This window comes from Actinomadura sp. SCN-SB (assembly GCF_043906805.1).
Taxonomy (GTDB): Bacteria; Actinomycetota; Actinomycetes; order Streptosporangiales; family Streptosporangiaceae; genus Spirillospora.
In genome coordinates this window covers 163,245-248,165 of sequence record NZ_JBIMPP010000002.1, presented here as the reverse complement: position 1 = coordinate 248,165, position 84,921 = coordinate 163,245, and the positions used below count along the sequence as shown (strand labels likewise).

General features: G+C 71.3%; 77 protein-coding genes and 6 pseudogenes (1 of these 83 cut by a window edge). 33 read left to right on the top strand and 50 right to left on the bottom strand.

What is annotated here, in order from left to right; genetic code table 11:
• Positions 1-39: 39 nt before the first annotated feature.
• A pseudogene (locus tag ACGWYJ_RS02510) lies at positions 40-318 on the bottom strand (YwqJ-related putative deaminase); the annotation flags it as partial.
• Positions 319-656: 338 nt separating this feature from the next.
• On the opposite strand from ACGWYJ_RS02510, the gene ACGWYJ_RS02505 reads away from it, so the two are divergent.
• The 3 genes from ACGWYJ_RS02505 (at position 657) to ACGWYJ_RS02495 (ending at position 2,380) form a co-directional block, all read left to right on the top strand.
• Positions 657-857 carry a hypothetical protein gene (locus ACGWYJ_RS02505; protein WP_395103838.1) on the top strand — a complete coding sequence of 67 codons (201 nt, stop codon included), beginning with the start codon at positions 657-659 and terminating at the stop codon, positions 855-857.
• A 256-nt stretch (positions 858-1,113) separates the two neighbouring features.
• Complete coding sequence (locus tag ACGWYJ_RS02500) at positions 1,114-1,737, top strand: hypothetical protein (protein ID WP_395103837.1); 624 nt, start codon at positions 1,114-1,116, stop codon at positions 1,735-1,737.
• Between the two features lies 1 nt (position 1,738).
• A complete protein-coding gene (locus ACGWYJ_RS02495; protein WP_395103836.1) occupies positions 1,739-2,380 on the top strand; it encodes a class F sortase in 642 nt (213 codons plus the stop codon).
• On the opposite strand, the gene ACGWYJ_RS02490 is transcribed toward ACGWYJ_RS02495, so the two are convergent.
• Positions 2,346-2,567 carry a hypothetical protein gene (locus ACGWYJ_RS02490; protein WP_395103835.1) on the bottom strand — a complete coding sequence of 74 codons (222 nt, stop codon included), beginning with the start codon at positions 2,565-2,567 and terminating at the stop codon, positions 2,346-2,348. The two genes, ACGWYJ_RS02495 and ACGWYJ_RS02490, sit on opposite strands and share 35 nt — an antisense overlap.
• A gap of 187 nt (positions 2,568-2,754) precedes the next feature.
• On the bottom strand, positions 2,755-3,189 hold the full coding sequence (locus ACGWYJ_RS02485; protein ID WP_395103834.1) for a hypothetical protein: 435 nt from the start codon (positions 3,187-3,189) through the stop codon (positions 2,755-2,757).
• A 212-nt stretch (positions 3,190-3,401) separates the two neighbouring features.
• Here ACGWYJ_RS02485 and ACGWYJ_RS02480 point away from each other — a divergent pair.
• Positions 3,402-3,915, top strand: a pseudogene (locus ACGWYJ_RS02480) (transposase); the annotation flags it as partial.
• Here ACGWYJ_RS02480 and ACGWYJ_RS02475 read toward each other — a convergent pair.
• Positions 3,880-4,263 carry a hypothetical protein gene (locus ACGWYJ_RS02475; protein ID WP_395103847.1) on the bottom strand — a complete coding sequence of 128 codons (384 nt, stop codon included), beginning with the start codon at positions 4,261-4,263 and terminating at the stop codon, positions 3,880-3,882. The pseudogene ACGWYJ_RS02480 and the gene ACGWYJ_RS02475 sit on opposite strands and share 36 nt — an antisense overlap.
• 523 nt (positions 4,264-4,786) lie before the next feature.
• On the opposite strand from ACGWYJ_RS02475, the gene ACGWYJ_RS02470 reads away from it, so the two are divergent.
• From ACGWYJ_RS02470 to ACGWYJ_RS02460, 3 genes are all read left to right on the top strand, one after another.
• Positions 4,787-5,917 (top strand): ABC transporter permease, encoded by a 1,131-nt coding sequence (locus ACGWYJ_RS02470; RefSeq protein ID WP_395103846.1) that lies wholly within the window; start codon positions 4,787-4,789, stop codon positions 5,915-5,917.
• A gap of 71 nt (positions 5,918-5,988) precedes the next feature.
• A complete protein-coding gene (locus ACGWYJ_RS02465) occupies positions 5,989-6,648 on the top strand; it encodes an ABC transporter ATP-binding protein (RefSeq protein ID WP_395103845.1) in 660 nt (219 codons plus the stop codon).
• Between the two features lie 44 nt (positions 6,649-6,692).
• Complete coding sequence (locus ACGWYJ_RS02460; RefSeq protein WP_395103833.1) at positions 6,693-7,286, top strand: TetR/AcrR family transcriptional regulator; 594 nt, start codon at positions 6,693-6,695, stop codon at positions 7,284-7,286.
• A 343-nt stretch (positions 7,287-7,629) separates the two neighbouring features.
• On the opposite strand, the gene ACGWYJ_RS02455 is transcribed toward ACGWYJ_RS02460, so the two are convergent.
• On the bottom strand, positions 7,630-8,355 hold the full coding sequence (locus ACGWYJ_RS02455; RefSeq protein WP_395103832.1) for a glucose 1-dehydrogenase: 726 nt from the start codon (positions 8,353-8,355) through the stop codon (positions 7,630-7,632).
• Positions 8,356-8,458: 103 nt separating this feature from the next.
• On the opposite strand from ACGWYJ_RS02455, the gene ACGWYJ_RS02450 reads away from it, so the two are divergent.
• Genes ACGWYJ_RS02450 through ACGWYJ_RS02425 form a run of 6 tightly spaced genes read left to right on the top strand, consistent with a single transcriptional unit; the run spans position 8,459 to position 14,110 of the window.
• Positions 8,459-9,748 (top strand): CaiB/BaiF CoA transferase family protein, encoded by a 1,290-nt coding sequence (locus ACGWYJ_RS02450; protein ID WP_395103831.1) that lies wholly within the window; start codon positions 8,459-8,461, stop codon positions 9,746-9,748.
• Complete coding sequence (locus tag ACGWYJ_RS02445; RefSeq protein ID WP_395103830.1) at positions 9,749-10,936, top strand: CaiB/BaiF CoA transferase family protein; 1,188 nt, start codon at positions 9,749-9,751, stop codon at positions 10,934-10,936.
• Positions 10,929-12,116 carry a thiolase C-terminal domain-containing protein gene (locus ACGWYJ_RS02440; RefSeq protein WP_395103829.1) on the top strand — a complete coding sequence of 396 codons (1,188 nt, stop codon included), beginning with the start codon at positions 10,929-10,931 and terminating at the stop codon, positions 12,114-12,116. Before ACGWYJ_RS02445 ends, ACGWYJ_RS02440 begins: the two co-directional genes overlap by 8 nt.
• Positions 12,113-12,538: a Zn-ribbon domain-containing OB-fold protein gene (locus ACGWYJ_RS02435; RefSeq protein ID WP_395103828.1), complete on the top strand. Its 426-nt coding sequence runs from the start codon at positions 12,113-12,115 to the stop codon at positions 12,536-12,538. The genes ACGWYJ_RS02440 and ACGWYJ_RS02435 overlap by 4 nt, the downstream gene beginning before the upstream one ends.
• Positions 12,535-12,954 (top strand): Zn-ribbon domain-containing OB-fold protein, encoded by a 420-nt coding sequence (locus ACGWYJ_RS02430; RefSeq protein ID WP_395103827.1) that lies wholly within the window; start codon positions 12,535-12,537, stop codon positions 12,952-12,954. Before ACGWYJ_RS02435 ends, ACGWYJ_RS02430 begins: the two co-directional genes overlap by 4 nt.
• 13 nt (positions 12,955-12,967) lie before the next feature.
• Complete coding sequence (locus tag ACGWYJ_RS02425) at positions 12,968-14,110, top strand: thiolase family protein (protein ID WP_395103826.1); 1,143 nt, start codon at positions 12,968-12,970, stop codon at positions 14,108-14,110.
• Between the two features lie 40 nt (positions 14,111-14,150).
• On the opposite strand, the gene ACGWYJ_RS02420 is transcribed toward ACGWYJ_RS02425, so the two are convergent.
• The 13 genes from ACGWYJ_RS02420 to ACGWYJ_RS02360 form a co-directional block, all read right to left on the bottom strand.
• Entirely contained in the window at positions 14,151-15,017 is an 867-nt protein-coding gene (locus tag ACGWYJ_RS02420; RefSeq protein WP_395103825.1) for a TIGR03619 family F420-dependent LLM class oxidoreductase, read from the bottom strand.
• 19 nt (positions 15,018-15,036) lie between these two features.
• Positions 15,037-16,761 carry an ABC transporter permease gene (locus tag ACGWYJ_RS02415; RefSeq protein ID WP_395103844.1) on the bottom strand — a complete coding sequence of 575 codons (1,725 nt, stop codon included), beginning with the start codon at positions 16,759-16,761 and terminating at the stop codon, positions 15,037-15,039.
• A gap of 5 nt (positions 16,762-16,766) precedes the next feature.
• On the bottom strand, positions 16,767-17,945 hold the full coding sequence (locus ACGWYJ_RS02410) for an ABC transporter ATP-binding protein (protein ID WP_395103824.1): 1,179 nt from the start codon (positions 17,943-17,945) through the stop codon (positions 16,767-16,769).
• A 51-nt stretch (positions 17,946-17,996) separates the two neighbouring features.
• Positions 17,997-19,049, bottom strand: coding sequence for an ABC transporter substrate-binding protein (locus ACGWYJ_RS02405; protein ID WP_395103823.1), 1,053 nt, complete (start codon positions 19,047-19,049; stop codon positions 17,997-17,999).
• Positions 19,050-19,263: 214 nt separating this feature from the next.
• Positions 19,264-20,451: an amidohydrolase family protein gene (locus tag ACGWYJ_RS02400; protein ID WP_395103822.1), complete on the bottom strand. Its 1,188-nt coding sequence runs from the start codon at positions 20,449-20,451 to the stop codon at positions 19,264-19,266.
• A gap of 158 nt (positions 20,452-20,609) precedes the next feature.
• A complete protein-coding gene (locus ACGWYJ_RS02395) occupies positions 20,610-21,683 on the bottom strand; it encodes an NADP-dependent oxidoreductase (RefSeq protein ID WP_395103821.1) in 1,074 nt (357 codons plus the stop codon).
• Positions 21,680-22,828, bottom strand: coding sequence for an acyl-CoA dehydrogenase family protein (locus ACGWYJ_RS02390; protein ID WP_395103820.1), 1,149 nt, complete (start codon positions 22,826-22,828; stop codon positions 21,680-21,682). Before ACGWYJ_RS02390 ends, ACGWYJ_RS02395 begins: the two co-directional genes overlap by 4 nt.
• Positions 22,829-22,844: 16 nt before the next feature.
• Positions 22,845-24,332, bottom strand: a complete 1,488-nt coding sequence (locus ACGWYJ_RS02385; RefSeq protein ID WP_395103819.1) for a class I adenylate-forming enzyme family protein — start codon at positions 24,330-24,332, stop codon at positions 22,845-22,847.
• 17 nt (positions 24,333-24,349) lie between these two features.
• Positions 24,350-24,640, bottom strand: a complete 291-nt coding sequence (locus ACGWYJ_RS02380; protein ID WP_395103818.1) for a hypothetical protein — start codon at positions 24,638-24,640, stop codon at positions 24,350-24,352.
• Between the two features lie 26 nt (positions 24,641-24,666).
• Positions 24,667-25,740 carry a phosphotransferase family protein gene (locus tag ACGWYJ_RS02375; protein ID WP_395103817.1) on the bottom strand — a complete coding sequence of 358 codons (1,074 nt, stop codon included), beginning with the start codon at positions 25,738-25,740 and terminating at the stop codon, positions 24,667-24,669.
• Positions 25,737-27,017 (bottom strand): acyl-CoA dehydrogenase family protein, encoded by a 1,281-nt coding sequence (locus ACGWYJ_RS02370; RefSeq protein WP_395103816.1) that lies wholly within the window; start codon positions 27,015-27,017, stop codon positions 25,737-25,739. The genes ACGWYJ_RS02375 and ACGWYJ_RS02370 overlap by 4 nt, the downstream gene beginning before the upstream one ends.
• A gap of 69 nt (positions 27,018-27,086) precedes the next feature.
• Positions 27,087-27,833 (bottom strand): SDR family NAD(P)-dependent oxidoreductase, encoded by a 747-nt coding sequence (locus ACGWYJ_RS02365; protein WP_395103815.1) that lies wholly within the window; start codon positions 27,831-27,833, stop codon positions 27,087-27,089.
• 38 nt (positions 27,834-27,871) lie between these two features.
• Positions 27,872-29,059, bottom strand: a complete 1,188-nt coding sequence (locus ACGWYJ_RS02360) for an acyl-CoA dehydrogenase family protein (RefSeq protein ID WP_395103813.1) — start codon at positions 29,057-29,059, stop codon at positions 27,872-27,874.
• A gap of 109 nt (positions 29,060-29,168) precedes the next feature.
• Between ACGWYJ_RS02360 and ACGWYJ_RS02355 the strand changes: the two genes are divergently transcribed.
• Together ACGWYJ_RS02355 and ACGWYJ_RS02350 are read left to right on the top strand one after the other, a co-directional pair.
• Positions 29,169-29,933: an SDR family NAD(P)-dependent oxidoreductase gene (locus ACGWYJ_RS02355; protein WP_395103812.1), complete on the top strand. Its 765-nt coding sequence runs from the start codon at positions 29,169-29,171 to the stop codon at positions 29,931-29,933.
• A gap of 45 nt (positions 29,934-29,978) precedes the next feature.
• Positions 29,979-30,746: a FadR/GntR family transcriptional regulator gene (locus ACGWYJ_RS02350; protein WP_395103811.1), complete on the top strand. Its 768-nt coding sequence runs from the start codon at positions 29,979-29,981 to the stop codon at positions 30,744-30,746.
• 231 nt (positions 30,747-30,977) lie between these two features.
• Here the strand turns inward: ACGWYJ_RS02350 and ACGWYJ_RS02345 are convergent, their stop codons facing one another.
• The 4 genes and pseudogenes from ACGWYJ_RS02345 to ACGWYJ_RS02330 all read right to left on the bottom strand — a co-directional run bounded on the left by ACGWYJ_RS02345 (position 30,978) and on the right by ACGWYJ_RS02330 (position 36,002).
• Positions 30,978-31,214 carry a hypothetical protein gene (locus ACGWYJ_RS02345; RefSeq protein WP_395103810.1) on the bottom strand — a complete coding sequence of 79 codons (237 nt, stop codon included), beginning with the start codon at positions 31,212-31,214 and terminating at the stop codon, positions 30,978-30,980.
• A 466-nt stretch (positions 31,215-31,680) separates the two neighbouring features.
• Positions 31,681-33,219: pseudogene (locus ACGWYJ_RS02340) on the bottom strand (Hsp70 family protein); the annotation flags it as partial.
• Between the two features lie 186 nt (positions 33,220-33,405).
• Positions 33,406-34,140 (bottom strand): annotated as a pseudogene (locus ACGWYJ_RS02335) (serine/threonine-protein kinase); the annotation flags it as partial.
• Between the two features lie 842 nt (positions 34,141-34,982).
• Complete coding sequence (locus tag ACGWYJ_RS02330) at positions 34,983-36,002, bottom strand: tryptophan--tRNA ligase (protein ID WP_395103809.1); 1,020 nt, start codon at positions 36,000-36,002, stop codon at positions 34,983-34,985.
• A gap of 820 nt (positions 36,003-36,822) precedes the next feature.
• Here ACGWYJ_RS02330 and ACGWYJ_RS02325 point away from each other — a divergent pair.
• Genes ACGWYJ_RS02325 through ACGWYJ_RS02315 form a run of 3 tightly spaced genes read left to right on the top strand, consistent with a single transcriptional unit; the run spans position 36,823 to position 38,271 of the window.
• On the top strand, positions 36,823-37,164 hold the full coding sequence (locus ACGWYJ_RS02325; protein WP_395103808.1) for an ArsR/SmtB family transcription factor: 342 nt from the start codon (positions 36,823-36,825) through the stop codon (positions 37,162-37,164).
• Positions 37,165-37,167: 3 nt separating this feature from the next.
• Complete coding sequence (locus ACGWYJ_RS02320; RefSeq protein WP_395103807.1) at positions 37,168-37,644, top strand: SRPBCC family protein; 477 nt, start codon at positions 37,168-37,170, stop codon at positions 37,642-37,644.
• Between the two features lie 6 nt (positions 37,645-37,650).
• Positions 37,651-38,271: a dihydrofolate reductase family protein gene (locus ACGWYJ_RS02315; protein WP_395103806.1), complete on the top strand. Its 621-nt coding sequence runs from the start codon at positions 37,651-37,653 to the stop codon at positions 38,269-38,271.
• A gap of 53 nt (positions 38,272-38,324) precedes the next feature.
• Here the strand turns inward: ACGWYJ_RS02315 and ACGWYJ_RS02310 are convergent, their stop codons facing one another.
• Complete coding sequence (locus tag ACGWYJ_RS02310) at positions 38,325-39,815, bottom strand: MFS transporter (RefSeq protein WP_395103805.1); 1,491 nt, start codon at positions 39,813-39,815, stop codon at positions 38,325-38,327.
• A gap of 99 nt (positions 39,816-39,914) precedes the next feature.
• On the opposite strand from ACGWYJ_RS02310, the gene ACGWYJ_RS02305 reads away from it, so the two are divergent.
• Positions 39,915-40,754: an aldo/keto reductase gene (locus ACGWYJ_RS02305; protein WP_395103804.1), complete on the top strand. Its 840-nt coding sequence runs from the start codon at positions 39,915-39,917 to the stop codon at positions 40,752-40,754.
• On the opposite strand, the gene ACGWYJ_RS02300 is transcribed toward ACGWYJ_RS02305, so the two are convergent.
• Both ACGWYJ_RS02300 and ACGWYJ_RS02295 read right to left on the bottom strand, forming a co-directional pair.
• On the bottom strand, positions 40,751-41,194 hold the full coding sequence (locus ACGWYJ_RS02300) for a hypothetical protein (protein ID WP_395103803.1): 444 nt from the start codon (positions 41,192-41,194) through the stop codon (positions 40,751-40,753). The genes ACGWYJ_RS02305 and ACGWYJ_RS02300 overlap by 4 nt on opposite strands.
• Positions 41,191-41,976: an enoyl-CoA hydratase/isomerase family protein gene (locus tag ACGWYJ_RS02295; RefSeq protein ID WP_395103802.1), complete on the bottom strand. Its 786-nt coding sequence runs from the start codon at positions 41,974-41,976 to the stop codon at positions 41,191-41,193. Before ACGWYJ_RS02295 ends, ACGWYJ_RS02300 begins: the two co-directional genes overlap by 4 nt.
• 179 nt (positions 41,977-42,155) lie before the next feature.
• Between ACGWYJ_RS02295 and ACGWYJ_RS02290 the strand changes: the two genes are divergently transcribed.
• Both ACGWYJ_RS02290 and ACGWYJ_RS02285 read left to right on the top strand, forming a co-directional pair.
• A complete protein-coding gene (locus ACGWYJ_RS02290) occupies positions 42,156-43,322 on the top strand; it encodes an acyl-CoA dehydrogenase family protein (RefSeq protein ID WP_395103801.1) in 1,167 nt (388 codons plus the stop codon).
• A 15-nt stretch (positions 43,323-43,337) separates the two neighbouring features.
• On the top strand, positions 43,338-43,940 hold the full coding sequence (locus ACGWYJ_RS02285) for a cysteine hydrolase family protein (RefSeq protein ID WP_395103800.1): 603 nt from the start codon (positions 43,338-43,340) through the stop codon (positions 43,938-43,940).
• A gap of 45 nt (positions 43,941-43,985) precedes the next feature.
• Here the strand turns inward: ACGWYJ_RS02285 and ACGWYJ_RS02280 are convergent, their stop codons facing one another.
• From ACGWYJ_RS02280 to ACGWYJ_RS02225, 12 genes are all read right to left on the bottom strand, one after another.
• A complete protein-coding gene (locus ACGWYJ_RS02280) occupies positions 43,986-45,503 on the bottom strand; it encodes a class I adenylate-forming enzyme family protein (RefSeq protein WP_395103799.1) in 1,518 nt (505 codons plus the stop codon).
• Between the two features lie 150 nt (positions 45,504-45,653).
• Complete coding sequence (locus ACGWYJ_RS02275; RefSeq protein ID WP_395103798.1) at positions 45,654-46,814, bottom strand: acyl-CoA dehydrogenase family protein; 1,161 nt, start codon at positions 46,812-46,814, stop codon at positions 45,654-45,656.
• Positions 46,815-47,255 carry a Zn-ribbon domain-containing OB-fold protein gene (locus tag ACGWYJ_RS02270; protein ID WP_395103797.1) on the bottom strand — a complete coding sequence of 147 codons (441 nt, stop codon included), beginning with the start codon at positions 47,253-47,255 and terminating at the stop codon, positions 46,815-46,817.
• On the bottom strand, positions 47,252-48,400 hold the full coding sequence (locus tag ACGWYJ_RS02265) for an acetyl-CoA acetyltransferase (RefSeq protein WP_395103796.1): 1,149 nt from the start codon (positions 48,398-48,400) through the stop codon (positions 47,252-47,254). Before ACGWYJ_RS02265 ends, ACGWYJ_RS02270 begins: the two co-directional genes overlap by 4 nt.
• Positions 48,397-48,858, bottom strand: a complete 462-nt coding sequence (locus ACGWYJ_RS02260; protein ID WP_395103795.1) for a MaoC family dehydratase — start codon at positions 48,856-48,858, stop codon at positions 48,397-48,399. The genes ACGWYJ_RS02265 and ACGWYJ_RS02260 overlap by 4 nt, the downstream gene beginning before the upstream one ends.
• On the bottom strand, positions 48,855-49,355 hold the full coding sequence (locus ACGWYJ_RS02255; RefSeq protein WP_395103794.1) for a MaoC family dehydratase N-terminal domain-containing protein: 501 nt from the start codon (positions 49,353-49,355) through the stop codon (positions 48,855-48,857). The genes ACGWYJ_RS02260 and ACGWYJ_RS02255 overlap by 4 nt, the downstream gene beginning before the upstream one ends.
• Entirely contained in the window at positions 49,352-50,584 is a 1,233-nt protein-coding gene (locus ACGWYJ_RS02250) for a Rid family hydrolase (protein ID WP_395103793.1), read from the bottom strand. Before ACGWYJ_RS02250 ends, ACGWYJ_RS02255 begins: the two co-directional genes overlap by 4 nt.
• Positions 50,585-51,973, bottom strand: a complete 1,389-nt coding sequence (locus tag ACGWYJ_RS02245) for an MmgE/PrpD family protein (RefSeq protein WP_395103792.1) — start codon at positions 51,971-51,973, stop codon at positions 50,585-50,587.
• Positions 51,970-53,217: a CaiB/BaiF CoA transferase family protein gene (locus tag ACGWYJ_RS02240; RefSeq protein WP_395103791.1), complete on the bottom strand. Its 1,248-nt coding sequence runs from the start codon at positions 53,215-53,217 to the stop codon at positions 51,970-51,972. The genes ACGWYJ_RS02245 and ACGWYJ_RS02240 overlap by 4 nt, the downstream gene beginning before the upstream one ends.
• Complete coding sequence (locus tag ACGWYJ_RS02235; RefSeq protein ID WP_395103790.1) at positions 53,214-54,248, bottom strand: LLM class flavin-dependent oxidoreductase; 1,035 nt, start codon at positions 54,246-54,248, stop codon at positions 53,214-53,216. Before ACGWYJ_RS02235 ends, ACGWYJ_RS02240 begins: the two co-directional genes overlap by 4 nt.
• Positions 54,245-54,781, bottom strand: a complete 537-nt coding sequence (locus tag ACGWYJ_RS02230) for a MaoC family dehydratase (protein WP_395103789.1) — start codon at positions 54,779-54,781, stop codon at positions 54,245-54,247. The genes ACGWYJ_RS02235 and ACGWYJ_RS02230 overlap by 4 nt, the downstream gene beginning before the upstream one ends.
• A 342-nt stretch (positions 54,782-55,123) precedes the next feature.
• Positions 55,124-55,876, bottom strand: a complete 753-nt coding sequence (locus ACGWYJ_RS02225; protein WP_395103788.1) for a FadR/GntR family transcriptional regulator — start codon at positions 55,874-55,876, stop codon at positions 55,124-55,126.
• 276 nt (positions 55,877-56,152) lie between these two features.
• Between ACGWYJ_RS02225 and ACGWYJ_RS02220 the strand changes: the two genes are divergently transcribed.
• On the top strand, positions 56,153-57,064 hold the full coding sequence (locus tag ACGWYJ_RS02220) for a VOC family protein (RefSeq protein ID WP_395103787.1): 912 nt from the start codon (positions 56,153-56,155) through the stop codon (positions 57,062-57,064).
• A 17-nt stretch (positions 57,065-57,081) separates the two neighbouring features.
• Here ACGWYJ_RS02220 and ACGWYJ_RS02215 read toward each other — a convergent pair whose 3' ends face one another.
• The 5 genes from ACGWYJ_RS02215 to ACGWYJ_RS02195 form a co-directional block, all read right to left on the bottom strand.
• The gene (locus tag ACGWYJ_RS02215) at positions 57,082-57,807 is read right to left on the bottom strand and encodes an ABC transporter ATP-binding protein (protein ID WP_395103786.1); all 726 of its coding nucleotides are present in this window, start codon (positions 57,805-57,807) and stop codon (positions 57,082-57,084) included.
• Complete coding sequence (locus ACGWYJ_RS02210; protein ID WP_395103785.1) at positions 57,804-58,601, bottom strand: ABC transporter ATP-binding protein; 798 nt, start codon at positions 58,599-58,601, stop codon at positions 57,804-57,806. The genes ACGWYJ_RS02215 and ACGWYJ_RS02210 overlap by 4 nt, the downstream gene beginning before the upstream one ends.
• Positions 58,598-59,608: a branched-chain amino acid ABC transporter permease gene (locus ACGWYJ_RS02205; protein WP_395103783.1), complete on the bottom strand. Its 1,011-nt coding sequence runs from the start codon at positions 59,606-59,608 to the stop codon at positions 58,598-58,600. Before ACGWYJ_RS02205 ends, ACGWYJ_RS02210 begins: the two co-directional genes overlap by 4 nt.
• On the bottom strand, positions 59,601-60,470 hold the full coding sequence (locus ACGWYJ_RS02200) for a branched-chain amino acid ABC transporter permease (RefSeq protein ID WP_395103782.1): 870 nt from the start codon (positions 60,468-60,470) through the stop codon (positions 59,601-59,603). Before ACGWYJ_RS02200 ends, ACGWYJ_RS02205 begins: the two co-directional genes overlap by 8 nt.
• Positions 60,471-60,544: 74 nt before the next feature.
• Positions 60,545-61,705 carry an ABC transporter substrate-binding protein gene (locus ACGWYJ_RS02195; protein WP_395103781.1) on the bottom strand — a complete coding sequence of 387 codons (1,161 nt, stop codon included), beginning with the start codon at positions 61,703-61,705 and terminating at the stop codon, positions 60,545-60,547.
• Between the two features lie 294 nt (positions 61,706-61,999).
• Between ACGWYJ_RS02195 and ACGWYJ_RS02190 the strand changes: the two genes are divergently transcribed.
• From ACGWYJ_RS02190 to ACGWYJ_RS02170, 5 genes and pseudogenes are all read left to right on the top strand, one after another.
• Entirely contained in the window at positions 62,000-63,136 is a 1,137-nt protein-coding gene (locus ACGWYJ_RS02190) for an acyl-CoA dehydrogenase family protein (RefSeq protein ID WP_395103780.1), read from the top strand.
• Complete coding sequence (locus ACGWYJ_RS02185; RefSeq protein ID WP_395103779.1) at positions 63,136-63,783, top strand: enoyl-CoA hydratase/isomerase family protein; 648 nt, start codon at positions 63,136-63,138, stop codon at positions 63,781-63,783. Before ACGWYJ_RS02190 ends, ACGWYJ_RS02185 begins: the two co-directional genes overlap by 1 nt.
• An 83-nt stretch (positions 63,784-63,866) precedes the next feature.
• Positions 63,867-64,595: pseudogene (locus ACGWYJ_RS02180) on the top strand (serine/threonine-protein kinase); the annotation flags it as partial.
• Positions 64,596-65,220: 625 nt separating this feature from the next.
• Positions 65,221-65,928: pseudogene (locus tag ACGWYJ_RS02175) on the top strand (PQQ-binding-like beta-propeller repeat protein); the annotation flags it as partial.
• A gap of 61 nt (positions 65,929-65,989) precedes the next feature.
• The gene (locus ACGWYJ_RS02170; RefSeq protein ID WP_395103778.1) at positions 65,990-68,134 is read left to right on the top strand and encodes a PQQ-binding-like beta-propeller repeat protein; all 2,145 of its coding nucleotides are present in this window, start codon (positions 65,990-65,992) and stop codon (positions 68,132-68,134) included.
• 19 nt (positions 68,135-68,153) lie between these two features.
• Here ACGWYJ_RS02170 and ACGWYJ_RS02165 read toward each other — a convergent pair whose 3' ends face one another.
• A complete protein-coding gene (locus ACGWYJ_RS02165) occupies positions 68,154-69,008 on the bottom strand; it encodes an SAM-dependent methyltransferase (protein WP_395103777.1) in 855 nt (284 codons plus the stop codon).
• Positions 69,009-69,119: 111 nt separating this feature from the next.
• On the opposite strand from ACGWYJ_RS02165, the gene ACGWYJ_RS02160 reads away from it, so the two are divergent.
• Both ACGWYJ_RS02160 and ACGWYJ_RS02155 read left to right on the top strand, forming a co-directional pair.
• Positions 69,120-69,749: a hypothetical protein gene (locus ACGWYJ_RS02160; protein ID WP_395103776.1), complete on the top strand. Its 630-nt coding sequence runs from the start codon at positions 69,120-69,122 to the stop codon at positions 69,747-69,749.
• A 37-nt stretch (positions 69,750-69,786) separates the two neighbouring features.
• A complete protein-coding gene (locus tag ACGWYJ_RS02155; protein WP_395103775.1) occupies positions 69,787-72,039 on the top strand; it encodes a hypothetical protein in 2,253 nt (750 codons plus the stop codon).
• Positions 72,040-72,109: 70 nt separating this feature from the next.
• Here ACGWYJ_RS02155 and ACGWYJ_RS02150 read toward each other — a convergent pair whose 3' ends face one another.
• The gene (locus ACGWYJ_RS02150; RefSeq protein WP_395103774.1) at positions 72,110-72,343 is read right to left on the bottom strand and encodes an MMPL family transporter; all 234 of its coding nucleotides are present in this window, start codon (positions 72,341-72,343) and stop codon (positions 72,110-72,112) included.
• Between ACGWYJ_RS02150 and ACGWYJ_RS02145 the strand changes: the two genes are divergently transcribed.
• The 3 genes from ACGWYJ_RS02145 to ACGWYJ_RS02135 all read left to right on the top strand — a co-directional run bounded on the left by ACGWYJ_RS02145 (position 72,318) and on the right by ACGWYJ_RS02135 (position 77,686).
• Positions 72,318-73,007 carry a sigma factor-like helix-turn-helix DNA-binding protein gene (locus ACGWYJ_RS02145; RefSeq protein ID WP_395103773.1) on the top strand — a complete coding sequence of 230 codons (690 nt, stop codon included), beginning with the start codon at positions 72,318-72,320 and terminating at the stop codon, positions 73,005-73,007. The genes ACGWYJ_RS02150 and ACGWYJ_RS02145 overlap by 26 nt on opposite strands.
• Positions 73,008-73,104: 97 nt before the next feature.
• The gene (locus tag ACGWYJ_RS02140) at positions 73,105-75,417 is read left to right on the top strand and encodes a SpoIIE family protein phosphatase (RefSeq protein WP_395103772.1); all 2,313 of its coding nucleotides are present in this window, start codon (positions 73,105-73,107) and stop codon (positions 75,415-75,417) included.
• A gap of 1,837 nt (positions 75,418-77,254) precedes the next feature.
• Positions 77,255-77,686 carry an SMI1/KNR4 family protein gene (locus tag ACGWYJ_RS02135; RefSeq protein WP_395103771.1) on the top strand — a complete coding sequence of 144 codons (432 nt, stop codon included), beginning with the start codon at positions 77,255-77,257 and terminating at the stop codon, positions 77,684-77,686.
• Between the two features lie 54 nt (positions 77,687-77,740).
• Here ACGWYJ_RS02135 and ACGWYJ_RS02130 read toward each other — a convergent pair whose 3' ends face one another.
• Positions 77,741-79,957, bottom strand: a complete 2,217-nt coding sequence (locus ACGWYJ_RS02130; RefSeq protein ID WP_395103770.1) for an FtsX-like permease family protein — start codon at positions 79,955-79,957, stop codon at positions 77,741-77,743.
• Complete coding sequence (locus tag ACGWYJ_RS02125; RefSeq protein ID WP_395103843.1) at positions 79,941-80,654, bottom strand: ABC transporter ATP-binding protein; 714 nt, start codon at positions 80,652-80,654, stop codon at positions 79,941-79,943. Before ACGWYJ_RS02125 ends, ACGWYJ_RS02130 begins: the two co-directional genes overlap by 17 nt.
• Positions 80,655-80,707: 53 nt before the next feature.
• Here ACGWYJ_RS02125 and ACGWYJ_RS02120 point away from each other — a divergent pair, with 53 nt between their 5' ends.
• Positions 80,708-82,201 (top strand): recombinase family protein, encoded by a 1,494-nt coding sequence (locus ACGWYJ_RS02120; protein ID WP_395103769.1) that lies wholly within the window; start codon positions 80,708-80,710, stop codon positions 82,199-82,201.
• Between the two features lie 61 nt (positions 82,202-82,262).
• On the opposite strand, the gene ACGWYJ_RS02115 is transcribed toward ACGWYJ_RS02120, so the two are convergent.
• From ACGWYJ_RS02115 to ACGWYJ_RS02100, 4 genes are all read right to left on the bottom strand, one after another.
• Positions 82,263-82,436, bottom strand: coding sequence for a hypothetical protein (locus ACGWYJ_RS02115; protein WP_395103768.1), 174 nt, complete (start codon positions 82,434-82,436; stop codon positions 82,263-82,265).
• A gap of 421 nt (positions 82,437-82,857) precedes the next feature.
• A complete protein-coding gene (locus ACGWYJ_RS02110; RefSeq protein WP_395103767.1) occupies positions 82,858-83,076 on the bottom strand; it encodes a hypothetical protein in 219 nt (72 codons plus the stop codon).
• The gene (locus ACGWYJ_RS02105) at positions 83,069-84,586 is read right to left on the bottom strand and encodes a replication initiator (RefSeq protein WP_395103766.1); all 1,518 of its coding nucleotides are present in this window, start codon (positions 84,584-84,586) and stop codon (positions 83,069-83,071) included. The genes ACGWYJ_RS02110 and ACGWYJ_RS02105 overlap by 8 nt, the downstream gene beginning before the upstream one ends.
• Positions 84,587-84,645: 59 nt before the next feature.
• Positions 84,646-84,921, bottom strand: partial view of a hypothetical protein gene (locus ACGWYJ_RS02100; RefSeq protein ID WP_395103765.1) — the 3' portion only. It continues 21 nt past the right edge of the window; 276 of the gene's 297 nt are visible here — the last part of the coding sequence; the start codon falls outside the window, past its right edge; the stop codon is at positions 84,646-84,648.

Here is an 84,921-nt window from a genome sequence, read left to right as displayed (position 1 = left end):
GCGGCCCGCAGCGCGTCCTCCACCGCGGGCGTGAAACGCTCAGCCACTGTCGCCGGCCTCCGCCCGATCGCTGGCATCGTCTGGTGACTGGAGCGCGAAGCCGAAGTGCCGCAGCAACGCCATGCAGGAGAACCACGGTGGTGTCGGCTGCCCGCCGGTCGGGTCACCCGGTTCGCGTACCCGATAAGTCACGACCTCGGCGCCGCGAAACCACTCGGCGCGCGCCTCGTCGATGCTGATCGGCGGCTGGCCGCCGGCGGCGCGGCGGGCGTCCTCGGCGTGCGGAGCGTCGGAGATCGCCTCCACCTCCGCGCACCGGTCGTCGCCACGCTTCCGGTAGGCCGGGGATGCGGTGGCGAGGAACGCGGCGCGCGGCCGACGCCTCCCGCCGGTAGTCCTGGTACATCAGCGCGACGGTGTCGGGCGGCACCGAGGGCTAGTACGTCAGCTCGCCGGTCTCCTTGTGACGGGCGCCGATGCCCGCGGAATCGCCTGCGGGAACTCGCGCCAGAAGACGTAACAGAGGTCGAACTCCCGCATGCCGAGGGAGCGCTCCGTGCCCACCGGCTTGTCCTGGTAGCCCCCAGGCGCCGCAATCAGCTTGGCTTCCCACTCGCCGAGCACGCTCACTGCAACGAAACCGGGCTGTCCTGCCGGTGTCGGGGCCTGCCTTCGCGGTCACGCTGATCTGGCCGTTCACCTCGATGTGGAACGGCTTCCTTTTCGCGACCTTTCCTGGCGCACCCGGCAGCCGGCCGGTCACCGTGATCTTCAACAACACGGCGGGTTCGGACGCGGTCGCCGTCCAGTACGACCAGCAGTCCGCGGCGCTGCTGGCATCGCTTCCGGTGACATAGCAGGACGCACGACATCTTGTCAAGCTTTCTGGTTGGCCGCATCAAGCCAAGATCGTGCCGTGCCGTGTTCCGCGATGAGAACACGGTTCATCCCACGACCCATCAGCTGCTTTCCTTCTCGTCCATCCCATGATTCCGCGAGGAACCCAGCGGAGAGGGGACGGCGCCCTGCGGCGCCGATCATGGCGTAATCCCCGCCATCGCGCATCGGGGCGGACGAGGTGGAGGCCATTCCCCTCCAGAGGAGAACCGACCAATGAACCGCACCCGACTGGCGGTCGCGGGCGCCGCGTCCGCGCTCCTGGCGCTGGGCATGGCGGGCCCCGTCTACGCCAACCCCGACCACAACCCCGACCGCAACCGCTCTGGCAGGGGGGCTCCCGGGGGGTACGGCCACACCGAGGACCATCCCGAGTACCGGTCGCCGTCCCGGAGGTTCTCCTTCGGTTCGGACGATGTGAAGCTGTCGACGAACAGGGCCGTGCCGAACGGCAAGACCAGGTTCACGGTCACGTGTCCCAGCCGGCCCACCATCAGCGGCAACGCCTACACCCACAACCCGGTCCCTTTCACCAAGACCGGCAAGAACACCTGGGAGCACACCGGTACGTACAAGTCGACCCTGCCCAGGGTGATCACCGTAAGGGTGACCTGCGCGGGCTGCGGCACGGTCACGTTGTCCACCACCCCGGAGAAGGGTCACATGAAGCCGGGCAAGCCGACCGGCAAGATCCCCACCGGGCGGATCGACACCGGTGACGGCAGCACCCAGATGGCGTCGGGCCTGCCGCTGGCGGCCGGTTCCTCGGCCGCGGCCGCGCTGGCCGCCGCCGGCCTTGGCGCTTTCGCACTGCGCCGGATCGGGCGGGAGCGTTCCTGAATTGCCCGAGCGCATCACCACCACCGCCGGTCGCCGCGCCGCGTGCGCGGCGGCCGGCGCGTTGCTCACCGCCCTGCTGCTGAACGCCTGCGGGGACGACACAGCACCCGCGGCGGGCGGCCCCTCGGCGTCCCCCTCGGCCTCCCCGGTTCAGGGGCCGCCCAAGGACGCGGCGTCGATGGCCGAGTCGCGGCCCACCACACTCAAGATCCCGAAGATCGGCGTGACCGCCCCGATCGGCCCGATCGGATTGCGTCCCGACGGGAGCATCGAGGAGCCGCCGCTCAGCCGTCCCAACCTGACCGGCTGGTACAAGGAGGGGGTCACACCCGGCGAGGCCGGGCCCGCGGTGATCCTCGGCCATGTCGACGCCAACAAGAAGGCCGCCGTTTTCTACCGGCTGAAGGAACTGAAGGCCGGGGACCTGATCCAGGTGAACCGCGAGAACGGCACGGTCGCCACGTTCTCCGTGCAGCGCACGCAGAGCGTGGACAAGAACGCCTTCCCCCACGAGCAGGTCTTCGGCGAGCAGATCGACTACTCGTCGCTCCGCCTGGTCACCTGCGGCGGCGCGTTCGACCCCTCCAGCGGTCACTACAAGAACAACATCATCGTCTACGCCAATCTGGTGCAGACCGCCTGAACGGCCCGTTCCCCTCCGGCACGCCCTCGTCCGGCCGGGAGTCGAACAACCGGCGCTTGACGTCGGCGACCGGAATGGCGCCCGGGTAGTGGTTGGGCTCGGCACCCTGCAGATCGGTCCGGTAGTGCCAGGCTGTACCGCGCTTGTCGGTGAACCCGATCAGCATGTTCTCGTTCAGCCACTGCAAGGTTTCCTTGGGAATGCGGGGGTTCTCCCTTCCTCGAAAGCGACCCGGGGCGCCGCGCCCCTGCGTGGGTGGCGGCGCCCCGGGAAGCAAACACGTCCCGGGCCTGAAGCCCTGGGGCGTCATCGGTCAACCTGTGCGGCGAGGACGGGTGCTCTCGCCATCGTGAGCGGCTTGTGGTGGGGTCGGGTCAGGGATGAAACAGCCAGATCCCCGGATGGGGCGCGTCCAGCCGCCGTCGTTGATCACTGCCTTGCAGCCGTCCCGGACGCCAGCCGCGCTGCACCGGGTGGAAGACGATCGCGTAGACCAGCCCGCTGCCGGAGCACACCAGCAGCGACAGCGCCCCATCGCAGGTAACGTGGGTCTGAGCGCCCAGACCCATCGCAAACAGCCGGGAAAAGCTGCGCTGCCAGGAGGAGACCGCCTCTTGGTACTCGCGGGAGCCGGTGCCGAAGCTGACGCCGAGCCGGTCGCAATGCCGCGAAGCGGCGGCGATGACGTCGGCGCCTCCCGGGCGATGGTGAGCACGTGCCTCATACGCGTCCGCGACCTGAATGATCGTTTTGCCGGGTGTGCGGCGGTGGCGGGCGAGCGCGGAGCCTGTTTCGGAGAGCGGTCGCACGGCGCCGGCGATGGGTGAGCCGTCCGGCTCGGAGGCGCTGGGCAAGGTCGGTCAGCCGGGCGTGGTCGGGTTCGACGACGAAACAGCCATGGCAGATCGATGTGCGCGAGAAACCGCGTTCGATGGTCGTCCAGACCATTCCAAGAGTGTGTCTCACGTGGATGTTGCATGGGTTGCCGGGATGATGCGGGACTGTGTCGTCGGATCTTGCGCTGCGGCTGGTGCCGGATGAGTTGTGGGAGATCGCTGAGCCGTTGATCCCGAGATTCATGCCGCGGCGCCAGGGCGGTGGGACGGCGGCGGTGGCCGATCGGGCGGTGTACACCGCGATCGTGTAGTGATGACCAGCGGGCGGCATCTGCCGGGCGAGTTCGGGTTGAGCGTGCCCACTGCGCATCGCCGGTTCACCGCCTGGACCAAGGCCAGGCTGTGGCCCCGGCTGCACCGGGTCCTGCGGGACGAACTCGGCGCGGCGGGCGAGCTGGACTGGTCGCGGTGCGCAATCGACCCGGTCAGCGTCCGCGCGGGCAAAGGGGGGAACTGACAGGTCCCGAGCCTGTCGACCGCGGCAGGAACGGGTCGACGATCCACTTGCTCACCGAGCGGACCGGCCTGCCGATCTCTGTCGGAATCTCCGCCGCCGACAGCCACAGCCTTCAATCTTTGGTGGCAGGTATCGCGCCGATCCGCTCACGGCGCGGGCCACGCCATCGCCGTCCAGGCAAGCCGCAGCCGAGCCGGTGCCGTGCCGGGCTTGGTGAACAGGGAGACATCGGCGTGGACTCGCGCTACCGGAGGCAGAGCCCGGGAGCGGCTATCACGCAGTTGGCCCAGGGTTGCGGTGGTCGCCTGGATGTGGAGGGTGTCGTCGTGAACGGGGACACGGACGACGATGACGTGCTGGCTGTAGCGCAGTCCAGCCGCACGGGCGTCTCGAATGATCTCCGGACCCGGATCGATGAGGCGTCCGTCGGCCTGGTAGCAGGCCGTAGTGATGAGGGCCAGATGCCCGCCGGGGCGCAGCACACGCCAGGAAGCGTTCAAGAAGGTGGTGAGCTGCTGCTTACTCACCATCCACACTCCGCACGGCAGGAAGGGCAATGCCCGTCCGCCATGAGCTTGGGTGCTCTCCTAGGCGGGCGGCACGGCGATGATCAGGCCGACCTTGCCGATCTGGTCGGCCATCCTGCGGTGGAGCTGGTCGGCGCGGAAGGGACGCGCCGTCACCAGCCGCCTTTCACGCAACCGCGCACCCATGTACCGGGCAAGCGGGAAATGCGGAACACACGCCCTGCCTGCGCAGCTACCGTCAGGGTGTTCTCGTTGCTACTGAAGGCTTCACGGCCTACCACGTTGCAGTGCCGCGAACAAATACGAGCCGACTCACCACTCCGAAAGGAGGCCGACGCCTCGGATGAAGGGCCGGCGCCCGAGCACGACCAGGCGGGGGCGCCGCTCGGCCGGGTTGGCGTCGCGGGGCGCCCGCTCATGAACACCACACCGCCCGACTCCTAACTCGCGGTCTTCAGGGCAAGTTGGCGACATCGTGTTGATATCTTGCCGACATGCTGTCGATAAAGAAGCGGGTGTGAGGCTGATGTTCCTCGCCGTTCGTGAGCTGCGGTTCGCCAAGGTCCGGTTCGGGCTGATGGGGGCCGTCGTGGGGTTGATCGCGGTCCTCATGGTCATGTTGTCCGGGTTGTCGGTGGGGTTGGTCAGGGACGGGGTGTCCGGGCTGCAGAACCTGCCGGTCACCTCGTTCGCGTTCGAGCGCGGCGTCCAGCACGACTCCGCCTTCTCCCGGAGCGTGGTGGGGATGTCCGCCGTGGACGTCTGGCGGGGCCGGCCGGGTGTGGCGGAGGCGGCCCCCTACGGCAACACGCTCATCAACGCCAAGAGCGACCGGGGCGTGGACATCGACCTCGCGCTGTTCGGGGTGGCGCCGGAGTCGTTCCTCTCCCCCGAGGTGAGCAAGGGTTCGCGGCTGAGCGGCGCGGACGGCGTCGTCGTCAGCGGCACGGCCCTGGACGCCGGCCTGAACATCGGCGACACGATCACGGTCGATCGGCTCGGGACGAAGCTGCGGGTCGTGGGCGCCACCGCGGGGCAGGACACCTTCGGTCACGTCGACGTGGCCTATGTGCCCCTGCGGACCTGGCAGCTGATCAAGGCCGGGGCGGCGCCGGGCGACCCCGTGCCCGCGCACGCCACTCAGGACATCACCGCCGTGGCGGTGCGCGCCAAGCCCGGCGCCTCCGTCGATCTGGCCGCCGGAGACGCCGCCGCCGGCACCGAGAGCCTCACCCTGGAGGAGTCCTTCGGAGCCTCGCCCGGCTACACGGCCGAGACGTCCACGCTCCAGCTCATCCAGGGATTCCTGTACGTCATCTCCGCGCTGGTCGTCGGGGCGTTCTTCGCGGTCTGGGCCATCCAGCGCAAGCACGAGGTCGCCGTGCTGCGCGCCATGGGGGCGTCCAGAGGGTGGCTGCTACGCGACGCACTCGCCCAGGCGTTCATCCTGCTGCTGGCCTCCGTCGCGGTCGGCGCGGGGATCGGTGTCGGCCTCGGCTCGCTCATCACCGGGGGCGGCGCGCCGTTCGCACTCAGCGCGCCCAGTGTCACCACCGCCGCCGCGGGACTCGTCCTGCTCGGGCTCGTCGGCGCCGGGGCCGCCGTAGTCCGGATCGCGTCCATCGACCCGGCCACCGCCCTCGGAGGAAACCGATGACCGGCCAGACCACGCCCGCCGCCGAAGCGCGGGAAGGCGCCACCGGCGCGCCCGACCGTCCGGGACTGCACATGGAGGGGGTCTGCCTCCAGCACGGCGACGGCACCGAGACCGTGCAGGCCCTCGACAACGTCGACCTCGTCGTGCGCCCCGGCGAGCTGGCCGCGATCGTCGGGCCCTCCGGCGCCGGCAAGTCGAGCCTGCTCGCGGTGGCCGGCGGCCTCGCCCGCCCGGACCGGGGCACGGTCACGGTCGCCGGGACCGACATCACGGCCGCCAGTGCCAGGACCAGGGCGAAGCTGCGGCGCGAGCACATCGGGTTCGTCTTCCAGTCCGGCAACCTGGTCCCGGCGCTCACCGCCCTCGACCAACTCCGGCTGCCGCTGCGGTTCCGGCCGCGCCGCGAGCGTTCCGGCCGCGCCGCGCTCGCGCTGCTGGAGGACGTGGGGATGGCGGACAAGGCCGACCGGTACCCGCACCAGATGTCCGGCGGGGAGCGGCAGCGGGTCGGCATCGCCCGGGCCCTGGTGACCGGGCCGAGCGTGCTGCTCGTCGACGAGCCCACCGCCGCCCTGGACCGGGCACGCAGCCACGACATCGTCCGGCTGCTCGCCCGCGAAGCCCGGCAGCACGACGTGGCGGCCGTCATGGTGACCCATGACCACGACGTCCTCGAACACTGTGACACCGTGTACGAGATGATCGACGGGCGGCTGGCCGCACTCGGCTGACGGGCGGTCCCGCCGGCGCCGCGGCCGGTGAGAGAGGGGGCAGTGTGCCGAAGATCCATGCGCCGACCGTCGCCGAGCATCGGGCCGCGCAGCGGGCGGCCCTGCTCGACGCCGCCCGCGCCCTGCTTACCGAGGAGACCGAGCGAGCCCCCAGCCTGGCGGCGGTCGCCCGCCGGGCCGGGCTCGCCCGCTCCAGCGTGTACGCCTACTTCACGTCCCGCGACGATCTGCTCGACGCCCTCATCGTCGACACCTTCCCCCGCTGGTCGGCGTACGTCCGGCAGCAGATGGGCAAGGCCAGGACCCCCGGCGACCGTGTCCTGGCCTACGTCAACGCCAACCTCCGCCTCGTCGCCTGCGGAGACCACGCGCTGGCCCGCGCCCTCGCGGCAACCGGCCGCACCGACGCACTCGCCAACTCAAGCCGCCTCCTCCATGACGAACTCCAGACGCCGCTCCGCGCTGCCCTGGCCGACCACGGCGCGTACGACCCCGACCGGACCGCCGAACTCGTCCAGTCCCTCGTCTACAGCCTGAGCCGGATGATCGAAGACGGCCTGGCCGAACGCGCGGCTCGCCGTCTCGCCCGCGAACTGCTCGCCCCCTACCTGAACTCCACAGCGACACGTCCGACGTGACGGCCGCCCCACGTCGACAGCGTGCCGGTGGCGTTACTGAGGCTGTCGCCCCCGTGGACACACACCGAACGCGGCAGGGGACGCCGTTGCAGGAACGGTGTCCCCCTTGGAGAGTCGTGCGGTTAGGGGAGGTTGGGGATTCGCCGTGCTCGATGATGTGGGTGCCCGCGACGACGGTGACTAGCATGGACGAAGACGGTAGAAGCTCTAGATCATGCGCCCTGGACGAGTTCTGGCACCGTACAGGGGCGGCATCCAGGCCGGAGCCCGCGGCCCCTACGCGGAACTGAACGTGCCGCCGAACCGATGACATGCCCATCCTGGTGATCGGCGATTGCGGCGGTCAGGTCCAGCCGGCGGTGCGGCCGCCGTCCACTACGTGGTCGGCGCCGGTGGTGTAGCCGGAATCATCTGAGGCCAGGTGGACGACCACGGCGGCCACTTCCGCCGGGGTGCCGATGCGGCCGAGTGGCGGAGTGCCGCTGGTGCGATCGGCCGCCGCGCCGCTCATGGGCGTGCGGATGAGACCCGGGTGGACAGCGTTGACCCGGATGTTCTTGGGGGCCAGGTCGAGCGCGGCAGCCTTCGTCATGCCACGAACGGCCCATTTGGACGCGCTGTAGCCGAGCGCCTTGGGTCCGCCGACCAGCCCGGAGGTGGAGCCGATGTTGATGATGGAGCCGCCACCGGCGCGTTCCATCGCGGGTGCCACGGCGCGCATACCCAGGAAGACGCCGATGGTGTTGACGTCGAGGACGCGGCGCAAGTCCACCTCGGTGAGGTCGGTGACGCCACCCCAGACCACGATGCCGGCGTTGTTGACCAGCACGTCCACGGTCCCGTACGCGTTCTCGGCGGACGTGACGAGGGCTTCCCACCCGGCGGCGTCGGTGACGTCGAGGTGATGGAAGCGCGCGCCGATCTCCTTGGCCAGCCGCTCTCCGGCGCCGTCGTCGACGTCGGCGATGGTGACCCGCGCTCCCTCGGCCGCGAAGACCCGTGCCTCCTCGGCTCCCATGCCGCTCGCCGCACCCGTGATGATGGCCGACTTTCCGCGCAATCTGCCCACCCGATCAACGTAAACATCATGATGAAAGCGGTCAAGAACGGTTGCCTCATTTCCTCATGAGGATTATGGTGCGAGCAACGGCCGAGTCGGTGGGAGGTCATGGGTGGACGCAGACGTGACGACGGTGGCGGACGACCGCCGGCCCAGGCCCCGCCGCGGCCCGCTGGCCGGGGTACGGGTGGCGGACTTCTGCTGGATGGGCGTCGGCTCCGTGGCCACCCGGTTGCTCGCCGACTTCGGCGCCGAGGTCATCAGGATCGAGAACCGGCGGCGGCTCGACCTGCCGCGCCGGTTGCCGATCTACAAGGACGACCCGCGCCCGTACGGCGAGGAGGACGCCGACCCTGACCCGAACAAGGGCGGGCTCTTCAACAACTACAACCGCAACAAGCTCGGCATCACCCTCGACCTGGGGACCGAGCGCGGCCTGCGGCTGGCCGAGCGTCTGATCGCGGCAAGCAGCGTGGTCACCGAGAACTTCGCGCCGGGCGTCATGGAAAAGTGGGGGCTGACGTACGAGCGGATGCGTGAGCTGCGTCCCGACGTCATCTACGCCCGCATGAGCGGCTACGGGCACAGCGGGCCTCACCACCATTACCGGAGTTATGGGCCGGTGGTGCAGGCGGTCAGCGGTCTGTCCCACATCAGCGGGCTGCCCGACCGGGAGCCCTCCGGCTGGGGCCTGTCCTACATGGACAACCAGGCCGCGTACTACAACAGCGCCGCGCTGATGATGGCGATCCTGCGGCGCGAGACCACCGGCCAGGGAACCGAGATCGACGTGTCCGCCGTAGAGGTGGGCGTCAACCTGGCCGGACCGGACCTGCTGGACGTGACCGTGAACGGGCGCGCGACCCGCCGGCCGGGGTTTCCGCTGGGCAACCGGCTGGAGCACCCGCGGGCCGCGCCGCACGGCGTCTACCCGTGCGCCGGGGACGACCGCTGGGTGGCGATCGCGGTGTTCGACGATGCGGACTGGCGGAACCTGCTCGCCGCGATGGGTGACCCGTCCTGGGCGGCGGAGATCACCGACCGGTACGAGCGTCAGGACGAGATCGACCGTCATCTGGCGGAATGGACCCGGACGCGAACACCACACGAGGTCATGACCGAACTCCAGGCACGGGGTGTGGCGGCGGGCGCCGTCCAGCACGCGGGCGACCTGAACGAGACCGACCCGCAGATCGCGCACCGGGGGACGTTCTTCGAGCTGAACCATCCGGTGATCGGCCCGGCCAGGTTCGAGGGTTCACCGGTGCGGTTCTCCCGGATGGCCCAGGACGACTGGCGTTCGGCGCCGCTCCTGGGCGAGGACAACGAGTACGTGTTCACCGAGATCCTCGGCCTCTCCCAGGGCGAGGTCCGCGAGCTGACCGAAGCCGGGGTGATCTGAATGACGCCCTACGAGGGCCTCCGCGTGGTCGAGATCGCGGGCGATCCGGGCGCCGAGTACACCGGCAAGCTGCTCGCCGACATGGGCGCCGACGTGGTGAAGGTGGAGCCGCCCGAAGGCTCGCCCACCCGCCGGATCGGCCCGTTCGCCAAGGACGATGAGGGGCCCGACACCAGCCTGACGTTCTGGTTCTACAACGGCGGCAAGCGCAGCGCGCGGCTCGACTGGACGGGCTCCGACCGCGCCGTGTTCGACGGTCTGGTCGAAGGAGCGGACGTCCTGCTGTCCGGGCTGCGTCCGGCCGAGCTCGCCGCCGCCGGGCTGGACCACGACCGGCTCCTGGAGGCCCACCCGTGGGTGGTCGTCCTCTCGGTGACGCCGTTCGGGCTGACCGGGCCGTGGGCGGACTACCGGTCCAGCGACCTGGTCGCGCTGGCGGCCGGCGGACCGCTGATGAGCTGCGGGTACGACGACCATTCGATCCCCCCGATCCGGCCAGGCGGCAACCAGGGATTCCACACGGCCGCCAGCTTCGCGCACACCGGCCTGCTGCTGGCGCTGCTGGAGCGCGGGCGCAGCGGACGCGGCCAGCTCGTGGACGTGTCCATGCACGAGTCGCTGGCGGTCACAGTCGAGCTGGCGAACCCGTACTGGTTCTACCCGCGCGTCCTGGTGCGGCGGCAAACGTGTCGCCACGCGCAGCCGGTGCCGACCCAGCCCGCGCTGTTCCGCTGCGCGGACGACCGCTGGATCTACTTCGCGCTGATCCTCGCCGACCAGAAGCCGTGGCAGGCGCTGCTGGCCTGGATGGAAGAGCAGGGCCTGGCGGCGGATCTGGTCGCCCCCGAATACGGCGATCTGGAGTACCGGCAGCGCAACTTCGACCACGTCCAGGAGGTGATCGAGTGCTTCTTCCTGCTCCAGGACTCGGCCACCGCCTACCACGAAGGGCAGCGGCGTGGCCTGCCGATCGGGCCCGTCAACGCGCTGGAGGAGGTCCTCGACGACGAGCACCTGCGGGCGCGCGGGTTCTTCCAGGAGGTCGATCTGGGCGACGGCCGTTCCGGGCTGTTCCCGGCGAGCCCGTACCGTTTCTCCGAGTTCACCGGGCCGCCGCCCCGCCGCGCGCCCCGGCTGGGCGAGCACACCACGCAGATCCTGGACGAAGTGCGGGGGACGCATGCGTGACGAGGGTTTCTCCCATCGGGACCGATGCGCCATCGTCGGCATCGGCGCCACCGAGTTCTCCAAGGACTCCGGCCGCAGCGAGCTGAGCCTGGCGACGGAGGCGTCCGCCGCCGCACTGGCCGACGCGGGCCTGACCGTCGCGGACGTGGACGGCCTGGTCAAGTGCGACCACGACAATGTGACGATCAACGCGCTGGCGGACTCGCTGGGCGCCGAGCTGTCCTACTGGGCGGAGGTCGGCCCGGGCGGTGTGGCGCCGTGCGCGATGGTCGGCCAGGCGGTCGGGGCGATCCTCAGCGGCCAGGCGACGACCGTGGTGGTCTACCGGTCGCTGAACGGGCGTTCGGGGCGGCGGTTCGGGCGCGGCGTCCCGCAGCCGAGCCGGCGGGTCGGCGGTCAGGGCACCTATGACGAGTACTTCCTGCCGCACGGCCTGCAGACGCCGGGCCAGTTCTTCGCGCTGATCGCCCGCCGTCACATGATCGAGAACGGGCTGACCGAGGAGGCGCTGGCGCACGTCGCGGTGACCTGCCGCGAACGCGCCAACGCCAACCCGGCGGCGCAGATGCACGCCCGGAAGCTGACCGTGGACGACTGCCTGTCGGCCCGGATGATCTCCTCGCCGCTGCGGCTGTACGACTTCTGCCTGGAGACCGACGGGGCCTGCGCGGTCGTGGTCACCTCGGCCGCGCGCGCGGCCGACTGCCGCAGGCCGCCCGCGCTGATCCGGGCGGTGGCGCAGGCCGGCGGGCCGCGCGTTCAGCCGGGGATGATGTGGCCGGTGGTGGCGCGGGAGAGCCTCACGACCATGCCGTCCCGGGTCGCCGCCGACCGGCTGTTCCGGCGCGCCGGGCTCGGCCCGCAGGACGTGGACGTCGCACAGCTCTACGACTGCTTCACCATCACGCTGCTGCTCCAGCTGGAGGACTACGGCTTCTGCGCGCCCGGTGAAGGCGGCCCCTTCGCGATGAGCGGAGCGCTCGGACTGGACGGCGCGATCCCCGTCAACACCGGCGGGGGTCATCTCTCCGAGGGATACATCCACGGCATGAACCATGTTCTCGAAGGCGTCCGGCAGATTCGCGGTGAGTCCACGAGCCAGGTCGAGGGCGCCGAGGTGGCCCTGGTGACCTCCGCACCGCCGCCCGGGACCAGCGCGCTGCTGCTGGTGCGCTCATGACCGCGGGCGAAGACGAAAGGCTGCTGCCGGTCATCGACGACCCGGACACGGCCGGGCACTGGGCCGCCGCCGCACGCGGCGAGGTGGCGGTCCGCACCTGCCACGACTGCGGGACAGTGCTGCACATGCCGCGCGCGCACTGTTTCTCGTGCGGTGGCGACGACACCTTCTGGCGGACCGTCCCGGGACGGGCGCGCCTCTACAGCTGGACGGTCGTGGAGCACCAGGTGCATCCGGCCTATCCCGTCCCCTACACCGCCGTGATCGTGGAACTTGAGGAGCCGGGCGGCGTGCGCCTGGGCGGCTACCTGCCCGGACGGCCTGAACTGCGGGCCGACCAGCCGATGCGGGTGCGTTTCGAGAACCTCGGGGACGGGACGGTGCTGCCGCAGTGGGAGCCCGTCCCGGGAGAGGAGTCATGATGCCCGACGCCCGTCCGGTCGATCCCGGCCTGTTCGTCCAGGGCGAGGAGGGCCCGGCCCTGCTCGGGGCCCGCTGCGGAGCCTGCGGTACGACGACGTTCCCGAAGCAGGAGTCGTGCCCCGATTGCACGCGCGTGGACATGGAAGAGTGCCTGCTTCCGCGCGAAGGCACGCTCTGGTCGTTCACCGTGCAGGGCTTCCGGCCCAAGCCGCCGTACTCGGGCCCCGAGCCGTTCGAGCCGTTCGGCGTGGGCTACGTCCAGCTCGGGGACGCCGTCATCGTCGAAGCCCGGCTCACCGAGAACGACCCGTCCAGGCTGCGCATCGGCGCCCCGGTGGAACTGGTGCTGGAACCGTTCACCCAGGACCCGGACGGGACGCCTGTCGTCACCTTCGCCTTCGCCCTCCGTGGCTGAAAGGAGCACACCCATGCGCGTCGCGATCGTCGGGATCGGAATCCACCCGTTCGGCCGCCATGACGGTGTTTCGGGACGGCGGCAAGGGGCCCGCGCAGCGCGGGAGGCGCTCCGGGACGCCGGCCTGGAATGGAGCGACATCGAGTTCGCGTCCGGTGGCAGCAGGGACGGCGGCGACGCGGACTCGCTGGTCGCCGACCTCGGTCTCACCGGCGTGCCCTTCGTCAACGTCTGGAACGGCTGCGCCACCGGCGGCAGCGCGCTCACCACGACGGTCAACGCGATCGAGGCCGGCGCCGCCGACGTCGGCATGGTGATCGGCTTCGACAAGCATCCGCGCGGCGCGTTCGATCCCGACCCCGGGTCGCTCGGCCTCGGGCCCTGGTACGGGGAGACCGGGCTGATGGTGACGACGCAGTTCTTCGGCATGAAGGCGCAGCGGTACCTGCACGACCACGGCATACCGCGGGAGACGCTGGCGAAGGTCTCGGTCAAGGCTTTCCGCAATGGCTCGCTCAATCCGAACGCGTGGCGGCGCAAGCCGTTCAGCGAGGAGGAGGTCCTCGCCTCGCGGATGGTGAATCACCCGCTCACGCAGTACATGTTCTGCTCCCCCGGCGAGGGCGCCGTCGCGCTCGTCCTTTGCCGGGCCGATCAGGCGTCCCGGTACACGTCCAGGCCGGTCTACCTACGGGCGGCCGAGTTGCGCACGCGGCGGTTCGGCTCGTTCGAGGTGTTCAGCCCGTGGATCGCGACCGAACGCGCCGGGAGCCCGAGCGAGGACGCGGCCCGGGCCGCCTTCGAGGCGGCCGGGATCGCCCCGGGAGACGTCGACGTGGCCCAGTTGCAGGACACCGAGAGCGGCGCCGAGATCATTCACATGGCCGAATGCGGGCTGTGCGAGCACGGCGCGCAGGCGGACCTCATCGCGCGCGGCGAAACCGCGATCGGGGGCTCGCTGCCGGTCAACACCGACGGGGGCTGCCTGGCCAACGGTGAGCCGATCGGCGCGTCCGGGCTGCGCCAGGTGTATGAGAACGTCCTTCAGCTACGCGGCGCGGCAGGTTCGCGCCAGGTCGCCGACGCACCGCGGGTCGGCTTCACGCACGTGTACGGCTCGCCGGGCGTAAGCGCCTGCACGGTGGTCACAACCTGAAGAGGCTAGAGGGGCGGGGGAGCGGCCCCCGCCCTTCGCGTCACAAGCCGACTCGCTCCGCCGCCTGGGCCAGCGCACGGCGGTTCTCGTCCAGCGTCCCCTTGCCCCAGACCTGGTCCGCCCACAGCACCACGTCGGTGAAGCCCTCCGCCTCGTACCGGCGGATCAGCTCGGGGTCCCATCGCGCGACACGGAAGTGGCAGCGCAGGCCGGTCACGCGTCCCTCCTCGGCGCAGAGCCGGTCGAGCTTGTCGCGCAGGACGAGCGCGTCCTCGAACGACGGCGTCCCGGAGCTGAACCACTCGTCACCGAGCCGCACCGCACGCCGCAGCGCCTTGTCGGAGTTGCCACCCAGGACGAGCGGCACCGGCACGGGACGAGGGCTGACCTGAACCCGCCCGATGTCGAAATGCGTGCCCTGGTGCTCGAACGGCCCGCCCCTCCAAGCGGCCCGCAACACGTCCAGCGTCTCCTCGAGCAGGGCGAAGCGCTCCTTGAACGGGACGGCCAGCGCGTCGAACTCCTCCCGCAGCCATCCCGCGCCCACGCCCAGCTTGAACCGTCCACCGGACAGCTCGTGCAGCGTCGCCACGGCCCGCGCGGTGAGCAGCGGATGGCGCAACGGCAGCAGGTAGATGCCGGTGGCAAGGGTCAGCCGGGACGTGTACGCGGCGGCGCCGCCCAGCGCTACCAGCGGGTCCATCAGCTCGGTCGCCGGATCGATGATCGCTCCGGTGTGGTGCTGGTGGCCGCTCTGCCCATGGGTCGGGTGCGCGCTGCCGTACTCCACCGGCAGCACGAGGTGCTCACCGAGCCACAGCCCGCCGAACCCGAACTCGTCGGCGGCCGTGGCCAGGTCCAGCAGGTCGCGCGGTTCCAGGTCGTAGAGCGACAATGCGATCTTCATAGGGCGCCTCCCGGGCCGCTCAGAGCTTCTCGAACACGCCGGTCCCGCCGCCGGCGGCCATCGCGGCCACCACTCCCCCAGCGGTGACGATGGTCATGACCAGCGCGATGGCGGCCACCGTCGGGTACGAGCCGTTCCCCCAGTAGTCGAACAGCACCGTCCCCATCACCTGCGTCGTGGGCGCGCGGACCAGCATGGACGCGGAGAACTCGTGCGTGAGCAGGACGAACATCAGCGCCGCCGCGCCGCCCAGGCTGGTGCGCAGCAGCGGCAGCACGATCCGCGCGTCGGTGGCCACCGGCCCCGCCCCGCTCACCCGGGACGCCTCGACGTACCCGCCGCCCAGCGCGATCATCCCCGACATCAGCATCCGGGTGGCGAACGGCAGCATCAGCGTCACGTACACCAGGATGATCACCCATCGCGAGCCGTACAGGATCAGCGGCGGGCTGGTGTAGGTGAGCAGGAACCCGGCACCGAACACCACCGCGGGGATGCCCAGCGGCAGCGCGACGATGTAGTCGAGCAGCGCGTGCGCCCACCGGAACCGGCGCATCCGCAGCAGCAGGCAGGCGGCGACGAAGCCGATCGGCAGCACGATCGCCACGGCGGCGATGGACGCCCCGACGCTCATCACCACCGCGTCGACGATCCGCGGCTCGTTCAGCACGGTGCGGAAGTTGGCCAAGGTGAGGACGCTCGGCCCGATCGTGCCGCTCCAGAACTTCGACAGCGCGACGACGCACAGCGCGGCCAGTGGCAGTACCGTGGCGACCAGGGTGTAGCCGATCATGACCGCGACGGCGGTCTTGGACGTGCCGCCGACCGACCGGAACGCCTTGCCGCCGTGCGTGACGAACCGGGACTGGTCGCCCAGCGCCAGTTTCTGGACGACCACCACGGCCAGCCCGAACAGCAGCAGCGGCGATCCGTAGGCGGCCGCGGCCCCGTAGTCCACGGGGGACTCCGAGACCGAACGGAACATCGCCGTCGTGATCACTTCGGTGCCGCTGTTGGTGCCCAGCAGCAGCGGCGCGGTGAACTGGCCCAGCCCGAGCAGCAGCGCCACCCCGCCGCCGTAGACGAGGGAGGGGCGCAGCAGCGGCAGCACCACCCGGAAGAAGATCTCCGTCGGGGACGACCCGGCGACCCGCGCGGCCTCGATGTGCTCCTGGCCGATGTTCTGCAGGCCCGTGCTGACGAACAGGTACACGAACGCGGTGAGCCCGAAGCCGGTGATGATGACGATCCACGGTAGCGAGTACACGTCCACCGGGCCGCTTTCCAGGTGCGACCACCAGGGCAGTCGCCGCAGCAGGACGTTCAGGTAGCCGGGCCGCGGCGACAGCAGGAACGCCCAGCCGATCACGTTGGCGATGGCCGGGATCACGATCGGCAGGATCGGCAGCGTGCGCAGCATCCGGTACCGGGGCGGCATTCGCGTCGCGACCCACGCGAGCATCGTGCCCAGGACCATGGCGACGACCAGCGAGCCCAGGGCCAGGCCGACCGTGGTCCAGATGATCTTGACGGCGGGCGCGCCCCCGAACGCGACCCGATAGCCCTGCCCGCCGCCGGCGAACGCGGCGCTCTGCAGCCGGACGAGCGGCAGCACCACCAGGAAGCCGAGCACGCCGATGAACAGGAACAGGCCCACAGGACCGAGCAGCCGCCGCGAGGGCGCGGGGCCGGGGCCGGGATCGGCCGGAAGGCCGGTCTCGGCCTCGGTGAGGGCGGTGGCCATCGCCGTCACGCCCTCACCGGCTCGGCGGAGACGGCGTCGGCGCCCACCGGTTCCCCGCCCACCTCGAAGAACCGCGCGTCGGACGGACGGAAACCGAGGCCGACCGGCTGCCCGGCGCGCAGATCGCGGGCCCAGCCGCCGGCCCCGGCCAGCGGCACCCGGGCGTGCAGCCTGCCGACGGCGGGGGCGCCGTCCGCGTCCTCGACGCTGATGGTCGCGTCCAGGTGCCGTCCTCCGTACCCGGTGTCGAGCACGTGCCCCTTGAGCAGCGTCGTCCCCGGCTCCGGTCGCTCGCCCTCGGGCGCGACGAACAGGTCCTCCGGACGCAGCCGCGCCACCACCTTCCCGGAGGCGCCCAGCGAGCACCTGGCCAGCAGGGGCGCTCCCTCGACCTGGCGGCCTTCGCACGTCCAGCCGTACCCGCTCCGCTCGAACACCAGCCGGTTCGACATGCCCACGAAGTCGGCGACGTACTCGGTGGCCGGGTTCTCGAAGACGCGGCGCGGCGTGTCGAACTGGTCGATCGTCCCGGCGCGCATGATGGCCAGCCTGTCGCCCAGCGCCAGCGCCTCGGACTGGTCATGGGTGACGAAGACCGCGGTGAACCGCAGCTTGGCGTGCAGTTCGTGCAGGTAGGCGCGGACGGAGTCGCGCAGCCGGGCGTCCAGGTTGCTGAGCGGCTCGTCGAACAGCACCAGGTCGGGCCGGGCGACCAGGCCGCGGGCCAGGGCGACCCGCTGCTGCTGACCGCCGCTGAGCTGGGCGGGATGCCGGTCCAGCAGCGGCTCGCAGTCCACCAGCCGGGCCGTCTCCTCGACCCAGCCCTCCTTGATCTTGTCCTTCAGGCCGCGCGCCCGCAGTGGGTAGGCGATGTTCTTCCGCACGGACATGTGCGGCCACAGCGCGTACGACTGGAAGACCATGCCGATGCTGCGCTTCTCCGGCGGCCGGTTGAGGCGGCGGCCGGCGTCGAACACCGTCTGCCCGCCGAACGAGATGCGGCCGGACGTCGGCGACTCCAGCCCGGCCAGGCAGCGCAGCGTCGTGGTCTTGCCGCAGCCGCTGGGGCCGAGCAGCACCAGGAACTCGCCCTCCTCGATTTCCAGATCCAGCCCGTCGATGACCGTGACGGGCGGCTTCCCTCTGAAGGTCTTGGTCAGTCCTTCGGCGCTTACGTACGACATGGGATGACCTCGATTCCAGTCGACTTCGGGGCCGGGTTTCCAGCCGGGCCCTCAGGCTCCGAACTGTTCGTTCCACTCGGCCTGGTACGCCCGGACCTTCTCGGGTGTGAGCTGCGAGAGGTCCTGCCGGCGGACGTTGCCGGTATCGCCCACCGCTCCCTCGATGCCGGGCAGCACCGAGGAGTTCTTACGGGCGATCGCCTGCTGGCCCTCCTCGGTCACCATGAAGTCGGCCAGGACCTGGGCCGCGTTGGGATGCGGGGCCGACTTGAGCGCCATGCCCCAGAAAAGGGCACCCCATGCCTTCTTCGCCAGCCCCCACTCGACCGGCGCGCCGGCCTTCTTCTCGTCCACCAGCGGCTGGACGAACGCGGCGGCGGCGATCTCGCCTGAGGTCAGCGCCTGGGCCAGCGGCAGCGAGCTGGGGTAGATCCGGGGACGCTGCGCGCCCAGCTTCTTGACGAAGTCGGCGCCGTAGGTCTCCTTCAGGTAGAGGTAGAAGTCGACGAAGGACGGCGCCGCCGGCTTGACCACGCCGATCTTCCCGTCGGCCAGCTTCGGGTCCAGCAGGTCGGGGTAGTCCTTGAGGCCCGTCTTGTACAGCTTGGTGTTCCAGCCGAAGGTGAGGATCGCGGCGTTGGTGAGGAAGTAGCTTCCGTCGGGCACCGAGGTCGCCTTCCTGTAGGCGGGCGCCCCGAACGCCGGGCCGCGAGGCGCCTCGTAGGCGTCCTTGTTGGCCTTGATCCACACGAGGCTGGCACCGATGAACAGGTCGGCGATCCCCTTGCCGGTCTTGCGCTCGGCCTCGACCTTGGGGGTGAGGTCGGCGTCGGTGCCGCGGACCAGGGTGAGTTTGATCTTCGGGTGCTTCTTCTCGAACCTGGCCTTGAGGTCCTCCAGCTGGTCGGTGCCCTGGCTGGAGTACATCGTGACCTCGCCCTCCTTCTCGGCGGCGGCCACGATCTCCTGCCACGTCCCGTCCACGGGCGCGTTGCCCGCCGGGGTGGACGGTCCGGCCGCGCACGCCGTACCGGGCAGGGCGACCGCCAGGGCCAGCGCCAGCCCGCTGAGGAACCGGCGGCGCACGTCCTTGTCCTTGGCCATCAGAACTCCTTCCCCCGAAGCTTCCGCGTCCGCGCCACGGACCACGGGAACCGGGGGTCACTTGAGAGAAAGGTGGGATGGTCGCATGCCGACGCGGAACACCCCGGCACACGGTGGGGATCGACCACGGGCACCAGGCGGCCCGGGTGGAGATGACCATTGAAGTCTTGCCGCCGGAATCCGGCTGTGAGCGCGCCCAGGCGGCGCGTCGCCGTCAGCCGCGCGTGTCCGCCCGGATGCCGTAAACGCGCGCGGCGTTGTCGTGAAGGATCTTGCGGAGCGTCTCCTCCGGCAGGTCGCCGAAGGTGGTCTCCAGGTACTCGTTGGGGGCGACCGCGGTGGTCGCGGGGCCCGGGGACATGCTCGTCGGGTGCGGGAAATCGGTCTCGTAGAGGATATTGTCGGCGCCGAGCCGGTCGATCGCGTGCCGGACGCCGTGGTCCTCGAACCAGAAGCAGCCGTAGATCTGCCGGCGGAAGTACTCACTGGGCAGCAGGTCGTACTCGGGGTGTTCGAGGGCGACGCCGCAGTTCTTCCACTGCCAGTCGAGCGCGTCGAGCGCGTACGGAATCCACCCGACGCCGCTCTCCACCGAGACGAAGGACAGGTCGGGGAAGCGGTGGCAGATCCCCCCGCAGACCAGCAGCGCGATGGTGCGGGCGTTGCCCATGAAGAACGAGACGCCCATGGACGCGTAGTTGGCGCGCTCGCCGTTCTCCGGATTGCCGCTCTGCATCAGCGACAGATCACCCGAGGCGATATGGAAATTGACCGGGAGACCCATCTCCTGGGCGGCCGCCCACATACGGTCCCAATGCCGGTCGGTGAGGCCCGGGAGCCCGAAGGCGGCGGGGTCCTGGGTGAAGATGACTCCGCGGTGACCGAGTTCGGCGCAGCGCTCCATTTCGGCCAGGGTCTCGTCGATGTTCCAGAAAGGCAGGGACGCCATGGCCAGGAAACGTCCGGGCGCGGCGCCGCTCCACTCCACCTGGAAGTCATTGTAGGCGCGAATGGTGTCGATCTGGAGTTGCTCGTTGTCCATGTCGAGCAGCTTCTTGGCGTCGAAGAGCGCGACGTTCGGATACAGGATCTGCGCCTTGATGCCGTAGGCGTCCATGTGCCGGGCGCGGGCCGCCGCGTCCCACATGATCGGGTCGATGTCGGCCCAGCGGCGCGGGTGGTGCGGCGGGTACTCGCTCCAGCCGGCCATGGCGGGCGAGCCGACGGCGGCCATCCGTTCCCCTCCGACGAACCAGGCCTCTTCGGCGTTCGCCTCGTCCCAGCGCACGTGCGGGACCTGGTCGCCCCATTTCGCGGGCAGGCGGGAGGTCCACAGGTCCGGCGGTTCCACCACATGGGTGTCGGTGTCTATGATCTCGATGGCACTGATGACGGACGCCATGGGGGTGGCCTTTCTGACGTCTCAAGGAAGGTCTCGGGCGAGTCCCCCGGACTCATCCAGACCGCCTCGACCTTGTACTTTGAGTGATAGAGACGCTAATACCTCATGATGAATAGGTCAATAGTCTCATAATGATTTCCTGGCCGCAGGGCGCGCCCTCATCCGGCCTCGTCCAGGCGAACGATCGTCTTGCCGATGTTGTCGCCCCGGAGCAACGCCAGAAAGGCCGGCCAGGCGGCGTCTATCCCGCCCGAAGCCGTGGTCTCGACATTGCGCACCGTGCCGTCCCGCAGCCACCGAGTCATGTCCCGCTCGAAGTCCGCGCGCCGGTCCTCGTGATCGCCCAGCAGGAAGCCCTCCATCCGGAGCCGCCGCCAGATCATCAGAAGCAGGTTGCGCGGCCCCGGCACCGGTTCGGTCGCGTTGTACACGGAGATCGCCCCGCATAGGACGATCCGCCCGAACGTCCGCATCACCCTGATCGCGGCCTCCAGCTGCGCACCGCCGACGTTGTCGAAGTAGACGTCCACTCCCCCGCCGCCGCGATCGCCGTCGCCACCGGTGAAGCCGCGCCCGACCCCGACCCCGGCCCGTTCCAGGGCCTCGCCCAGCGCATCCCGTAGCGAGGGCGCACGATGGCTGAACGCGGCGTCGAAGCCCAGTTCCTCGGTCAGGAACCGCACCTTCTCCGGCGAACCGGCACTGCCGATGACGGTGCACCCCATGGCCTTCGCGATCTGACCCGCCGTCGCGCCGACCGCCCCTGCGGCGGCGGAGACCAGCACCGTGTCCCCCGGGCGGCACCGGCCGATCCCGAGAAGCCCCACGTAGGCGGTCATTCCAGTGAGACCGAGCGCGCCCAGGTAGGCCGAGGGCACGATCCCCCCCTCACCGCCCACCGACTCTGCCTCGTCCGCCGGGACCAGCGCGTACTCGCGCCAGCCGCGCTCGTGCCGGACGCGCGTCCCGACCGGGATCCCCTCCGCCTTCGAGGCGATCACCTCGCCGACCGCGTGCCCGGTCATCGGTGCCCCCAGCGTGTACGGCTCGGCATAGGACGGCCGGTCGCTCATCCGGCCCCGCATGTACGGCTCCACCGACATCACGGTGTTGCGGACGAGCACCTCGCCAGGGACGGGATCGGGCACATCCACCTCGACGAGCCTTACGTCGTCGTCACAGGGCGTGCCCTCCGGCCTGCGGACCAGCTGCCATTCACGGCCCGTCCTCACAACGCCTCGCTCTCCACCGAGGCCGTCACATGCTCGATCAGCCGATCACGATGCCGCGCCGGGTCCCCGAACAGCAGCGCGCCGCTCTTGGCGCGCCGGAAGTAGAGGTGTGCCGGGTGCTCCCAGGTGAACCCGATGCCCCCGTGCACCTGGACATTCTCCGCCGCCGCGAACATGAAGCCCTCTGAGCAGCGGACCTTCGCGATCGCCGCGGCCACCGGCAGTTCGGGGCTCGCGGTCGCCGCCGCCCACACCCCGTACAGCGCGGCCGACCGGGCGGCGTCCAGCCCGAGCGCGATGTCGGCGCAGCGATGCTTGATCGCCTGGAACGAGCCGATCGGACGGGCGAACTGAATCCGGGCCTTGGCGTATTCGACCGCCATATCCAGGACACGCTGGGCGCCACCGACCTGCTCGCAGGCCAGCCCGACCACCGCCAGGTCCAGGACGTGACCGAGCACCGGCCAGGCCCCGCGCTCCTCCCCGACCAGCCGGGCCGGCACGCCGACGAAGTCGAGCCGGGCCAGCTTGCGGGTGGGGTCGAGGGTGGTCATGGCGGTCCGGCGCAGTCCGGCGGCGTTGCCCTCGACGGCGAACAGGCCGATGTCGGCGGGCTCCGATCCGGTGCGGGCCGCGACGAGGATCAGCGAGGCGGCCGTCCCGTCCAGCACGAACAGCTTGGTGCCGGTCAGCTCCCAGCCGGCGGCGGTCCGCGTGGCGGTGGTGGTGATGACGGCGGGATCGTCCCAGTCCGCCGGGCCCTCCGCCAGCGCGAGGGTGGCGACGGTCTCGCCGGACACGATCCCGGGCAGGTACTCCGCCCGTGCGGCCTCGTCAGGCGAGCGCAGCAGCGCCCCGGCCGCCAGGACCACCGTGGCGAGGTACGGCGTGCACATCAGCGCCCGCCCCATCTCCTCCAGCACGACGGCGATCTCCTGGAAGCCGCCGCCGACTCCTCCGTACTCCTCCGGAACACCGAGCCCGGTCAGGCCCAGCTCGCCGGCCAGCCGACGCCAGACCGCGCGGTCGTGGCCGAGTTCGGTCTCCATGAGGCGGCGCACCTCATCCTCCGGCGACACCTTGTCGACGAACGCCCGGACGACGTCGCGCAGTTCGCCGACGTCTTCGTTCGGCAGCAGTTCCATTTCCGCTCCCTGTCCTTCAGGCACGCACGGTCTCGGTCGCGGTGGCGGCGCGGGCCAGGTCATCGCGCACTACGCGGCGGAGTAGCTTCCCGGTCTCGTTGTAGGGAAGCTCGGCGCGGACGTGGATCCGGGTGGGGGTCTTCGCCGAGCGCAGCCGCACCCGTACCCAGTCCCGCAGCTCCTCCTCGCCGGCGCTCTCGCCCGATGCGAAGACCACCACCGCTTCGGGACGCTCGCCCCACTCCTGGTCCGGGACGCCCACGACCGCGGCCTCGGCGACGGCGGGATGCGTCGCGAGGGTCTCCTCGATCTCGCCGGGCGAGAGGTTCTCGCCGCCGCGCACGATCACGTCGTCGGCGCGTCCGTCGACGTAGAGGTAGCCGTCCTCGTCGAGCCGACCGCCGTCCCGGGTCGGGAACCAGCCGTCCTCGGTGAGCGCACGATGGGTCAGGTACTCGCCCGACACCTGGTCCCCGCGCACCCAGATCTCGCCCATCTCAGCGGGCGGGAGGACGGCCCCGTCCCGGTCACGGATCTCGATCTCGACCGAGGGCAGGGGCCGGCCCACCGAGCCGAGCTTGTGGCGGCGCCGGTGTTCGTCCGGCCCCAACACCGCGATCGTGGAGCTGGTTTCGGTCAGCCCGTACGCGTTGACGAAACCGGTGTCCGGCAGAAGTGCGAGGGCGCGCTCCACGACCGGCGCGGGCATCCGTCCGCCCCCGTACGACAAGTGGCGCAGCGCGGGCAGCCCGGCGCCATCGCGTTCGACGACGTCCAGAATGCGGCCGAGCATCGTGGGCACGACCATCGCGTGCGTGACGGACTCACGCCGGGCGAGGGCGACCCACGCCTCGGGCGTGAAGGCCGGGAGCTGCACCATGCGCCTGCCGACGAACACCGACGTGAGGACCGAGGAGATCCCCGCGATGTGGTACGGCGGGACGCTCACCAGAATCGCCTCGCCGGTATCGGCGGCCATGAAGTCGACGGTCGACACGACGTACGAGACGAGGTGGCGATGGCGCAGCACCGCCGCCTTGGGGGCGCCGCTCGTCCCGCTGGTGAACAGCAGCACGGCGGCCTCGTCCGGGTCCGCGCCGGTCAGGCGGCCCTCCGTCCGTTGCGCGGTTTGAACCGTCTCCCTGGACAGCGGGGTCACTCCCGGGATCCCGGCGACGCGTTCCAGTGCCGCGTCCTGCCCGACGACCAAGACGGGAGCGATACCGGCCAGTGCCGTGCGCAGCGCCTCGTCCGCCCAACGGTAGTTCAGCGGGACGAATGCGCACCCCGCGAGAGCCGAGCCGAACAGCAAGACCGGAACCGCGGGCGAGTTCTCGTCAAGCAGCGCCACATGCCGCACGTCGTACCGCTCCACCAATGCGGCGACCCGGCGCGCACGTTCGACGAGATCCGCGTAAGAGAGGGCCTCTCCAGACGCGGTGACCAGGGCCGTCCGATCCGGGGATGCGTCCGCCGCCATTTCGGCCAGCATCGGCAGGTGCATGGCTTGGTCCTCAGTTCTCAGTCCGACGCGGGAAGCGGCTTGGTGGCCATCAGTCGCAGCGGCCTGCCGTCCAGCGTCAAAGAGCCGTCGCCACCCTTGGTACAGAGCACCACGAGGCCGGTCCGCTCATCGGTGTACCGCTTGCCCAACAGGACGCCGCCGGCCTCGGATCGCTCGAACGGAACCCGTTCGGGGGACTCGCCCATCGGCACGCCGCCGCACTCCAGCAAGGCGGCCTCACTCGGCGCCTTGATGACGACGACCTCGGCGTCGCACACCGCGCTCGCCAGCCGCGCTCCGATCTTCAACTCGACGCTCCTCGTGGGGGTATCGCTCAACTGGTCCTCCTGGAATCGAGCACGGCGTGGCCGCGCCGGGTGAGATCGTCGATCAGTTGGCCGCGGGCGCCCATCCGCTCGTCGGTGGTCTCGCCGCGCAGGTACCGCGCGTACAACTGGCGCAGGATGACCGCGGTCTTCCAGCAGCCGTAGGCCACGTACCAGGCCACGTCGCGGGTGTCGATGCCCGATCGCGCCGCGTAGCGTTCGACCACCTCGGCGCGGGACGGCAGGCCCATCGCGTCCAGGCCGTCCGGCATGACCAGCGCGCCGGGCAGGTCGGCGTCGGCGGGATCGGGCCAGTAGTTCAGCAGGGTGCCCAGGTCGACCAAGGGGTCGCCGAGCGTGGCCATGTCCCAGTCGAAGACCGAGCGGACCCGGTCGGGGTCGGCGGGATCGAACTGGCAATTGTCGATCTTGTAGTCGTTGTGCAGGATGGTCGCCCTGCCGGTGACCGGGATCGCGGCGGCCAGCCGCTCGCCCAGCGTCTCGACCGGCTCACCGCCCTCGGCCGGAGCGACCAGTACCCAGCGTCTGCGCCAGCCCGCGACCTGCCGTTCCAGAAAGCCGGCCGGGCGCCCGAGGTCCGCCAGGCCGCACTCCTCGGGATCGACCCGGTGCAGGTCGGCCAGGGCGTCCACGACGGCGAAGCCGATACGGCGCGCGGCGTCCGGGTGTACGCGCATGGCCTCTGGCACCGCGCCCCAGACGACCACGCCGGGCCGGTACTCCATCACCAGGAAGTCCGAGCCGATGACCTTCGGGTCATCGCACAGCAGGTACGCGCGAGGCGCGCGCGGGTAGGACCGGTGAAGCCGCGACAGCGCACGGTATTCGCGTCGCATGTCGTGGGCCCCGGGGGCGACCGTGCCGAACGGCGGCCGCCGCACCACCAGCCGCCGGTCGCCGAACCGCACCTGGTAGGTCAGGTTGGCCGAGCCGTTCGGGAACTGGAGCACGGAGAACTCGCCGTCCAGATCGGGAAGGTGCGAGCGCAGGTAGGCGGCGAGCGCGTCGAAATCGAGTTCCTCGCCTTTCCGTACCGTCGCCAGCTCGGCGGGATCACTCACGACAGTTCCGCCGCGTACTTGGTGCGGGCCTCGTCACGGAGGCGGGGGAGGTGGCCGCTCGGGAAGAGACCATCGGTCGGCTTGTGCTCGCGCAGCAGCAGCCGGGCCAGGTTGGTCTTGTGGATCTCGGTGGCGCCGTCCGCGATCCCCATGTGGAACGACTCCAGCACCCACCGGCCGAACGGCATCTCCGCCGACACCCCGAGCGACCCGTGCAGTTGCAGCGCGCGCGCCGAAACGTCGTGCAGGACGCGGGGCATCGCCGCCTTGACGGCCGCGATGTCCGCGCGCACCTTGCGGTAGTCGTCGTACTTGTCGATCCGCCAGGCCGTGCGCAGCACCAGCAGGCGGAACTGCTCAAGCTGCAGCCAGGAGTCGGCGATCATCTCCTGGACGAGTTGCTTGCGCGCCAGCGTCTCGCCCTTGGTGGTCCGGGAGAGCGCACGCTCGCACATCATGTCGAAGGCCCGCTTGACCAGGCCAACCGTCCGCATCGCGTGGTGGACGCGACCGCCGCCCAGCCGGGTCTGGGCCACGTCGAAGCCCGCACCGCGATCACCGAGCAGATGGTCGGCCGGGATCCGTACGTCCGAGTAACGGATGTAGCCGTGCGTCCCCTCGCCTTCCTCATGCCCGTACACCGCGACGTTCCGCAGGATCTCGACGCCCGGGGTGCCGGACGGCACCACGAACGCCGACAGTCTTCGGTGCGGTTCGGCGTCCGGGTCGGTCACCGCCATCACGATGAGGAACGAGGCGAAGTTCGCGTGCGAGGAGAACCATTTCTCGCCGTTGAGAACCCATGCGTCCCCGTCCTGGACGGCCCGCGTCGTGAACTCCGTGGGATCCGATCCGCCCTGTGGCTCGGTCATGGAGAAGGACGACACGATCTCGTTCTTGATCAGCGGCTCCAGGTAGCGCTTCTTCAGCAGCGGCGAGCCGTAGCGGGCCAGGATCTCCGCGTTGCCCGAGTCGGGCGCGTGGCAGCCGAAGACGATCGGCCCCGCGTGCGTGCGGCCGAGGATCTCGTTGAGCAGCGCCAGCTTCAGCTGCCCGTACCCGGGCCCGCCCAGTTCGGGCCCGAGGTGACAGGCCCAGAGCCTGCGCTCGCGCACCGTGGCCTGGAGCGGTGGGATCAGCTTCTGCCGTACGGGGTCGGCCATGTTCCACGCGTGGTCGAGGACGAACTCCAGGGGCTCGACCTCCTCGCGCACGAACTCCTCGACCCAGTCCAGCTCCCGGCCGAACTCCTCGTCCGTCTCAAAGTCCCAGGCCATCCCAGCTCCTCCCGGCGCGCTCAATCCTCATGAGGAACAGTAATTCTCATGAGGAATATTGACAAGAGTTCACCGGAGGACGCTCTGTCCGCCGTCCACGTTCAGTACCGCGCCGGTCGTGAAGCTCGACGCCGGGTCCGCGAAGTACAGCGCCGCCCCGACGATCTCGTGCGGCTCCCCGCCGCGCCGGGCCGGCATCCGGTTCGCCATCTCCTGGAACACCTCCAGGTCCCAGCCCCGGCTGATGTCGGTGAAGTACGGCCCCGCCATGATCGTGTTGACCCGTACCGAGGGCCCGAACGCCTGCGCGAACCCCGCCGTCAGCGTGTTCAGCCCCGCCTTGGCCGCCGCGTACGGAAGGTCGCCCGGCGTGGGACGGATCGACGCGACGCTGCTGATGTTGATGATCGACCCGCCCCGTTCCCGTGCCATCCGGCTTCCCACCAGTGCCGCCAGCCGGAACGGCCCCTTCAGGTTGACCTGGATGACCTTGTCGAACAGCTCCTCGCTCACCTCGTCGAGGCTGGGATAGGTCGGGGCGATCCCGGCGTTGTTCACCAGCACGTCCAGCCGGCCGAACGCCTTGTAAACGTTCTCCACCATCGCGGTGACGCCCTCCCACGACCCGACGTGCACCGCGTACGGCAGCGCCCGCCGTCCTGTGGTGGCGCGGACCTCCTCGGCCAGCTCCTCGCAGCTCGCGGCCTTGCGGCTGGCGATCACCACGTCGGCGCCCGCCTTCGCGAAGCCGAGCACCATCTCCCGTCCCAGCCCGCGGCTGCCGCCCGTCACCAGCGCGACTCTGCCTTCAAGCATCTGCCTCTCCTTGGATACGGCCTTCGACGTGGGCGGCGTCAACGCGGGAGCTCCCGCCACGGACGATCGCGGTCGGCGCGCGGCTCGCCGGGCAGGCCCAGCAGCCGCTCGGCGATGATGTTGCGCTGGATCTCGTCGCTCCCGCCCGCGATGCGGTAGCCCGGAGCCCCCAGCACATGGGCCGTCCAGGAGAACGTCCCGCGCTCTCCGGTGTCGGCCGCCAGACCGGCTCCCAGCAGGGCCTCGGCGGCCCGGCCCGCCGCGGCCATCTCGTTCACCCAGTGCAGCTTGCGGAGCGAGCCGGCGGGCCCGGAATCGACGTCCCGCGGGGCCCCGACCTTGGCCAGGCACTCGTTGATGTAGACCTCGGCCAGCAACTGGCGCACCACCGGGTCATCGAGCCGGCCGAGCCGGCGGGCCAGGGGCAGCAGCTGCCGCCACCCACCCCCGACCCGGCTCTCCCCGCCGCTGATCTTGCGCTCGAAGCCGAGTGCGGTAAGGGCGACCTTCCACCCCTGTCCCACGTCCCCTACGCGCAACGCGTCCGCGACCCGCACGCCGTCCAGGAAGACCTCGTTGAACGAGGCACCGCCGGACATCTGCCGCAACGGCCGCACGGTCACCCCCTCGGCGTCCATCGGCACCAGGAAGGCGGTCATGCCCGTGTGCTTGGGGACGTCGGGATCAGTCCGCGCGATGAGCAGCCCCCAGTCCGCGAACTGCGCCCCCGAGCTCCACACCTTCTGCCCGGTGACGAGCCAGTCGTCCCCGTCCCGGACGGCCCGGGTGGCGAGCCCCGCCAGGTCGGAGCCCGCGCCCGGCTCCGAGAACAGTTGCACGCACATCTGCTCGGCCCGCAGGAACCGCCGGACGAACCCGTCCGGGCCCGCGATCCGCAGGGTCGGCGCGATGAGATGGACGGTGACCCGGAACAGCTCATGGCCGGCCGGCACCTCGCGCCGCGCCTCCTCTTCCGCGAAGGCGTCCTCGTACTCCGGACCCAGCCCCGCGCCGCCGTACTCCTGCGGCCAGCCGATCGCCCCGTACCCCGCGTCGAACTTCTCCTGGTGCCAGGCCATCGCCCGCCGGATCAGCGCCCGTTCCTCCTCGAACGGCAGGTCGTGAAAGATCGACACATCGTCCGGACCGGAGGCGACCTCGGCCCGCGGGTCGGTGCGCGCCTCGAGCCAGTCCCGTGCCTTCCGCCGGAATACCGCCAGATCCATGCCGCTCCCTCAGAGATCGGATGCTCCCCGCCCTTGCGCGGAACGCCGCGGGACGGGATATTCCTCATGAGGTAAGCAGAGACGGCGGGCCCACGCAATGGAGGGCATCATGACCCTGGACGGACGGATCACGGTGGTGACGGGCGGGACCGAGGGCCTCGGCCTTGAGATCGCCCGCACCTTCGCCGCCCACGGCGCGGTGGTGACGGTGACCGGCCGGTCCGCGGAGAAGGGCGCCCTGGCGGCCAAGGAGATCGGCGGCACCTTCGTCGAGTCCGACGCAACCCGGCGGAAGGATGCCGAGGACGCGATCGACAGGACCGTCGAGACGTTCGGCCGCGTCGACATCCTGGTCAACAACGTCGGCGGCAGCAGCGGCTTCGCCCGCGTCCACGAAATGACCGATGACGCCTGGCTGCACGCCATCGACCTCAACCTGCACAGCGCCTTCTGGACGACCCGGCGCGCGCTGCCCGCGATGATGACCGCCGGCTTCGGCCGGATCATCAACATGTCCTCCGTCGAGGGCAAGCAGGCGACGATGCCCGCGATCTCCCACTACGTCACCGCCAAGCACGCCCTGCACGGCTTCACCCGGGCCGTCGCCCTGGAGTACGGCAAGCAGGGAATCACCTGCAACGCTCTCTGCCCGGGCGCGGTGCCGACGCAGTCCCGTCCGTCGGGGGACGCGGCCGCCAAGGCCGCCGGGATGACCCGCGAGGAATTCGTCGCGCATTTCGTCGACGGCACGAAGACCGGCCGCCTCAACACTCCCGCGGAGGTCGCCGCCGTCGCCCTGCTCCTCGCCTCCGAAGCGGGCGCCGGGATCACCGGCGCCCTCTGGAGCATTGACGGCGGAACCGCCTCCTGGTGACCCGTAGGCTGGAAAACTAATCATGAGGAATCGAGGTGACGAAACGTGGCAGACATCCGGCCCGGCCGGGGCTGTATGGAGATCGCGATCGGCGATGCCGCATCCCGTCAGCTCAAGGCCTCCGAGGTCGTGGCACGCGACATCGTCCACGACATGGTCGAGCAAGGGCTGCGCACCGGTGACCGAATGCCGTCCGAGAGCGCCATGCTGGAGCGCTACGGGGTCAGCCGCGAGACGCTCCGCGAAGGACTGCGCCTGCTGGAGGTGCAGGGCCTGATCACCATTCGCCGCGGCCCCGGCGGCGGCCCCATGGTCGGACGCCTCGACCCGGCCAACCTCGGCAGGACGTCCAGCCTCTACTACCACCTGGCCGGCGCCACCTACCGCGACCTGTTCGACTCCTGGGTCCTCATGGAATCCATGCTCGCCGAACTGGCCGCCCGCAACGCCGACCGCGCCACCGCCCGCAAGGCCCTGGAGCCCTTCCTCCACGCGCTCGACACCAGGGAAGCCGACTCCGCCTCGTTCTTCGAGGCACACGGCCACTTCCACGCGGTCGTGGCCTCGCTCGCGGGCAACCGCGTCCTCGAGCTCACCTTCCAGACCGCCGGCCAGATCGTCAGCCACCACGTCGTGGTCACCGCCGACCCCCGCGACCTCCGCGAGGTCCTCGACCACGACCACGCCGTGGTCGCCAAGGCCATCATGTCCGGCCACCCGCGCAAGGCGCGCACCGAGATGGCCACCCACATCCGCAACGTGACCGCCTACTACCAAGACCAGGACATGACCAGCCTCATCGACTGGCGCTGACCTGTCCCTCCGGGAGGGTGCGGGTGCCGGAAACTGAATACACAGCGCCAAGATGGCTCGGCTGGGCCGGGGAATGGAGCTCGCGCTGCTCTGCGACATCCGCACCGCTTCGGAACGCGCCCGATTCGCCGAGGTCTGTGCGCGGACGTCTCCGGCATCGCGATCCTCGCGCAGCTCGTAGGCCGGGAGACGGCGGCGGACCGACTGTTCACCGGACGGATGATCGACGCGTCAGAAGCCGAGCGGATCCGCCTCATCAGCCGGGTCGTCGAGCACGACCGCCGCCATCGGGCTCGCGGAACAGATGGCCGAGAACCCGCCGCCGGCCATAAGCGCACTCAAGATCGCGGTGCGCCAGGCGCTCGACCCCGGCAGGGACACGCTGGGCCACTGGATCGCCGCCTCACTGGACAGGCTCTTCGCAAGGACTTCCGCGCGTTCGTCGACCGGCGCCCACCGCAGTTCCAAGGCCCATGATCTCACCATCGCTCGACGGGTCGTCGGGCGACGCACTGCCTGTCCGGCTCTCCACCTGGCCGGCGATGCCGTAGCGATCAGGCGGCGCGCCGGCGCTCAACGCGATGCCGAATGCCATGGCGGCAGCGCCGGTTCAGGACTGGTACTGGTCGCTGCGCTGTTTTGAGGTGACCCGGCGTGATCCCTGCTCGACCTTACGCAGCAGGCTCGGCGAGACGTGCGCGCATCCGCCTGTCAGAATCCACCAGAAGGCTCCAAGGACCCACTACCGCAACCGTACACTCGCGACCGGCTCGGGCGGTTCCGTCAACCGGTCCACGACCCGATCGGCCGCCCGATCCGCGGGTTCATCCGCCCACCGGTAACCCCATGGACCGCGACCAGCACGCAGGAGCCCAGGCAGTGCATCAGCGTGGCGGCTTCCGCGCCATCAGGGGGTCCCGGTGACATGCGACAGCTCTTCGGCTTCGCGTTTCATGCGGTGGATGTCTTCCTGCGGTAGCGCCGAGTCGACCGTGATGGTCACCGTCCGCTTGTTGCCGGTGACCAGGTCCTTGGCTGAGACGGTGAAGAGGCCGTTGGCATCGATGTCGAAGCCGACCTCGATCCGCGGCACTCCCAGGGGTCCGGCAGGCAGGTCGGAGAGCCGGATCGTGCCGAGCTTGTTGTTGTCGGCGGCGATCTCCCGCTCGCCCTGGTAGATGTTGATCTCGGCCACGCCGGGCTGCCCGTCCTGGGTCGGCAGTGCCGCAGCCGCCGGAGGTGAGTCCCCGCCGGGATCGTCATCATCGCGGTCCTGCCGGGAGGGCGCCACGCCGATGGTGAAGGTCTCATCCCGCCGGATCGGGATCTCGGTGTTCCGTTCGATGATCTTGTGGAAGACGCCACCCAGGGTCTCGACGCCCAGGCTCAGCGGAGTCACATCCAACAGCAGGAAGTCCTTGACCTCGCCGGTGAGAACACCGGCGTACAGGCCGGCGCCGATGGCCACGCCCTCGTCGGGGTCGACGCTCTTGCCGGGCTCCTTACCGGTCAGCTCCTTGACCATGTCGGAGACGGCGGGCATCCGGGTCGCCCCGCCGACGAGGACCACCTGGTCGATGTCGCTCACGCCGATACCAGCGTCCCCGAGCACCCGGCGGACGGGTGTCCTCGCGCGGTGCAGCAGATCGCTGGTCATCCGCTGGAACTCGTCCCGGGTGAGCTTGTCGTCCAGGTCCAGTAGGCCCGCGGCAGTGCGGGTGATGTAGGGCACGCTGATCCGCGTCTCCGACGAGTATGACAACGCGATCTTCGCCTTCTCCGCGGCCTCACGGATCCGTTGCAGCGCCCCCTCGTCCGTGGACAGGTCCACACCGTTGGCGTTGCTGAACCTTTCCAGCAACCAGTCGACGATCCTGGCGTCCCAGTCGTCGCCGCCCAGGTGGCTGTCACCGGAGGCCGCCTTGACCGCGACCACGCCGTAGCCCACCTCGACGAGCGACACATCCAGCGTGCCGCCCCCGAGATCGAAGAGCAGGAGGGTGACTTCCTCCAGACGCTTGGTCGCGTAGGCCGAGGCGGCGAGGGACGGCGCGGCAATCAGCCGCAGAACGTTCAGGCCGGCGATCTGCGCGGCCTCCCGGACCGCTTGCCGCTGATTCTCGGAAAAGTGAACCGGGCCGCTGATGACCGCTTCGGTGACGGGCTCCCCGATATGGGCCTCGGCGTCGCGCTTGAGCTTTCGCAGCACGAACCCAATGATCTGCTGGGGGACGAAGTCCTCGCCGTCGATCCTTTTCCTCCAGCCGGTGCCCATCCGGCGACCGACCGACCGGATGGCCCGGTCGGGGTGGAGCACCTCCTGATGCTGAGCGCTCCGGCCGACCAGCAGCGCGCCGCCCGGCGCGCGGGCCACCACGGTCGGTGTCCTGCGTAGCCCCTGCGCGTCGGCGATGACGGTGGGTTTTCCTCCTTCCAGCACACACACCACCGACTTGTGGGTCCCCAGGTCGATCCCGACCGCCCGGGAACTCTCACCTCGCCGCGGCGGAGATGCCGCGGAGGCCCCGAAAGGGTGGGTGTAGACACGCGTGCGGGGAGGCGAATCCGCGGTGGTCGTGCGCCCGGACATGTCGGCCGTGGCCTCCGATGCATCCGCCCCTGACTCGGCGATCGCGGTCAGACGGGCCAGCAACCCCGCGGGCGTGGGCCGCGCCGCGGGATCACGTCTCAGACACTCACCCACGATTTCCCGCAGCGGGCCGTCCAGCACTCCCAGTTGCGGCTCACCGTGCACGACCCGGTAGACCAGTTCGTGTGCGGTGCCCGTGCCGAACGGCCCCTGCCCGGTCGCCGCGTACACCAACAGCCCACCCAGGGAGAACACGTCGCTGGGCTGCTCCACCCGGCCACCCCGGCACTGCTCCGGCGACATGTAGGCGGGCGTGCCGATCGGGCGCGTCCCGGTCAGCAAGGTCGCGTCAGAGGTCACCGCCAGCCCGAAATCGATCACCTTCGGGCCGTCCCCGGCCAGCAGCACGTTCGATGGCTTGAGGTCCCGGTGGGTCAGCCCCTCGGCATGGATCGCCGACAACGCCTCCGCCAGCGAGATGGCCAGCTCCAGCACCCCACGTGACGGCAACGGGCCGTCGGAGCGCACCCGGTCCTGCAACGACACACCTTCTACATACGTGGTGGCCAGCCACGGTGGCGAACCCTCGGCGTCAGCATTCATCACCGGAGCGGTGAAGATACCGGGCACGCGTTTCATCGCCGAGATCTCACGGGCGAAGCGCTTCCGGAAGATGGGATCCGCGGCGTACTCGGAACGGATGACTTTCACTGCGACCCGCCGCCCGCCAGGTGAACGGCCCAAGTAGACCCGGCCCATGCCGCCCTCACCAAGCAGCCCCTCGATCCGAAAGTCCGCGATCACTCGTGGATCCTCAGGCCGCAGCGGCTTCAATGGCCACCTCCCCGCACCGGTTCGACACAGGATAACCACACGAAACCCACCCGATCAGATCCGCCGAAGGCGCCGGGCCGGCCTTCGGTTCTGCCCGAGCAACTCACCATCGTCTCGCCCTCCGGCCTGAAGATCGTCCCCACCGGGCATACGCACCCCCACCGGAAGGCTACGAGTTCACCGGAGAACCACGGCGATTTTGAGCTAGCATAAGGGGCTTTTCATAAAAGGTCGGATCGCGTGCGCCAGCACCTGCTTAGGTACGGCCAAAGGCCATACCCTCGCGACGCCGTCCCCGTTCGGCCTGTATCACCGCTGCCGCATCCTGTGGATCTATGGGCGGGGCCACGTGGCGTAGCACGCGCCATCATGAACAAGAAGGGTCTCCGCGGCCTTGGCGAGGACGTCGCGCGGTCGTGCCGCGGCGGCCGCGGGATCGCCCACTTCCCGTGAACCGTGGCGCGGGCTTGTGGCCGTCCGTTGACTCGGGCGTACGAGCGCCGCGAGGGCCAGTGCTCTGCGGGTCCGCCCGGCGGAGCGAGGGCCTTCCCCTTCACCGGCGCGTTCGGCTTTGGACGGCGCCGCCGCTGTCCATAAGAAGGGGTCGAACGGTTCTGAACGGAATCGGGCGACGCGCGGCTTCAGATGCCACGGTCGGCTGAGGTGGCACGGTACGCCTTTGAGGTCTGCGCACCTACCGTCAGTTCGGGGAGCCGATGATTGTGCGCGGCACAACTGTGTGGCGGTGGCGCGCTATGCCCCTGTTGAGTTGCTCTGTCGTGATGGTGTCGGCGTGAGTTCCCCTGTTGCGTTCAGTCGATGCCGACAGCGGTACGTACGTTGGACAGCACCACGCGCGCCCGTGCCCTCGCCCGCTCGGCGCCGGCGGCGAGCAGTGCGTCCAGCTCGCTGTCCGGTTCCATCAGCTCGTCGTAACGGGCACGCAGCGGGGTGAGCAGCTCGTTCAGCACCTCGAACAGCCGGTCCTTCAGCTCGCCCCAGCCCATGCCGCCCGCCTCAAGCCGCTTGCGGACGGCGGCCGCCTCGGCCTCCGTGGCGAACTGCTCGAAGATCTGGAACGCATGTGAGGCGTCCGGGTCCTTGGGGGCCTCGACCGGGGTGCTGTCGGTGGCGATACGCCGCACCAGCTTCTTCAGCTGCGATTCCTTGACGAACAACGGAATCGTGTTCGCATAGCTCTTGCTCATCTTCCGGCCGTCCAGTCCGGGCAGGGTCTTGCCCGCCTGGGCCTCCGGCAGGACCAGCTCGGGGATTTTCAGCTTGTAGCCCCGGCCGAACAGATGATTGAACGAACCGGCGATGTCGGCCGCATACTCGACATGTTGTGCCTGGTCCTTGCCGACCGGAACCACGTCCGCATCCATGAGCAGGATATCGGCGGCCATCAGCACGGGATAGTTGTACAGGCCCATATTGATGCCGGAGTCGAGATCGGCCTTGCCCGCCTCCGCGTTCTTGTCGCGGGCCGCCTTGTACGCGTGCGCCCGGTTCATCAGCCCCTTCGCCGACACGCACGACAAAGCCCAGGCCAGCTCGAAGGTCTCCGGCACCTCGGACTGCCGGTACATGGTGACACGGTCGGTGTCGAGACCCGCGGCGATCCAGGTCGCGGCGACCGAGCGCGAGTAGTGGCGCAGCAGGTCCGGATCGCGAATGGTCGTCAACGCGTGGTAGTCGGCGATGAAGTACATCGCGTCGTACCGCTCGGCGAGTTCGAGCGCCGGCCGGATCGCGCCGACCAGGTTCCCCAAATGGGGCTCACCGGTTGGCTTTATGCCGGTCAGTGACACTTTGCGTGGGGCTTCTTGCATGATTCCTCTGTCCTAATCGGCTGCTCGGGCCGTACGTCACGCGAGCCGGTGCGTCAAGATTAGCCCAGCCTTTCCCGCGCCCGGTCCGGGAACATCCATGCCTAACGGCCCCCTTTGACGCCCGTCGACAAGTCGGCGACGGAGACCGCTCGGCCTGGTCCCTCGCCAGCCGAATGGCGCACTTGTACACGGCCGCGAGCCGTGCGTGAGCCCACTCGGATGACTCCGGCGCCCAGCCCAGTTCCTTCGCGGTGGCCTCCAGGAATCGTACGACCGGTGGAGAAGTCGAGGCGGCACAGTTCCTCCCATGCCTCGACGATCAGCCTGTCGAGACGGTGGGCGCGGCTGTCGTCCAGCGCGCCGCGCGGCGTACGGCAGACCCGCCGGGCGTGAAGTCCCCCGGGTCGGTACGAAGTCCTGGAGCGCGATCAACGGTGGGTGAAGTGGCTGGCGCAACTTTTGATCAGCCGGGGTCCGATGGGACGAGGTGGACGCCACCGTACGACTGTGGTGTCCGCGGACCACCGTCAAATCGCGCTCCCGTTGACCGGGCACACCGCCGCGGTGGCCCAAGGTCGCCCACCGACCTCGCCGCCGTGACATGCGCGAACGTGGGGCGTTCCCTCACTCCGGCCCCCAGGTATTCCGACGCCGTCGGGTTCCACCGCGAGTGGGAGGCGAAGGGCCGACCGGACAACATCCTGCTGTGGGTCCACCCGCACAGCCACCTGCCCGAACAGCACCAACACAGCGGATCCTGACAAGCCCAGGTCACCCTCGCTGCCTTGACATATGCCTATATAGGCATATGATGGCCCGCGTGGCACGAGCAGCGACGACGTCGGACGTCTTCAACGCGATCGCCGAGCCGCAGCGGCGCCGGATTCTGGTGCTGCTGCGGGAGGGTGAGCGGCCGGTGACCGAGCTGGCCCGGGAGCTGGGTATGGCCCAGCCGGGCGTGTCCAAGCATCTGAGGGTGCTTCGGGAGGTCGGGCTGGTGCGGGACCGCAAGGCGGGCAAGCAACGCCTGTACGGCCTTGACGCTCGCGGGTTGCGGCCGGTCCACGAGTGGACCGGCGGGTTCGAGCGGTTCTGGAACGAGAGCCTCGACCGGTTGGACGCGTACGTGCAGGACCTCAAGCAGGAAAGACACGGGGAGTGAGCCATGGCATCGGCAGGACAGGAGGACCGGGAGATCGTGATCTCCCGGGTCATCGACGCCCCACGGGAGCTGGTGTTCGAGGCGTTCACCGACGTCCGGCACCTGTCGCGGTGGTGGGGGCCGGAGGGGTTCACCACCAGCACGCGGGCGTTCGAGTTCCGCGTCGGCGGGGAGTGGGACTTCGTGATGCGCGGGCCGGACGGGACGGACTACCAGGAGTGGATCTCCTGGACCGAGATCGCCCCTCCGGAGCGGATCGCGCTGCTGCACGGCGAGTCCCGCGGCGACCCGAACGCCTTCGAGTCGGTCCTGACGTTCGAGCCCGACGGCGCGGCGACCCGGATCGTGATGCGCACGGTGTTCCCCACCAAGGAGCTGCGGGACGAGGCGGTCGAGAAGTACCACGCGATCGAGGGCGGACGGCAGACGCTGGGCAAGCTGGCCGCCTACGTCGCCGAGGTCGTCCGGAACGGGGGATGAGGTGTGATGGCCGGAAAGGTGTTCTTCAGCGTGTCGATGTCGCTGGACGGGTTCATCGCGCCCGAATCCGCCGAGGAGCTGATGGGCCGGCGGTGGATGGAGTTGCAGGCGTGGATCTTCCCCCAGCGGTTCTTCCGGGAGAATCTCAAGCTCGGCGAGGGCGGTGAGGAAGGGCGCGACAACGACATCGCGCGGGAGCTGTTCGAGCGCACCGGTGCGAGCGTGATGGGCAAGCGCATGTTCGACGCGGGCGAGCGGGCGTGGCCGGAGGAGGCGCCGTTCCACACGCCGGTCTTCGTCGTGACGCACGAAAGGCGTGACCCCTGGGAACGGCCGGGCGGGACCACCTTCCACTTCGTGAACGACGGCATCGAGACCGCGCTCGACCTGGCCCGCCAGGCGGCCGGCGACCGGGACGTCCGCGTCGCGGGCGGTGGCGAGACGATCCTTCAGTACGTGAACGCCGGTCTGATCGACGAGTTCTCGATCGCGCTCTCACCCGTGCTGTTCGGCTCCGGGGTCAGGCTGTTCGAGGGTGTGGACGCGAACCGGTTCGCCCTGCGGCAGGTGCGCTCGGAACCGACGGAGCGGGCGACCCACCTGACCTACGAGATCCGGGAACGGTGACCGGCTCGCTCAGGGGTGCCCTTGGCGGAAGGTCCCCGGCCCGGCGGAGTGCGTCAGGTTGAGCCCGTGGGTTCGTCGGGGACTCGGGTGCAGGGGTGTTGGCACGCGTGGTTGACGCTCGGTACGGGATGGGTGCGCACGGTGGTGGCGTTGCGGACGCTGAGGAGTGCGATGACGCCTCCGGCGGCGCATACCCCGGCGGTGATGAGCATGGCGCGGGAGAAGCCGGGGCCGAGGGCCTCCCCGGGGCCGGCCTCGATCCCCGCGGCGAACGGCAGCACGGCGACCGCCAGGAGCCCGGCCATGCGGGAGATGGCGTTGTTGGCGCCGGAGGCGACGCCGACGTGCCGTTCGGTGACCGAGGCGAGCACGGTGGTGGTCAGGGGCGTCACCGTGATCGCCAGCCCGGCTCCGAAGACGACCACCGCGGGGAGCACGACGCTCGGGTACGCGGCGCCGGGGGTGATGCGGGCCATCAACGCCAGCCCGGCGGCGGCCACCAGCGGGCCGACGGTCATCGGCAGCCGGGGACCCGTGTGCTGTGCCATCGCGCCCATGCGCGGGGAGGCGAGCAGCATGATGACGGTGATCGGGAGCGTGGCCAGCCCCGCCACCAGCGCCGAGTAGCCCAGGCTCTGCTGCAGTTGCAGGGTGAGGAGGAACAGCGCCCCGCCGAGCGCCGCGTACACCGCCAGGGTGGCGAGGTTCGCGCCGGTGAACTGCCGGGAGCGGAACAGGTCGGGCGGCAGCAGCGGCGCGCTCACCCGCGACTCGGCCAGCGGGAACGCCACCAGGGCCAGCAGGCCCAGGACGGCGGCGGCGATCGTGAACGGCCGCCACCCGTGGCCGGGTCCCTCGATGAGCGCGTAGATCACTCCGGCGAGGCCGAGCGTGACCAGGGTCGCGCCGGCCGCGTCGAAGCGGCCTTGCTCGCGGGCGGAGGGGTCGCGGCTTTCGGGCAGGTGGCGCAGGGCCATGAGGACGGCCGCCGCGGCCAGCGGCACGTTGATCCAGAACACCCAGCGCCAGGACGCCGCGTCCACCAGCCAGCCCCCGACGAACGGGCCGAGCGCCGAGGTCACCCCGGACATGCCCGCCCAGAGCCCGACCGCCCGGCCCCGGTCCTCACCGCGGATACCGGCGTCGATCAACGCGAGGCTGCCCGGTACGAGCGCGGCGGCGCCGATGCCCTGCACCAGCCGGGCGATGATCAGCGCGCCGCCGTTCGGCGCGAGCCCGCAGGCCAGTGAGGCGAGGGTGAACAGCACGAGCCCGGCGACGAACACCAGCCGCCGCCCGTAACGGTCCCCCGCGGCGCCGCCCGCCAGCAGCAGGGCGCTCAACGTCAGCAGGTAGCCGTCCAGCACCCACTGCTGCTCCCTGAGCCCGCCGCCGAGGTCCCGGCCGATCGCCGGCAGCGCCACGTTGACCACGGTGCTGTCCAGGAACGCGATGCCCGAGCCCAGCACCGCGACCGTCAGCAGCCACCGCGCCGACGTCGAGGCCAGCGGCACCGGCCATTGCGCGTCCTCGCCGCGTCGCATGCTCTTCCGATCCCCCGAATGCCGGACTCCCAACCGAGCGACGCCCGGACGGCGGTACGGCGTCCGTTATCCGCAGGTCACAAGGGGGAGGGACGTCCCATGACGATGACATCCGTACCGACGGTCAGGCTCTCGGACGGCCGGCTGATGCCGCGGCTCGGGCTGGGCACCTATCCGATGGACGACGCCACCGCGCGCACGGCGGTGCGCGGGGCGCTCGGCCTGGGATACCGGCTGATCGACACGGCCGCCTCGTACGGCAACGAGGCGGGGGTCGGGCAGGCCGTCGCCGACTCGCCGGTGCCGCGCGAGGAGGTCTTCCTGGTCACCAAGCTGCGCGGGGCGCGGCACGGCTTTGAGGAGGCGCTGCGGGGCTTCGAGGAGAGCCGTGCGGCGCTCGGGGTCGGCTACGTCGACCTCTATCTGATCCATTGGCCGCTGCCCTGCCGCCGCAAGTACGTCGACGCCTGGCGGGCCTTGATCGAACTGCGCGAGCGCGGCCTGGCCCGGTCGATCGGCGTCTCCAACTTCACCCCCGCCATGATCGAGCGGTTGGTGGCCGAGACGGGGGTCAGGCCCGTGGTCAACCAGATCGAGATGCACCCGAGCTTCACCCAGGAGGCGACGCACATCTGGCACGCCGACCACGGGATCGTCACGATGTCGTACAGCCCGTTCGGGCGGGGGACGGGCGGGACGCGCATCCCGGAGGTCGTGCGGATCGCGGAGGCGCACGACCGGACGCCCGCGCAGATCGTCCTGCGCTGGCATGTGCAGTCCGGCGCCGTGCCGATCCCCAAGTCGTCTTGCGAGGAGCGGATGGCCGAGAACATCGACGTGTTCGGCTTCGAGCTGAGCGGCGAGGAGATGGCGCGGATCGACGCTCAGGACAGCGGTGACCGCCAGCAGGGCGATCCCGACGTCCACGAGGAGTTCTAGCCCTCGGCTCCCTGCCGCCCGCCTGGCCGCATGAGCATCACGGCGACGGCTTCGGCGATGTGGTCGCCCGCGTCGTCGACCGCCACCCACCGGTACCGCCGGACGATCTTCCCGCTTCCGGTCGTCTCGGACGCGCCGGGCGTGAGCTGGACCCGCAGGGACGAGCCCGCCTTGAGGAGCTTCCGGAAGCGCACCGAGCGGAGTTCGAGCAGGGCGATCGCGTCGTCGAGCAGGCCGGACTGTTCGACCAGCCCGCCCATCAGGAGCAGGACGCCCTGGCCCGGCATCGGCGCGGGCTCGCCCCCGGGTCCCGGCCTGAACAGCGCATGGGTGTAGCCGCCGAGGCCGACGAGCCCGTCGATGAGGGGCTGGGTCACCTTCACCCAGGGCGTGCTGGACGTCTCCATGTCGGACGCTCCACGGCTCGGTCCGGTGCTCATCGGACGTTCCAGTTCGGGCGGCGCTTCTCCACGTAGGCCCGGTAGCCCTCGTCGGCGTCCGCGACCTCCTCGTGGAAGCGGGTGAACAGCTCGCGTTCCAGGCGCAGTCCTTCGGCGGGCGTCAGCTCCGAGGCGGCGTTCAGGAGACGCTTGATGATCGCCGTGACCGTGCGGGAGCGGTCGGCGAGCGCTCCGGTGAGCCGGCCGACCTCCTCGGGCAGCTCGGCCGCCGGGACGCTGGCGAGCGCCAGGCCCCAGTCCACCATCTCGGGGCCGGTCAGCCAGCGGCCGGCGAGCAGCATCGCGCGGGCGCGCTGGTCGCCGAGCTTGCGCGGAGCGCGCTGGGACGCGCCGGCGCCCGGGACGATGCCGAAGTCGCTGTGGGTGTCGCCGACCCTGGCCTCGTCGGCCGCGAGGACGAAGTCGCAGGCGAGCAGCAGCTCGAAGCCGCCCGCGCGGGCGAGGCCGTTGACCGCGGCGACGCTGGGCAGCGGGAACGCCTCAAGCCGGTCGAGGAACTCGTGGTAGCGGCGGATGAAGGGCACGAACACGCCGGGCGGGTCGGCGAAGCAGTCGCCGAGGAACCCGATGTCCATCCCGACGCAGAACGCCCTGCCCGTCCCGGTGATCACCAGTGAGGTGAGGGACGGGTCGCGCTCGGCGGCGTCCAGGGCGGCGTTCAGCCCGTCGAGGGTGCCGGGGTCGAGGCTGTTCATCCGGTCCGGGCCGTTGAGCGTGATGGTCATGACCGTTCCGGTCACCGTCGGCACGACCTCGGTCATGATCGCACATCCCCTCGACCTGGTTCACTAAAACATCAGACATAAGCCTAGCGATACCGTACGAAACCTCGTCAACACTCGTGAAGGCGTAAGCAGACGTTCGTCATCGGTCAAGGCAAGGAAGTCTTGACAGCAGGCTGATCGATACATCAGATTTATGGGATCCCGAGAGGAGCGATGTGTTCGGTACGCGACCGTTCGAGGAGCCGCGCGAGCGCGGCGACCTGCGCGAGCTGGTCGAGTCGCTGCTCGCCAGGGAACTCCCGCCGGACCGCGCGCTCGCCCTGGACCGCGACGGCCTCTTCGCCTCCGGCGCCTGGTCGGCGCTCGGGAAGGCCGGGCTGCTCGGCCTCGGCGGCGACGAGCCGGAGGGCGGTACGGGCGGCACCGTGGGGGACGCGGTCGCCGTCGTGGAGGAGATCGCCCGCGTCCTTCCCAGCCTCGCCGTCGACTACGTCACCTGCGGCATGGCGATGCGGATGCTCGGGGACGCCAAGGGCTCGGCCGCCGACGCCTGGCTGCCGGAGATCGCGGCCGGGACGATGCTGTGCTCGTTCGGGATGAGCGAGCCCGACGTGGGCACCGACCTGCTCAACCTGCGCACGTCCGCCCGGGTCGAGGACGGCCGCTGGGTGCTGCGGGGACAGAAGCTCTGGATCTCCCTCGCGCAGGAGGCCGAGGTCGCCTTCGTGCTGTGCCGCACCGACCCTCCGCCGGAAGGCCGGCGCGCCCGGGGCCTCAGCGTGATCGCCGTCCCGCTCGGCCAGCCGGGCGTCACGGTCCGCCGCGTCCACCTCGCCGGGATGCGCGCCGCGGGCACCTGCGAGATCTTCTTCGACGACGCGACCGCCCCGCTGGAGAACCTCGTCGGCGAGCGCGGCCGCGGCATGGCGCTCCTCGGCAGGACACTGGACGTGGAGCGCGTCCTGGCGGCGGGGCTCAGCCTCGGCATCGGGCGCGCCGCGCTCGACCTGCACCTGACCCACCTGCGGGAACGCACGGCATTCGGCGGCGCGATCGGGCGTTTCCAGGCCCTGCAGCACGCCGCCGCGGACTCGCTCGCCGAGCTGTCGGCGTCCCGCGCGCTGGTGAACACCGCCGTCCGCTCCCTCGAGGACGGCGTGCCCTCGACCGCGCTGACCGCGATGGCCAAGCTCACCGCCGCCGAGTCGACCGCCCGCATCGTCGACCGCGGCATGCGCGCGATGGCGGCGCACGGCCTGGCGGAGGAGTCGGCGATGCAGATGTACTTCCGCGACGCCCGCCTCCAGCTGTTCAGCCCCGTCAGCAACGACATGATCCGCAACATCCTCGGCGAGTCGCTCGGCCTGCCGAGAAGCTACTGACTTCGGGAGGTCCCGGTGGACATCGCGCGTGAGAACACCGCGCTGCTGGTCATCGACATGCAGAACGGCTTCTTCGACGCCAAGGGCTCGATGGCCGCGGTGGGCATGCCGTACGAGGAGCTGCGGCCGGCGATCGCGGGGTGCCGCACGCTGGTCGGCGCCGCCCGCGCGGCCGGGGTCCCGGTCATCTACACCCGGTACGTCTACCACTCCGACTACGCGGACGGCGGCCTGCTGCCCACCTACTTCGTCCCGTCCATGAAGGAGGTCGGCTCGCTCGCGGAGGGAAGCTGGGACGCGGACATCATCGACGAGCTGGCCCCGGCCGAGGGCGAGATCGTGATCGACAAGTCGCGGCCCAGCTCGTTCTACGGCACCCGCCTGGAGCCGGTGCTCACCGGCCTGGGCGTCCGCTCGCTGGTCATCGCGGGCGTGACCACGAACATCTGCGTCGAGTCGACGGCGCGGGACGCGGGCCAGCGCGACTACCGGGTGCACGTGATCAGCGACGCGACGGCCGAGTTCGAGAAGTCGCGGCACGACCACGCGCTCAACACGATCGGCTTCGCCTTCGGCTGGGTCAACACGGTCGACGACGTCGTCCGCGCCTGGTCCTGAACCGCGCGTGGGCCCCCGGCGCGTCCGCGCCGCACGCCCGGGGGCTCACTTCCCGTACGTGTCGCGGAGCACCCGCTTGAGGATCTTGCCGTTGGAGTTCCTGGGCAGCGCGTCCACGACCTTCCAGACCTTCGGGGTCTTGTAGCCGGCGAGGCGGGCGCGGACGCTCGCCTCCAGCTCGCCGAGGTCGACGGTCCGGCCCTCCCGCGGCACGATGAACGCGCCGACGGCCTCGCCCCACTTCTCGTCGGGCAGGCCGACGACGGCGACCTCGGAGACGCCGTCGCAGCCCAGGAGGACGTCCTCGACCTCACGCGGGTAGACGTTCGCCGCCCCGGAGATGATCAGGTCCTTCTTCCGGTCGACGATGGTGATGAAGCCCTCCTCGTCCCGGACGGCGACGTCACCGGAGGTCAGGAAGCCGTCCGGCCTGATCGCCCGCGCGGTCGCCTCGGGGTCGTCCAGGTAGCCGGCCATGGTGTACGGGGAGCGGCCGAACAGCTCGCCCGGCTCGCCGGGCGGCACCTCCCGGCCCTCGTCGTCCAGCAGCCGCACCTCGGTCATGAACCAGGGGTGCCCGACCGAGCCGGCCTTGCGGAGCGCGTCGGCGGGACGCAGGTTCGTCACGACCCCGGCCTCGGTGGAGCCGTACAGCTCGTGCACGCCGACGTGCGGGAACGTCTCCATGACCCATTCCTTCAGCGGCACCGGCAGCGCGGCGGCGTTGAAGTAGAACGTCTCCAGGCTGGACAGGTCGTACTTGCGCGGCGACTGCTCCATGACCTGCCGCATCGTCTGCGCGTGCGTGGGCACCAGGAAGACCGTCTGCAGCCGGTCGCGTTCGATCATGTGCAGCAGCCGCTCGGGGTCCCAGCGGTGCAGCATGGAGGTCTGGCCGCCCATGAACGGGCCGGCGTAGGCGAAGGCGAACCCGGCGCCGAGGGCCATCGGCGCGACCGCCGCGGTGCGCTTGCCGGGGCCGAGCCCGAAGTCGACCGCGCAGCCGAACATGGTGAGCACCCGGGAGCGGTGGGTGAGCAGCGCGCCCTTCGGCTGCCCGGTCGTCCCGGACGTGTACTGGACGCAGAACGGGGACGTCTCGTCGACCTCGACGCGCGGGTCGGTCGCCCGCGACCCGGCGAGCGCCTTGTCGTAGGGACGTCCCCAGTCCTGGGATCCGAGGGAGAGGGCGAGCGGCAGGTCCTCGGCCAGCTCGGGGACGTTGGCCTCGAACGCCGCGTCGGCGATCAGCCCGCGCGCCCCGGACCGGGTGATGAGCGACGCGTGCTCGGCGGCGGTGCCGCGCGGGTTGAGCGGCACCATCGCGACCCCCGCCTTGGCGGCCCCCGCGGCGACCTCCATGTATTCGAGCTGGTTCCCGAGCAGGACGGCGACGCGGGAGCCCGCGGTGAGCCCCGCGTCCATCAGGAGGCCGGCGACGCGGTTGGAACGGTCGTCCAGCTCGGCGAAGGTCAGCCGCCGGTCCTCGTCGATCACCGCGGTGGCGTGCGGCGTGCTGATCGCGAACTCGCGGATCCCGCTGGCGATGTTCATCTGTGCCATGGCTGCCCGCCTCTCCCAGAAGGACCGACCTCTGCTGTCAGATCTTTCACCGATTATCGTGTCCCACCCTGATGATCGGGCGATTGCCGCTGGTTTCAGAAACGTTACCGATACATCAGATCTATCGGCCGAGCGGCCGGACGGTGGCGGTCACCGCACCACGGTCTCGCCGCGCAGCAGGGACTTGGCCACGACCGTCCGCAGGACGTCGTTGGTGCCCTCGCCGATGCTCATGAGGATCGCGTCCCGGTAGAGCCGCTCGATCTCGTACTCGGTGGAGTAGCCGTAGCCGCCGTGGATCTTCATGGCGTCGATCGCGGCCTGGAGCGCGACCTCCGAGCAGAAGATCTTCGCCATCCCGGTCTGGCCGTCGGCACGGCCGCGCTTGACCGCGTCCGCCGCGAAGTACGCCATCAGCCGCGCCGCCTGCAACTGGGTCGCGACGGTCGCCAGTTGCAGCTGCACGGCCTGGAAGTCGCCGATGGCCTGGCCGAACGCCTTGCGCTGCTTGGCGTAGGCGAGCGCCTCGTCGTGGGCGCGCTGGGCGATGCCGACCGACCGCGCCGCGATGTTGACCCGGCCCCATTCCAGCGCGGACAGCGCGTGCTGCATGCCCTTGCCCTCGACGCCGCCGAGCAGGTTCTCCTTCGGCACCCGGACGCCGTTCAGCACGATCTCGCAGGACTCGGTGCCCTTGTAGCCGAGCTTCGGGATGTCCTTGGTGATCTCGTAGCCCTCGGAGCCGGCGTCCACCAGCAGGATCGACATGCCCTTGTGCGCGGGCGACGCGGTCGGGTCGGTCTTGACCAGCACGGGCAGCGGGTCCGCGTGCCTGGCGTTGGTGATCCACATCTTCGTCCCGTGGACGATGTAGTGGTCGCCCTCCAGCCGGGCCGTGGTGCGGATGCCCTGCAGGTCGGTGCCCGCGTCCGGCTCGGTGAGGCCGATGCCGGTGCGGCGCTCGCCGGTGGCCAGCGCGGGCAGGTACCGCCGCTTCTGCTCCTCGGTGCCGCGCATCGCGATCATGCGGCAGGCTAGGGAGTGGCTGCCGAGGATCCCGGCGATGCCCATCCAGCCGCGCGCGATCTCCTCGAAGACCAGCGCGAACGACACCGGGTCCAGGTCGAGGCCGCCGTACTCCTCCGGGATCGTCATCCCGAACAGCCCCAGGTCCCGCATCCCGGCGACGATCTCGGTGGGGTAGCGGCCGGAGTGCTCCCAGTCGCGCGCCACCGGGATGATCTCGCGGTCCACGAAGGCGCGCAGGACGTCGCGGAACTCGCGCTGGTCCTCATTGAGCCGAAAATCCACTTAGCTGCCTTTCTCGGTGTCATGGGACGACGGCGCGTCCGGGACGAACACGGGGAGCGCGCGCCCGTCGCCGAGGTCGGCCCAGGCGACCCGGACCCGGTCGCCGACGCGCCAGCGGTCCGGTTCCCGCCCCCGCAGGCGGGTGAGCAGGACGACCCCCTCGATCAGCCGGACGCGGGCGATGACGTACGGGACGGTGAGGTCCGGGCGCGGCGCGCGGTGCACGACCGTGAACGAGTCCACGGTGCCCAGGCCCTCGGATCCGACCCAGCCCAGGTCGCCGCGCCCGCAGCGGACGCAGAGCGCGCGCGGCGGATGCTGCGTGCCCGGCGAGCACCGCGTGCAGGTCTGGAGTATCAGCCGGTGCTCCCTGGTGGCCTCCCACCAGGGGGCCGTGACCTCGTCGGGCGCGGGGACCTCGGGCGGGAATCCGTCGGTCATCCGTCCACCCCCAGCACCACCGTGGCGTGCGTCGACAAGATCCCGCCGGTGCCGTGGGCGACCGCGAGCCGCGCGTCCGGCACCTGCCGGTCCCCTGCCTCGCCGCGGAGCTGCCGCACCGCCTCGACCAGCAGCAGGACGCCGAACTGGCCGGGATGGCAGTACGACAGCCCGCCGCCCGACGTGTTGAGCGGCAGGTCGCCGCCGGGCCTGATCCGGCCGCCGGCGACCAGGTCGAGCGCCTCGCCGCGCCCGCAGAACCCGAGCCCCTCCAGCGACAGCGCGACCGTGATCGTGAACGAGTCGTACACCTGCACGACGTCGATGTCGGCCGGGGTGACACCGGCGCGGGCGAACGCGTCCGCGCCGGACCCCTCCGCGCCGGTGACGGTCAGGTCGGGCACGGCGGTCATCGAGGTGTTGGTCGTCCGCTCGCCGTAGCCGAGCACCTCGACCGGGCGGTGCCGCAGGTCCCTGGCGCGTTCGGAGGAGGTCAGCACGACCGCGCCGCCGCCGTCGGTGACCAGGCAGCAGTCCAGCGTGGTGAGCGGGGTGGAGACCATCGGGGCGCCGACCACGTCCGCCGCCGTGAGCGGGCCCTTGCCGTAGCGGAACGCGGCGGGGTTCAGCAGCGCCCATTCGCGCGCCGCCACCGCGATCTCGGCGAGCTGCTCGCGGGTCTTGCCGTAGTCGTGCAGGTAGCGCTGCGCGGCCATGGCGTAGTACGACACCGGGTACAGCGGCGCGTACGGGGTCTCGAACTGGGCCTCGGGCGTGTGGGCCTCGACCACGCCGCCGAGGGAGCGCGACCGTGCCGACCGCTGGTCGGACGCGAAGCTGATCACGACCGTCTCCGCCTGCCCCGCCCGGATGGCCTGGGCGGCGCGGGCCACGAACATCTCGAACGCCGAGCCGCCCGCGTACGTGGAGTCCGTCCAGCGCGGTTCGAGCCCGAAGTAGTCCGCGAGCTGGGTCGCGGAGAACCGCGACACCCCGGTCGTGGCGATGCCGTCGACGTCGCGCAGGCTCAGGCCCGCGTCGTCCAGCGCCCGCGAGACCGCCTGCGCCTGGAGGCCGAGGATGGACCGTCCGGTCACGCCCAGGTCGGACTCGGCGGCGCCGACGATCGCGACGCCCGTGCTCACCGGGCGCCCTCCCCCGCGGCGCCCGGCCCGTCGGCGGTGCCGAGCAGGACGCGGGCGTGCGCGGGCGCCACCGCCACGCGGTCCACCTCGCCGTCGTCGCCCACCACGACCACCCGCAGGTCCAGCTCCAGGAAGCCGTCGCCGGCCTCGGTGACCGTCCCCTCGCAGCGGACCGTCTCGTCGGCGAACACCAGCGCCTTGAAGCTGAAGTCCAGCGTGCGGACGAAGCAGCGCGGGCCGAGCCAGTCCTGGATCTGCTCGACCAGCAGCGCGCCGAACACCTGCCCGTCCACGACCGGGCCGGGCAGTTTGGACGCCTTCACGAACTCGGGGTCGTAGTGCAGCCGGTACCAGTCCCAGGTGGCGCCGGCGTAGGCGATCATGTCGGGCAGCCCGATGCGGCGCTCCAGCGGCGGCACCTCCTGCCCGGCCTTCGGCTCGGCCTTGAGCCCGGTCATGAGCGTGCCTCCAGCGCGACGAAGATGATGGTCTCCTCGTTCTCGGTGAGCGTGTCGCCGTCCTGCTGGGTGTAGGTGGCCCGCGAGGTGACGATCAGCATCTCCTGGCCGGCCCGGTTCCGCTTCTCGGCCACGTCGGTGATCTCCCAGGTGGCGGTGATGACGTCGGTCGGGCGGACGCGGCGGTGGAACACGTAGCGGTTGCCGCCGCGTATCCTCCGCGTGCCGGGGATCTCGATGCCCCAGTTGTGGCCCGCGTCGCCGTCCGGGCCGACCGGCAGGTTCGTGTACTGGTTGGTCTCGCAGATGAGGGTGGGCGGTGCGGTCACATCGTCCAGTCCCTGCGCCCGCGCGTACTCCGGGTCGGAGTAGAGCGGGTTGGTGTCGCCGACCGCCAGGCCGAAGTACCGTCCGGCGGCGGCGCCCAGCGGCTCGGGCGCGGTGTAGACCTTCGTGCGGCCGACCAGCGCCCGGATCTCGTCGGTGAGCAGCGTCATGAGCCATCCTTCGTGGTCGGCGCGCCCTCCGGGTACAGCGCGGTCGGGAAGACCTCGAGAAGGAACTCGGGACGCAGCAGCGCCTTGCACATCGCCCCGGTGGACGCGGGCCAGGGCGGCGACAGCAGCCGTTCGCGGACGGGCGCGACCGCGCGGTAGTCGCGCAGCGCGGACTCCACGCAGAACTCGATGGTCGTCAGCAGGTCGGCCGGGCCGAGACCCGCGTACTCCAGGAGATGCAGGATGGTGCCGTAGGTCACCTCGGCCTGCGCGCCGATGTCCCCGGGGTGCAGCGCCTCCTGCGTCTCCAGGTCGAGCGCGGCGAACCCCGACATGAACAACGTGCGGCCCGCCCGGACACCCGGCGCGTAGGTCAGCGTGTCGTACCGCGACCAGCCGGGGTTGACCAGTTCCAGCGGGTGCCGCGACGCGGTGATGTCGATCGCGACGAGGGCCTCGGGGTGGTGCAGGCGGCTCATCAGGATGCCGCCCGCGCCCGGGTACACGCCCGCGCCGCCGAGCCGCTCCTTCCGGACGCGATGGGACGTGCGGTACACGTCCCGGGTGGCGGGGGTCGAGTAGTCGTAGGTCGTCACCACGTTGTCGAGCGACAGGCCCGCGCCGCGCAGCAGCGCGTCCGCCCGGTCGAGGCAGTAGGCGTACTGCCCGGCGAAGTCGCCGGGGCTCACGATGTCGCCCGACTCGTCCACCGGCACCATGGTCGGCAGGTGCACCGTGCCGTCGTACCCCTCGCGCACCGCGGACGGCACCCAGGTCCCGGCCTCGCGCCGCTCGCTCGCCGCGAGCAGCTCGGCGCCGCCGCCCTTGACGGCGTGCAGCTCGACCTCCAGCAGCGCGGCCGAGCGGACGAGGCGCTCCACGACCACCGTGGTCACCGTGGGCCGGTGGGCGCCGAAGACCTCCTCGCGGGCCGCGGCGGCGGCCTCGTAGTCGGCGAGACCGGCGATCGTGACGTTCTCCGTGACGTGGACGACGTCGTCCGGCCCGTACCCGGCGGCCTCGATGATCGTCAGGACCTTGCGGTAGGCGATCCGCGCCTGCTCGGCCATCGTCCCCGAGACGGTCATCTTCCCGATCGACGGGTCGTGCGCGGCCGAGGTGTGCCCGGACGACCACGCGCCGCCCTCCTCCGAGAGGCCGAGGCAGAACGTGAAGCCCTCGTAGGGGAACCACGGGAACTCGGCGGGCTTGATCGCTTGCAGTGCCATTCAGTTCTCCTGCTCGCTGTGAGTGGGCCGGGCGAGCCTCGCGGCGGCCCGCACGACGACGGCGGCGTCCGGCTGCTCGCCGAGGGTGTCCAGGAGGTGGGCGAACTCCTCGGCCTCGGCCGGGGGGACGCCCGCGTTGCCCGCGAACTTGGCCAGCAGCGCGGCGCGGCCGAGCGGCCGGTCGCCGCCGCCCTCGCTGCGCGGCACCGACCCGGTCACCTCCCGGCCGTCGGTCAGCGTGATCGTGACGCGGCCCGGGGCGTCGGCGGCCACGACTCCGGGTTCGGTGGCGACCTCCCAGCGGACGCGGGCCGCCAGTCGCGAGACCTCGGGCCGGGCGATCGAGTCCGGCTCGAAGGTCCGCACGCTCAGGTTCCCGTCCGCGATCAGCGCGGCGACCGTCCAGGGCAGCGAGAACTTCGCCGCGTACGGGCCGGCCGGACGGGTCAGGTCGCGGCCGGGGTCGCAGACGACCGGCGCCGAGTCGGGATGGACCACCGCGTGCACGCCCGCGACCTCGTCAGGGCCGAACGGCTCGCGCGCCATCGCGTCCCTGACCGCGTCGATGGTGGCGTGCGAGAGCTGGCACGCCGCGTACGGCTTGATCCCGATGCGGGTGGTCTCCCAGCGCTCCCCCAGCCCGTCCAGGATGGACGCGGGGTCGGCCGGATGCGCGGAGAGGGCGTCGAACACGCCGCGCGGGCCGTCGAAGACCGTCTCGGGCCCGGTCGCGCCCGCCGCCGCCAGCCGCGCGGCGACGATCCCCGACTGCGAGGCGAACCCCGGGTGGAGCTGCTTGGTGGACGCCCCGGTGCCCAGGAAGGCCAGCAGGCCGCCCGCCTGGCTGCCCGCGATGCCCAGCGCGCCGGCGGTGGTCTCCGCGTCCAGCCCGAGGAGCCGCGCGCCGATCAGCGCGGAGGAGAAGACCCCGGCGACCATGGTCGCGTGCAGGCCGCGCTCGTGGAAGCCGTGCGGCGCCGCGGCGGCGACCCGGCAGGCCGTCTCGTAGCCGGCGACCGCGGCGGCGAGCACGTCCCGTCCGGACGCGCCCACCTGCTGGCCGACGGCGAACGCGGCGGGCAGCACCACCGCCGTCGCGTGCACCAGCCCGCCCGCGTGCGTGTCGTCGAAGTCGAGCGCGTGCACGAGCGTGCCGTTGGCGAGGGCGGCGGCGGGCGCCGACACCAGGTCGTCCGTGCCGAGCACCGCCGCCTCGGGCGGCCCGCCGAGCCCGCGCGCCACCTCGATGGCGGGCGCCGCCGCGCCGGTACGGGCGGCGGCCAGCGCCGTGCCGAACCCGTCCAGCAGGTGCCGCGCGGCGGCCTCGGCGACCGGCGCGGGCACCTCGTCCAGGCCGAGGGCCCAGCTCGCCAGTTCGCGCGCGATCATCGCGACGCCGCCTCCGTCTCGGCGGGCTCGGTGGCCGGGTCGGAGGTGTCGCCGAACGCGCCCTCGGCCCGCAGCCGCTCCACCGTGGCGTCGTCGTAGCCGACGATCTCCCGGATCACCAGGTCGAAGTCCTCGTTGCGCCGCGGCGCCCTGCGGTACTCGACCGGCTCGTCGCCCACCCGGACCGGCGAGGCGATCTGCTCGACCGTCCCGAACCGCGGGTGCTCGGTCGTCACCCGCAGCCCGCGCGCCTCGGTGTGCTCCTCCCGCAGGGCCTGCGCGACGTCGTTGATGGGCCCGCAGGGGATGGACGCCGCGTACAGGTCCTCAAGCCACTCGGCCACGGTGCGCTGCTTGAAGATTTCCTCCAGGAGGGGGAGCAGCGTGTCCTTCTCGCGCTGGCGGTCGGCGAACGTGCCGAACCCCGCCTCGGGCTCGGCCCATTCGGGATGCCCGACGACGGCGGCCAGCCGCCGCCAGAACTTCTCCTTCGCGCAGCCGACGATGAACCAGCCGTCGCTCGCCTCGAACGCCTGGAACGGCACCAGCGACGGATGCGCCGAGTGGCGGGTGCGCGCCGGCTCGTACCCGGCGTTCAGGTGCCAGGTCGCCGGGTAGGTCAGCAGCCCGATGGCCGTGTCGTACAGGCTCACGTCGCAGTCCATGCCGACGCCGTCGCGGCGCGCCGCGTGCAGGCCCGCGAGCAGCGAGATCGCCGCGACGAACCCGCCCGAGTAGTCGACGAGCGACAGCCCCGACTTGGTGGGCGGGCCGTCCGGCTCGCCGGTCAGGTCCATCCACCCGGCCAGCCCTTGCAGGACGTAGTCGTAGCCCGGCTCCTTGCTCCGCGGCCCGGTCATGCCGAACCCGGTGAGCGAGCAGCAGACGATGGCGGGGTTGAGGTGCTTCAGGTCGTCGTAGGTGATGCCGATCTTCTTCGGGACGTCGCCGCGCAGGTTGGAGTAGACCGCGTCGGACACCTTCACCAGGTCCTCGAAGACCCGGCGGCCGGCGTCGGTCGACAGGTCCAGCGACAGGCTGCGCTTGTTGCGGTTGAAGGTCTCGAAGAACAGCGAGTCCTCGCCCTCGCCGTACGGGGGGACGTAGCGTCCCACGTCGCCGCCCGACCTGGGCTCCTCGATCTTGATCACCTCGGCGCCGAGGTCGGCGAGGTGCAGGCTGCCGAACGGGCCGGCGCCGTACTGCTCGACGGCGATGATCCGGATGTCTTCCAGCGGTTTCACGAAGCGCTCCCGGTGAGGTCTGGCAGCAGCGACAGGAGCTCGTCCTGCGCGGCGCGGGTCTCGGCGGCGCCGAGACCGTGGGTCGGAGGGCTGAGCTTGATCGAGTCGGCCAGGCCCTCGTAGGCGGCGATGCGCTCGGCGACCTCGTCGGGCCCGCCCGCGAACGTGAGCGCGTCGATCATCCTGGTGGAGACCGTCCCGGCGAGGTGCTCGGCACCGGTGCCCCCGCGGAACGCCTCGACGACGGCCTGCTGCTCCTCGGCCAGCCCGTGGAAGGCGAAGAAGTCGGCGTAGGTGCGGACGCTGGCGTAGAAGCCGACGAGCCCGGACGCGCGGCGCAGCGCGGTGGCACGGTCCATCGAGACCGAGCAGCACGCGGAGACGACGACCTCGACGTCCGCGCGCTTCTTGCCCTCGGCGCGGGCGATCCCGGTCTCCAGCTCCGGCAGGACGCGCTCGGTGAGGTAGCGCGGCGAGCACAGCTCGTGGCTGATCCAGCCGTCCCCGATCGTCCCGGCGAGACGGGTCATGGCCGGGCCCATCGCGGCGATGTGGACGGGGATGCGCGACCGCGGCACGGCGAAGGGCCGCTGGTAGCCGCGGATCCGCATCGGCTCCTCCTCGCCGGGCAGGTCGATCGGCTCCCCGGTCGTGCACGACTCCCAGAACCGGCGCAGGTTGCGCACGGTCTCCCGCAAGTGCCCGACGGGCTTGCCGAACGGGACGTTGTGCCAGTCCTCGTTGAGCCGCCGCACGCCCGTCCCGAGGCCGAGCACGAACCGCCCGCCCGACAGCTCGTCGAGGTCCAGCGCCTCCAGCGCCGTGATCATGGGGCTGCGGGTGAACGCGAGCGCGATGCCCGTCCCGATCCGCGCCCGGCGCGTCGCGGTCGCGACCGCCGCCGCGGTGACCGTGGCGCTGCGGTGCAGCTCGGGCACCCAGATCGCCTCGGCGCCCGCCGCCTCCGCGCGGCGGGCCGCGTCGGCCAGTTCCTCCAGCGTCTCGCCCCAGGGGGCGAAGCCGATCCTCATGCCCGCTCGTCCGCGGTGTCGAGCGTCAGCGGCCGCTTCGGCTCGGGGAACTGGTTCTCCAGTTGCTCGGCCCCGCGCTTGTAGACGAGGAAGGTGCGGCGGAAGGTGCACACCTCCTCGCCGTCCTGGTTGAGGGTCCGGGTGCGGATGGTGACGATGCCCGCGTGCGGGCGGCTCGCCGACTCGCGCTTCTCCAGCACGATCGACTCGCTGTACAGCGTGTCCCCGGCGAACACGGGATGGGACATCCTGATGTCCTCCCAGCCGAGGTTGGCGAACGCGTTCTGGGTGGTGTCGATGACGCTCTGCCCGACCGCGATCGCCACGGTCAGCGTGGACACCACCAGGGGCCTGCCGAACTCCGACTTCGCCGCGTACTCCCGGTTGAAATGCGCCTGGTTGGTGTTCATCGTCAGGAGCGTGAACCAGGTGTTGTCGCTCTCGGTGACCGTACGCCCGAGAGGGTGCCGGTAGACATCGCCCACCTGGAAGTCCTCGTAGAACCGTCCCCTCCACCCGTCCCTGAGCGTCATGGCCGTCCTCTCAAAGTACGCGGATCGTTAAAGTCAGACGTATCGATTCTAGGGTAGCGAGAGTGCCGGTGTCCAAGCTCGGTGACCTCGTGAGCGGTCGGTGAGGCCGGGCGACGGCGATCGGCTGCACCACGGCCTTGGGCGGCCGAGTTCCCTAAAACATCAGATATATAGGTCGGATGTGGCGCGCGCCGACGCGGCCATGTCGTGGTGGATCGGCGCCGCCATGGGCGGCGCCGAGTGTGAGAGCGTCGCGCGCCCGCGTGACGGTGATGGAACGGTGGCCCGCCGGGCGGGGAGAACTCCCGGGGCGCCGTCGGCCGGCGCCCCGGGGCGAGCGCGTCAGGCTTCGCGGTAGGCGCCGCGGATGTGCCGCAGATGGTCGCGCATGGCCGCGCTCGCCGCCTCGCCGTCGCCCGCCTCCAGCAGGGCGATGATCTGCTCGTGCTGCTCGTCGACCTGCGCCCAGAACTCGGCGGGCGAGCCGGTGTTCAGGAACCGGGTCCGCAGGACGTGGAAGACCGGCTGCGTCATCATCGTGAGCAGCCCGTTGCCGGTGGCCTCCATGATGATCCCGTGGAAGTGCCGGTGCTCCTGGAACTTCATGGTCCGGCCGCGGCTGCGCTTCTCGCGTTCCATGGCGGCGTGCAGCGCGTCGAGATGCCGCTGCTCGCGCCGCTCCGCGGCGATGGCCGTGGCGGGCACCTCCAGCAGCTCGCGGGCTTCGAGGATGGCGGGCAACGGGAGCGCCGCCGAGCCGGACATCAGCCCGATGCCGGCCTCCAGGAAGTCGCTGATCTGGTCGGGCTCGATGTGCGAGACGAACGTGCCGCCGGTGGTACCGCGCACCGTCTTGACCAGTCCCTGCGAGGCCAGCACGCGCAGAGCCTCGCGGACGGTGCTGCGGCTCACGCCGAAGTTGCCGCCGATCTCGCCCTCGGGCGGCAGCCGGTCGCCCGGCGCGAGCGATCCGTCCAGGATCAGCTCGCGGAGCTGGTCGGCGACCTGCTGGTATGCGGGACGGAGCCGGCTGACCGGGAGCGCGATGGGCGACCCCGTGGAGGATCCGGCGGTATCGTCTTTGGTCCTGGACACGTCGCTGCCCCCTGGTCTGGCCATCGTGTGGTGCCGATTTCTCGAGTCGGGAACTCCACGCCACCGGGACTCACAGCACTGACGAGCATACATCAGACACCATGCGATCCCGTCCCGGCGGCGGCTCCATCCCGCGGTGCGCCGAGGTAAATGTCGGACGTCGTGGAGTGGGTCACTCAGGTCGCATTTCGCGCGCTTGACACCTCAGATCGCAATACATCAGACTTTATCGCACCGATGCCGGTCATGGACCGCCGGAAGGCGACGGGGGCGGGAATGTTCGACGGAATCGACATCGTGGTCCTTCCTGTGGCCGGTACAGCGCCGCTGCGGGCGCTGTACGTGGACGTGATGGGCTTCGAGGTCGTCGAGGAGGGCCCTCTCCAGGACCCCGCGCTCTGGTCGCGCCTGTGGAGCCTGCCGCTCCCGCCCACCGAGTCGGTACTCATCGGCAAGCCCGGGAGCGAAGGCGGATGGATCCGGCTCGTCGGCGTGCCCGGCCTGCCGCATCCCGACCCGGCCGGAGTCCCCGACCGTCCCGGGGCCTACGCGCTCGACTTCTATCTGCGCGACCCCGGCGCCACCGAGGACGCGCTCGCGGAACGGGGTTGGACGTTCGTCGGCGACCCCGTCCACTACCTGCTGCCGGGCACCGAGCATCCGGTGAGGGAACGCATGCTCGACCAGACCCGCTCCGGGTTGCGCCACGCCTTCGTCCAGTACCGGGAAGGACGGACGCGATGCGTCCTCGGCGAGCGTCCCGACCTGGACGTCAGCGAGGTCAACGCCGTGGTGTTCGGCACCGGCGACCTCGCGGGCGCGCGGGCGTTCGTGGAGGACGTCCTGGGCGGCCACGTGTACTTCTCGGACCGCTTCGAGGGCCCCGCGATCGAGCGGTTGCTCGGCCTCGCCCCGGGTGAGGGCCTCGACGCCTTCATCGCCCGTGGCCCTGGCTCCCGCAACGCGCGCCTGGAGTTCATCCGGCACCTCGCGCCCGCCGCTCCCCGGCCGCCGCACGCCTACCCGAGGGTCGTCGCCGGGTGCGCGATGGACGACCTCGAAGCGCTCGCCGCACGCCTCGCCGACGGGCGGCACGGCCCGTCCACCGGCATCGTCGAGACCGCCGAAGGGCCCCAGCTCGGCCTGCGGTCCCGGTACGGCGCCTGCTTCCACTTCTGGCAGCGCTGAGGGCAAGCCGCGGACGCTCATGCGCCCAGGTACGCCGAGCGGACGAGGTCGTCGTTGGTGAGCTCCTCGATGCTCCCCTCGACCACGACCGCGCCCTGCCGCAGCAGGTAGCCGCGGTCCGCGAGCTCGAAGGCCAGCGGCGCGTTCTGCTCGATGAGCAGGATCGAGAGCCCGTCCTCGCGCAGCGCCGCCAGCGCGTCGAACACCTCACCGGTGATCTTGGGGGAGAGGCCCATGGACGGCTCGTCCAGGATGAGGATCTCCGGCTCGGCCATCAGCGCGCGACCCACCGCCACCATCTGCTGCTCGCCGCCCGACATCGTCGAGGTCCGCTGGTCGGCGCGCTCGCGCAGCACCGGGAACAGGTCCATGACCTTCTCCATCCGTTCCCGGACGACCGCCTTCGGCACGTTCCCGTGGTAGCAGCCCAGCTCCAGGTTCGTCCGGACGGTCTGCTCCACGAACAGGTGCCGTCCCTCCAGGACGCTGCCGACGCCCCGCGCGACGACCTCGTACGGGCGCTTGGGCAGCGGTTCCCCGCCGACCAGGACCGTCCCCTCGGCGGGGCGGTAGAGGCCGCCCGCGACGCGCGCCAGGGTGGTCTTGCCGGCGCCGTTCGGCCCGATGACGCAGACCGCCTCGCCCTTGCCGACGTGCAGGTCCACCCCTCGCAGCGCGCTGATCGCCCCGTACCGGTAGACGACGCCGCGCACGTCGAGCAGCGGCCGGTCCGGTCGCGTCATCGGTCCTCCTCGCCCGTGGGAACGGTGACGTCGACCTCCGACGCCCGGTGGTGCCTGCCGCCCAGGTACGCCTCCAGGACGGCAGGGTTCGCGGTGACCTGCGCCGGGGTGCCCCGCGCGATCACCTTGCCGAAGTCGAGCACCGTGCAGGTGTCGCACACCGCGTGCACGAGGTCCATGTGGTGCTCGACGAGGATCACGGTGACGCCCGAGCCGCGCATCTCCCGCAGCAGGTCCGCCAGATCGTGCCGCTCCTGAGGGCTGAGGCCCGCGGCGGGCTCGTCCAGCAGGACGACGGCGGGATCGGCCACCAGCACGCGGGCCAGCTCGACCCGCCGCTGGAGCCCGTACGACAGCGCCGTGGCGGGCTCGGCGGCGTGCCCGTCCAGCGACAGCCGGGCCAGCACCTCCTCGACCCGCTCCCTGGCCTGCGCCGCACTGATCTTCTTGTGGTCGGGGGTCGTCGTCGTGCGCGCCGCGACCATCAGGTTCTCCCGGACGCTCATGCTGGAGAACAGCCGGACGGTCTGGAAGGTCCGCACCAGCCGCGCCCGGGCCACCAGCCGGTGGCTCGGCCAGCGGGTCACGTCCTCGCCCCCGATGAGCACCGACCCGGCGGACGGGCGTTGCAGGCCGCTCAGGACGTTCAGCAGCGTCGTCTTCCCGGCTCCGTTCGGGCCGATGATGCCGTGGATCTCGCCCTTCGCCGCCGAGAAGCTCACCTCCGAGACGGCCGTCAGCCCGCCGAAACGGCATGTGATCCCGCGCGCCTCCGCGGCTCCGCTCGCGCTCACTTCGATCCCTCCCCGACCGCCGTGCCGGCCGCCGGTCCGGGCCGCGACCAGCGCGCCTTCAGGGACCGGCCCACCCTGGCCAGGCCGGCGAACCCGTCCGGCAGCAGGGCCATGAACGCGATGACGATGAGCCCGAGCACGGTGAGCGCCCACGAGCCCCGTCCGGGCACCACCGAGATCAGCCAGGTGACCAGCGCGGCGGCGAGCACCGCGCCGTAGATGCTGCCGAGACCGCCGAGGATCACCATGACGAACAGCTGGATCGACACCGCCGTCGAGAACAGCGACGGGTCGATGGCCGTCTGCAGGGGCGCGTTGACGCCGCCCGCCAGCGCGCCGATCGCGGAGGAGATCGCGAACACCTGCACCTTGCGCGCGGTGATGTTCACCCCGACCGACCGCGCGGCGACCTCGTCGTCCCGGATCGCCGCCAGCTCCCGTCCCATCCGGGCCGTCAGCAGCCACCGCGACCCGAGCAGCACCAGGATGAGCGTCACCGCCACGAGCAGGTACTGGTCGCGCGGGTCCAGCAGCCGGTACCCGAAGATCTCCGGGAACGGGATCGGGGCGTACCCGTTCACGCCGCCCAGCGGGCCCGGCAGCATCAGGAACGCGTGGATGCCGGTGCCGACCGCGAGGGTCGCCATCGCGAGGTAGTGGCCGCGCAGGCGGAGCGCGATGTAGCCGACGAGCACGCCGATGACCAGCGCCAGCGCGACGCCCGCCGCCAGCGCGGGCAGGAAGGCCACCTCCCGGTCGCGCATGAGGTACGCGGTCCCGTACGCGCCGATGGCCATGAACCCCGCCTGGCCGAGCGCGAGCTGCCCCGCGCCGCCGATGGTGAGCGTCAGGCCGACCGCGGCGATGGCCGCGACCCCGATGTTCACGCCGAGGGCCAGGTCGGTCGCGCCCGCGTTCGTGAACGCGAAGCCGATGAGGATCACCGCGGCCACCAGGGTCGGAGCCAGGTGCCGCCCGGCGCGCAGTGCGAAGGCTTTGTCAGGCAAGGCGCTGCCTCCTCAGGCCGAACAGCCCGTTCGGCATCACTAGCAGGATGATGATCAGCGCGATCAGCACGATCGGCTCGACGACGTTGTTCGACATCACCACGCCCAGCTCGCTCTCGATGACGCCGAGCAGCAGCGCCCCGGCGAGGACGCCGCGGGTGCTGCCCAGCCCGCCGAGCACCGCCCCCGTGAAGCCCTTCAGCGTGAGGGCCGTGCCCAGCGCCCCGCCGGCGAGGGTGATCGGCGCGACCAGCACCCCGGCCAGCGCCGCCAGCCCGAAGGCCAGCGCGAACGCGATCGCCCGCATCCGCGCGACGTTGACGCCGACCGCCGTGGCGGCGAGCGGGTCGGTGGCGGCGGCGACCATGCCGCGGCCGACCCGGGACCGTCCCAGCAGCAGGGCGAGCCCGATCCCGACGGCGAGGACCACCGCCCAGATCAGCAGGTCCTGGTAGCCGATCCGCACCTCGCCCAGCTCGATCCCGCCCGTGGCGACGGGCGGGAACGGCTTGCCGTCCGGGCCCCAGATCAGCTGGCCGCCGTTGGCGAACACCAGGGTGATCCCGACGGTCGCCGCGATCGCGGCGATGGGGCCGTTGCCCTGCGTCGGCAGGATCACGATCGCGTCGTAGGCGATGCCGAGCACGATGCCCGCGGCCAGCACGATCAGCGCGACCACCAGCACCGCGGACAGGCCCTGGTTCACCAGCGTGAGGCCGATCAGGCCGCCGATGACCACCTTGTCGCCCTGGGCGAAGTCGATGACCCCCGTCATCTTGAAGACGAGGTGGAAGCCGAGGGCGACCAGCGCGTAGATGGAGCCGAGCGTGAGACCGGAGACGAGAAGGTCGAGGATGCGCACGGGCGGGTTCCTTAGGGGCGGACGGCGGCCGGGCCGGTACGGGCCCGGCCGCCGTCATCTGCTGCTTGCCGGGATCAGCCCTGGTCCGGGGCCGCGTATTCGCCGTTCTTGAAGCTGACCGGCTTGAAGGCGTCGGCCTGCGGGCCGCCGTGGTAGGAGTCGGTGTAGGCGAGCTTGCCGATGATGCTCTCGTAGTTGAGCGACTGGATCGCCTTGGAGAGCTCCTCGCCCTTGTACTCACCGGCCTTCTCGATGGCGGCCGCGACCATCTTCACCGCCACGTAGGCGTACGTGCTCAGCACCGACGCGCCTTCGCCGTACTTGGCCTTGTAGGAGTCGAGGAACTTCTTGGTCTCGGGGTCGGGCGACCCGTAGTTCACCGGCGTCAGCGAGACGACCTTGTCGGCCGCCGCCCCGGCGGTCTTGGGGATGGTCGGCGTGGAGTAGGCCAGGTCGCCGATGATCTTGCCGCTGTAGCCCGTCGCCACCAGGGCCTTCAGCAGCAGCGCGTCGCTGGAGCCGCCACCGCCGTACACGAAGACCGCGTCCGGCTTCCGGCTGGCCGCCTTGCTCGCCTGGGCGGTGAAGTCGAACTTGCCGCCGTCGAACGCCTCGGAGTTCACGATCGAGATTCCGGCCGCCTTGGCGGCGTTGGAGATGTCGGTGTTGCCCTCCTGGCCGTACGGGGTGTTCGCCCAGATGATGGCCGCGGACTTGACGCCCTGCGCCTTGGCGTGGTTCACCATGGCCTGGGAGTTGGCCTTGCCCGGCAGCGGCACGCCGAAGACGTGCTTCTTGCCGTTGGCGATGTGCGGCTGCGCGACCAGCAGCACCTGGGTGACGCCGTACTGCTCGGCGAGCGGGGCGGACGCCATGGCGTTCGCCGTGATGCCCGGACCGATCACCACCGGCACCTTGGTGTCGGTGGCGAGCTTCTTGAACCCGGCGGTGGTCAGGTTCACCGAGCCCTGGTCGTCGACGGTCTCCAGCTTGAGCTTGCGGCCCTTGACGCCACCGGCCGCGTTGATCTCCTCCACGGCCAGTTGCATGCCCCTGGACTCCTGCTGCCCGACGGCGCCGACGGCACCGGTCATGGAGTTCAGCACGCCGATCGTGTAGGTGTCGCCGCTCGAAGCATCAGACTTATCCGAGCCAGACGACCCGCAGGCCGTCCCCGTCAAGGCCATGGCGGTGAGGACCGCGATGACCATGCCGCCGCGCTTGGCTGCTTTCATGGTGTCTCCTCAGTGATCGCCTTGGTCTGGCGATGCAAGGCACCCCTGCGTAAGCCGGGAAGTGAATACGTCAGAGTTTGCAGGACCAGGACTCCTCAGGACAACCCCCTGATCCCCGTGTTCTTACTGGTGGGCTGGATCTGGACGGTACCCGGCCCGGTCTCGCGGCGGGATCCGTTCCTGGACTAGAGTGCAATACATCAGTCTTTTACATCGAAGTAACGTGACCCGGCATCGGCCGTCCCGCGCACGGTGCGGGACGACGGGCCGGGCATCCACAGGGAGGCGAGCCGCGTGCACCCGACACCCGAGACCACGGCGGAACTGGACGCGCTGCGCGAGACCGTCCTGCGGGCCTCCCGGGATTTCGGGCACGAGTACTACGTCCGCTCGTCCGAGGCGGGCGACAACGCGCGCGAGCTCTGGCAGGCGCTCGGCGCGATCGGCGCCCTCGGCGCGAGCATCTCCGAGGAGCACGGCGGGGCCGGAGCCGGCGTCCACGCCCTGTCCGTCGTCGCCGAGGCGATCGCCGAGGCGGGCGTCCCGCTCATGCTGATCGCGCTGTCACCCGCCGTCTGCGCCACCATGATCGACGGCTTCGGCTCGCCCGCGCAGAAGGCCGAGTGGCTGCCGGGACTGGCGGACGGCTCCCGGGTCCTCGGCTTCGCCATCACCGAGCCCGACGCCGGGTCCAACACCCACAACCTCCGCATGCGCGCCCGCCGCGACGGCGGCTCCTGGGTGCTCTCCGGGCAGAAGTACTACGTCTCGCACGTCGACAACGCCGACGCGCTCCTCACCGTCGCCCGCGTCGAGGACGAGCTGAAGGTGTTCCTCGTCCCCACCGACGCGCCGGGCCTCACCACGAGCCCCATCAAGGTCGAGATCCTGTCGCCCGAACGGCAGTACAACGTCTTCTACGACGACGTCCGCCTCGACGACTCCGCGCTGGTCGGGCCCGACGCCGGCATGGCCGTCCTGTACGCGGGGCTCAACCCCGAACGCATCGTCAGCGCCGCCCTCCTCAACGGCATCGCCCGGTACGCCATCGACATCGCCGCCGCCTACGCACGCGAACGCGTCGTCTGGAACGTCCCGATCGGCGCGCACCAGGCGGTCTCCCATCCGCTGGCCCGCGCCGAAACGGCCCTGGCGGCCTCCCGCCTCCTGACCGCGTCCGCCGCCCGCGCCTTCGACGCCGGCGAGCCCGGCGGCGTGGACGCGGCCATGGCGAAGCTGACGGCGTCCGAGACCGCCTCCACGGCACTCGACGCGGCCATGCAGACCCTGGGCGGCAACGGGATGTCCCGCGAGTACGGCCTGGCCACCCTGCACGGGCTCGTCCGCCTCTTCCGGATCGCCCCGGTCAGCTCGGAGATGCTGCTGAACCACGTCGCCCACAAACGCCTGTCCCTGCCCAGGTCCTACTGATGCGCGTACGACGTGAAGGGCCGCTCACCCGGGCGACCCTCTCCCGCCCGCCGGTGAACGCCCTGGACTCGGCCACCTACCGGGAGATCACGGCGATCTGCGCCGCCATGCGTCCCGGCGAATGCCTGCTGATCGACGCGACGGGCCACGTCTTCAGCGCGGGACACGACCGCGCCGAGCCGGCCGACGGCGAAAGCCTCGCCATCGGGGCCGCCGCCCTCACCGCCGTCCTGCGCTGCCCCGCCCCCGTCGTCGTGGCGGCGCAGGGTCCGGCGATCGGCGCCGGGGCCCTGCTCCTCGCCGCCGCCGACATCCCGGTCATCGCCTCGGACGCCTGGCTGAAGCTCCCCGAGCTCGACGTCGGCGTGACGGTGGGCCACGCCATCCTCAGCCGCCTGGTCCCGCCCGCCCTTGCCGCCCGCGCCCTCCTGACCTCGGAACGGATCCCCGCCACCGCCCTCACCGCCGCCATGGTCTGCCCCCCGGGCGATGTCCCCACGGTCGCCACGACGGCGGCACGCGACGTCCTCGGCAAGCCCGCCGGCCTCGTCGCCCTGGCCCGGAGGAGCTGGGGCGAACGCGAACAGGCCGCGGCCGGCTACGAGGCCGAGGTCGCCGCCTTCCAGGCCCGGAACGCCGACGCCTGACGCCGCAACACGAGCGCACCGATCCAGTATTTTTTCGGCGAAGGGGGTCGATCTCCCGGGCGGCGGCGTGCGTCATTGATGCTATGGAACCGCTGACCCCGGAAGACCCGGCGCGCATCGGTGACCATGTGCTGGTCGCACGGCTCGGGGCCGGTGGCATGGGCCAGGTCTACCTCGGCCGCACCCCCGCCGGGACCCCGATCGCCATCAAGGTGATCCATGAGCGGTACGCCCGCGACGAACGGTTCCGGGCCCGCTTCCGGCGCGAGGTCGCCAACGCCCAGTTGGTGAGCGGCGCGTTCACCGCGCCCGTGCTGGAGGCCGACCCCGACGCGCCCATGCCGTGGCTGGCCACCGCCTACCTGCCGGGCCTGTCGCTCCAGGAGGCGGTCAAGACGCACGGGCCGTTCCCGACGGAGGCGGCCCTGGCGCTGGCGGCAGGGCTGGCGGAAGGGTTGGACTCCATCCACCGGGCCGGCGTCGTCCACCGCGACCTGAAGCCGTCCAATGTGCTGCTCAGCGGTGAGGGCCCGCGGATCATCGACTTCGGCATCGCCAGGGCGGCCGACGACGACGCGCTGACCCGTCCGGGCGGGGTGCTGGGAACACCCGGCTACATGGCGCCCGAGCAGGCCGCCGGCGAGGAGGTGGGCCCGGCGGGCGACGTCTTCGCGTTCGGCGCGGTGCTGGGGTTCACCGTCCTCGGGCATCGCGTGTTCGGCGACGGGCCCATCGAGGTCCTGGTCCACCGGGTGCTGCACGAGGACCCGGACCTGGACGGGATCCCCGACCCGTTCCTGCGCGGCCTCGTCGCGGACTGCCTGTCCCGCAATCCCGCGCTGCGTCCCACGTCGGCGATGCTCCTGGACCGGCTGAGCTGGACCGGCGCGGCGCCGGTCGGGGTCGGCCGGCTGCCCGCGCCGCTGGCCGACGCGGTACGGGCCAGGCAGGGGGAGCCGCTTCCGGCCACCATGGCGCTCCCGCGCAGGGTCCGCAGGAGACGGCTGCTGATCGCCGGCGGTCTCGTCGCGGTGGGCGCGGCGAGCGCCGGGCTGGGCGAGCTGGCCGCGTGGTGGCGGTCCCGCGACGGCGGCGCGCCGCCGCCGAGCCCCGAGTCCCCCGCCGCGGCCGCCGGGGGTCCGGCGAGCGGCGGCCCGGCCCAGGGACGGGTGCTGTGGCGGTGGCGGGACGCGAGCACGGAGGCGGTTCCCGTCACCGACGCGAAGACCGCCTACGTGGCGACCTCGACCGGCGATCCGATGGGCGGCGAAGGGTGGCTCCTGGCGATCGACGTCAGGTCCGGGAAGGAGCGCTGGAAGCGCGACATCAAGCGCTCCACCCAACGGGCGATGATCGCGGAGGGCAAGGTCGTCGTGCTGGAGGCGGGCGGGCTCCGCGACGCCGCCCGGGGGGGCGCGCTGGGGGCTCACCGCCTTCGACGCCGCGAGCGGCAGGCGGCGCTGGTCGGTGCCGCTGACCGCCCCGGTGCAGCCGCCGCTCGCCGTGGACGGGCTGGTCATCGTGGCCGAGGAGGCGCTGATCGCGTTCGATGCCGGTACCGGGACCGAACGGTGGCGGCGCTCGCTCGGCTGGGCCGCGAGCCATCCGGTGATGACCGCGGGCGGCGGGGCGCTCTGCCTCCTGACCAAGGAGGAGGTCCGGGTCCTGGAGACGGCGTCGGGCGCGACCGAGTGGAGTCACCGCGCCGAGGGCTTGGCGGCGGCCGTACAGGACGCGGACACGGCCTACCTCACCGACCCGAGCGGCCAACTCCATGCCCTGCGCCGGGGCAAGGTCGGCTGGAGTGCCACCGCCGGAAAGGTCGTCCGGCCTCCCCTGGTGTACGCCGACTCCGTCATCGTCCACGACCTGAACGGATCCGTGCGGGTGTTCGACAAGAACACCGGAAGGCAGCGGTTCTCCGTGCCCGTCAAGGCCGGCGGCTCCGAGGCGGCGACGGCGCCGCTGGCCCGCGTCGGCGGCAAGCTCTACACGCCCGGCGCCGACACCGTCCATGCCATCGATCTCAACCGCGGGCGCCTGAGCTGGCGCGTCGGCCTGGGCGCCGAGGTCGAGGGGGTGGCCGCGGTGGACGGGATCGTCGTCTGCTCGACCGGTGACCTGGTCGCCGTCACCGGCCCCTGACCGGCCCCTGCACACCCCCTGAACGGCACGGACGGCCTTCGGCCCCCGCCATGGAGAACCGATGGAACCCCTGCAACCCAACGACCCGAGGCAACTCGCCCAGTTCAAGGTGCTCGCCAGGCTGGGCCAGGGCGGCATGGGCGAGGTCTTCCTCGGCGCCTCCCCCGGCGGACGGCCGGTGGCCATCAAGCTGATCCACCGTGAGCTGGCCGACGACCCCGGGTTCCGCGCCCGGTTCCAAAGGGAGGTGGAGATCGCGCAGACGGTCAGCGGCGTCTTCACCGCACCCGTGCTCCGCGCCGACACCGAAGCGGAACGGCCCTGGCTGGCCACGTCCTTCCTGCCCGGCCTGTCCCTGGAGGAGGCGGTCCGGTCGTACGGGCCGCTGCCGCCGCCCAGCGTCCGGGCGCTGGCGGTGGGGCTGGCGGAGGCGGTCCGGTCCATCCACCGGGCCGGTGTCGTGCACCGCGACCTCAAACCGGCCAACGTGCTGCTCGCCCCGGACGGGCCACGCGTGATCGACTTCGGTATCGCGCGGGCCGCGGACTCCGCCGCGATCACACAGAGCGGCGAGGTGATCGGGTCCCCGGGTTACATGGCGCCCGAGCACATCGCGCGGGGCGCGGCCGAGCCCGCCTCCGACGTGTTCTCCCTGGGGGCGGTGCTGGTCTTCGCCGTCACCGGAACCGGGCCGTTCGGGGACGGGCCCGTCCACCAGATCCTGCACCGCACCATCCACGAGCCGCCGCGACTGGACGCTGTGCCCGACCCCGTGCTCCGCGACCTCGCCGCCGCCTGCCTGGTGAAGGACCCCGCCGAACGTCCCGGCCCCGAGCAGGTGACCGCGCGGCTCGCCGACTCCGCGACCATGGAGCTGCACGGCACGCGATGGCTGCCCCACCAGGTGGTGGCGGGGATCGGCGCCCGGGTCACCGAGCCCGTCCCGCCGCCGCTGCCGGTCCCCCGGCGGCGCCGGATCCCGCGGCGGGTGCTGCTCGCCGGCGGGGCGGTCACGGGCGTCGCCGCGTTCCTCGTGGTCGACGACATGCGCGACCGGCCGGCGACCCCGCCGGGACCGGTGCGCTGGATGGCACGGCTGCCGGGGCGGGGAGTGTGGCGGGAGCGCGACCTGGTGATCGCCGAAGGGGTGCTGCTCGTCGCCGGCGGCACCACGTTCGCCGCCGTCGACCCGCGCGCCGGCCGGGTCCTGTGGAGCGTCCCCGATGTCGTCACCGACACGGTGGAGCGGCTGCCGTTGTCGTCCGGCCGGTTGTTCCTGCTGTTCAGGGACGGCCGGCTCGGCGCGTACGACATCGCCACCGGCCGGGAGGCATGGTCACGGGCCCTCGGTGCCGGCGCCTCACGCCCGTCCGCGGTGGTGGCGGGCGGCGTGGTGTGCGCCCCGGCCGTCCGCGAGAACGCCCTGATGGCCTTCGACGCCCGCACCGGCCGGCCACGGTGGACCCGCGGGCCGCTGTCGGGTCACGCGCCGGTCGCGTCCGGACGCATGGTGTGCCACCTGCCCAGCGGCGACCGGCTGGAGGGCATCGACGCGACGACGGGCCGCCGCACGTGGGCCGCCGACCTCCCGCAACCCGTGTCCGTGCCCCTCCAGAAGGCCGGTGACCTGATCCTGGCCGTCACCGGCACGCCGCAGGCGCCACCGAACCGGGTGCTCGCCTTCACCGCCGCGGACGGACGGCAGCGGTGGGAGACCGACCTCGCCGCCCCCATCTCCGGCGACGGGATGCTGAGCCTGGCCGACGACACCACGATCTACATGGTGTGGTCGGCGGGGGTGCTGCACGCGCTCGACCGCCGCACCGGGCGGCGCCGCTGGACGTACCCTCTCGGCACGGTGCGGACCTCCGTCGACCCGCCCCCCGTGATCGTCACCCCCGGCCGGCTGTTCGCGAACACGCGCACCGGCCTGCTCGTCGCCGTGGACGCCTCGAACGGCCGCGGCCTGTGGCAGCAGCGGCTGCACCCCGACAGCCGCGGCGGGCCGGTGCTCGCCGACGGCCTGCTGCACATCGGCGACCGGGGGCTGTCCTCGTTCGACCCGGCGACCGGGCGGCTGGTGAGGCGGATCGGCGCCGACCACCGCTCCCGCCCGATCCACGCCGAGAACCTGTACGCCTCGGGCGGCACCCTCTACCACGCCACCTCCGCGGGAGAGATCCTGGCCATCCCCAGCCGTTCCTAGCGCCGGGCGGGCATCACCGTCAGGGTTTGCGCGCGATGCCGCCGTACATGGCGATGTCGCGATCGTCGACGGTGCCGACCTCGACCGGGTCGGGGTGCCACTTGTGGATCTGCACCACCCCGGGCTCCTCCAGCTCCAGGCCGTCGAAGAACTTCACGGCCTGCTCATGGGTCCGGAACTTCAGGGTCTCTCCGTGCGCGTGGTAGACCTCCTGCACGCGGGCCAGCTCTTCGGGCGCGAAGTCGTCGGTGGCGATGGCGGCGGCGAAGTAGCTGCCCGACGGGAGGGTGTCCACGATCCGCTCGACCACCCGGTACGCCTCGTCGTCGTCCTCGATGAAGTGCACCATGGCGATCAGCGTCAGGCCGATGGGCCGCTTCAGGTCGAGCGTGTCCAGCAGCGCCGGAGCGGACAGGATCTTCTCCGGCTCCCGCATGTCCGCCTCGATGTAGGCGGTCTTGCCCTCCGGGGTGCTGGTCATCAGCGCCTCGGCATGGACGAGCACGATCGGGTCGTTGTCGACGTACACCACCCGGGAATCGGGCGCGACCTCCTGGACCACCTCATGGAAGTTGGGCGAGGTGGGGATCCCGGTGCCGATGTCCAGGAACTGGCGGATGCCCTTCTCGGCCGCCAGGTAACGGGCCACGCGATGCATGAACGCGCGGTTGGCCCGCATATGGATGCGCAGCGCCGGCCACACCTGCAACGTGGCCTCCGCGGCGGCGCGGTCCGCCTCGTAGTTGTCCTTGCCGCCCAGGATGTAGTCGTAGATCCGCGCGCCGTGCGCCCTGTCGGTGCCGAGGTCCACGTCCGTGCCGGCCTGGTCGCCCGGCGAAGCGGCCTCCGGCCGGCCGTCGTCGAGATCAGTCATGCCCCTGCGCCTTTCGCTCGCCCACGCCCGTCGTGGCGAGAGTAACCAATGTCCGCGTTTCGTGCGTCATTTCGGACCTGGGGATGCGCGGCACGGTGCCGGTTGATACGAATGAGCGTCGTGCGCACATCGGATCGGTGGTCGTTCATCGCCCTGGGCGTCGGAATCGCCGCAATTCTCGGCGGTGTCCAGGTGGCGGCCATGCTGGACGAGCCGCCCGCGGCACCCCGGCCGACCTCCGAGTTCTGCCCGGACGGTCCCACGGGAGCGGCGCGGTCCGACACCGGTTACAGGGACGAGGCGGAACCGTATCGCGGCGCCGGTCCGCACCGGATCGCCGTCGACTGGAGTTCCGCTCCCGACGGTCGCGCGGAACTGCCGGAGCAGTGGAATGCCGGCACGACCGCCGATGGGCCCAAGCCCCGGCTGGTGGCCTGCGTTTATCAGGAGAGCGTGGGCAAGAGCGAGAAAGTCCGCGACTGCCTGTACACAGGCCGATCCTTGAACGTACGGGCCGATCCCGAGGGGGCGACGAAAGTCGCGCTGTTGAAGGCCCGGTACGTCGTCCGGCTGTACGAGGCCAAGACCGCCAAGCCGGTCGGCCTGCTCCAGGTGGCGGGCGGTACGGCATGCCCATCGACTTACACCAAGGGCTCCGGCGGATCCATTTTCCAGGAACCCGACACGAAGGAACTGCGGGCCGCCTTGCGTCCCTATGTCGAGCGCACCGTCAACGCTTAGCGGCCACCTGTCACGTCTCCTTACATAGATTGGGACCGTGCTGGCTCGCTTCCGTGAATATCCCCCGCCGCTTCAGACCGTCCTGGGTGCTCGTTACTGCGCCACCTGCCGCGTCGGTGGACAGGATTTTCTGCTTGAGGGGGACGAGCCGTTCACCGCCCCGGTCGTGGCGGCGGCGCTCACCCGGCTCGGGCTGCGGATCGCCGCCGTGAAGGCGGGCGACTACCCGATGGATTGGCAGGCCGACCTCCAGGACGACCAGGTTCCATGGCAGGACGGGGACGCGCCGGTCTACGAAGTGTGGTGCCCCAGCGGGAGACCGGACCAGGCGCACAGCCTTGTCATCCCCGGCGAGCGGTGGCCGCTGATCGGCGTCGGGCCGGACAGCCACGGCCGCTGGAGGCGCAGGTGGTGGCGCCGCGCCCCCGGCTGGCTCACCCTCCACCTGCGGGTGACGCCGGAGCAGGCGGAGCGGTGGGCGCGGGTGTTCCAGACGACGCTGCCGTCACCGGACGAGGTCCACGACCTGGCCGCCGCTCCCGCCGACGCGGACGACGTCGGCCCGGGCCTGCTCAAGGCGGCGGAGTACGCGCCGAAGGACCGGGCCGCGATGGGCGCGCGTTACTGGTCGATCTGCGAGCTGCGCATCGGCCGCCGGGAGAGCCCCGACGACCACGTGCTGATCCAGGCCGATGAGCCGCTGACACCGGAGATCGTGACGGCGCGGCTGCGGGCGCTCGACCTCGAACCGCTCACGGTCGAGTGGAAGAGCCGCACGTGGAATCCCGACCGATGGGTCGCGACCCTGGCCGCCCCGCCGCCGCGGGGCCGGCTTCGCTATCGCGTCCGGCGCGGCAAGGACGACAGGGCGGACACGATCCGGTGGCTCACCCTGAGCCTCGGCCAGGCCCACCTGTACTTCAGCCGGCGCACCGGCCGCTGGGAGCGCTGGTCGGGGCGCATCCCCGGCGCGGGATACGCGCCGCACCACCTGGACGACGTGAACGACGATGACAGCGAGCTGCTTCTCGTCGGCCGCGAGCAGGCCGAGCGGTTCGCGCGCGCCCTGGACCTCGACCTTCCGGACGAGGACACGCTCGTCGCCCTGGGCGGCGAATACCGGCCGGGAGAACCGGATCCGGCGTCCCCGCCGACACGGTTGAGGCGAGGCCGGGAACTGGGCCCGCGCTTCCGGGAGGCGATCGGCGCGCGTTACTGCACGACCGTACGGCTGTCGCCGCGCCCGAGCTGGGAGGCGTGGACGGGGTGGGCGGATTGGGCGGCGTTCGCGGTGCTGCTGTTCGGCGACGAGCCGTTCACCCCGCCCGCGGTCGCTCGCGCGCTGGAGGAGCTGGGCGTGCCGGTCACCGCCGTCCGGCCCGGCGACTGGCCACCGGGCGAGTGGATGGTCGATACGGCCGTCACCCCGCGGTGCTGGGACGACCCGGTGACGGCGGTCTGCGACGGCACCCGCTACGACGAGATCCGGTATCTCGAACGGCGCCTCGCCGACCCGCCCGTCCATGTCGGCGGCGACTTCGATGACGGGCGCTGGCGCCCGCTCCTGTGGACCGCCGACCTGCCCCGTTCCTGGTGGGCCCATGGGGAGGACCCCAGGTTCCCTCATCTGGCCAACGGCGAGAGCCGCTTCCTGGTCACCCGGGAGCAGGCCGAACGCCTGGCACGCGCCCTCGGGACCACCGTCCCCTCGGACGACGGGCACCTGGGCCGCGCCGCGGCCCAGGCCCTGGAAAGCCTGCGGTGCGCGGAATACTCGCCGTTCCTCCGGCGGGTCTACGGTGCCCGCTATTGGGCGAAGTGCCGCCTGACCAGCCGGACCGAGCCGGAGTTGCAGGCGATCGTGCTCGGGGAGCGTCCCCTGGACGCCGCCGCCGTCTTGGAGCAGTTGGACCGGATGGGAGTGGCGGCCGAAGACCTGACCTGGCACCGCCAACGCCTCATTGACGAGGACGACGACGAGGACGGCGAGGTCACCCTCGTGGCGGAATGGAGGGGCCGGCTCGTGTCCGCGCCCCCGCCCGATGCCTTCCGCTACCACGCCTCCGGCCTCCGGCCGTCCGGTCACGTCCGGGAGATCACCATCTCCAGGGGTGACATCAGCATCTGGTACGCCGACTCCCTGGCTCGCTGGGACCGTTCGACCCGCGACGACCCGTCCCCGGGCCCGCTCGTCACCAGGCAGACCGCGGAGAGGATGGCACGGCTCTGGGACGGTCACCTGCCGAGCGAGGGGACCCTCACCGAACTGACCTCGCCCTACTCCCCGTAGGGCCGTCTCAGGTCACCAGACCCCCGCGGTAGGCGTGGACGACGGCCTGTACGCGGTCGCGCCGCCTCGCTCAATACCGCTCCAGCCGCACGCTGGGGAGGAGCCTGGCCGGCGGGGCGGGCAGCCACCAGGCGCGGCGGCCCATCAGTTCCATGGCCGCCGGGACGATGAGGCAGCGGATGACGACCGCGTCCACGAAGATGGCCACCGCCATGCCGAAGCCGGCCTGCTGGAGCATCCGGTCCGGGCTGAGCATGAACGCGCCGAAGATCATGATCATGATGGCGCCCGCGGCGGTGATCACCGAGCCGGTGTGGGCCAGCCCCTCCCGTACCGCGTGGGACGGGTCGTCCCCGGACCGCTTCCACGACCCTGCCGACCAGGTCACGCTGGACGAGTCGGTGAGCATGGCGCTGCTCGTCGTCCTGGAGCGGCTCTCCCCGGCCGAGCGCACCGCCTTCGTGCTGCACGACGTCTTCGCCGTCTCCTTCGCCGAGATCGCCGAGGTCGTCGGCCGTTCGCCGGCGGCGGTGCGCCAGCTCGCCTCGCGCGCGCGGCGGCGGGTCGAGGACGGGCGCCCGCGGACGCCCGCGACCAAGGACGAGCAACGCAAGCTCGTCGAGGCGTTCACCGCCGCCTGCCTGGACGGCGACCTGCCGGTGCTCATCGCGCTGCTCGACCCCGACGTCGTGCTGCGCGGCGACGGCGGCGGCAAGGTCGCCACGTTGCGGCACATCGAACGGCGGGCGGAACGGGTGGCCCCCATGCTCCTGTCGCATGCCCGGGCCCAGGTCGCGGGCCTGGCGCACATCCTGACGACGGACGTCAACGGCGTTCCCGGGCTGGTGATCCGGGGCGACGAGGGCGTGCTGTCCGTCATGGCCTTCACCGTGGACGGCGGATTGATCACCGCGATCGACTCCATCCGCAACCCGGACAAGCTCGCGGCCGTCCCGGACCTGAGCTGAGCCGGCCGCCCCTTCCGGGCGGGCATTGGTCCCTCTTGGTCGAGATAACTCCTCGCCAGGGGCCATCCCGGAAGTACCGGCTCCTAGCCTGGAAGGGATGGAACCATCCGAAGGCGGCGAGGCCAAGGCAGACGACCCTGAGCGTGCGGCGACCACGCGCCAATACGACCACGTCCCTCCGGCACCGGCGGCGGCCGTCGTGGTCGATGCCGAAGGTACCGTGGCCGGCTGGACGAACACGGTCGAGGACCTGCTCGGCTACCACGGGACCGACCTCCGAGGCGAGGACGGCGGTCCCGTCTTCACGCCTGATGTCCTCGTACCGACCCCGCAGGAGCGGGACGGCGGCACGGCGTACTGGGCAGGGCTCGTGGAGGCCCGCCACCGCGAGGGGCACAGGGTCCTCCTGCACTCGGACCGGGCCCCGCTGGTCATGCCGGGCGCCCCCGGCCGCCGCTGGCTCGTGACGATGAGACCGGTCGTCCGGGACCCCGGCAAGGGGCTCGCGGACGAGCCCACCACCGCCTCGCGCCTGGCGCCGACGCCGCCGAACGCGCTCAGCCTCCAGACGCCCGTCGCCGAGGCGATCTGGGACTGCGAGCTCCGATGCGTCTGGCTCAACCGGGCGGCGGAGAGCCTGGAGCCGGTCCTCCCCCACCTCCGCGTCGGGCGTTCCCTGACCGAGCCGCTGCTCGGGCCGGAAAGCCAGGCCCTTGAGCAGGCCGTGCGCCGGGTCCTCACCGACGGCGCCCCCCAGATCGAGCGGGAGCTGCGCCTGACCCCGCCGGGCGGAGGCGAGGAGCGCGTCTTCTCCATCTTCATCTACCGCCTCAACGGCCCGGACGGCCGGCCGCTGGGCGCGTCCACCGTGACCGTGGACATCTCTCACGCCCGTACCCGCGACCGGCTGTCCCTGCTCGGCGAGGCCAGCGTCCGCATCGGCAGCACGCTGGAGGTCACCAAGACGGCGCAGGAGATGGCGGAGCTGGCCGTGCCGTACTTCGCCGACTTCGTCGCGGTCGACCTCGCCGAGACCGTTCTCGCGGGCCCCAGGCTCCTGGACCGGCTGGCGTCCACGCAAGCGGGCGCCCCCGTGTTCCACCGTGCGGGCCTGGCGTCCGCCGACGAGAGGGCGCCCAGAACGCAGTGGCGCCGGGGTGAGCCGGTGCACATGGCGCCGTCCTCGCCCTTCACCGAGGTGCTGTCCACGGGCCGCCCCCACTTCGAGCCCGTGATCGACACCTCGCAGGACGGCTGGCTCGCCGCGGATCCCGACCGCGCCAAAGTCATCCGCGAGTCCGGCATGCACTCGCTGATCATCGTCCCGTTGCAGGCGCGCGGCGACATCCTCGGCATCGCCCAGTTCATCCGTACCACCAACCCCGCACCCTTCACCAAGGACGACCTGCGCTTCGCCGAGGAGCTCAGCGCGCGCGCCGCGTTGAGCCTCGACAGCGCGCGGCAGTACACCCGCGAGCGCACGGCCGCCCTCCTGTTGCAACGCGACCTCCTGCCGCGCCGCCTGACCGGCGGGGGCGCCGTCGAGGTGGCCTCGCGCTACCTGCCCTCCGGCTACCGCGACACGATCGGCGGTGACTGGTACGACACCATCCCGCTGGGTCCCGGACGGATCGCCCTGGTCGTCGGCGACGTGACCGGACACGGCATCAGCGCCGCGGCCATGATGGGACGCATGCGCACCGCCGTGCGCACCCTCGCGTACATGGGCCTGCCGCCGGACCGGCTGCTCGCCGGCCTCGACGACCTGATCAGCCGAGGGGAGGTCGGCGACTCCGGCGAGGCCGGGAACGGCGACCGCGGGATCTTCGACTCCATCGGGGCCACCTGCCTGTACCTGGTGTACGACGCCGACACCCGGCTGTGCACCATGGCGACGGCCGGTCACCCGCCCCCCGCGATCGTCGACCCCGGCGGCGAGGTCGGCTTCCTCCGCCCGCCGCCCGGCACACCGATCGGCGTGGGGATGGGCTCGTTCGAGTCCGTCCAGCTGGAGCTCGCCGAAGGCAGCCTGATCGTCCTCTACACCGATGGCCTGGTCGAGACGCGCCACGCCGACATCGAGGCGGGGATCGACCGGCTCGGCGCCGCCCTCGCGAACGCCGAGCCACCGCTGGAGGGCGTCTGCGACAGAGTCATCGAGACGATGATCCCCGACAAGGCGGAAGACGACGTCGCCCTTCTCGTGGCCCGGACGCTCCCTAGTCCTCCGGATCGTCCTCGGAGTCGTCCCGAGGATCGTCGTCTCGCGGAGCGGCCTTCGGACCGTCCTGCGGAGCGGCCGACGGCGGGACCTGCGGAGGGACCTGCGGACTCGACTGTGGAGCCGGCGGCGGGACCACCCCCGGGTGCGGACCCGGATCCGCGGCAGGGGCGGGACGGCCGACGGTGATCGTGAGCCGGTCCAGGTAGAGGATCTGCAGCGCGGCCAGGGCGAGCAGCGCGACGACGACCACGATCAACGGGGTCACGTACCCCACCTCGATGTCGGCCCCCCTGAACTGGAACAGGCTCCGGACCAGCGCGACCGGCGCCGTCGCGTCGTCGGGCCCGGTGGCGATCAGCAGCGGCCACAGCAGGCCCTGCGCGTTGACCAGGACGGTGGCTCCGCCGAGGAAGGCGGCCAGGGGAAGCGCGGGCAGGACGACGACGCGCAGGAACTCGGCCGCCGCCGAGGCACCGGCCGCGACCCGCGCCTGCCACAGAAGTGCCCGGCCGCGGCAGAACAGCGTCAGCACGACCAGCGCGGGAACGCTGATCAGCATCGGCGGCACCAGACCGGCGAACGAACCGGCCAGGTCGAGGCTCCTGGCGTTGTCCCAGTAGGCGACGCTGAGCGGACCGATGCCGACGAAGAGCCACGGCGCGAACGGCAGCAGCAGCCACTCGCTGTGCCGGCCCATCGGCCGCAGCCCGCCGATGCCCAGCGCGGCCAGGAACGCGGCGCCGACCGAGACGAGCGCGCTCGTCAACGGCGGCACCCACGTGTTCACGTACGTTCGCATGTCGGCCTGGGACCCGGGTCCGGGCACGCGCGGGTCAGCCGAGGAGACCAACGCCGACAGCCATGGCCACGCGCCGATCACGACGATGGCGATGACCACGGCCAGCGCCGCCCCGGCGCCCAGGACGGCGACCGGGCTCCCCGGGCGGTCCGCGCCGGCGGTGGCGCGCTCGGACGGAGCGAGGTCGATGCGCAGCGCGGCGGTGATCGCGATGACCGTGGCCGCGATCCCCAGGACCCCGAGGAGCAGCCCGGTCATCGTGGCGACGGCCGCGCCGTGGCCCACGTCGAAGGCCATGAACGAGTGCCTGAACTGGAAAAGGGACAGCGTCTCGGTCGCCCTGGCCGGTCCGCCACGGGTCATGGTGTAGACGAGGGAGAACGCCTGCAAGCTCACCGCGAACGTGGCCAGGGCGGCGATACCTCCGACCGCGAGCGCCGCGGGCAGCACCCGCCGTCCCTTTCCGCGGTCGCGCAGCACCGCCAGATAGCCGAGCAGGGCGAGCCCGCACACCGAGCCGAACGTCGTCAGCCCGCTGATCACGACCACCGCGACCCGTGCCGAGTTCGGGCTGCCCAGCTCGCCGAACGCCGTCTCCAGCCCTCCGTCACGCATCCCGGTCAGCCAGGCCGCGGCGAAGGCGACCGGGGCGAACAGCACCAACGGCACCGACATCAGCAGCCGGCCCACGCGCCGCGGCGACGGCCCGGCCGTGTCCAGGACCCAGGCGAGCAGCGGGGCGACGACGACCGCCGAGAGAAGCGGAAGGGCGGCCAGCGAGAGGGTGAACCCCAGCGACGTCCAGAAACCGCCGGTGCCCAGCACGTCGAGGTAGTTGTCGGCGCCGACGAACTCGGCCCCGAGCCCGCGCCCGCCGCGGATCGGTAAGACCGATACGCCCCGCTGGAAGCTGAACCGGATCGTCTGGATGGTGGGCACGACCAGGGAGATCAGCGCGACCAGCGCGGCCGGTCCGAGCAGCGCGAGTCCGAGCACGGTCCGCAGCGGGCCGCTCTGGTCCGGCCGCTGGGATGGCCAGGGCGACGGCGCCATGGGCACGGGGGACGAAGGGACCATGATCGGCTCCCGGGGGGGTCGGGGTCGAACGCGGGCAAGGCGGAAGCGTGCGGTGCAAGGTTCCTGCGCCCGCGCCCCGAAAGGCAACCCGAATCAGCGAGGGGGGCCGACTGGACGGCGGGCGCGCGGCTTCGTCATGATTCGGCAATGTGGCGCGAGCTGATCGAAGAACACACCTCCCAGGCACGGTTCGCCCCTCCGGCCACGGAAGAGGCGTTGCGCCGGACCGAGGAGACGCTGGGACACCTGCTGCCCGAGGACCTCGTCAAGCTGCTCGGTGAGACCGACGGCGTGGTCGACGCCAACGGCTACAACCTGGTGTTCTCCGCCGAGCAGCTCCTTCAGGGCAACCTGGAGATGCGCACCTACCCCGCGCTGAAACGGCTCTACATGTCGTTCGACCAGCTGTTGTTCTTCTCGGACGTGCCGGCCGACGGCAACCTGTTCGCCTACGCGCTCGTCCCCGAGGGACGCCCGGACATCTTCGTCTGGGATCACCGGACCGACAACCGCCGTTGCGTCGCGCCGTCCCTGGAGCAGTTCATCGAGTCCTGGCTGACCGGCCGGATCCGGCTGTGAGCCGGTACGGGCGGACGGAGCGCCGGGTCCGCCCGTACCGGCATGGTGGCGTGCTCACTCGAAACGGATGGCGTCGTAACGGGTGGCGGCCTTCATCAACGGGAAGGCCAGGGTCGTGATGGCCAGGGAGACCAGCACCACGCCCGCCAGGTGCGCGGCGAAGTCCAGTCCTGGCCCCGCGTACGGCATGCCCGTGGCGACGGCGGTCGCGAGCACCGGCACCGACCCCAGCAGGCCGCCGAGCGCCACCGTGAGCACCATCGGCACCGCCGTCTCCAGCAGCGTGACGCGGCGCAGCTCGCCGATCCGTACCCCGGAAGCGCGCAGGAACGCGAAGGGACGGCGCCGCTCGATCAGCCCGTTGATCACGGAGATCGTCAGGCTGCAGCCCGCGACCAGGACGACGAACAGCATCACCATGCGCATTCCGGCGCTGACGTCGCCGAACAGCCCGGACAGGTCGGACTGCTGACGGAAGTCGTCGTCCCGCGTGCTGACGATCGCACGCGGCATCAGCGTCGCGACGCGGGTACGGAGGCGCTCCACGGCCGCCTCACTGCCGTCGGTCGGCACGTACAGGGCGTGCACCGGCAGGGCCGCCGCGCCAGGGCCGGGCTCGACCACGTCACCGCCGGTGGCCCACAGGCCCATGGCGGAGGAGTCGGGGAAGCGGGTCTCCAGCAGATTCTTCGGGTACGGGCAGCGCACGTCCACGACGCGGGCCAGTTCGGTGCACGCCACGGAGACCCGGCGGCCGGGCCCGCGCCGCGCCACGACCACCCCGTCGGACATCAGCGGCGCCAGCGTGGTCTCCGGCTCCCCACCGGCGTAGATCTCCACCACCCCGGGGCGCTGCCGTCCGTCGAACCCCAGGCGCTCACCGGGAGTGCCGGTGGCGGCGATGCCCACCGTGCCGGCGAAGAGGGTGGCGATGTACACGGCCAGCGCGACCCCGCCGACCGCACGGTAAGTGGCGCGCGGGGCGGACACGATCCGCCGCGCCGCCATCAGGGTGGTGACCTTCCGGCCGTACCGGGCCATCGCGCGACCGGCCACGTAGCAGACCCACGGACCGCTGATGGCGGCGCCCGCCAGGGTGCAGAGCAGGGCGAGGTTGGCGGCCGGGCCGACCCACGTTCGCCGGGCGACATCGGGGTCGTTGCGCAGCGCGACGGCGATCACGCTGAGCACGGCGACGCCTCCCAGGGCGGGCAGCACCCGCCACGCGCCCGGCGGCGGACCGGGGACGCGCCGCCCCGCGCCGACGCCGAGCGGGGTGATCCGCGCCCGATGGGACGCGAACACGGCGGTGCACACCGCCAGCGCCGGCACCGCGGCCATGACGGCGGCGATCTGCTGCGCCGGCACGGTCAGGTCCTCGACGAAGAAGCGTCCGCCCTGGTAGTCCCCGTAACGGATGGAGGCGAGCGCGGGCCGCAACGCCAGGAAGGCCAGCAGCCCCGCCACGGCGCCCGCCGCGGCCCCGAGCAGGGACTCGGCCGCGGCGATCGCGGCGATCTGCAGCTTGGTCGCCCCCACCATGCGCATCGCGGCGAGCCGCTGCTCCCGCCGGGCCGCGGCGATCATGGTCACCATGACGATGAAGACCATGATGGGGAACAGCAGCACGATCGCGCCGGCGAACAGGGCGATCCGGAGAAGGGGGAACAGGTCCAGGGACCGGGTGGCGATCCCGCGCACCTCCTCGTCCGCGCCCCACCGGCGCAGTTCCTCCGGGGTGTGGCCCACCACCGCCACCAGATGGTCCGGATGCCGCAGCCCCTCCGAGCCGATCGTCATGGTGACGCGGCCGGGGAAACGGTCGCCCAGCCGGTCGGACGGTGTGACCGCCAGCAGCCGCCGCAGCTCCGGCGAGACGGCCACCTCACCGGGCCCCGGCAGCCGGTCGAGACCGGGCGGGACGGGAGGCCGCGGACCGAGCGCGGCGACATGGACCCGGTGCACCGGCCTGCCCGCGTAGTGGTCGCTCACCGCGAGCCACAGCGCCGGGTCGGGCGCCGCCTCGACCCTCGTGGGCACGCCGGACTGCGAAGCGTCCAGGGTGTTCTGCCACGCCGACCGCTCCGCCCGTCCCTGCAACGCGGACCCGCCGGCCAGGGCCGACAGGACGAAGGCGACCCCGAGCGCGACACCGAGCCCGGTCAGGACGATCCGGGCCAGTCCCTCGCGTCCCCCCGCGAGCGCCAGCCTGAAGCCGAGCAGAGCGGTGACGGCGCCCGCGTTGACATCCGACCTAACCGGGTTCTTCATCGGGGGCTCCCTGCTCAGGCGGTTGTTTCTCCGGGCTGGGCACGCGCGGCGGGGGCCCGTCCAGGACGTCGCGCGCCGACCACCCGAGGGACCGGAGCGTCGAGATCGCCGCGACGGGCGCCCCCGGACCCGCCTCGCCCCCGTCGTCCGCCTCCGTGTCTCCTGCCTCCGGGTCGACGACGACGCCGTCCCGGACGATGACGGTCCGGTCGGCGTAGGCGGCCACCCGCGGCTCGTGGGTCACGATCACCATGCAGCCGCCCTGCGCCTTGACCTCGTCCGTCAGGAGGTCCATGACGTGGTCGGCCGCGACCGAGTCCAAAGCGCCGGTCGGCTCGTCGGCGAACACCACCCGGGGACCCGCGATCAGGGCCCGCGCGACCGCGACCCGCTGCCCCTGGCCGCCGGACAGCTCGCCGGGCAGCCGGTCGTCCAGCCCGTCCAGGCCCAGCCGGGGCAGCCAGTCGCGGGCGGCGGCGAGCGAGGCGCGGCGGCCATGGCCGCCCAGCAGCAGCGGCAGCGCGATGTTCTCGACCACCGGCAGCTCCGGCACCAGCTGGCCGAACTGGAACACGAACCCGAAGACCATCCTGCGCAGGCGGCTGCGGCGGCGGTCGCCCAGCGAGTCGATGCGCTGGCCGTCGAAGGTCACCACACCGGAGTCGGGGGTGAGGATCCCGGCCAGGCAGTGCAGCAGCGTCGACTTCCCGAACTTGGGATATTGACACTTATTGCGGGAAGAATAGAGGTATGACCAGGGAAGACGACGGAGCCAAGGGCGATGGGATGGACACGCGCGCAGTGATCTACGTCCGTATCTCGCGGGACAAGGCCGGAGCGGGGCTAGGTGTGGCCGAACAGGAACGCCAGTGCCGCGAACTGGCCGAGCGACTGGGGTACACCGTGATTGCCGTGTACGTCGACAACGACATGTCCGCCTATACCGGTAAGCCCCGCCCCGACTATCGGCGGATGCTCAGGGCGCTGTCTGCGGGCAAGGCCGAGCGCGTTCTTGCATGGCACACCGACCGCCTTCACCGGTCCAACACCGAGCTTGAGGACTACATCAAGGTTGTGGAGCCGCGCGGGATCCTTACCGAGACCGTGAAGGCGGGTCCGGTCGATCTAGCCACCCCAACCGGGCGTATGGTCGCGCGGCAGTTGTGCGCGATCGCCCGTTACGAGTCCGAACACCGCGCCGAGCGTGTCAGCCTCGCAAGGGAGCGCCAGGCCCGCCAAGGCAAGTACGGCGGAGGCAAGCGCCCTTACGGCTTCGAGGCTGACGGCGTGACCGTCATCGCGGACGAGGCACGCGAGATCGCACGTATGGCGCACGCCTTCCTTTCCGGTGTAGGGCTGCACTCGATCGCCGCTGATCTTCGGGCGCGGGAGGTGCCGACTACCGATGGCCGACGCTGGCAGACCTCTACCGTTCGCGCGGTCCTGTTGCGTCCGCGTAACGCCGCCTTGATGGCACACCGCCCTAAGAACAGCACGAGCAAACGCCCACGTGGCGTGTACGGCGATGACGAGATTGTGGGGGTTGCGCCGTGGGATCCGATCATCAGCCCGGACACCTGGCGCGCAGTGGTCGCCAAGCTGACCGATCCCAACCGCACGACCACCCCCGGTCCCGCCCCCGCATGGTTGGGCAGCGGCATCTACCGGTGCCCGTGCGGAGGCGTGATGCGCGGCAGCAATGCCACAGGCAACAACCGGTACCCGACCTACCGGTGTCAGGAACGCGGCAAGGGCCATGTGCGGATCGCTGCCGGCGACATTGACGCCTACGTGCGGCTTGTGGTGATCGAGCGGCTTTCCCGTGCCGACGCAGCCGAACTGATCAGCAAGCCCAGCAGCGGCCCCACTCTCGCGGAGCTGAACGCGCAATTGGCCGTCCATCACCAGCGGTTGCAGGAGATCGCCGACGACCGCGAGGCCGATCGGATCACCCGCGCCCAGGCCATCCGGCAGACCGAGCAGCGCCGCGCCAAGATCGCCAAGGTTGAGGAGCAGATTGCCGCCGCCACCGATACATCCCCGCTGGTCCCGCTGATCAACGCCGACGATGTTGCGCGCGTTTGGGACGGGTTCACGCTGGGGGAGAAGCGTGCCGCCCTGCGAGCGCTGATGACGATCACGATTCAGCCCGTGGGCTCCGGCCGCCGCAACGTTCCCGCGAGCGCCCGAGTGACTTTTGGCCGACCGACCCCCACGCCGTCGCCGGACACCCAGGCCGCATAGCCCCCCATCCAGCCCACGGCCCCGCCGGACACTTGCACATCCGGCGGGGCCGCAGAGTTGGTTACTGGTCACGCCCGAGGAGCAGACCCAGCACCGCGCGTTGTTCATCGGTCAACGGGCCCAGGTCATCCACCACGCGCCGCACCTGGTCAGCCAGCGTATCAACGCCCGCAGACCCGCTTTCACAACCGTTGTCCTGATCTTCGTGTTCACGCTCAGAATCCACCACGTCCACCAGCCCCGTTCACCCAAGGCGATCAAGATCCACACCGGTTCGTCGTGGCCATCCCACAAACCCCCACCCGCCACCCTTGAGAGGAGCCGCAAGCGGCCCTCATTTTCATGTGCGGGACCGTCCATGCCACCGTCGCGCCGTCCCGCAGACCCGGCTAGACAGCGGGTAACCTCAGTCACCACCGGGCCGCCACCCAGACGGCCATAACGCATGGCAGCAGCAGCGAGACCATGTCCGGGTGCCGTGACAGCCATATGCGAGCCACCACCCACACGGCCCAAAGCCGCATCACCCACAGTGCCCTACGCGCGCCCGTCCGCCGCGTACGCATCGCCCGCTCCCTCCCGCTCGTCTGTGTCCGGTCGTGCGCCGTACCGACTGGCGCCCGGTACCGGGCCCCCGGTGCCGCCTTCTGGCCTGGTCACAGGCCCCACCACCCGCAGGACGAGCCCAGCAGGAACACCGGAAGCACCACCAGCAGCCCGAAGGCCCACATCGCCGACCACACACGGGGGAACCTGTGCCGCAGCGGAACCCGGAAACGGATCGTGATCCGGTCCCGGCGCCAGCTCAGGCCCGGCAACCTGATCAGGTGGCCTAGGAGCCACACCGACAGTAGGAACGCCAGCAGTTCAAACATCGCCGTCACCTCCGGCCGCACTGATCGTTGCGATATCGCCCCACTCCCGGACGGCCGCGTGATCTCGCGCGAGCGTTGCCGCCAGCTCCGCGTCACCAGGCCGAGCCCAACCGGTGCCCAGGTACCGCCACTCCCGGACCAGAACCGGCCCGTCCCCGCCGCTCTGGCCCGTCACCGCATCGGCCCGTGCACGCGCCCACGGGTCATCGCCCCCGCGCTGGGCCATCCGCCATGCTCGGCGCACCGCCCGCAGCGTCCCGCGCGTGACCGAGTACCACCGCGACCGCGTGGCGAAGTGCCCCCGGTAGCCCAGCGTGTGCGGGTAGTCCGCGAACCGGAACGCCTCACAGGAGGGCAGGGCCGACAGCCGCCAGCACGCGGAAACCAGCATCATCACGTGCGCGTTGTCCACCCGCTTACGGATTCGCGCCAGCTCGCCCAGCCCGAACCGTCGCGGCGGCAACCCTCCCAGCACATCACCGGCCGTCTTGGTCGCGTACTTGGCCAGATACGCCGCCGCCCGCGCCGGATCAGACACCGCCGACACGTCCAACTGACCGCCCCACCGCGCCGTACGCAGCCGCCAATCCACCTCGGGCAGCGCCACCGACACCCGCCCCGCCGCATCCCGGATCGCCGCTTCCAGCACCGCCAACGACGCCCACCCAGGCGGAGCCACCACCCGCTCAGGGTCGGTCGGATCTATCCCGTCCAGCCGGATGATTGCGTGCAGGTGCACCGCCGCCCGCCGCTGGTACTCGGCCACCTTCACATACGAGACCCGCACCAAACCCCGAATCTCCCGCACCGTGATCGGCCGCCCCGTGGCATCCGAGCCCAGCCGGGCCAGCGCCCGATACATGTAGATCACCGTGCGCCGCCACAACTCCGGCACCGCCCCATGCCACAGCGCGTGACCGTCGTAGTCGTAGCACTCCCAGCACAACGGCCACCCCACCACCCGGTCACCATCGCCATGCCGCTCCCCGCACGACAGCGCCGTTCCGTGCACGCACACCGCACCCGCCACGGCCGCACGGCACGGCCCGGCCGTGTTCACCCGGTGCACCGGCCCGAAGCTGGGGGCGGTGAACGTTGCCAGCGCCACCGGGTGACCCGCCACCGATTCGGGTACCCCGTCGCCGCCCCCCTCCAGAACCGCAGTCCGCCCCTGCAACCCCGCCGCGATCAAATGCCAGGTGTCGCGCCGGTACACCTCCGCGCACGCCGGACACACCGCCGTCCGCCGGTCCCCGCACGCCAGCAGCAACGCCCCATCGGGCTTGTCATCGGTGGAGTACTCCGCCAGCACCTCACCCGTAGCAGGGTCTACGGCAGCCGCGCCACCACGTACCCGTACCGGACGCTGGCAGTGCCCCGTGTGGGCCACCTGGCCCGACCACGCCCGCCAGCCCGCAGCATCACCAACCCGCGCCAGCATCCCCGCCAGCACGCCCCCACGCACCCCGCCGCCCGGACCGACCGCCCGCGCCCCTGCCGCAGACGGCAAGACTCCCTGACCTTCGCCCCTACGGGGTGGCCTGTGACCATCTCGCCGGCTGCTCATGTTCACCGGCCCCCCTCACGGTCCGAGCCCGCCGCCGTCCCGCCCCCTGCGGGCGGGTGACCTGCGTGCCCGTAGCAGAAGCGCCACAAGCACCACATCAGCGCATAGAAGTCCGGACAGTCGTCCTCGATCACCGGGTATCCGTACGCCGCCAGGACTTCACCGACCTCACGCACCAGCCCGGACGAGAACCGCTCATCCCACGCCCGCGCCGCCCGCTCCACCGGGTACACCCGCCCATCCGCCGCAGCCGCGCACGGGCACACCTCCGGATTCAG

Bases quoted from the DNA above. Each gene is read 5' to 3' on its own strand.
- ACGWYJ_RS02500 (WP_395103837.1), top strand. From the start codon at position 1,114: ATGAACCGCACCCGACTGGCGGTCGCGGGCGCCGCGTCCGCGCTCCTG.
- ACGWYJ_RS02475 (WP_395103847.1), bottom strand. From the start codon at position 4,263: ATGGTGAGTAAGCAGCAGCTCACCACCTTCTTGAACGCTTCCTGGCGT.
- ACGWYJ_RS02470 (WP_395103846.1), top strand. From the start codon at position 4,787: ATGTTCCTCGCCGTTCGTGAGCTGCGGTTCGCCAAGGTCCGGTTCGGG.
- ACGWYJ_RS02465 (WP_395103845.1), top strand. From the start codon at position 5,989: ATGGAGGGGGTCTGCCTCCAGCACGGCGACGGCACCGAGACCGTGCAG.
- ACGWYJ_RS02445 (WP_395103830.1), top strand. From the start codon at position 9,749: ATGACGCCCTACGAGGGCCTCCGCGTGGTCGAGATCGCGGGCGATCCG.
- ACGWYJ_RS02440 (WP_395103829.1), top strand. From the start codon at position 10,929: ATGCGTGACGAGGGTTTCTCCCATCGGGACCGATGCGCCATCGTCGGC.
- ACGWYJ_RS02435 (WP_395103828.1), top strand. From the start codon at position 12,113: ATGACCGCGGGCGAAGACGAAAGGCTGCTGCCGGTCATCGACGACCCG.
- ACGWYJ_RS02430 (WP_395103827.1), top strand. From the start codon at position 12,535: ATGATGCCCGACGCCCGTCCGGTCGATCCCGGCCTGTTCGTCCAGGGC.
- ACGWYJ_RS02425 (WP_395103826.1), top strand. From the start codon at position 12,968: ATGCGCGTCGCGATCGTCGGGATCGGAATCCACCCGTTCGGCCGCCAT.
- ACGWYJ_RS02420 (WP_395103825.1), bottom strand. From the start codon at position 15,017: ATGAAGATCGCATTGTCGCTCTACGACCTGGAACCGCGCGACCTGCTG.
- ACGWYJ_RS02415 (WP_395103844.1), bottom strand. From the start codon at position 16,761: ATGGCCACCGCCCTCACCGAGGCCGAGACCGGCCTTCCGGCCGATCCC.
- ACGWYJ_RS02410 (WP_395103824.1), bottom strand. From the start codon at position 17,945: ATGTCGTACGTAAGCGCCGAAGGACTGACCAAGACCTTCAGAGGGAAG.
- ACGWYJ_RS02405 (WP_395103823.1), bottom strand. From the start codon at position 19,049: ATGGCCAAGGACAAGGACGTGCGCCGCCGGTTCCTCAGCGGGCTGGCG.
- ACGWYJ_RS02400 (WP_395103822.1), bottom strand. From the start codon at position 20,451: ATGGCGTCCGTCATCAGTGCCATCGAGATCATAGACACCGACACCCAT.
- ACGWYJ_RS02390 (WP_395103820.1), bottom strand. From the start codon at position 22,828: ATGGAACTGCTGCCGAACGAAGACGTCGGCGAACTGCGCGACGTCGTC.
- ACGWYJ_RS02385 (WP_395103819.1), bottom strand. From the start codon at position 24,332: ATGCACCTGCCGATGCTGGCCGAAATGGCGGCGGACGCATCCCCGGAT.
- ACGWYJ_RS02370 (WP_395103816.1), bottom strand. From the start codon at position 27,017: ATGGCCTGGGACTTTGAGACGGACGAGGAGTTCGGCCGGGAGCTGGAC.
- ACGWYJ_RS02365 (WP_395103815.1), bottom strand. From the start codon at position 27,833: ATGCTTGAAGGCAGAGTCGCGCTGGTGACGGGCGGCAGCCGCGGGCTG.
- ACGWYJ_RS02360 (WP_395103813.1), bottom strand. From the start codon at position 29,059: ATGGATCTGGCGGTATTCCGGCGGAAGGCACGGGACTGGCTCGAGGCG.
- ACGWYJ_RS02355 (WP_395103812.1), top strand. From the start codon at position 29,169: ATGACCCTGGACGGACGGATCACGGTGGTGACGGGCGGGACCGAGGGC.
- ACGWYJ_RS02330 (WP_395103809.1), bottom strand. From the start codon at position 36,002: ATGCAAGAAGCCCCACGCAAAGTGTCACTGACCGGCATAAAGCCAACC.
- ACGWYJ_RS02320 (WP_395103807.1), top strand. From the start codon at position 37,168: ATGGCATCGGCAGGACAGGAGGACCGGGAGATCGTGATCTCCCGGGTC.
- ACGWYJ_RS02315 (WP_395103806.1), top strand. From the start codon at position 37,651: ATGGCCGGAAAGGTGTTCTTCAGCGTGTCGATGTCGCTGGACGGGTTC.
- ACGWYJ_RS02310 (WP_395103805.1), bottom strand. From the start codon at position 39,815: ATGCGACGCGGCGAGGACGCGCAATGGCCGGTGCCGCTGGCCTCGACG.
- ACGWYJ_RS02305 (WP_395103804.1), top strand. From the start codon at position 39,915: ATGACGATGACATCCGTACCGACGGTCAGGCTCTCGGACGGCCGGCTG.
- ACGWYJ_RS02300 (WP_395103803.1), bottom strand. From the start codon at position 41,194: ATGAGCACCGGACCGAGCCGTGGAGCGTCCGACATGGAGACGTCCAGC.
- ACGWYJ_RS02295 (WP_395103802.1), bottom strand. From the start codon at position 41,976: ATGACCGAGGTCGTGCCGACGGTGACCGGAACGGTCATGACCATCACG.
- ACGWYJ_RS02280 (WP_395103799.1), bottom strand. From the start codon at position 45,503: ATGGCACAGATGAACATCGCCAGCGGGATCCGCGAGTTCGCGATCAGC.
- ACGWYJ_RS02270 (WP_395103797.1), bottom strand. From the start codon at position 47,255: ATGACCGACGGATTCCCGCCCGAGGTCCCCGCGCCCGACGAGGTCACG.
- ACGWYJ_RS02260 (WP_395103795.1), bottom strand. From the start codon at position 48,858: ATGACCGGGCTCAAGGCCGAGCCGAAGGCCGGGCAGGAGGTGCCGCCG.
- ACGWYJ_RS02255 (WP_395103794.1), bottom strand. From the start codon at position 49,355: ATGACGCTGCTCACCGACGAGATCCGGGCGCTGGTCGGCCGCACGAAG.
- ACGWYJ_RS02250 (WP_395103793.1), bottom strand. From the start codon at position 50,584: ATGGCACTGCAAGCGATCAAGCCCGCCGAGTTCCCGTGGTTCCCCTAC.
- ACGWYJ_RS02245 (WP_395103792.1), bottom strand. From the start codon at position 51,973: ATGATCGCGCGCGAACTGGCGAGCTGGGCCCTCGGCCTGGACGAGGTG.
- ACGWYJ_RS02235 (WP_395103790.1), bottom strand. From the start codon at position 54,248: ATGAGGATCGGCTTCGCCCCCTGGGGCGAGACGCTGGAGGAACTGGCC.
- ACGWYJ_RS02230 (WP_395103789.1), bottom strand. From the start codon at position 54,781: ATGACGCTCAGGGACGGGTGGAGGGGACGGTTCTACGAGGACTTCCAG.
- ACGWYJ_RS02220 (WP_395103787.1), top strand. From the start codon at position 56,153: ATGTTCGACGGAATCGACATCGTGGTCCTTCCTGTGGCCGGTACAGCG.
- ACGWYJ_RS02215 (WP_395103786.1), bottom strand. From the start codon at position 57,807: ATGACGCGACCGGACCGGCCGCTGCTCGACGTGCGCGGCGTCGTCTAC.
- ACGWYJ_RS02195 (WP_395103781.1), bottom strand. From the start codon at position 61,705: ATGAAAGCAGCCAAGCGCGGCGGCATGGTCATCGCGGTCCTCACCGCC.
- ACGWYJ_RS02185 (WP_395103779.1), top strand. From the start codon at position 63,136: ATGCGCGTACGACGTGAAGGGCCGCTCACCCGGGCGACCCTCTCCCGC.
- ACGWYJ_RS02170 (WP_395103778.1), top strand. From the start codon at position 65,990: ATGGAACCCCTGCAACCCAACGACCCGAGGCAACTCGCCCAGTTCAAG.
- ACGWYJ_RS02165 (WP_395103777.1), bottom strand. From the start codon at position 69,008: ATGACTGATCTCGACGACGGCCGGCCGGAGGCCGCTTCGCCGGGCGAC.
- ACGWYJ_RS02160 (WP_395103776.1), top strand. From the start codon at position 69,120: ATGAGCGTCGTGCGCACATCGGATCGGTGGTCGTTCATCGCCCTGGGC.
- ACGWYJ_RS02145 (WP_395103773.1), top strand. From the start codon at position 72,318: ATGATGGCGCCCGCGGCGGTGATCACCGAGCCGGTGTGGGCCAGCCCC.
- ACGWYJ_RS02140 (WP_395103772.1), top strand. From the start codon at position 73,105: ATGGAACCATCCGAAGGCGGCGAGGCCAAGGCAGACGACCCTGAGCGT.
- ACGWYJ_RS02135 (WP_395103771.1), top strand. From the start codon at position 77,255: ATGTGGCGCGAGCTGATCGAAGAACACACCTCCCAGGCACGGTTCGCC.
- ACGWYJ_RS02130 (WP_395103770.1), bottom strand. From the start codon at position 79,957: ATGAAGAACCCGGTTAGGTCGGATGTCAACGCGGGCGCCGTCACCGCT.
- ACGWYJ_RS02120 (WP_395103769.1), top strand. From the start codon at position 80,708: ATGACCAGGGAAGACGACGGAGCCAAGGGCGATGGGATGGACACGCGC.
- ACGWYJ_RS02110 (WP_395103767.1), bottom strand. From the start codon at position 83,076: ATGTTTGAACTGCTGGCGTTCCTACTGTCGGTGTGGCTCCTAGGCCAC.